This window comes from Campylobacter concisus, assembly GCF_902460845.1.
Classification (GTDB): Bacteria; Campylobacterota; Campylobacteria; order Campylobacterales; family Campylobacteraceae; genus Campylobacter_A; species Campylobacter_A concisus_X.
This window is the reverse complement of the sequence record NZ_CABPVS010000002.1, coordinates 173,015-253,966: the sequence shown is the minus strand read 5'-3', so window position 1 is coordinate 253,966 and position 80,952 is coordinate 173,015. Positions and strand designations below refer to the sequence as shown.

Sequence of the window (80,952 nt, the reverse complement as noted above, 5' to 3'; positions counted from 1 at the left end):
GCATGCTTTAGTGCTTCGCACTGCATGCAGTTTTATTTTTTAAAATTTATCGTGCGTTATAAATTTATAAAATCAAAATTTAGCATCAAACAATGACAAAACTTAAATTTAATACGTTAAATACTTAATCGTATCTTGATAAAGTACTTGATTTTCGCATTGTATCAGTAGCAAGTCATTTTCTTCAAAGATTGTTGAGCCAGTTGGCTTTTGATACTCATTTTTACGCTTTATTAGGATTATTAAAAACTCAGTTGGAAGCTCAAGCTGAGCCAAATCTTTGCCAATTAGTTTTGAGCCATAGTGGATGGTATGCTGACGAAGCGTGTAGCTTAAGATCGGCGAGTTTTCTACTGGCTTAACATCCTCTTGCTCGCTCTCTTTGACCTTAAATTTATCAGCCGCAAAGCCAAGCGACATGCCCTGTATCAAAATAGAAATCAAAACCATAAAAAATATAATGTTAAAAATCATATCCGCATCACGTATGCCATCTACATAAACATAGGTAGCTAGCACGACTGGCACAACGCCTCTTAGTCCAACCCATGAGATAAAAATTTGCTCATTTATCTTAAATTTTGAAAATACAAGCGATGCAAAAACACCAAGTGGCCTTGCAAAAAACATAAGCCATAAGGCCAAAACAAGCGCCATTAGTGCCGTTGCCGGAAGCTCGGAAGGATTTACCAAAAGGCCAAGAGTCAAAAAGACAACTATCTGCATCGTCCAAGCGATACCGTCATGAAAACCAACTAAATTTTTCTTATGAGAAAACTCTTTTTTGTTTATAAAAATTCCAGCTATGTAAACAGCCAGGTAGCCATTGCCGCCAACCTTAAAGCAAAGTGTGTATAAAAGCAATATCCAAGCGATAGAAAAAACTGGATAAAGGCCCCAGCTTTTTAGGCGAAGTCTATTAAAGATGGCTGGCAAAGCAACGCCAAATAAATAGCCCATAGCGATACCTATACCAAACTGCTTAACCAGTGTAATCGCCCACTCTGACGCACTTGGAGTGCTATTTAGCGAGATCATTTGAATAATAGTCATGGTTAAAAATATCGCCATTGGATCGTTTGAGCCAGATTCTAACTCAAGCAATGGCGCAATTCTATTTTTAAGTGAAATTTTCTTAGCTCTTAGTATGGCAAATACTGCTGCTGCATCTGTCGAAGAGATGATAGAACCTAGCAAAAACGCCTCTGCCCAAGTAAAATCAAGCAGATATTTTGCTACTGGAGCGATAGCTAGTGCAGTTAAAAAAACACCTAGTGTAGCAAGAGCCAAACCTCTACCAAAGATCGGTTTAATCGCTGCAAAATCAGTGTCTAGCCCACCAGCATAAAGTATAAATATGAGTGCCAGCATGCCGACATTTTGAGCGATTACTTGGTCGTCAAAATTTACGCCCAGCAAGCCGTCTGAGCCAGCCAGCATACCGACACCTAAAAATACTATTAAAGATGGAATTCCAAATTTATCAGAGATCTTACTTAAAAGAATGCTAGTTATAAGCAAAACTGCAAAAAATAGTAGTAAATTCTCCAAACAAACTCCACAAAATTATATTAAATCATGCTTTCAAAAGCTTCAAATTTTTCTTGATTTGAAAGCATTTCAAGCAATACGCCATAATTGTCTTTTATCTCATCTTGAAGCTTAGTAGTAAGCTCTTTAGCGTTTCTTCCATCTTTTGGATAGCTTACTATCAAATCAATTGGCTCAGCGTTTAAAAACTCTTGAATACCCGATAATAGCTCGCTAGCTCCTCTTTCATTTGTTCCATGAAGTACAACCACATAATGCTCATTCTCTCTTACAACGACGTCAGTTTGTCTTAAAAATTTTTCAAAGAGTTCACTATACTCTTTAGTGCTTGGCAAAGAAAAATATATCAAAGATAAATTTTTCGCATAATCTTTTACATTTTTATAACGATTTATAAAAGCTATTTCAAGATCTATTATTGATAAGATATCAACTGGTGAGAAAATTTTTGCTGCCATTTTTAGCCCTCTTTTGTTTATTATGTTTTATTTAAGTCACTATTATATCTTGTAAATTTTCAAAAACAAAGACATTCATTCCGTTTTTGTATTCGTATCTAAATTTGAGTCCATGAGCATCAAGTATATTGCTAACTATATATAAACCTAGTCCAAAACTCTTTTGCGTATCCTCTCCTTTGATAAATGGCTGGACATAAAAGTCAAGATCATTTTTTAGCTTCTCGCCTTGAGTTATAAATTTCATATGATCCTTGCTAACAACGATATTTACGTGCTTATCAGTTGAATATTTTATGCCATTATCTATCATATTTTTTATAGCGACCGAAAATAACTTGAAATCAACAAGCACCCTAACCTCATCAAGCTCACTGACACCAACACACTCTTTTTCAACCATGGCTATATCAATTGCCTCATCGATGAGATCCCTCATAAAACATGGCGTTTTATTGCTAAGTCCTATTTTTGATGTTATTTGCTCGATCGCTGCAAGTTCGTTTATTAGGTTTTCAAGCTTGTGAAAGACAGAGATCAGCCTCTCTTGATTTTTGCTTTTTTCTATCATTTGAGCGGCTATTAGCCCCTTTGTGATAGGAGTTTTTAGCTCGTGCATGATATTTCTTAAAAAAAGATGCCTTGAGTCATTAAGTGCCTTGATCTGACAAACCGCCTCATAAAATGCTTCAGAAACTTCAGAAATTTCATCCTTGCCGTTACCAACATTTTGCACACCATCAAGCTCACCATTTGCAAATTTTACGATCTGACGCTTTAGCTTTCTAAGCGGCTTTATCTTATATATGACAAAAATGTAAGCACCTAGCAAAATGACCGCAACCACCAGAAAAACAGCCTTTATCACCTCGTATCTGTAAGGCTGAAATTCCTTATCCATTAAAAGTTTTAGCTCGTCTAAATGCTCAATCCTTAAGTAATGGTGCTTATCATAAAGCAAGATAGCACTTGAGCCTAGATCGCTTGAAATTTCTTCTAAAACGGTCGCTTGTTTTAAAATTTCATTTTTTTTCTTCTCGTCTTTGATCTCTGGCATATCGATATTTGAAAGCTGGCGGTCGTACTGAGTTTTATTTATGATGCCACCCATATAAAACAAATTTGTCCTAGCGACGTTTGAGTATTTGTTATTTAGCTCTCTTGTATAGTTTTGCTTATCAAAGCCCATGAGCCACAAAAAAGCTAGAAATATCGAAACGAGCGCGAGTCCAAAGATAAAAGTTATGGTTATAAAAATAGACGATCTTGGCATCAAAGAACCAATTTATAGCCGATACCGCGGATCGCGTGGATGTATTTTGGCTCTTTTGGATTTTCATTTAGTTTTTGGCGAATTCTGCCGATGATGACATCTATACTTTTGTTTGAGCTATCTTCATTTATGCTCTCGCAGTTATAGATAAGCTCCTCTCTAGTAACCGCTCCGCCCTCTTTTAAAAGTAGATATTTTAAGATGTCGTATTCTGCGGCAGTTAAATTTAGCACGTTTCCTTTAAATAAAATTTCACGTTCAAATTCTTTTAGAACCAAGTCTTTATTTAAATTTCTCGCCTCACTTGCTGGGGTGATACTCTGCCTTCTTAGGTGACTTTTGATACGAGCCAAAAGCTCTTGTGGGTCATATGGCTTTGGTAAATAATCATCCGCTCCGTTATCAAGAGCATTTACCTTATCTGTTATATCATGCCTTGCACTTGATATGATTATAGGGATGTTGTGATTTTTCCTGATCTCTTTACAAACTTCTAATCCATCCATACCAGGCAATGTAAGATCTAGTATAACTAGGTCAAATTTACTTGTATTTAGCGTAGATAGTCCGATATATGGCTCTTCAGCAGTCACTACTTCAATATCATAGTTTTCTAGATATTCAGTTAAAATTTCAGCAAGCTCCATATCATCTTCTATCATTAAAATTCTAGTCATGATCTTTCCTGTTGTAAATTTATTTTTAAGGATTATAGCAGATTAAGATTTTAAAAATTTAAAAGGGTTAAGAGCTGAAATTTCAGCTCTTAGATGATTATTTTATAACAAGGCCTTGTATGATACCACCGCGATTTATCCACACTAGCGTCTTTTTACCTTTTGTATTTTTGATTGTATTTGCAAATGTTTGAAGATCTTTTATGCTCTCTTCGCCAACTTGTACGATCACATCGCCTCTTTCAAAGCCAAAGTCTTCAGCTTTTGAGCCTGATTTCACATCAGTTACTAGCACACCTTGAGTATCTGGGCTGATTTTGTATTTATATCTTATCTCATCGCTTAGATTACTGACGCTAAGTCCTTCGATGATAATGCTTTTTGCTATGTCTTTTGAATTGTGATCAGCGTTTGCAAGCTTGATTTTTGCATTCATTATTTTATTTGATCGCTCGTAAGTTATATCAACGCTGCTATTTGGAGTTAGTGAGCCAATGAAATTTTTAAGATCATTTGCGTTTTTGATAGCTTTATCGTTAGCTGATATGACTAAATCGCCTCTTTTTAGCCCAGCCTCATCTGCTGGCATGCCTTGCTCTACGCCACTTATTAAAGCACCTTCTTTATTTGTGTAAAGCTCTTTTTGCTCATCAGTTAAATTTGCAATAGTAACGCCGATAAAGCCACGTTCGATCTTGCCATCAGTTATCAGCTTTTTAGCGATATCTTTTACCATATTTGATGGGATTGCAAAACCAATACCGTTATTGCCACCACTTTTTGAAAGTATGGCTGAGTTTATTCCGACTAAATAGCCCCTGCTATCAACTAAAGCGCCGCCTGAGTTGCCAGGATTTATCGAGGCGTCTGTTTGGATGAAATTTTCATATTGATTAAGGCCGATATTATCTTTATTTAGCCCTGAAATGATACCTTGAGTGATACTTTCACCAACGCCAAATGGATTACCTATTGCAAATACGACGTCTGCATCAAGTAGCTTTGACGAGTCTGCAAAAGTGATCGCATTTAGTCCGTTTGCTTCTATCTTTACGACGGCTAGATCGGTTTTTGGATCACTTCCTATTAATTTGGCTTTAAATTCTTTACCACCATTTGCAAGAGTCACGACTATTTGATCGCTATCTTCTATAACGTGGTTGTTTGTAACGATATATCCATCATTTGAGATAATAACGCCAGAGCCAAGTGAAGTAGTTTTTTCTTTTTCTTTTGGTTTTGCAAAGTTAAATCCAAAAAATTCATTGAAGAAAGGGTCATTAAACATCTGCTCAATACCAGCGTTATTTACCGTTTTTGTAGTTGAGATATTTACAACTGAAAGCTTTGCCTGAGCGATCGAGTCATAATAAGAAAGTACACTATTTTTATCGCTAAGTGGCGAGACTCTCGTGATATTAGAGTTAGCTTCATTAAATTTAATATCAGCCCCCACTAAAAAAGAAGCTGCTACTAATGAAATTAGCACAATCTTTTTCATTTTTTTCCTTTAAACTAAATTTTTTTGCAAATTATAAATATAGTGAAAAAATAAAATCTTAACACTTTTTCTTGTTATTAAACAAAAATAAACTTGACTTGCATAGGCTAAAGCTTTGTGATATAATCCGTATCAAAAAAATATAAGGAGAATATATGAGTGAAAGCTTGTATGAGACTTTAGGGGTTTCAAAGGGTGCCTCAAGCGACGAGATAAAAAAAGCTTATAGAAAACTTGCCAGAAAATATCACCCAGACATCAATAAAGACCCTGGAGCAGAAGATAAATTTAAAGAGATAAATGCTGCTTATGAAATTTTAAGCGACGATAAAAAACGAGCTCAATACGACCAGTACGGCGATACTATGTTTGGCGGTCAAAATTTCCACGACTTTGCTAGTAGTTCAGCCGATATGGGCGATCTAAATGAAATTTTAAAGAATATCTTCTCAGGTAGCTTTGGCGGCGGTGGAGCTAAATTTAGCAGCGGATTTGGTAGCAATTTTGGAGGATTTGACGGATTTAGTAGTGGTGGATTTGGCTTTGGCGGAGCTGATCTAGACGTAAATGCAAAAATTTCTATACCATTTGACGTGGCTGTAACTGGTGGCGAACATAAGATAAATTTTAATGGCGAAAGCATTAAGATAAAAATTCCAAGTGGCATAGAAGGCGGCGAGAAGCTTCGCGTAAAAGGCAAAGGTAAAAGCGCTGGTGGTCAAAAAGGCGATCTTATACTTGCTATTAGCGTTGAGCCAAGCGACGAATATGAAAGAGTCGGAGACGATCTTTATAAAGATATAGAAATTCCACTAAAAACTATGCTTTTTGGCGGAAAGGTCGATGTACATACTTACAAAAAAGATGTCACGATTAAGATCGCTGAGAACTCAAAAACAGGTACAAAGATCCGCCTAAAAGGATATGGTGTGCAAAATAGAAAGAGCGGAATTTATGGAGATCTTTACTTAAAAGCCAGGGTAAAACTTCCAAATATCAGTGAGCTTGATGAAGGCTTAGTAAAAGAGCTAAAAGAAAAATTACCGGAGTAAAAAATGCAAAATTATGAAGAACCACTTTTTTTAATAAGCGTTGTTGCAAAGGTTTTAAGCATACATCCACAAACTTTAAGACAATACGAAAGAGAGGGACTTATCGAGCCATCAAGAACAGATGGCAAGATGAGGCTCTACTCACAAAAAGACGTTGATCGCGTAAAAACTATACTAAATTTAACCCGCGAACTAGGTGTAAATTTAGCCGGCGTTGATGTGATACTTCAGTTGAAAGAAAAAATTGACGATTTAGAATCAACTATTGATGAGCTAAATAAAAAATTGCACGAAGCTACCAGTCAAACTAGCACAAAAAGATCGCTCGTAAAGAGAAAAAATAGCTTTGATCTTGTATTTTACGAAGGTAAAAGATAATTTATGGAACAAATTTTAGAAGGTTTCTTGCTTGTTGTAGCGATCTCAGTCGCATTAAATGTCATTTTTAAAAAATTTCAGATACCAACCATTATCGGCTACATCGTAACAGGTACGCTTATATCAGAATTTTTCAACCTAAAAAGCAATGATGAAATTTCTCATATCGCGGAATTTGGTATCGCGTTTTTGATGTTTACCATTGGGCTTGAGTTTAGCTTTAAACACTTAATGGGCATGAAAAAAGAGGTCTTTTTAAATGGTGGCTTACAGGTTTGTTTAAGTGGCTTTATAATGAGTGTGATGCTTTATTATGCCCTTCACTTAAAAGACGAAACGGCACTTATTGCAGGTCTTGCGCTTGCACTCTCATCAACTGCGATCGTACTAAAGACACTAAACGATAGTGGCGATGTGAGTAAAATTTACGGCAGAAAAGCACTTGGGATTTTACTATTCCAAGATATTGCCGTCATTCCTATTTTGCTTATGATAGATATGTTTAGCTCGCAAGATGCTTCAATAAATGAGCTTTTACTAAAGACATTTACAAGTGCGATTATTCTTATCGTTGTGCTATTTTTACTTGGTAAATATGTCATCAACTGGATATTTTATAAAGTTATTCAAACAAATTCGCAAGAAGTTTTTATAGCTACGATTTTATTTATGGTCGTTGGCTCCAGTACTTTGGCTCACTTCTTTGGCTTCTCATACTCTTTGGGTGCATTTTTGGCCGGTATGATGATGGCTGAGACACAGTATAAACACCAAATCGAAGTTGATCTCATACCTTTTAGAGATCTGCTTCTTGGACTATTTTTTATAACCGTTGGTATGCAGATAAATTTTGCTGTAGTTATCTCAAACATCTGGCTTGTTCTTGGCCTAGTATTTAGTGTCATGGTGATAAAAGCAGTTGTTGTTTTTGCTATCTTAAACATCTACTTAAAGCGAAGAGTTGCTGCAAAAACTGCACTTAGTGTTTGTCAAATAGGCGAATTTGCACTAGCTGTTTTTGGACTAATGACTACTAGAAATTTACTTGATATACAAACTGCTCAAATTTTTATCGCAGCCTCAGTTGTATCGATGTTTGCTACGCCTTTTATACTTAAAAAACTAGATGCGATAGCAGACCTCATAGAACGTGAGATCGTTGTTGAACCAAATGAAACTCTAAAGCCGCAAAAAATCAAAAATCACATCGTAGTCTTTGGCTATGAGAGACTTGGACAAGAGGTCGTTTTAAGACTAAAAGAGACAAAGCTTTTGTACCTTGTGCTTGATAACGATATTAGTCTAGTTGAGCTTGGTAGGAGCCGCGGGGAAAATGTATTTTTAGGTAACGTTCTTCAAAGTCACACACTTGAAAATGCCTGCCTAAGCGATGCAGCTGCTGTTATTATAACTGTTAACAATGAGCAAAGAGTGGAGCTCATCGCGCAAAAGATAAAAGACTACGGCGTAAATACCCAAACTATAATAAAAATAAATGGTGAGGGTAATAAAGATATTTTTGGTGAGTTAGGTAAAAATTTCCACCTAATAAACGAAGAGCGTGTCATGGCAAAAACACTCGTACACGAGGCTCTTCAATGCAAAATCGATCATGATATAAGAGCGTAAAAGTATAAATTTATTTTAGAATTTTACGAGTTTATGCCGGTTTTAAAATAATCTTTTAAAAATAAATTTTACAAGCAATGAGCAAGCCTAAGCATCTAGGCTCTACTCATTTCTTAAAGTTTGAAGCACATTTACTTCTGTGGCTTTTTTAGCTGGGTAATAAGACGATATAGCCACGATAAAAATAGCTCCAACAATTATAAGCATAAAGTCAATCAAAGAAAGTTCTAATGGAAGTTTACTTGAGCCATAAACATCGGCCGGCAAGTCTATGATGTTGAAATTTCCAAGTAAAAATAGCCCTAAAAAGCCAAGTATCAAGCCAAATATAATGCCACCTCCGCCTATTACTAGCCCTTGATAGAAAAAGCTTCTTTTTATCTCACTTTTACTAGCACCAAGCGCAAGAAGCAAGGCAATCTCTTGCCTGCGGTTCATCACTGTCATTAGTAGCGAGCTTATGATATTTAACGACGCCACAAGGATAATAAGCATCAAAACGATAAAAAGTGCTCGTTTTTCAAGTGCGAGTGCTGAGAAAAAGTTGCCATTTTGCTCCCACCAGCCAATAGCAACCGTGCCTACTGGAAGCCCCTCACGCACTCTTTTTATATCATCAAATGGCTTACTTGAAAAGATATGAATTCCATCATAAACGCCTTTTGGATAGTCTAAAATTTTCCTCAAAGCATCAACTGAAGTATATGAAAATGCCTTGTCATAGGCGATTAGCCCAGATGTAAATGAGCCACCGATATCAAATCGCTTCATCTTTGGCGTTAGCGAAAAGCCAGCTGGATCGGCCTTTGTAAAGATAAGCGTTAATTTCTCATTGCTTCTTAGCCTAAACTCATTCGTTATACCACTTCCCACAAGTATCTCAAAACCATCTAGCTCTTTATCTTTTAAAGCTTCATTTACGACTGAGTTTATCTGTTTTTCATCTTTAAAATTTACGCCATAAACCAGTCCGCCCTCAAGTACATTTGCCGAACGGTAAATGACTTGTGTGCTTATAAATGGGCTAAATTTTAAATCACTAAATCTAGCCTTTAGCTCATCAACAAAGTCATCATCAATGGAGCCTTTAAAGGCACTTTGAACGGTTATTGGATAGTTCATCGTAAAAAGTTTTCGCTCAAATTCTTTGTCAAATCCATTCATAATCGCCATCGCAACGATTAAAACCATAAGTCCAATGCTAACGCCAAGAAAGGCAAGCAAGGCACTTAGAGTGATAAACGGCTGAGTTTTATCAAATCTTAAATATTTAAAAAGTAGGTACTTTGGTAAGCTTGTCATCAAATAGCCTTTTAAAAGATTAAGGCGCTTTTGGCGCCTTAAAAGTAGAAATTTTAAGCAAATATGCCTTTTTTAGGGCCACTTTTTCCGTGGCAATCTTTATATTTTTTACCGCTTCCACAAGGGCATGGAGCGTTTCTTGGTATCTTTTTTTCAGGCGTAAATTTATCATCCTCGCCTTGGTTGTTGTAGCTTAAATTTTCATTTTCAGCATTTTGACTAGCTTCAAGCATCATTCTAGCTTGCTCTTCTTGCTCTTCACGGCTCTTAAATCTTACAACCTGAAGCGTCTTAACACTCTCACTTTTTAGCCTGCTAACTAGCTCCATAAAGAGGTTATAACTCTCTTTTTTGTATTCGACAAGCGGATCTTTTTGATTATATCCTCTTAGACCAATACCAGTTTTTAGGATATCCATCTGATAGAGGTGCTCTCTCCACGCATTATCAAGCACTTGAAGGTATAAAATTTTCTCTATCTCTTTTCTTTGATCTTCATTTAGTACGCTCATTTTTTCGTTATATCTTACTTCAAAAATTTGCGCAATCTTTTCTATTAGCTCATCATACTCTAGACCTTTTAGCTCACTCTCATCTATCTCTTCGCCACAGTCTGCAAGGATAATAGAGCATAAATTTTTAATATCAAAGTCATCTTTCAAGCCGCCATGGAAAATTTCAGCCGTGTCAAGTAAATTTGCAGCATACTCTTTTCTATTTTGAGCTATCTTTTCGCTCATATCGTAGTTTTTATCAAGTAGCTCGTCGCGGTATTTGTAGATAGTTTTTCTTTGCTCATTTGCCACGTCGTCATACTCAAGCAAGTGTTTTCTAGCCTCAAAGTGCAAGCTCTCAACTTTCTTTTGAGCGTTTTCAACAGCTCTTGTCACCATGCGACTCTCGATACTCTCGCCCTCGTCGATACCAAGCCTATCCATGATCGCTTTTATGCGGTCACTACCAAAAATTCTTAAAAGATTGTCCTCTAAGCTTAGGTAAAATCTACTCATACCAGGGTCGCCCTGACGTCCAGCACGGCCACGGAGCTGATTATCTATCCTTCTACTCTCGTGCCTTTCGGTACCGATGATATATAAACCGCCTAAATTTCTAACCTCATCATCGATCCTAATGTCAACACCACGTCCAGCCATATTTGTAGCGATAGTCACAGCACCTTTTACACCAGCTTGTGCGATGATCTCGGCCTCTTTTTCGTGGTTTTTAGCATTTAGCACAGAGTGTGGGATACCAACTTTTTTAAGCATCTCGTGAAGCACCTCACTGCGCTCGATACTTGCAGTTCCTACGAGCACTGGCTGGCCCTTTTCGTGAGCCTTTTTGATCTCGTCGATAACAGCTTTAAATTTCTCGTTTTGGGTTTTGTAGATAAGGTCATTTGAATCGATCCTAATAACTGGCACGTTTGTCGGAATCGAGATAACATCAAGGTTGTAAATTTGAGAAAACTCAGTAGCCTCTGTCTGAGCCGTACCAGTCATACCTGCAAGCTTTTTATACATCCTAAAGTAGTTTTGATATGTTGTATCGGCTAGCGTTTGGCTCTCTTCTTGAATTTTCACACCCTCTTTCGCTTCAAGTGCTTGGTGAAGTCCCTCACTAAAGCGTCTGCCCTCACTTAGACGTCCTGTAAATTCATCAACGATGACGACTTCGCCCTCTTTTACAACGTAGTGAACATCTTTTTCAAAGAGATTGTGAGCTTTTAGGGCTTGATCTAGGTGGTGGCTTAGTATGGCATTTTCAAGGTTATATAAATTTTCAACACCAAATAATTTTTCAGCCTTGCTTATGCCAGCTTCTGTGATCATTATCGTTCTATTTTTTTCATCTACTATAAAGTCTCCCGTTGGCTTTGAGCCTGGCACGTTTGGATCAGCTGGAGTGCCTCTAGTAAGCTGTTTTGCGACTTGATCGGCTCTTATATAGCCATCAAGCGTGCGGTTTGTTGGGCCAGAGATTATAAGCGGAGTTCTAGCCTCGTCTATCAAGATACTATCGACCTCGTCCACGATAACGAAGTTATGGCCTCTTTGCACCTTTTGACCAGCTTCAAATTTCATATTGTCACGTAAATAATCAAAGCCAAATTCTGAATTTGTGCCGTATGTTATGTCGGCGTTATAAGCAGCTTGTCTTACGTTATCATCGTATCCGCCGCTTAGTATTACATCAACGCTTAAGCCTAAAAAATTATAAAGCTCGCCCATTTGCGTAGCGTCACGCTTTGCAAGGTAGTCATTTACGGTTACTACGTGTACGCCCTTGCCGCTCATCGCGTTTAATATAACTGGCAAAGTTGCAACCAAGGTCTTACCCTCGCCAGTTTTCATCTCAGCGATCCTACCCTCGTTTAGCACCATACCGCCTATTAGCTGCACGTCAAAATGGCGCATCTTAAGCACCCTTTTGCTAGCCTCTCTAACGATCGCAAAAACATCATTTAAAATTTCATCTAAAGTGACTTTTTCTTCTATTACTTGAGCTTTTAGCTCATTAAATTTGATCTTAAGCTCGTCGTCACTCATCTTTTCATAAGTTGGCTCGAGTGCATTTATCTGTGCAACGCGTCTTATATACTTTTTGACTTCTCTATCGTTTTTGGTGCCAAAAATCTTTCTAAATACCGATGAAATCATTATTTTACCTTCCTAAATTTTTAAACTTTGGATCTTAGCATAGTTTAACTATTTATTTAATTAAACTGGGCTAGAATACGCCAAAAAAGGATAAAAAATGAGAAAATTTCTAGTTGCCTCTCTCGTTGCAGTTTGCTCATTTGGTGCTGGCTTAAATTTCAAAAGCCTTCAAAGTGACTTTACGCAAACTGTATTTAGCGAAGGCAAAAGCATAAATTATAAGGGTAGATTTTACGCAAAAAACGACAATACTGCACTTTGGATATATGAAAGTCCAACGCCAAAGAGAATTTATTTTAACAAAGAACGTGTGATAGTAATTGAGGACGAGCTTGAGCAAGCTATCATTTCAAAGCTTGATGATACGCCAAATTTGACGCAAATTTTAGCTCATGCAGAGCAAATTCAACCAACACTTTACAAAGCAATATATGACGGAGTTGAGTACTTTATAACCATTAAAAACACGCTTCCAACAACGATTGATTATAAAGACAAGCTTTCAAATAAGATAAAAATAACTCTAAGCAATCCAGTAAAAGACGCACTCATACCACAAGAGACGCTAACTCCTGTCATTCCTCAAGGTTACGACATCGTAAATCAATAAATTTGGCTAGCTTTAGCCAAATTTACTCACTTCTCCCCAAAGTCTTTTCCAAATTCCTGCACATTATTTAGATCAATAGGTTTTTGAACTACGTCATTTGGATCTGGCGAGATGATGATCTCATTGCCTTTTTTCTTCTTTTCTGGTTTTGTTACAATCTCTTCATTAACACTTGGATCGGAGCATAAATTTTGGCTCTTTATTGCTTTTATGATCTCGCTTAGCTCAAGATTATTTATCACTTTTATATTTAAGATAAGCACATCATCGATATCAAGAGAGTGCTTTTTGGCTGCGTATTTTATAAAAAGCTCTTTAAATTTCTCTTTTCCCATTGAGGTTAAAATATCTTCCACGTAAAAGCTACCAACTATTATGTTTAAAGCATCAAGCACATACGCTTCATTTTCTTCAACATCACGTCCAACGACTTCAAGGTTCATATTTATCTTTTTTGTTAAATTTTGTCCAGCTTTTGAGTAGATATCTGTTTGAAAATCTCTTACTTTTAGTACGTCTGCAAATGCAAAAACACAAAAAGCAAGGCTTAAAAATAGCTTTTTCATAAATTCTCCTTAATATGCAAAAATACGTTTTCTTGGTAAAATTTCTTAACTTCGTCGTCAATTTTAACCACTTTTCTTAAATGCTGCCTAAAATCACTTTTTTTATCATAAAAAAGTTTTAAATTTTTAGGACTTACTGCACGAGAAAGTGCGACATAGAGTTGTCCTTTGGCAAAAATGTGGTTGATATTACAAATGAGCGAGTCTATGCTCATACCTTGAGACTTGTGGATGGTTAGAGCGTAAGCGAGCTTAAATGGAAACTGATGGAGCGAGGCTTGTACATTTTCTTCGATCTCATCTTCGTTTAAATTTAACGAACTAAATATATAAGCGGCTTTTTCTATCTCGCAAATTTCGCCGCTATCTTTTTTCACGATCACGCTTGAGATGACTCCGTTTTCTTTTAAGATTTGCATGATCTTGCCTTGCTCACCGTTATAGTACTCACCCCATTTATTTGACGTAAAGATAATCTTAGCGCCTATCTTCATCTCCAAATCCCTTGAGATATTTAGCGTATTTGCCCATTTTTCAAATTCTTTTTTATCTAAATTTTCATCCAAAATGCTCACATATGAGTTTGAAATTTCAAGTGGCGTGCTAAGCTCTGAGAGCCTTTTTTGATTTAGCATTTCAGCCTCGGCGTTTCTGCCAAAAAGCACACTCGTATCATCATCTGGCTCTATCTTGGTCACTCTTAAACTCTCTATATAGCTCATTATTTCATCATCTAGCTCGCCAACTCTTAGGCGAGAGAGAATTTCATAAAATTTAAGATCGTTTGTACGTTTTGAGACTAGTAGTTCAACATTTGTAAATTTCATATCCTCCCATGCACTGGAGTTAAAAGCGTATAAAAAATTAAAAAGCCTATTTTCGTTTTGCTCCTTTTGCACTGGTGGAAGCTGATAAAAATCACCCACTATAAGCACCCTACCTTTAAATTTGGAAGTAAGTAGTCGGTATCTTATCATCTCCATTAAATCTGAGCTCACCATTGAAATTTCATCAATTACAAGCAGATCACAAGCATCTAGCATATTTCGTAGCTTGCTTAGTTTGTCTTTTTGATGATAGTCAAAGCGTCTTAGCTCCTCATAGTCCTTGCAGTAGCCAAATTTAAAAAAGCTATGCAAGCTAACTCCGCCAAGGCTAACAGCACTTATGCCAGTTGAGCCAAGGATTATGACGTTTTTAAAATTTTCTTTGTAGTGTCTGATGACAGAGGCAGTTAGATAGCTCTTGCCAACACCGCCGCCACCTGTTAAAAAGACGTTTGAGTGAGATAAAATTTCTAAAATTTGATCTAGCATCTACTCAAACATCTCTGGGCGATACTCAAAGTGCATCGTATCAAAGTGCTTCCAGCGTCCGCCCCAGATAAATTTATGTTTTTCAAAAATACGCACTATCTTTTCAGGGATGAGATTTTGGTAGCCATTGCTCCACTGCCAATAGTGGCTCTTTTTCACATTTATATCGATCGCAATGCCGTAGCTGTGGGGACTCAAGCGGTTTGTGCCCGCGATGATGCGCCATTTAAATGTTCCGCCTGGATTTTTTAAATACTCAAGCAAGCTTGCATCACTCTTTGCCATCTCATTTAGCTCATTGCTTACGTCTTGCAAAGCAGCTGCGGCTCCATTTTTAGAGTTAAATGGTAGTTTTAGCGCAAGGCTATCTTTTAGCCAAACAACATCTACCAAATTTGCTTTTACCTCGCTCTCGCTTGAGCCATAAATTTTGCCTAAAAATTCATAATTTCTACATCTGCCAGCATCGCTTAGTACGGTGCTAAGCGGCGAAAATGCAGCGTAATCAAGCGCATTCATATCCTCTATATCAGCACCGATACTACACTCATCATCTTTTTGTTTAAAGTCATCATAGACAAATATTGTTCCATCACCAAATTTGACTAAATTATCCTCGACCTTAACATCATAAGCTCTTTGTAAAGCTGAAATTTTTCTAGCTTTATCACTTATTACATTTTCGGGCTTTATCACATTTATAGAATCGACCTTTGAAATAAGCAAATTTGAGTTTTGTATATCGCTTCTGTTTTGTCCGATGTTTAATGTAGTTACTGCCGTAGCACCGATTAACGCTCTGCCGTTATTTTCAGTTTTTAACCCCCAAGCATCATGCACCACGTAGATATCATCGCCCTTGTACCCAGCATAAAGCATTATGTGCCCTGGCAGATGCACAAGCGTAAGATATGGCACCCCTTTTTCTTTTATCTCTTTTGTTTTAGCGGCGTTACTAAGTCCTTTTAGATCAAATTTTTGTCCCATGTTTGCCTGGGCTTTTGAGTTTCTAGGTAGCCACACACCAAAGCTAGCCAGCAGATCTTTGGTAAAAAGCGAGCAATCCCTTAGCTTATCGACCCCACCCCAACCATAAGGCTGAGTAAGAAGAGAGCTAATAAGTGTTTTTAGATTTGAGTCATTAAATTTAAGAGGAAAAAGAGCGCCAACAGACTTTGGCAACACAAATTCTCTCAAGAGATTTCTTACATAAATTTTACCGTAGTAGTTTTTATCATCCTGTGCCAAAACAGGAAGTATCGCTCCGACTCTTGAGTAAAATAAGAAATTTCCAACCTTGTCATAAACTGGCATCTTATCCGTTTTTATAGTTACAAAACTTGATTTTTGATAGGCGTTTACCTCATCATCACTTATAAATTTTATATCCTCGACCTTTACCCAGCCCCAAACCGCATCATCGCTAACAAACGCCCATGCCCTGTCTTTAGAAAAATGTGAGACAAAAAGTGGATGAGCGATGCTTAGTGTTGATTCTTGCAGATAATCAAACGGATAGCCCTCGCCTGGAGTTTGCGGGTTTAAAAATATCGGCTCATCGGTTGGGAAATTTCTTAAAGCTGTGTTTGCCGAAGTTAGAGCATAAGCAGAGATGCTTGAAAGAGCTGAAAAATTTGCATTGTCCTTTTGTGCGTCAAACCAGCTTTGAGGTATCTGTCTAAAATTTGAGCCAAAATACTTTCTCTTCTCGCTTGGCTTATATATATTAAATGCCCAAAAGACATCGTTTGGATTAAATTTTACGCCCCTTAATGTAAAAACCTTAAACCTTCTTTTTAAAATTTCTTCTTGGTCAAAACTTGCGCTTTGCATATTTTGCGGTAGCGACGAGGCATCTTGCTTCATTTCAAAATCAAGCAAACTAATGCGTTCATTTGGCTTATATACATTTTCATCTGGTAAAGAATTTTGCACACTTGGCTTTGGCTGGGTCTGCGAACATCCCAAAAACAAAGCAACACTAAATGCTAAAAATATACCTTTTTTCAACTTTTTTCCTTATCCTTAAATATAGCTTCGACGATCAAAACAAAAATGTAAAACATCTTTTCATCGTTGTTTTTACAAATTTGCTTCATGGTCTCATTCTCGCTTTTTACTTTTATGTCATTTGATCTTAAAATTTCTACAATATCAGAGCCAAATTTCTTTGAAAGATCGCCCACTTTTACATCATTTAGAGCGTTTAAAAACCTGGTTGTATTGCAGTCCATCTGCACTGGCTTGTGATTTAATATATTTTTAAACTCAAGGCTTAGTTTCTTTAGCTTTTTCTTCTTAACATAACTATGAACGATCGTCAAAACAACCAAACTAAAGCCGAAGAAAATGTGTAAATTCAGCGAATTTTCACTCATCTCCCCATTTAAGAAAAGAATGCCACTCATAAAAAGACCGATCACACAGATAAAAAGCAGCAACAAGATGATGTACTTAAAAATCACCTCAAGCATAATGTTGTCTTTTAGCCTATCAAACATTAAAGCCCCACTATCTCATCTTCGCTGTAAACTAAAATTTCATTTTCTTTTAGCAGTTTTGCTGTGATGCCATCACCTAAAATAAGCCTCTTACTAAAACTTCCGTCATAAATTTGCCCACTTCCACAACTTGGACTTTTTGATTTTAAAATAGCCTTTTTGCAACCATTTAGCTTGGCTATCTTTAGGCAAATATCTGCTCCACTTTTAAAATTTTTACTCACATCTTTACCTGAAAATTTACAAACAACCGCACCATTTTTCATCTCAGCCGGTTCTCTTGGCGTGCTAAGCCCGCCGTAAACCTCTGGACAAACAAAAAGCAGATGATATCTCTTTGAAATTTCATCTAAAACATCTTTATTTAAAAGATTATTTTCGCCGTTAAATTTACAATTTATGCCAACTAGGCAAGCACTTATTAAGATTTTTTCTCTCAAAGCCCGGCTTCTTTTAAAAGTTCACCAGCATAAATTTCACGAAGTTTGCTTGAAATTTCTCCTACTTTTGCACCATTTATCGCCTTGCAATCAGCATAAACAACTGGTAAGAGTATGAGCGTCGCAGCCGAGATAAAGACTTCATCAGCACTATAAACTTCATCCATGCTAAATTTTCGCTCCTCTATCTTAAGGCCAATATCTTTGGCGATCTTTAAAAGTCTCATACGGCGAATGCCTGGCAAAATTTCATTTGAAAGTGGTTTGGTTATGAGTGTTTTATCCTTGATAATAAAAGCACTTGAGCTGCAACCCTCTGTGACAAAGCCATTTTCCACCATAAAGCCCTCATCTGCACCTTTTTTATGAGCTTCATTTTTAGCGTAGCACTGAGCCAGAAGTGAGATAGACTTGATGTCACGCCTTTTCCACCTGATATCCTCGACACTCACGACTTTTATGCCAGTTTTTGCAGCAGGATTGTTTAAAATTTCACTCTGGTAACAGAAAACAAAGACACTTGGTGTTAAATTTTCTATGAAATAGAAATTTCTAAACGCCACGCCTCTTGTTACTTGCATGTAAATTCCGCCCTCTTTTAAGGCATTTTTGGAGATTATCTCGTTTAAGATCGCCTCAAATTTTTCCTTTTCGTAGGGCAAACTTATATCTATTTCATTTAAGCTTCTTTCAAATCTCGCCCAAAATCCATCTTTATCAACCATTTTTGAATTTATCACAGGCACAACCTCATAAATTCCATCACCAAATATAAATCCTCTATCAAAAGCACTAACTTTTGCCTCATCTTTTTGCAAAAATTCTCCGTTTAAAAAGACGGTTTGCAAAGCTTGATCTGCCATTTTTAGCTCCTTAAATTTTGGGCAAATTGTATCTAATTTTGTTTGAATTTATAGATTCTTAGATATAATGAGCCAAAATTTCAAAGGTAAAAAGTCTATAAAAAAATGCAAGAAACTTTAAAAGATAGAATCATAAAAAACGTTTTTTTTGTTTCAAAACAGCCAGTTTTATTCAGGGATCTACTTGAAGCAAATGCCCTTTTTAACGAAGGTATGCTAATAGATGGAGCAAAGCTAAATTTTAGATTTAACCATATCAAGCTCTACCAGATTTATGCACTTATCTGTTTTGTCATTTTATTTCCATTGTTAATCATCACGCATCATTTTTTAGCAAAAACTGATGCACACATATCGATAATAGCGACTGCTGTCGTTACTTCGGCCGTTTTCATTGGCTTTGATATGTTTAAAGTTTGGGCAAGAAGAGAGATAAGTCACGATCTTATCAAGAAAGCTTGGAGCGTGCATTTTCCATATTTTGGCTATGAAAAATACTCAAGCAAGGTCGAAGAAATTTATAATACTGCTATAAAAAATGACATATCAAAAAAAGATTTAGAACAATATATATATGAAAAGCTAATCTCTCAAAAAGAAAGCAATTAGCAAGTTAAAAATAAGCTTTGTTTATTGAGCTAATTTTATTTTTACGCAGTTATATACAAAATGGCTATATTATTTGCCAATATAATTGAATCGCCAAAATTTAAAAAACTTTAAATGTTTCGTTATTTCCATTGACGCTCTTGCATATTATTTAAAATTTGATTTTTATAACGTAAATTTTCAAGCTTTATATTAAGAGCTCTATTTTCCTCTAAAAGCATATCTCGTTTACCGCTTATGTCAGCTATATCTCTACTTATATAATAAATTTGATTTGCTATGTAAATTTTTGGCAAAAATATAGCTAGAGCTATAAAAACAGCTAAATAGACCATCACTAATGTCTTAAAGCTTAAATTTACCTCACGTTTTTGCTCCTCATCATGAAGCGTTAACAGCTCTTCTTTTTCTTGCATCTTTATCCCTTTATCTTAAAAACCCGCAGTTTTGCGCTCTTGCTTCGTGAGTTTTGCGCTAGTTCATTTTGGCTTGCCGTTAGTGGCTTTTTGGTCAAAATTTCGCCTAGTTCGTGGTTATTTCCGCATTCACATCTATAGACGCCAGGTAGGCAGATACAGCTATTTGCCCACTTTTTAAAGCGCTCTTTTACGATCCTATCTTCAAGCGAGTGAAATGTAATAATCGCCACAAGACAATCTTTAAATCCACATTTTTCTATACTATCAAGTAAATTTGTTAGCTCATCTAGCTCACCATTTACCTCTATCCTGATGGCTTGAAAGGCAAGTATCGCAGGGCTAACTCCGCGCCCTTTTATCTGGGCTGTACCTATTAAATTTGCAAGTTCTTTTGCACTCGTTATCTTGCCTAAATTTCTAGTATTTATAATTTTATTTGCAATCCCGGCAGCATTTTTTAGCTCGCCATAATCTCTAAAAATTCTAACTAACTCATCAAAAGAGTAATCATTTACAACATCATATGCGCTAAAATTTCGCTCTTTGTCCATGCGCATATCAAGCGTGCTTGAGCCAAGACTAAAGCCTCTATCATCTTTATCTATCTGAAGCGAACTAACGCCGATGTCAGCCAAAATTCCTCTAACATTTAAAATTTCTTCTTGACTTAGCCTGCTAGTCAATTCAGAAAAGTTACTTTTATAAATTTTAACCCTACTGCCAAATGGCTCAAGTTTTTTTAGTGAAAAATTTATAGCTTCGTTATCTCTATCACAGGCAATTAAATTTAAATTTTCATTTTGAGATAAAATGGCACTAGAATGTCCTGCATATCCAAGCGTGCAATCTATAAAATTTCCATTTAAATTTTTAAAAAAAGATAGAACTTCATCAAGTAAAACACTGATATGTGGACTTTGCAACACTGCCTCTTTATAGTAAATAGTGTGGAAAATTTATCGAAATTTTACTTAAAAAGCTATCATTACGTAAAATTTTACATAAATTTTAAGATAGCTTAAATATAATCGCTTAAACGTAGGAGGAAAAATGGAGCTAGAACACTCAATAAATGAGATAAAAACAATATCACTTTCTATGTTTAGAAAGAATTTTTTTGGCGTCTTTCACGGCTCGATTTCGGCAAGAGTCGAAAAAAATCAATTTATAATCAATAAACAAAATGCCATTTTTGATAATTTAAAAGATGATGACTTGACGCTTCTTTCATCAAAAAAAGACTATCGCTGGAATGAAGCTAGTCTTGATGCTGATATACACTTAAATATTTATAAAAATATAAATGAGGCGAGATTTGTTTGCTACGCGATGCCACCATACGCAACTGCCTACGCAATGAAACATGAAAAAATAGTACCGAAAGATTATTTTGGGTATATGAGATTTGATAAAATTTCTGTTTATGATCCAAAACAATATGATGACTGGTATGAACGTGCAGAAACTGAAATTTATAGATATATGCTAGAAAAAAATACAAATATTATTATCGTTAAAGGATATGGTATTTATGCATACAGCAGAAGCCCACAACTTCTTGCAAAAGAGATAGCTTTACTAGAAAATAGCTGCAAATTGCTTCATTTAACTAGTGGTTATAGCGATTATAGTATTTAAAAATTTTGCTAACAATACTAAAAAATTGTTAGCAAAATTCTTCACAAAGATATTTTTAAAGCCCCTATTTTAAGCTTATTTAAGGCAATTTTATATAATATATCATACAAATTTCGTTAGTCTTTTAAAGGAAAATTTAATGTTGTCTTGGATGCAGAAACATAAAAAATACCTAGTTGTTACCATTTGGGTAAGTACAATAGCCTTTGTTGGAGCAGGCTTTGTAGGCTGGGGAGCATATGATTTAAACAGCAATCGAGCCACTTCAGTAGCAAAAGTAGGACACAGAAATATAAGTATTCAAGAACTGCAACAAAAATACGATAGTTTGTATCAATACTACAATAATCTTTTTGATGGTAAATTAACGCAAGAAAAGGCTAACGAGTTAGGATTACAAAATGCTGCACTTCAAGCTACAATTCAAGAGAATTTACTATTAAATTTTGCAGACGATATAGGTCTTAGTGTTAGCAAAGATGATATTTTAAAATATATAATCGTTGATCCAACATTTCAAAAAGATGGTACCTTTGATAAAAATTTATACCACGATATTTTGAGAAGGGCCAGAATAAATCCAACCGATTTTGAAGAAAATTTAAAACTAACAATACTACTTGATAAACTTAGAACTATTTTAAATTTACCAGCCAGCAAAGAAGACATTGCAATGATGGAAGCAAGCTTTTTTATGCAAGACAAATTAGCAATACAGATAATAAATGCCAATCAAAGCGATATAAAAATAGATGAAAAAGAGCTAAAGGATCTCTGGGAAACAAATAAAAACAACTATATGACAAAGACTATATACGGTCTTGAAACATACTTTATAGAGTCAAACAAAAATGATGTAAATCAAACTACTTTGAGTGACTACTACAACGAAAACAAGGAGAGATATAAAGGCTCTGATGATAAAATCAAATCATTTGACGAAGTAAAGACTGAAGTTATTAAAGACTACAATATCGAGAAAAGCAAGACTGATGCTTTAAAAAAATATACCTCTATAAAAAAAGCTGAGCTTGCAACAAATGAATTTATTAGTATAAATGAAGATAATGCAACATTCTCGCTTGATGAAATAAAAGGTGCAAAAGTTGGTGAGGTTATAAAACCATTTACATATAAAGATGGATATTTAATAGTTAGAGTAAAAAGCATAACTCCTCCACAGCCTATGAGTTTTGAACAAGCAAGAGTAATGGTACTTGAAATTTACAAAGATAAAAAGAAAAAAGAAAACTTAACAACCATAGCGAAAGAGTCTTTACAAAATTTCAAAGGAACTGATATAGGCTTTATTAGTAGAGATATAAATAGCTCTATCTCAGGACTAAATGAAAGCGAAACTAGAGCTTTTGTTTCTCAACTTTTTGAAACTAACAACAAAAAAGATTATGTTATATTAGAAGATAAGGCCGTTATATACGATATTTTGGAACAAAGGTTGCTTGTAGATAATATAGATAATAACTATAAGCAAATAACACAGCAAAACGTTACAATGCTTAAAAATAATGAGTTAATAAAAGATTTAACAAACAAACTTAAAAAATACTATGAAATTAAAGAATATATCAAAAGGTAATTTATCTTGAGTACAAAAATTTTAGGTATAGATATCGGCTCTTTCCAGATTTGTGCAGTAATAGCACAACATGATGAAAATGGTATTAAGATAATTGGAATTGGAACTGAAAAAACACAGGGAATAAGAAAAGGTGTTATAACTAATATAGAGCAAGCTGCAAAGTCAATAAAAAATGCATTAATAGAAGCACAAAGAGTTGCAGGAACACGCTATGAAAAAGTTATAGTTTCTATTTCTGGTGCGTATACAAAAAGCGTTGACAGTAGTGGTGTAGTGAATATACCAAATCATGAAATAGGTATAAAAGAGATCGAGCGTGCTATGCAAATGGCCGATCATACTGCTGATATACCTCATGAGTATGAAAAACTACATGTTCTTCCTTATAATTTTAAAGTAGATGGACAAGAACATATTGAAGATCCAATAGGTATGAACGGTAGTAGGCTAGAAGTTCAAACACATATTGTTACAGTACAAAAGTCATCTATTAGCAACCTAAGAAAAGCCGTAAATTTAGCAGGTGTTCAACTAGATAATATAGTACTTTCAGGATATGCTTCTGCGATAGCAACATTAACAAAAGATGAGAAAGAACTTGGTGCCGCACTTGTTGATATGGGTGGTGCGACTTGTAATCTTGTGGTACATTCTGGAAATTCTATAAGATACAATGAATTTTTACCTGTTGGCTCAGCAAACATTACAAATGATCTTTCTATGGCTCTGCATACACCTCTTCCAAAGGCAGAAGAGATAAAATTAGGTTATGGCGCTTTAATAAATAAGTCAGTTGATCTAATAGAGCTCCCGATCCTTGGAGATGAAACAAAAAGCCACGAAGTTTCACTAGACATAATATCAAATGTTATATATGCCAGAGCAGAAGAAACCCTTATGGTACTTGCTAAGATGCTAGAAGATAGCGGCTATAAAGATAGCATTGGTGCTGGAATAATACTTACTGGCGGTATGACTAAGTTAGAAGGCATTAGAGATCTTGCATCCGCAATATTTGACAAAATGCCAGTTCGTATAGCAAAACCAAAAGAAATGGATGGATTATTTGAAATTTTAAGAGATCCAGCAAATTCTTGTGCTATAGGGCTTTGTTTGTATGGTGCTGGCAACTTTAGCCCATACGAGATTGATTCTGAGAAAAAAATGAGATACCAAGGGGAAATAGCCTCAAAACCGAAAGCAAATTTTAGAAATGTTTTTGCAGAAGAGGAAAATGTACAAAATTTTGGACAAGAGACGCAGGATCCAAATGAAAAAGAGGATAGTTTTTCTGATAAAGATTTTGAATTAGAGGTAGCAAATAAATCAAAAAGCAAAGAAGAACTTGCCAATATTGCAGATATTAGCAAACAAGAAAAAAAGCCAAATGCTTTTGCAAAATTTTGGTATAGTATTACACAATTATTTTAAGGAGAATTTCAAAAATGAGTAGCTTCACAGTAGAAGAAAATAAAAGCATCTATGGTGCAAAGATAAAGGTCGTAGGTGTAGGTGGAGGTGGTGGTAATATGGTCAACCACATAATAAGAGTTAATCCGAATTTAAATATAGATCTTATTGTTGCTAATACAGATGCTAAGGCTCTTGAAAATTCTCTTGCACATACAAAAATTCAACTAGGCGAGAAAACAACAAAAGGTCTAGGTGCAGGTATGAGACCTGAAATAGGAAAAGCTGCTGCTGAAGAGAGCTACGATGAAGTAAAAAGTGCACTTGAGACATCAGATATAGTTTTCATTGGTACAGGACTTGGTGGTGGAACTGGTACAGGCGCAGCTCCAGTAGTTGCTCAAGCTGCAAAAGACATTGGTGCGCTAACAGTTGCAGTTGTTACTATGCCTTTTATGTTTGAAGGAAAAAAACGTAGAAAATTGGCTGATTGCGGCCTTGAAGAACTTAGAAAAGAAAGCGATTCTATTGTAGTCATTCCAAACGATAAACTCCTAACATTAATTGATAAAAATGCTGGTATAAAAGAAAGCTTTGAAATGGTTGATGAAGTACTTGCAAGAGCCGTCAATGGTATGAGTACGATCGTACTTGACTCAGGAAAAAGCGACATAAATCTAGACTTTGCAGATGTTAGAACGATTATGAGCCATAGAGGACTAGCTTTAATGGGTGTTGGCGAAGCAAGTGGTGAGGATGCAGCGCAAGAAGCTATAAAAAATGCAATACAATCGCCACTTCTTGATAACATGACAATAAATGGTGCATTTGGTATTTTAGTTCATTTTAGAATAAGCCCTAGTTGCCCACTAGCTGATATCAATAATGCGATGAGTATTATTCATGAGGCAGCAGATGAAGATGCTGAAATTATATTTGGTACAACAACTGATGACAAAATAGAAGACAATAAAGTTGAAGTTACAATAATAGCAACAGGTTTTCAAAGCTCACAAAAAGAAGCTGAAAAAAAAGATGAAATACAAACTTCTAATACAAGCGATATCATAAAAAAAGAGCGTATATTAAGACTTAAAAAAGTTAGTGGTGGATATGACGAAGACTATATGTCACAACTTGATGTACCATCATTTATGCGCCATCAAATGGACTAACAAAAAAACAAACTCCTTAAATTTTCTAGAGAGCTTTTGCTCTCTAGATTATTAAAAATTTACAAACCTTTAAATCCAAAAACTTAAAAATTAAACTCCAAGTTGTGCTTTTACAAAATCGCTTGCCATTTGTATATTCCACTCAGGCTCCCAGACAAGATCGATCTCGCACTCTTTGACACCTTCTATATCAAGCACGGCAGTTTCTACCCAGCCAAGTATCATTTCGTGCAGTGGGCAAGATTTGGTTGAAAGAGTCATAGTAACCTTTGCTTTGCCATTTTCATCGCAGCTCGCATCATATATAAGTCCGAGCGAAACGATATCAAAGCCAACTTCTGGATCAACGATATTTGACAGTGCGTTATAAATTTTTTCTTTCATTTTTTATCCTTTAAAACCAGTAAATCTAAAAATATTTATTATATTTATCGATAGTAAAACTATACTAATAGCTATAAAAATCATACTTGCTTGCACTAAAATTTCTAGTTCAAAGCAAGTTGAGAGAAGATAGCAAAGAAGCGAGATAGCATTAAAAGCTATACCAAAATAAGCTATCTTTTTTAGTATCATGGCATCAAGAAGTGGCACTTTTACCTTTCCGACAAAAGGTGCTACGTAGTGATACCATATAAGAAATGGTGCGATTTTGTAAAGATGAGCTACGATAAAAGCAAACAAAAAGCCATATATTAAAAAATACGCAGCTAAATTTAATTTGTCTAAAGCTATAAAAACAGCAGCACCAAGCAAAGCCACCAACGAAAGTACGATATTTACATTCCAGTAATCATGCGCCTTTCTAACGCGCTTTTTTAAAATATAAAGTGCTTGAGCTATAAAAAGTAAAGCCGCTAAACATATTGACAAAATAGATAAATTTTCATTAAAAGCTAGTAAGATACCACCCAAAATATAGCATGCTAGTGAGGCCTTACTAAGTGTAAATTTTAGATCGTGAGCCAATGCAAACATAGGTAGGAGTACGCTAGCAGCTCCAAGTATCACAAGAAATACAAATCCCAGCACAAAATAAACATGAAATTTTAGCGTCATCTCAAAATCAAGCATCAGCGTGCCACTAAGTATCATAAGCAAGCAAAAACCAAGCGTTATTCCAATTACCAAAAAGATAGCTGAAACAAAAAGCGCAAAGACCGCAAAGCTCTTTTTTTCATTATCCATAAAGCTTAGTGCATAAGTCGTAGCAAAAAAGGCAAGTGAGCAAAAAAGCAAAACTCCACTAATTTGTAAAATTTTAGCATCAGCAAATAGCATCCCGTAACACATACCCAGCAACGATAGACAAAAAATAGCCAAATTTAAAATAGCACCTTTTGCGGTAAAAAATGGCTTTTCTAAGATGACTGAGGTTAGCTGATAAAGTGCTCCGATGATAATGCTCATAACAAAACCAACAAAAAATATATGCAAAAAACCAGCTGTATTTAGCGAGCTAATCGCATCAAAATCTGCATAAAAGAATGCCGGTACACTTAATGCTAAAAAGAAAATTCCAGCAATAAAATATCCACCGACTAACTTAAATGGTGGTGCATAAGTATTTAAAAGCATCTTAGTGGCAAAGACTCGTATCTACGTCTTCTATATTTGCACCGTCTTTTAGGCTAAAAATCATCTTTACAGCCCCACCATCTATATCTTCACGCTCTATATCAAAGCTCTTATCTATCTTTGGTATAAGACCGGCTGGAAATTTATGATTTAGCATCATAATTTTTGTATTTTTATCAGCAAATTTAATAGCGATTAATGCATTGACCATTGGCTCTGGCGGCACGCAAGGACGTGAGTCAAAGCCAATAAAATTTACACCATTTTCATTAAATTTATAAAATGGCACGGTTGCACCATCGACATTAAACTGCTCTGCGTTTTTGAAAAAATCGCTCATTTTTTCTCCTTTTAATTTTGGAGAATTATACTCTGATTAAACTTTTTAAACTATTGATTTGCTTCAACAAAAGCTATTTTACATAAGGTATAAATTCCTCATACCCTAGTCTTGCCATATCTTCAAGCGGTATAAATTTAAGGCTCGCACCGTTTATGCAATATCTTAGCCCGCCCTTATCGCTTGGGCCATCGTCAAAAACATGCCCAAGGTGCGCGTCACTATTTTGAGACTTAACTTCGACCCTTTTCATCATAAACGAGTTGTCCTCCTTATATGAAAGAGCTGTTGTCGTGATAGGCTTTGTAAAGCTTGGCCAGCCACATCCTGCATCAAATTTATCTGCGCTTGAGAAAAGTGGCTTTCCGCTTGTAATATCTACATAAATGCCTTTTTGATCAAATTTATCATACTCGCTGCTAAACGGCCTCTCAGTCGCCGCTTCTTGTGTCACAGCATACTGCTCGCTACTTAAATTTTTCTTTAGCTCATCTTTACTAAGTGGCTTAAATTTTGTCTCATCGTAAAGCGGTTTATCGGCTAAACCTAGGTCGATGTGACAATATCCAAAAGGATTTTTATCAAGATAGTCTTGGTGATACTCCTCGCCTATGACGAAATTTTTAAGCGGCGCTACCTCAACCACGATCTTGTCTTTAAATTTCTTTTGCTCTATTTTCATAAAGCTCTCTATCGTTGGCAGATCACTTTCGCTCACATAGTAAATTCCGCTTCTATACTGCCTACCGACGTCATTGCCTTGTTTATTTAGAGAGGTCGGGTCGATCACTCTAAAAAAATGAGCCAAAATTTCAGCCAAAGCGACTCTATTTTCGTCGTATTTTACATAAAGTGTCTCAGCATGATCGCTCTCATGAAGCTCGCGGTAGCTAGTATTTTCGCTCTTGCCATTTGCGTAGCCTACCTTTGTATCCACTACGCCAAATATCTTTTTAAAATATCCCTGCATACCCCAAAAGCAACCACCTGCTAGATAAATTTCTTTTAAATTTTGCCCTGCCATCGTCTGTTCCTTTATAAGCTCATCTTTTGCCATCAAATTTAGACCAAAAAACACTGCCGCCATTAAGATAAATTTTAAGATCTTTTTCATTCTATCTCCTTTCGCTTTTGAAAGATTATACGAAAATTAAAGTTATAAAGTGTGAAGTAAGGGGCAAACGCCCCTAAATTTTAGTGTAAGAAGTGTCTAACGCCAGTGAAATATAGCGACATGCCATGCTCATCAGCGGCCTCTATCACCTCATCATCTCTGATGCTACCACCTGGTTCAATGACGCATTTTACACCGACCTTACTAGCGATGTCGATACTATCTCTAAATGGAAAGAATGCCTCACTCGCAAGTACGCAACCATTTAGGTCGATCTCGAGCTCTTTTGCCTTTGCCACGGCTGCACGTGCAGCATCCACACGGCTTGTCATACCCATACCAATAGCCACCATCGCACCATCTTTTACATAAACTACGCAGTTGCTCTTTGTTAGTGCAGCGACTTTCCACGCGATCTGAGCGTCTTTTAGCTCGCTGCCACTTGCATGTTTTTTACTCATTTGCTTCATATTTTCAAGCTCTTCGTCTTTTACGAAGTCTCTTTCTTGAAATACAAAGCCACCATCAATATGTTTAAAGTCAAATTTATCATCTGCACGTACTAAAAATTTATTATCTTGAGTGAAAATTTTGATACGTTTTTTGCTCTCAAAGACTTTAAGCGCTGCTTCATCAACATTTGCAGCGATGATTACTTCAACGTAAATTTCATTTATCTTTTTAGCTAGCTCCTCATCAAGCGTACCATTTATCGCTACCACACCGCCATATGCTGATATCGGATCACATTTAAGCGCTGCCACGTAGCTTTCAAGCAGAGTGTCTTTTACCGCAAAGCCGCAAGGATTCGCGTGCTTGATGATAGCCACTGCTGGCGCGTCTTCAAAACTAGTTGCAAGCATTAGTGCGCCGTTTATATCAGTCATGTTGTTAAAGCTAGCTTCGCCTTTTAGGGCTCTAAAGTTGTTTGAAAAGAAGTAGTTAAACTCATAAAGCGCACCTTTTTGGTGAGGGTTTTCACCGTATCTTGTATCAAAAACCTTGTTGCCAACAATAAATCTAGCATCGCCAAAACCGCTATTAAATCTATCATTCATATAGTTTGCGATCGTGCTGTCATAGGCCGCTGTGTGCTCGTAAGCCTTTATCATCAGCGATCTTCTAAACTCAAAATCATCACTTTTTTCTCTTAGGCGCTTTAAAATTTCATCGTAGTCAAGCACGTTTGTAACTATGAGCACGTCTTTAAAATTTTTAGCTGCGCTTCTTACCATGGCTGGGCCACCGATATCGATATTTTCGATGATCTCAGCAAAGTCATCGGTCCTAATGGTAGTCTCTTTAAATGGATATAAATTTACACAAACTAGGTCTATGCCCTCGATGCCATACTCCTTTGCCTGAGCCACGTGCGTAGCGTCATCGCGCTTGTGCAAGATGCCACCATGTATCTTTGGATGAAGGGTCTTTACCCTACCCTCAAACATCTCAGGTGACGCCGTAAATTCGCTAACCTCAGTGGCTTTGATGCCCTCAGTCTTTAAAAGTTTATAGGTGCCACCGGTTGAAAGTATCTGCCAGCCAAGCTCTTCTAGCCCCTTTGCAAACTCTACAATGCCCTCTTTATCGCTAACGCTAAGCAATGCTCTCATTTTTTCTCCTTTATTAAATTTTTATCTTTTTGTTAAACACATACCTTTTGCAAGCAGAAGCTGCCCCATTTTTATATCTTTTGCGATATTCTTTATCGATAAGGCTTCTAGCGTAACCATAACATTTGCAGCTGCATCTATATAATAGTCTTTTCTCTCTACAAAATTTTCACGCTTTTGACCAACAATATCAACGCTAAAGGCATAGCTTGAAATTTGATTGCCGTCAAAATATCTCGCATCTAATACGCTTAAATTTACAGGTTCCTCTTTCTCAAGCGCCTCGCATATCGGCTTTTTCGAACTAAATTTCATCACCTTTATGCCGCGATCATACGAAAAGATATACTCACTAATTTCATTTAATTTTTTTGCTTGAACTGACATAATGTCGCTCTTGTTGCCATCTTTGTCGACAAATATTATGCTCACATTGCTATCTTTAACATCGTAGTTGCTGATAACTAACCTTTGATCTCGATAAAGCTCGCTTTGTGTAAGCTTAAATTTTATCTCTTTTCCATTGACATTTACCACTTTAAAATCATTACAAAAGCCAGCCACCGCTAGCAGCAAAATAATAAATTTCTTCATCTAAACTCCAAATTTCTCTTTTAATCGCCCATAAGCCTCGTTTATCTCCTGAAGCTTTTTAGTTGAGCGCTCGATCACCTCTTTACTCTCGCCTCTACCCATTAAAATGTCGGGATGATACTGCCTTACAAGCTCTTTATAACGAAGCTTTACCTCATCAAAGCTTGCATTTTTGCTAAGCCCTAAAACCTCAAATGCATCTTTTTCTTGGACCATTTCATCGGGATTTGCCTCAAATCTTGAGCCATAAAAGCTATCAAATTTTGAGATGATCTCATCAAGCGTATCTTTGTCAATGCCAAATCCATAAGCAATATTTCGAATGACGGCTTGCTCACTTGCATTAAACTCACCATCAATATAGGCTAAATTTAGAAAAAATGTGAGTCTAGCGACACAAATATCGTAGTTTAGATTAAACGCACGCTTGTAGTTTCTGGCAGTTTCATAGGCATTATCCACATTCTCTTTTTGGCTGTTATAGACATCTTTTAGATACTCACGCACACCGCTAACGCCACTAACTTTTTTACTTAGATCATCAAGTACCTGACTAATAAGCCTAGCTTCTAACTCGCCTACTCTGCCGTCACTTTTAGCCACTTTTGCCAAGAGTGAGACTAAAAATTTAGCCTCATTTACGTTTGCTTGTTTTCTGCGGTTATTGCTTAACTGTACCTTTAGCAGCAAAAATATAGCACCGCCTAGTATCAATAAAAATAAGATACCAGACATGTTACCACAAGTGATAGATGGTATTTTTTATTTTGCCATTTACTAGCTCGTTTTTACGCCAAGAGCTCTCATCATTCATCACATTCCAGCGACGCTCTTCAGGACGGTAAAACCAGTCTTTGTCGATCTGATAGTAAATTTGCTTGCCATTTGTTTCAATGATATTTGCGATATTGTTATCGTGGTAGCTATTTTCATCATAGTCAGTAAAAGCTCGCTGTCCCATCTCAGAGTAAAGTAGCGTTAGCTCCTGAAGCATTTCATTTAGGTCATCATCCATCTTTTTTACATGAAGGCCGATCTCATGTGCCTCCCTAAAGAGGATTGGATATTCATGAGCTGGATAGTCGCCATTTAGCCTTTCAGAAATTTCTGCGATCTTTTTATCGTCCTCAATGTGATACCTAAGAAGCTCGGTGCAAATCTTAAGCGATAGCGAGCTAGCACGGTCAACCGCACCAAAGACTAGCGGATGAATATACTCATAAAGCGAATTATAAGGGTTTGTGTCGTTTGGTCTGTCTTTATCCTGCTCTTTCCAAAGCTTGACAACACGACTAAGTTCGTCCATCGAAACGCTCACAAGCTCATTGCCTTTGTTTGTCGGGCTAAGCTCGTGTTTGAGTGAAGTATCAACAGGCGTTAGATAGGCAAGTGGCCCCATGACGATCTCATTTGCTCCAAGTGCCATCATGGTAGCAGCCGAGGCGCAGTTTGCAGGTATTAAGGCTATTAAATTTTTGCAGTAATTTCTAAGTGTAGTGATGATCCTAAGAGCAGCTATTCCGCTTCCGCCATCACTTTTTATAAAAAGATAGGCAGTATCTATCTTTTTACCCTTTAAAATTTCATACATAGCACTCGCATCGTTGCCGCAAACGCTACCAGCGTTTGAATTATAGTAAGTTATCAAAGTAGCGTTTAGTCTTTTTTCGATTGATTTTATTAAATTTTGTGTCTTACTAAAAAGTACTGGTGGCTTTGCTACGCCTCGCTTTTCAACTTGTTCTGCTTCCTTTTGCTCATTTTCAGCCTCAGCGGCCTTGCCCTTTTTTAAAGCCATTTCTTAATCCTCTTTTCTAACGATTTTTGCAAACTCATTTAGATAAATTTCTCTTATCTCATCCACGCTCTCATCAATGTCATTTAGTTTAAATCTCTTACCACCACTAACGCCGATCTTTTCAAATTTCACACCAAATTTAGCCGCAAGCACTTCAAATTTAGCCTCATCTTTCACGCCCACAACCGCTCTTGAAAAGCTCTCATCAAAGATAAAATTTGGCTCTTTAAATTTCACCTCACAATTTACACCGATGTTTGAGATGCTAGCCATTTTTGCTAGTGTAATAGCAAGACCGCCAACGCCTACGCTATTTGCAAACTCTAAAATTTGCTCTTTATTTGCTTCGATTATTAGATCCCAAAGAGCTCGCTCAGCTTTATAATCAACCTCTTTTAGCTTTCCGCCAACCACATCAAATAGTGCCTTTGCATAAAGTGAAGCAGCAAATTCCCCACTTGTCTCACCAAGTAAGTAAATTGCCCTACCCTCGCTTAAAAATGTGCTTTTTAGGTTTAAGTTTGCATCTTCATTTACGCCAACTGTGACGATGGCTGGCGTTGGATAGACGCTTATGCCATCTGTGTCGTTATAAAGGCTCACGTTACCACTAACTACTGGTGTATTTAGCTCACGGCAAGCCTCTTTTATGCCTTCACACCCCTCTTTAAACTGCCACATTACTTCTGGATTTTGTGGATTGCCGTAGTTTAGGCAGTCAGTGATCGCAAGTGGCACAGCGCCGCTCATAGCAACCTTTCTACCAGCTGCCGCGACGGCTCTTGCAGCGCCTATTTTTGGATCAACAAAATTTGCTCTAGGATCACACTGCGCAGCCATAGAGACGGCCTTTTTAGTGCCTTTTACTCTGATACTTGCAGCGCCTAAGTGTCCGGGCTGTTTTATCGTGTTTGTCTGGATATTTGCGTCGTATTGATCGTAGATAAAGCTTTTATTTAGTACCTCTGGCTCTTTTAAAAGCTTGAAAAAAGCGGTTTTGTTATCAACGTTATTTGAAATTTCTAAATTTGCTATCTCATCAAGGTATTTTGGACGTGCAACTGGACGATCAAGCACCGGAGCTGCCTCGCTAAGTGGTCCGATAGGAATTTCGCCTGCAAGCTCACCATGCCAGTAAAGCTGCATCACGCCACTACTTGTGACCTCGCCGATGATCTCAGCATCAAGGTCCCACTTTCTAAAAATTTCAAGCACCTTTTGCTCATAGCCTTTTTTGGCGCATATGAGCATACGTTCTTGAGATTCACTTAGCATCAGCTCATAAGGCGTCATACCAGTTTCTCGCATTGGCACGCGATCTAGATACATCTTCATGCCGCTACCGCTTCTACCAGCCATCTCAAAGCTAGAGCTAGTAAGCCCTGCTGCACCCATATCTTGGATGCCGATGATGTAGTCTTTTTTAAAGAGCTCCAAGCAAGCTTCCATAAGCAGCTTCTCGGCAAATGGGTCACCCACTTGCACCGTTGGGCGAAGTGATTTATTTTCGTCATTAAAGCTATCGCTCGCCATCACAGCGCCACCAAGTCCGTCCCTGCCAGTCTTTGAGCCTACGTAGATGACTGGGTTGCCAACACCTTCAGCCTTGCCGTAGAAAATTTCATCACTTTTGCAAAGGCCAAGCGCAAAGGCATTGATTAGGATATTGCCATTAAAACTAGGGTCAAATGTAGTTTCACCGCCAACCGTTGGGATGCCCATGCAGTTGCCGTAGTGCCCGATGCCAGCCACACTTCCCTTTAGCAAGTATCTATGCTTTTTGGCTAGTTCGTCATCACCCCTTATCTCGCCAAAACGAAGTGAGTTCATGTTCGCAACAACTCTTGCGCCCATCGTAAAGACATCTCTTAAAATTCCACCAACACCAGTTGCAGCGCCCTGAAACGGCTCGATAAAGCTTGGGTGGTTGTGACTCTCCATCTTAAACACAGCTGCGATCCCATCGCCAACGTCGATGACACCGGCATTTTCACCAGGCCCTTGTATGACCCAAGGAGCTTTTGTCGGAAAGCCGTTTAGGTATTTTTTACTTGATTTATAGCTGCAGTGCTCGCTCCACATCGCGGAAAATATCCCAAGCTCGAGCAAATTTGGCTCTCTACCTAAGATTTTAAGTATATTTTCGTATTCGTCGTCGCTGATTTTGTGCGCTTTTACGGTAGATTTGTCCATTTTTAGCCTTTAAAAAAATTTGGTTGATTTTACTTAAATTCGCATAAAAACTTGATAAACCAAAGGGACGAAAATGAGACAAATTTGACAAATAAAACAAGAGCCTAAATTTCATACGGCAAGCTAAAAATATTCTGTTTATAATTGTTGGTTCGGCTTTAAATTTGACAGAAAATCGGCATTTTTGCAATGCGGGTCACGGCGAGCGGCTCAAATTTTAGACAAATGCCAAATTTGAAATAGCTGTGGAAATTAAAATTTAAATATATTAGTAGCCTAAATTTGACGCAAGCAAATTCGATTCTGCGTCAAATTCGGCGGGTGATTACCCGCCACAAACGCCTACTTGTTCGGCATGCTATAGTAGCAAAGTATGTTTAGCAGGATACGCCCTTGCTTTTTGAGGTCTTGCTCGATGACATCTTTTCTAAATTTCGCAGAGGTCGCCTGCTCTTTAGCTTCGGCTAGTTTGCCGCTTGGCAGGTTAAATTTAAAATCCAAATTTTTTATCTCAAAGCCCTTATTGCCGACTATCTTCGCGTCGATCACGGTAGCGAAAAACTCGTCAGACGCGCCCACGTAGTAGTTCGTTACGCTTCTGGCGCTTATAGGTTCGCCGCTAAAAAACGTCTTACAAACGGGAGATTTTTGCGCACTATAAATCACGCTCTCAAGGATCCCGCCGCCAAATTCGTAAAACTTAAATTTCTTTGAGTTTTGCAGCTTTTTTATCTCGTCTTTATCGCTCAAATCTACATTTCTACCGCTATCTAGATCAATCACTATCAGGGTTTTTACGCCGTCGCCGCTTGAGTAAACCCAGCCTAGATTTTGGCTCGCCGAGTCGCTCTCGCCCGGCGATTTCACCTCGGCCCTACCCATGTAGTCGCCAAATTTCTCCTCGGTTTTACCGCCGTTCATCTCATAGACCGTAGTCTCGGTTATAAACCCGATCTGCCGTATGCTAGTGTCGTTTTCCATATACGTACGCCACGCTCTCTCGCCGCCCATCTCGCCTGTGATGGCCGCGCAACCACCAAATACTAATGCCGCAACAGCAGCTGCCGCAGTCTTAAAAATCATCCTGTTTTTCATTTTTGCTCTCTTTTTTCGTGCCAAAAGCGCAAATTTGATTAAGCCTCAGCTCATACCCGCGCAACTCGTTTTGGATTTTTTCCTCAAATTTAGGCGTTTTTTCGGCTACTTCTTGCGAGCCGTCTGGATTTGTAAAATTTTTTATTTGAGATTTTAAAAGTAGCGCGCCGCTTTTGGAGGAAATTTTTGCCTGCGTTATAACGGCCGTAAAATACCGTTTTTCTAAATTGTGCACTCCATAGTAGCTAGATGCTGATTTCACGCTCACGTTACCGCCTTTTTGAAACGCCTCGCAAACCGAAATCGGCGCCTCAAAAACCGCTACCGTCGTCAAATTTGAGCTAAATTCGTAAAATTTGATCCGCCGAGCACCACGAAGCTGGGTCGCACTCGTTTCGTCTTTTAGATCAAACTCCGCCTCGGTATCGGCATCCTTTAGCATAAACGCACTATCGCCGCTTTTATAGACGGCTCCGAGCCTAAAAGGCAGCCTGGCACCGTCTGTTTTAGTGAGTGCAAAGCCTATAGGCTCGCCGTCCTCAGGCTGAGTGCGAAAATCACGCGAGAAAAACGCCGTCAAAAAGGCAACCTCTCTAACGGCGCCGTCAGTACCCAGATATCTCGTCCAGTTATCCTCAGGAACGTCGATATTTGAGACGTCGCGCTCTGCTTTGTTTGCGCTGCTAGTGATGCCGGCGCAACCGTAAAAAGCCAGGGCCGCAATAGCCGCTAGAAATAAGTTTTTCATCTCGCACTCGCGTTTAAATTTGATAAAAGTGATCAGTTTTTAGGCGCAGCACAAACGATGTTTGATAGGATTCGCTCCTGTTTTTTAGCGTCGGCGTCTATGACTTTACTCCTAAATTCCGCAGATCGAGCCCGCGTCTGCATACTAGCTAGCTTACCGTCGCTAACGAAAAATTTAAAGTTTAGATTTTTGATCTCGGCGCTTTTGCCTTTTTTCACTCCGATATCCATCAGGGTCGCGAAAAATTCGCTATTGTCGGGGTTTTCTTTATCGTAATAATTAGTCACGGCATGAGCTTTTACCGTCTTGCCCGCCGCAAAACTCTCGCACACCGCGCCCGAGTCCGCGCTAAAAACTACGCTCTCTAATATGCCACCGCCAAACTGATAAAATTTGACCTTTTTAGCATTTCTTAGAGTCGCAAGCTCGTTTTTATCGCGCATATTTATGTACTGGTAGCCAAATTTTTCCTTATCGTTAAGCTCTAAAACTATAAACGAAACCCCGTTTTGCGCGTACATATCGCCAAGCTTCAGGTTTTGACCGTCTTTTTTTATGAGTGCCATGCCGATGATATCGCCGTTTTTTTGCGCGTAGGTTGCGCTCAAATTTTCTGAGAAAAATGCGACATCGCCGACGGTGCCGTCATTTTCTAGATATTTGATCCAGTCTGGCTCGGGCGATACTACGTTGCTTGCTAGATGATCCTGCGAAGGCATGCAACCGCCAAGCAACGCAGCTAGAGCGGCTATAGATAAGATTTTTTTCACTATTTTTTCCTTTTTTACGGAGTAAATTTAGTTATTTGCCGAGGCAAAAGTTGCTAAACATTTCGTCTAAAATTTCACTTCTCTCAAATGGTTTCGTAATACTTGCAAGTGCTTTTATCGCACTATTTAGCTCATAAGCAAAAATTTCTAGCTCCTCTTCGCTGAGTCTCAAAAAGGCTCTTTTTAAAGCCTCACTCGCCTCTTTACAGCTTAAAATTTGGCGGTTTGAGCTTAGCATGATCTCGTCGGTATCCTGCGTCTTGAGGTAGCTCCCAAGCTCTTTTAAAACTACGCTCGTATCGGTTTTTGCTGAAATTTTGATAGCGCCCTCTAGCTCTATGTCAAATTTAAACGCCAGATCACTTTTGTTTAGGATAAAAAAGGCTTTTTTACTTGAGTTAGAAACGAGCCTAATTATATCTTTGTCTTGCTCATCGCTTGGATTTGAGCCGTCAAAGACAGCCAGGATAATGTCAGCCTCGTTTATAGCCGAGATTGAGTAGTTTATGCCGATTTGCTCGATCCTTCCAGCATCTTTTCTGATGCCAGCGGTATCTATTATACGAACTAGATGTGAGCCGATCTTAAAATTTTCTTCTATTCTATCTCTGGTTGTGCCTGCCTCATCACTTACAATAGCTCTCTCGTAAGCCAAAAATGAGTTTAAAATGGAGCTTTTACCAACATTTGGCTTACCAACAATAGCGATCTTAAAGCCATCTATTAGCCCTCTTCTTTGCTCGCTAAGTGTGGCTATGCGGTCTAGCTTCTCGCTATTTTTTAAAAGCATCTGCTTGGTCTGCTCTAGCAAATTTGTAGGCAGATCATCATCAGCATAATCAATCATTGTCTCAACAAAGGCAAGAGTTTTTACAACTTCGCTTCTGATCTCTCCTACAAATTTACTAAGATCGCCTTGCATCTGGCGAGTCAAAATTTTAGCAGCGATCTCGCTTTTTGAAGTGATGAGCCCTTGCATAGCCTCAGCTTTAGCTAGATCCATCTTGCCATTTAAAAATGCTCGCTTACTAAACTCGCCTGGCATAGCAAGCCTCGCACCAGCCTTTATTAGCTCATTTAAAATTCTCTCGCTCACCATCACGCCACCATGAGTTTGAAACTCGACGATATCCTCGCCAGTAAAGCTTGCTGGTGCTTTAAAATATATAACGATGCCCTCGTCCAAAATTTCATCATCAAGGGAGTAGATTTTGGCTAGTTTTGCGTATCTTGGCTCTAAATTTGAAAGTTTAAGGAGTTTTAAAGAGGTGGCCAGAGCGTCCTTACCGCTAAGCCTTACGATAGAAACTGAGCCGATGCCATAAGCTGTAGCAAGGGCTGCGATAGTTTCACTCATTTTTTGAAAAAGTCATTTACAACGACAAATTTGCCGTCATTGCCGCTTTTTATGCCGACATATTTATCTGGAAATTTCTCGCGAAGTTTCTCAAGTGCGATCTTGACCAAAACCCCATCAAGTGGCTTTGTTTGAGCTCTACCACTATTTTGCACACGCTCGATCACGCCATTTAGATACTGATCCATCATCGCTTCTTGATTTTGCAAAAATTGTGCGATCTCAAGGCGGATAGCAAAGTTGTATTTTGAGTTTAACCAGTTATAAAGCATATAAGATATCGCTTTATATCTATAACCTTCTTTACCTATAAGTAGAGCCGCGTCAGCCCCATCAAGCTCTATAAGTACCGTTTCATCGTCAAATTTGCTAACTTCAATTTTACTAATATCAAAACAACTTGCCTTAAAAAGACGGTTCATGCCATCTTTGATCTCAGGTAAAATTTTATCGAAGTTGATTATTGCTTTTTCTTTTTTTTCTTTTTGTAAAGCTTGAGCCGCAATATCTTCATCAGTTTGGTTAAAATTTTCAATAATAGAATTATCTAAAATATTTTTAGGAGCATTTTTGCTAGCTTGTGGCTCCTTTATTTCTTTTGGCTCGTCAAGTCTCTTTATCACATATCCTGTTTCAGCTTCTTCTTCACTCTTTTGAGCAAATGCATCTTTAGCTAGAGCTTCATTTTTTTCACTTAAATTTGACTTTTCATTTTTATGTTCTTTTTGCTCAGACTTAGCCTCATTTTTCTCATCTTTATGCTTTTTAGGATTTCGCTTTTTATCATTATGATCGTGCTTTTTGCTCTGCTTTTTCTCTTCTTTTACACTCTCACTCTCATCATTTTTTTTAGTAAAATTTCTATCATTTTTTGGTTTATGTTGTGGTTTTGGCTGATTTTCTAAATTTGCTTCAATGATCGCACTTCTTTTAAAAAATCCAAAAAACCACTGCTTGGATGCTGTAAAACTTTTATATCAAGCTGAGTTACTGAGCAATTAAGCTGCTCAGCTGCCTTTTGAAATGCCTCTTGAAGGGTATTTGCTTCTATTTTCATTAAGCCTTTACCTCCGTAGCTTTTTTATGTTTTTCAAAAAGTTTATTTACAAACACTTGCTGAACAACCGAGCAAACGTTATTTACAAACCAGTAAAGTGTAAGACCTGCTGGGAATGTCACGAAGAAAAATGTAAATATAAGAGGTAAAAATTTCATCACCTTTTCTTGCATAGGATCAGTAAATGTCGTTGGTGTAAGCTTTTGCTGCAAAAACATCGTAAGACCCATCAAAATAGGTAATACAAAATATGGATCCATTACTGAAAGATCGTGTATCCAAAGTATCCAAGGAGCACCTTTTAGCTCGATCGCATTTAGTAAAACGCGGTAGATTGCAAAAAATACCGGAATCTGAAGCAAGATCGGCAAGCATCCACCCATTGGATTTGCGCCATGCTTTTTATAAAGCTCCATCATATGAACTTGCATTTTTTGCTTGTCGTCTTTGTATTTTACTTGAAGTTCTTTTACCTTTGGAGCAAGCTCTTTAAGCTTATTCATAGATAACATACCCTTATATGTAAGTGGGAATAAAACTATCCTTATAACAAGTGTTAGCACAACTATCGCCCAACCCCAGTTGCCAATGTAGTTATGTAAGAAATTCAAAAATGCAAACATCGGTTTTGCTATAAATGTAAACCAACCATACTCAATAACATCATTTAGTCTCTCGTCCATTGAGCTTAAAATTTTATGCTCTTTTGGTCCGATATATGCACCTAATTTTAAATTATCATTTGCCTTTACAAAAAGAATAGGATTATTGTTAGAATCTTTATCTGTGGCTACTTCAAATGGCTTTTCAAATGAGTAAAATAGAGTTGTATAGTATCTATCAGATGCGGCCGCTATTGTGGTATTTGCATAGTTTTTAACCTCTTTGGCGTCACCATCTTCAATAATATTTAGGCTATCATCAGTGTTTCTAAGCATCACGCCGTGAACTGTATAGCTATCTACTGAGATGTTTGGTCTAAAGCCAGGAGTCATAAAATAATCAACACTTTTACTTAAATTTACCTCAACCTCGTAACGACCATTTGGGTAAAATTTGATATTTTTTGTAATTGTAATGCCATCTAAATTTTGAGTAAGTTTTATAGTTTTAGGCTCGCTGCTAGCATCTATCTCGCTAGCGTCACTACTATATGCAATCTTAAAAGCATCGGCATTGAGCGTACTATCGTTAAATCTAAGCTCAAGTGGCAATGGATTTTGCGAAACAAGCTCTATTTTGTTGCCATCTTCTGTTTTATATTTCTCTTCAGTTAGATAGAATTTTGAAATTCTTCCTAGCTTATCTATTTTTGCTTCGTAGCTTTGACCTTTGATCGTAGCGATTATCTCATTTGAAGCTAAATTTTCATTTGATTTTGGTGTATTTTGATTTATATTTGGAGCTTTATTTTGATCTATTGTTTGAGACATTGTAGTTTGGTTTTGCTCAGACATCACTCTTTTTGGCATAAAAAAATCATACACTATAAAAAAAACAATAGATAAAAGTGCTGCAAGAAGCAACCTTTTTTGCATAGACATCTGTTCCATTTTAATTTTTTTCCTTTAATTTATCTAATACTTTTACGACATAAAATTTACTATTCTGACAAGGGACAAACCAAAAATTTATATTTTTGGTATCACTTTTTTGAGATATAAAACATAAGTTAAATTTTTTGTAGATGATTGGGTAATTGATACCGCCTTTAAAAAGCTGATTACATTTTAAAATTCGCATGAAGGTTGCAAAAAAAGCAGAAAAAAAACTATTTGTTTGAAATTCCCAAATCGCGTATTGTGAGCAAGTCGGATAATAGCGACAGCTTTTTGGTAGAAGTATGGAAATATATTTTTGATAAAAAGCGATAGCTTTAATCGCAATTTTTTTCATTTCAAACATCCCATTTTTTTTGTAGACCAACTTAAATTTTTACAAATTTTTTCAAATGAAATTTCTGTAATTCCATTTTTTGCGATCATAATATATGTGCCATCTTTTAATTCACTAGAAATGTTAAAAAAAGCGGCTCTCAAAAGTCTTTTAGCTCTATTTCTAACTACCGCTTTTCCTACTTTTTTACTAGCAACTACTGCTATTTTTTTTTCATTTGTTGGTTTATAAAAAACAATGCAAGCATCACAATGCCACTTGCTAGCCTCTTTATAAACTTGAGAGAATTCTTTTGAGCCGCTTAACGACTCAAAACCAGCTAAGCAGCCAATCTTTTTCTACCTTTGGCACGTCTAGCGTTTATTACCTTTCGGCCATTTTTAGTTTTCATTCTTAAGCGAAAGCCATGAGTGCGTTTTTTAGGGGTTTTATGAGGTTGATAAGTCCTTTTCATTTCTATCCTTAAAGTTAATATAAAAAGTGGGATTTTATCAAAGCAATACTTAAATTCCTTTGAATAACTTAGCTTAAAAAGCCGCAACTCAAACTTTAAGCAAATCAAGTTATAATCCAAAAATGAATTTTAATAAAGACAACAGGCTTTTAAAAAAATTATTTTTCTTAAAACTAATTGGCTATAAGTTTATTGATAAGAATTTTCTTAGTCTAAGCAATTATCATGATTACAACAATATTGATGAGCTAAACCGCGAGATAAAAAAATGCTCTCTTTGCTCTTTGCGAAATAGCTCAAAAGGCGTAACAGCCGGCATCGGCAATGAAAATAGCAAAATCATGTTTATATTATTTTCTAAAAAAAGTGGCTCTTATGAAAATAACAGTAAAAAATTTTTAGAAAATGCCATAAAAAATAGTTTAAATTTAGATGTAAAAGAAATTTATATAAGTTCTCTACTTCGGTGTGAAATTTCACAAAGTGATGATAAAAGTCCGATTTTAAGCCGTTCTATCGAACTTTGTCGTCCTTATTTGTTTGAAGAGATTAGACTGATAAAGCCAAAGATAATCGTGACTTTAGGGGAAAAAGCTTTTATGCATTTATATCCGAATTTATTGTTAAAAGGCGGATTTTCAAGTATAAGAGGTAGTATTTTAAAAAATGAAAATAGCCTTATTTTACCAACGTTTTCGCCAGAGTGGATCAGCAAAAATCCTAGTTTTGAAAATATTTTTATAGATGATTTAAAAAAGATCAAAGGAGTGATATGAGAAAAATTTTACTTTTTTTAGCCATTTTTTCGACTATTTTTGCATCACAAGATGAGATAAATTTTGAGAGTAATATTACAAAAAACCAAAGTCTATCAAGTATACCTCCAGCAAAGATTACTTATATAAATTTAGAACCAGAATTCTGTGATAATGCCTGCTTAAATGAGCTTATTAAGTCTGATTTACTGGCTAGTTTTATGGCGAGATTTGAGCCAGCAAAAATAGACGATAACGCTCTTTTAGAGCTTTATATCTCTCTTGGTGGTGAAGCTATTTTAAAAGTTAATAAAAGCGGCAAAATCGCTGTAATCATCCCACAAAAGATTATAAAATCTTATGCAAATGTTGTATCAAATGCGGTCTTAAGCTATGTCTTAAAGCAAGATGCGGATATCGAGATCAAATTTATAAATAGCAACGATGAAAGCCCACAAAGTCTTACAAATGCTATGCAAACGGCTAGAGCCCAAGGCTTTAATTATTTTATCGCAGCTCTTACATCAAATGGTGCAAACATTATAAATTCGCTAGTTCTATCAAATGAGCTTATCTACATTCCAAGCGTTCATAGCTCTTTTATCATAAATCCAAAGCCAAATTTGATCTTTGGTGGCATTGATTATAAAGACCAAATTTCAGCTTTGCTAGCTTACTCGAACGAAAAGATAGTTGCATTTGATGATGGTAGTTCATTAGGGCAAAAGCTAAATGAATATGTCCGCATGCAAAGTAGCGATTATCATGAAGCCTCTATTGTAGGCAAAGATATAAATTTAAACGACACTTTAAGTAAAAAATCCAAATTTGATGACGCAAGTATATTTTTAAACATTCCAATCGTCAAAGCTTCTCTTGTAGCAACGCAGATGAGAGGCTTTGAGATAAAACCATACGCACTTTTAAGCACACAGATAAATTTTTTACCAAATATCTTTAATGCCATCGCACAAAGAGATAGACAAAATCTTTTCATCGCGAACTCACTAAATCCTGTTAACGACTTATTTTTGGGGCTTGGTGATCTTTTTGATGTAGATTTTAGATATTCGCAAATCGGCTATTCAAGTGCTTTTGGTGCCGAGTATATATATACAAATTTTATAGATAAAAGTACTGATAGAATCTTTACCGAAAGGGTTGAAAACTCTCAAGTCTTATATGGAGTTAAAATTTATAACGCAAAAGGCGACCACTTTGACGAAGCAAATCAAGAAATTTTGCTCGATCAAAATAGTTCGATGTAAAAGCACAAAGTGGCTAAAGTTAAATTTTTAATTTAGCCACAATTTAAAATTTAGAATTCTCCAAAAATTTTTTTATCTCGTCATTTATCTTAGCAAGCTTCTCTTCTTTCATAAAGGCTAACGTAATCGTCGCTCTAAAAAGTAGCTTTTCGGCATTTTTGTCATCAAATTTATAAATTTCTTGCTCCAAAACAAGACTAGCTTTTTTAAGCTCCAATACCTTGCTTCGCACAAAAATTTCATCGCCAAGCACAGCAGAAGCTATAAATTTAGCCTCAAGCGATGAAACTACAAAATATCCACTCTCTTTTGTAAAATTTAGCCCAGCCTGAAAAAATGCTTCGCTTCTGGCTCGTTCGCAAAATTTAATGTAGTTTGTATGATAGACTATACCACCAGCATCGGTATCTTCGTAGTAGATTCGTATTTTCATGGTATTTCCTTAGACTTTTACATTAAGCCCAATTTTACTAAATTTTCTTAAAAGCCCCATTATATCCGCCTCTTTTTCCTCGTGAGCACTACTAAAATCATAATTTACGTTTGCGTTAAATCCGTTTACGCCGCTTATCATATTAATCCTTTTAAGCCTTTATATCCACGCTCTTAGCGTTAAATTTCATTATCGCCTGAAGTTCTTCTAAATTTTTTCTAGTATTTTGCTCTAGTTCTTTGTCGTATTTTCTGTTTTTATCCAGCATCTTTTGCGTTCGCTTTTCTTGCTCGATTAGCTTTTCTAGGCGTTTTTGCGCCTCTTTCATATCCTCTTGCATTATTTCAAAGAGGCTTTTTGATTCTTTGCCGTCGGAAGTTACGTTAGAGTTGCCGCTTAAGGCAGTGCTACCGGGCAAAAGCGACTCTTGTATTTTTTGAGACGTTAGTACATATTCTCGGTAATCCTTGCTAAGCCCGTCAAGTTCGCTTCCTTTGATGCCGTAGATGTTGCGCGAATCAATAAAGGCGTCCAGCTTTTGTCTGTATTCTTTGCCGCTTATGCTTTTGTCATAACCTTGCATCTTACCCCAAACCGTAGTTTCGCCCTCTCGTACGTGTAAATTTGAGTTTATTACGGCTGCTATCAAGCCTCCTTTGGTTATACTACCGTCAGGGTTAGTGTATCTTTCGCCGTGAGGATTTATAAATACGCCTACGTTTTCGCCCTCTTTGCCGCCGTTATTGTTATCAAAGATATTGGTTGACGGCTTATATTGCGGCGTTGTTGTTAACGCATGATATGAGCTATTAAAAAATAGCGTTTCCATATAGGTTTTCCCGGACTTATCGTCAAAGGCGCTACGTGCCGACGCATAGTCGTAGATGTTTTTATTTACTTTAGTTACTTTTAGACTTGATTTCTCGTACTCGTATCCTTGAGGAAATTTGGCAAGGTCTTCTTTAGTAAAGCTCTCTTTTGAGTTTAGTAGCTCGTCGCCCGCTACTTGGGAGAGAATTTTATATGCATTGCCAACTGTTTTTGCTATGTCGATTTTTGAAAACATTTTATAAAATACACCAGCCTTATCATTTGCGTTTACGAGAGATTTTAAGGTATCAGAGTGGATTTTGTAGTCCTTTGGGATACCTGCGGCTTCGTTAAATTCGGACGTAAAATATCCGTCCTCATCGACTTCGTAGCCTAAAACTTCGTTAAAACTAGGAACGGGGGGAGTAGAGCTTGAGATTTCGCTTTTATTCGTATTTTGGATTTTTGCGTCATGCTTGATATTTGCATAAAAATTTCTAGCAAAATTTGAAAATCCGCCGATTCCGCTCATCATAATAAATCCTTTTAAAATTTCTCTTTAAGCTATATCGACAAATTTGAGGAAAAGTTTAGAGTAAAGATAATAAAAGCTATCAAATTTGGCCCTAAAAATAAGGCCGAATTTAAATAAAAAGCTAGCGAAAGTACGGCTATATAAATTTAAACGCTACTTCGCCAGATCGCACTTAGCGCCGCGAGTAATCATCAAGGACTGATCGTAAAATAAAATAAGCACCACAGAAACGCCCACGCCAAGCGCTAGCGAAACCGTCGTAGTCGTGATCGCGTTATCGAAAAATATGATTAGATATTCGTTTTTCTTAGCGATATCAGGCTCGTTTAAAAACGAAAACAGCGCCAAAATGCCTTTATACGCGTAAACTCCGGGCACCATCGGCAAAAGCGCGGGAAACGCGATGATCTCGGCGGGCACTTTGAGCCGTTTGGCAAAGAGCATACCCAAAATCCCGCTCAAAAAAGAGACGATAAGGGTAGCTACGCTGATGTTAAAAAATCCCATCTGCATGATCCAAAAGCGGCTAGCGTGCGCAAACGCGGCAAGTAGCGCGCAAAAGGCGAGAGCTCTTTTTGGCGGCGAGCTAGCATAGGCAAAGCCAAGCCCTGCCACCGCAGCAAAAGCACCGTCTATGAGCGTCGCAGTCAAAAGCTCAAACATGTAAAATCTCCGCATTGCTAAGCGAGAGCGTGATATAGACGCCCACCGCGATGCAAAGTATCAGGATGCCCGTGCTCACGGCCCTGCTGATGCCTACAAGCGTGTTATCGTTTAGGATATCAAAGACCGAGTTTATGAGAAAAACGCCCGGCATCAAAAAGAGTATCGACGAGCCGATCGCCACGTCGCTAGTGTGCGTAAAGCCATAAAATACGCCAAGATAGGCGATAAACGAGACTACAAACGAGGTCAAAACGTACTGGATTTTTAAATTTACGCCCATTTTAGCAAGCGCAAATCTAAGGCTATATCCCACGAGCGTCGCGAAAAATACGCAAGCTACCGAGCCGGCATCGCCGCCAAAAAGCCTGCAAAACGCCGCATTTGCAAGGCTGATCAAAATAAGAGAGCTAGCAAATTTGTTCGCACCTATACGCATGACGCCCTCAAACTGCTCTTTGGCTTCATCAAGGCTCAAATTTTCATCCAAGATCCGCCAGCTAAGCGACGAAAGCTCGGAAATGCGGTTAAAGCTCACCTGCCCTAGCGGAATCTTTTTCACGTAGGTTCGGCGTAGGGAGTTATCGGCCGAGTCCATGACGCTAATGGTAAAATATTTCACGAAAATCGTCACGCTAACGTCGTGGCCGTAGTGTTTAGCTATGCGGTCTACGCACTTTTCTACGCGTGCGGTGTAGGTGCCAGCACTAACCATTGCTGTCGTGTATTCGGCTAAAAAATTTGTTAAAACTTGAATATCAGGCTTTGCGTTCATTTTGACTAATCTTAAATTTCACAAAAAATAAAATGATTTGTAAAACAAGCATGATTTTCATCACATATTCACTCGCGCTATGCATTTTGGCAAATTCAGCCGTCTGTGTCGCATCGATCCCCAAATTTTGAGCATAAACTATAAAAGGTGTAAAGAAAAATACAAAGCTCAAAGCTAAAGCCAAATTTAAAAAAGCAAGCATTAGCATGCTAAATTTTAGTGAAAAAATAAGCTTTTTTCTAAGATCAAATAGCTCGCTAATCATTACAACTATGCTTATAAAAAGCAAAATATAATTAAATTTCAAAAATATCTTTGTCATCATTTGGCCACTCATAAAATGCGTAAGTACGCCATCTCCTATGATGCTTTGCGGGAAAAATATGACTGGCGCCACTAAAATACCAAGCGTTAACTCAGCTCCTATAAGTACTGCCAAAAGCAAAAAATAAACTCCTCTCAAACTCTCTCCTTTATATTTTTAACTTCGCACAAAAGCCTCTATCAAAGCCAGCTAAATCTTTGTAAAAACTATACTCAAAACCATTGGCCTCTAAGATTTTTTGCATACTTTCTTTTTGATCGTACCCCATCTCACAAGCAACGTTTTTGATATTACGATCTTTGGCTATGAGAATAATGTCTTTTAAGATTTCATCTCCTACTTCACCTCCAAAGAGCGCACTTTCTGGCTCGTTTAGTACAAATTTACTAAGTTTATAGCTTCTTGCAATATATGGCGGATTTGAAACCAAAATATCAATATCTTCTAAAAATTCATCCACATAAGAGCAGTTTAAAAATTTGATTCTCCCACCTACATCAAATTTATCTGCATTTTTTTTAGCAAGTATCAAAGCTTTTTCATTTATGTCTGTTGCTACGATATTTGCCTTTGTTTTTAGAGCTAGCATGATACTAATAATTCCGCTTCCTGTGCCTATTTCTGCGATCTTTGGTTCATTATATTCGCGTGAAATTTCTATTACTTTATCCACTAAAATTTCTGTTTCAGGTCTTGGAATAAGCACTCCGCTTTCCACATAAAAATCAAGCCCATAAAAGCTAGCTTTACCAGTTATATATTCAAGAGGCTCGTAGTTTTCATACCTTTTAACTAGGGCGAAATAGCCGCTCTCGTCAAATTCTTTTTTTTGATTTAAAAATATCCATTCAATACTTACATTAAGATAGCTCATAAGCAAAATTTTAGCCACTCTGCTTGGATTTTGACAAAGTGAGTTTAACCTTAAACTAGCCTCTTTAAGAGCCTCTTCAATTTTCATTTTCTAGCTCGTTTATACGCTCAAAGAGGCTTGGGTGCGAGTGATAGACGAACGCATAGAGCGGATGAGCCTTCGGGAAGGCCTTGTTTTCGCTGCCTAGTTTTTTTAGCGCGCTTATCATGTCGGCTTTGTTTGAGACGTCGCCTGCGAATTTATCGGCGCCAAATTCGTTCGCGCGGCTAAAATACGAGCTCACCGGCAAAAATAAAAATCCGAAAATCGGTGAGAAAAGTAGCAAAAACACGATCGTTCCGCCGCCTCCGCTATGAAGCCCAAGCGCTTGATACGCCGCGTCTGGGATATTGCCGAATATCAAAAACATCGCAAAAAGCATAACCGCGCTTAGAGCGATCATTTTTAGGATATCTTTGTGCTTAAAGTGCCCGAGCTCATGCCCCAAAACGGCGATTATCTCATCTAGGCTTAGTTTTTTAACGAGTGTGTCGAAAAGCACCACGCGTTTAGTCGCGCCGAGGCCGCCGAAATAGGCGTTTAAGCGGTTATCGCGCTTGCTGGCGTCTATCGTAAAAACGCCGCTACTTTTAAACCCGCACTGCGCCAAAAGCCCTTCTATACGGCTTTTTAGCTCGCCCTCTTCTAGCGGCTGCATTTTGTTAAAGATAGGCGCGATGAGCGTCGGGTAGATGAGATTTATAACAAGCGCGACGGCGAAGCTAAGCAAAAACGCCCAAAACCACCAAAAATCGCCCAAAAATCTAATGCAAAGCAGCACCAGCCACACAAATAGCGTGCCAAAAACCAGCGTTAGCGCGAGCGTTTTAAGCAGGTCGAGCGCGAAAATTTTAGGCGTTACGTTTGAAAAGCCGAGCTTTTTATCTTTGACGAAGGTTTCGTAGATATTTAGCGGTAGTTCTAGCAGCGACGAAACGAGCAAAAATACCATAACCATAAAGACGTTGTCGCCTATATCTCCCGTTTTATAGGCATGCCCCGATATCGCGCCAAGCCCCCAGCACGCCCACATCATAAATATCGCAGCGTGATAAAGAAGGCTAATTAGCTCAAATTTTTGATTACTTATCGCTGCTACGGCGGCGGTTTCATACTCCCCCTGCTCTAGCACGACGGCCGGCTTTTTAGCCTCTGCGCGGATAAAGTTTATCTGCAAAATCGATAGCCACGCCTTTGCGGCAACGTAAAAAAAGTAAATACCGAGTAAAAAATAAAACATATTTCTACGTCCTATTTTAAAAAATTATCATAAAACGAGCTGATAAAAAGCACCAAAATGATAAATGGCACGACGAATTTGATATACCAAAACCAGATATTTATTAGTTTTGCATGTTTTTCACTACCTTGCAAAATTTCTTTTTTTGCATCATCTTTTAGCACCCAACCTACGAATATTGCACAACCAAATGAAGTAAATACAAAAAATATCGTTGCGCTTATTGCATCATATGCATCAAAAATATTCTTACCAAAAATGCTTACATGACTTAGTATGTTTGTGGCCATTAGCGAAGGTAAATTTCCTAAAACAAATATACCACCAAGGACTAAAAATATTGCCTTTTTGCGTTTTATCTTAAATTTTTCTTGAAGTGTTGTGATTATTACTTCATATATTGGTAGCGATGTTGTAAGTGCAGCGATCATTAATAGTGTAAAAAACGCAACCGCGAAAAAACCACCAAATGGCATGTGAGAAAAAACGATTGGTAGCGATTTAAACACTAAACTTGGGCCACTATCTGGCGATACGCCATAGCTAAAAAGAGAAGGAAAAATCATAAATCCTGCAAGCACGGCAATTACCGTATTTAAAATGCCTGTAATGATAGAAATTTTAACCAAACCCTCATCCTTTTTCACAAAGCTAGAAAGTGTGATCATCACACCAAAACCAAGCGAAAGAGCAAAAAAGACCTGCCCCAAAACATCAACGAAAAGCTTTAAGTTTATCTTTGAAAAGTTAGGTGTCAAGTAAAATTTTACGCCTTCTATTGCACCATCTAGCGTGATATTTTTAGCGATCATAATAAGCATTAAAATAAAAAGTAGCGGCATTAAAAATTTCGCTGATCGCTCGATACCGCCGACCGCACCTTGCACCAAAATAGCATAATTAACTAGCACAAAAACAAGTGTCGCAAAGCTGATAGAAAGTGGATTGCTTACGATATTTTGCTCATAAAACGCACTTGTCTCCTCAAAACTAACCACATGTGAGAGATCAAGCAAACCAAATGAAATTTGGGCGATATAGTTTAGCACCCAGCCGCCAATAACCATATAGTAAGCCATAATACCAAATGCACCAACAAGCCCCATCCAGCCAACGATCTGCCACTTTTTGCTGATCTTTTTGCCATTTATCGATCCACCAAAAGCATCCACAGCGTTGCATTTTAGGCGTCTGCCGATCGCGTTTTCAGCCAAAATCATCGGTATACCGATCACGATCATCGCGATACAAAACACGAGTACATAGGCACCGCCGCCGTTTTGCCCGACTAAATACGGAAAACGCCACGTCGCACCAAAGCCAACCGTAGCTCCTGCAACAGCTAAAATGTATGTGAGCCTTGAACTCCAAGATTTTCTATCCATCTTTTTGCCTTTGTGAAAAATAGGGATTATATAAAAAAATTGATTAAATTTTGCTAGCAACAAGCGGTGTTAGGTTGCAAGCCCAGTTTTTTGTTAATTTTAAGAATTTTTACGAATAATTTTTCTTTCACGTTTTGTTTTTATGGACAATTTTAGACAACTGCATAAAAATAAAGTTAATAAGCCTGTTAATGCAAAATGCCAAATTCCACATATCCCTCCATCGCAATAAACAATATCCAGCCCTCCTTGGGACCACAAAAATAGTGATGTTCTGGGATATTTTCAACTATAAATTTTAAAAAATCATAAAAATACTCGGGTGCAAATTTAACCTCTATATTTGTTAAGTTATCGCCGATGTAGTTTATATCGCCACTTAAAATTTTACTTTTGATACTTGGTTTTGAGCTGAGAAATTTTTCAATGTCGGTAAAATTTTTATATTCAGCCGTTTTGTAACCTTTTAAATTTTGTAAAACTGGCTTTGAGCCAATGAAAGTCAAATTTTGTTCTATAAACTCAGCTCCATCGTTACTCGTGCACCACTTCTTGCTAAAATTTGATAAAAAAGCGAGCATCTCATCGTCAGCTGAGATAAAATTTGAAATAGGATTTTTCTGGCTCATTTGCCTCCTTTTTTGTAAAATTTAGCAAACTGCCCACAATCCTTTAAAAACAAAGATCGCATAGAAATTAATGATTAAATTTGAGATTGTGGATAATTTTTTATCGCTAATTCGCACACAAAACTGGTTCAGGTTTTAGCTTCACACTTGGAGCTGTTTTGCTAAAGATTATGAGATCCTCTGTCGTTTGGATACTAAAAGGTAGGCGTGTGAGGCAGACTTTAAAAATTTCAGCTGCTGCTATTGCGTCATTTAACGCTCTGTGGTGGGTATTGTTTATGCCAAGAAGCTCTTTTAGCGAGCCAAGTCCGTATTTTTGCGAAGCAATAGTGCGGCGACTAAGATCGATGGTGCAAAGCTTTCTATTTAGCAGCATACCAAGACCGATCTCATTTAGGCTGTGAGAGATAAAGCCATAGTCAAAATTTACGTTATGAGCGATAAAGACGCTAGTTCCTAGAAAAATTTTAAACCGCTCAAGCACGTTTAGCAAATTTGGCGCACCGACTAAATCGCTCGCCTTTATGCCGGTTAGCTCGGTGATATTTTCAGGCACCACAGGAGCTGCCACAAAGCTTTCAAAACGCCCTATCTCAATGCCATTTTTCATTTTGATTGCACCGATTTCAATGATCTGTCCGCTCGTCGTACCGCCAGTCGTTTCGATATCAACCACACAAAATTCCTGCTCGCTAATATCTCTAAATCTCGTGCCAAGCTCTATCTCATTCTCTTCATTTCTGGTGATGTCAAGCCCAAGAGTTCGCCACATATCAAGATCACGAACGTCAATGAGTGATGAAATTTCTTCAATATCGCTAAATCTTAAAATAAACTCATGATAGCTTAAATTTTGCCTAGCTAAAATTTCTATGCTATTTTCTAAACGCTGTTTTTTTGGTTTCAAAACTCAAGCTTTATGGCGCGAATGGCTTGTTCGTAGGAATTTGATGAGAAGATGTAGTTACCAGCCACCAAAATATCAGCTCCGGCCTCCTCAAGATCAGGTGCATTTAGTCCGTTTACGCCGCCATCTACTTCGATCAGACACTTAGCGTTTTTTCGTTCTATTAGCTCTCTTAGTGCCCTTGTTTTTTCAAGCACGACTGGCATAAATTTCTGACCGCCAAAGCCAGGATTTACACTCATTAAAAGTACCATATCAACTTCATCGATGATATGCTCGATCGCACTAACTGGCGTATGCGGATTTAGCACGATGCCAGGACTAACGTCATTTTTTCTAATGTGATCGACGAGCCTTAATGGATGCTTCTCTTCTTCTATGTGAAAGGTTAAAAATTTTGGCTTTAGCGGCAAGAAAAGATCAGCAAAAAATGAGTTATTCTCAACCATCAAATGTATATCAAGTGGCTTTGTAGCTGCTTTTGCAACAGCATTTACCACGACTGGTCCGATGGTTAAATTTGGCACAAAATGTCCATCCATAACATCAACATGCACCAGATCGCACCCAGCCTCGCAAATGGCTCTTATCTCAGCTGCCAAATTTCCAAAATCAGCCGATAAAATACTAGGTGCAACATACATTTTTTCTCCTTACTTGGTTACAAATACAAAGCCTATTTCGTCATCTTTTACATCTAGCCTATTCATGATGCCTACACTATTGTGATCGAAAAAAACATCATCAGATACAATTTTAGGCAAGCTAACTTTTACTTTTATGCCTTTTTGCCAAAGATGAGTCAAAAATTTATCCGTAATGATACTAAAAATTTGAGAATATCCACTTAAATAATCATTTGAATCATTGCCTTCAGGCATAAAAATAGAGCAAATTTTGTCTAATTTATCTTTTTTTATACCAAATAGCACTCTTGCGTAAATATCACCATAATACTGAACACAAATACGCAAGTAATCGCACTCGTCCTCTATGTCAAGCGCACTAACTTTGGTATCAACACACAAAATTTCTTCTTCTGCTAACTGTGAGATAATTTTGCTCGCAATTTGCGTCACATAAGATGAAATTTGAGCAACGCTCTTGTTGATATCTACTGGCTCTGCATCAAACTCTCTTTTTTTAAGATAAAAAATAGTGTCGTCTTTGTAAAAGTCATTTAAATTTTTATAGATAAATATATTTGCATCTTTAAGGTACGTTACTAATTCGATAGATAAATTTGATTCGTTTATGCCACAAAGCGAAATAAATGCACCTGATCTTTTGCTAATGCTAGCAAGTTTGATTAGAAATTTTGCACCCCTTATATTTAAAGCGCCAGAAATATTTACCCATAAAATAAAAAATTTATATCCGATTTTTAGCATAATATCATGAGCTGGCATATCAAAATCTTCAATAAAATCTGAGTCCATAAAACTTTTTATAGCATAAATAACGACACCATCTTTTATAAAAGTATCTATCTGATTTTGTCTTAATCTCACATGATTTAGCTGTGATACTGCATAACTATATAAATTATTTTTTTTATTAAACTCGGTTGCATCTCTAGCCTCAACCACATCAAATGAGCGATTTTTAAGATAATTAGCTAAATAGTGCTTGTACTGCTCAGTTGAGTTGTAAATAAATACTTTGCCATTTGCGTTATTTAGAAATTTGTTTAAAAACAAGCTTGCGATATTTTCACTTTCAAACATTGAAATATTTAAAATATTCTTAACTGTTTTCATCATCAATTCATAAAAAATTTCATTGTAATCGCAAATCGCAAATACCACGCCAAGCTTTTGCGCTTCTTCGCTTAAATTTTCAATTACTCTACCAAGCCAAATAGGACTAAAAAATGTAACTTTTTTTAGTGAAAGCAGTATAGCGCTGATATCACGCGATGAAATTTGGTTTATATATTTTTCACTTAATTTTAATGGAACATTCTCTGCTTCCAAAAAACCAAAAGGCCTTATAATTGCCATAGAACCATTAAAAGTTAATTTCATTTTTGTAGAGCTTTTTTAATAAATATAATGGTTTGCATCTCTGGATAAACATTGATATCTAAAATTTTATCAACTCCAAAATCATAAAATTCAGGCCTGCTGGACTCATAAGAGAGCAAAATCTCAAAAAAGCAAAGCATCTCTTTATCAATCTTGCTTAATGATTGTTTATTCATATTCATTGCTTTTAAAAAAATATCCCAAAGACTAAAGCCATATTTTTTTGTAAAATTTTATTATAGCTTACGTCAGAATACGAAATAACGTCTGACATGCAAGATGGAAATTTCGAAAATAAATTCTCACACACTATAATACAGGCCATAGAATACGGAGCAAGCGATAAATAGTTGTAGTGTTTTTCTTTAAAAGAATTTAATACCTTTAGCCAATCTGATAAAATTTTAGCATTAAGCTCTATCAAATCAACGATTTTAAAATTAAACACCTTATAAATTTTTGGGGATTTTAAAAATATAAAATAAGAAAGCACTATCGCTCTAAAAGTATCAATGCCAAGCATATTTACTATTACTACCAAATCGTTGCCATCATAAGGAATATCAAATTTTGCACGCTTAAAAATGGAGCTGAAATAAGTTTTAAAAGATGCTATATTTTGTAAAGCAGTAACAGCCTCAGTTACATTGCCAGCTAATAAAAAACACTCGATCTTTTCAAAAAGAGTTGGCATCTGTAAAACAAAATTAACATTTTTTTCGATCAACTCTTTACTAAGCATTTTGTATCACTCAAGATTTCTAAATATTTTTGCTATTTATAATTATAGGCAAAGGCGTTATTTTATCTAGATTATTAATAAAAATCAATTCTTTTAAAAAAGAATTGATTTAAGCATTACTTTTGTTTGTTTTAGATAAAATCAGCAGAAATTTTTGTTTATAAGGAAAAAAAATGTCAAAAAGATGTGCGATAACAGGCAAAGGACCAATGATAGGCAACAATGTGAGCCACGCTAACAATAAAACTAAAAGAAGATTCTTGCCAAATCTTAGAACGATTCGTGTTACACTAGAAGATGGCACTACAAGAAAGATAAAAGTTGCTGCTTCTACTCTAAGAACGATGAAAAAACAATCAAACTAAGAATATAAAATGAAGAGGAATTTATGTCTTTTCTCTCAAGACTTTTAAAATTCCTCAACTGGTCAAACTCTACAAAACCAGAAATAAGCCTAGATACTGAGCTTTACGAACAATTAAAACCTTTTAGATTTCCACTAATTTCAGTCGTATTACTGTTACTTTTTGGAACGTTAGGTTATGTCTTAATAGATAATTTCTCGCTAATAGATGCCTTTTACCAAGCCGGCATGACTTTTACAACAGTTGGTTTTACCGAAGTTGCTCCAATAACTCCAAAGGGCAGAATTTTTACTATCACATTTATACTTATTGGTTTTATTATATTTACACTATCGATTGGTATTGTGGTTGAGGTTTTAAAAAGAGGTACATTAATTAGCATTTTAAAGGAACGACGCATGCTTTATAGGATCGCAAGACTAAAGAATCACTTCGTTATTTGTTATCACAATCTATACACAATCGAACTTAGTGCTCAATTTCGCGAAAATCATATACCTTTTGTAGTGGTCGATGATAGAGAAGATATCGCAGAGCTAGCCCAAATTTACAAATATCCATATTTTATAAAAGCTCAGCCACACACGCAAATTGCCTTTTTAAAAACACATCTATCAAGCGCAAAAGGTCTTATAACTCTTAGCTCAAATATTGCTGATAACATCGCCCTTATAGCATCTGTAAGACTTTATGAAAAAGAGATAGGTCGCAGAAAGCCTTATCATATCATCACAAATGCAGAGACAGAAGACGATACACAAAGATTAAAAAAATTAGGCGCTGACAATGTAGTGAGCCCATCTCGTCTGGTTGCACAACGCCTAAGCGCCATGAGCGTAAGGCCGGACATGGAAAATTTATTAGAGCAGTTTTTGTATACAAAAAATTCACCTATCGATATAGAAGAAATTCTTGTGCCTGATTACTCTTGGATAAGATTTAAAAGATTAAAAGAAACTCATCTACGAAACATAACAAATGCAGACATAGTGGGCATTAGAGATATAAATAATAATTTTGTGCCAATGCCAAATGGTGACACATTAGTAGGAACAGGATCAAAGCTTTTAGTTATCGGTACCGTTGATGGAATACGTCTAACCAAACGCGTTGTAAAAAGCAAACACAAACCTGAAGAATTCAAATACGTATAAAATAAATTTTTCTACTCGCTCTTTTTAAAAATTTAAGCAATGTCTTGGCACCTTTTTTATATCCAAGCATTTACAAAGCCTTGATAAAATTTCTCAAATTTTTATAGGAGCCGATATGTTACATGAATATACAGACCTTATAAATGAGCTAAAGAAAACAGATGCTCGTTTTGCTGCTCTTTGCAAAAAGCATGATGAACTAAATAAAAAAATAGACGACAATCTGGCAAAACCATCTGAAATTGATAATTTAAAAAAAGAGAAGTTAAAACTAAAAGACGAAATTTATGTTCAAATTTTAAAGCATAAAAAGTAAGAATAAATTTATCTAATCTTTGAGATTAGATAATAAATTCTGGTTCAAATTTTGTCCCATTTACTCGAACTATTCTCGCTGGTATACCAACGACTGTCGCGTTTGCTGGGACATTTTTTAACACGACTGAGTTTGCGCCGATCTTAGCATTTTCACCGATCGTTATGGCACCTAGTATCTTTGAGCCAGCTGCGATAGTCACACCATTTTTTACAGTCGGATGTCTTTTTCCACACTCTTTTCCGGTGCCTCCAAGTGTTACTTGATGATACATCATTACATCATCGCCTATCTCAGCTGTCTCACCGATAACCACACCTATACCATGATCTATAAAAAATCTTCTACCAATCTTTGCGCCCGGATGAATCTCAATGCCGGTTAAAAATCTTGCAATTTGTGAGATGAGTCTAGCTAGAAAAAAATGTTCTTTTTTATATAAAAAATGAGAAATTTTATGAAACAAAACCGCATGAATACCAGGAGTGTTTATAAGTATTGCCAAAAAGCAACACTTATGTACCGATGGGTCTTTTTCACGAACAGTTTGAACTAACTCCTTTAGACTCTCCCACATATTTTTATGCTCCATAAAGCTCTGTACTTAGGTATCTCTCGCCGTTATCTGGAGCTATGAAAAGTACTTTTTTGCCAGTGCCAAGTCTTTTAGCTACTCTTTTTGCAGCCACGTAAGCAGCACCACCGCTTATACCTATCATGAGTCCATCACTTTTTGCAATTGCTCTAGCTGCGTTTAGTGCGTCATCATTGCTTACTTTTTCTACCTCGCTAACTAAGTTCATATTCATAGTATTTGGTAAAAATCCAGCTCCAATGCCTTGAATCTTATGCGGCCCTGGGTTGCCACCACTTAAAACCGGCGATGCCTCAGGCTCAACTGCGATGATCTTAGTATCATAGCCTTTTTCTTTTAAAATTTTTGCTACGCCACTTATTGTGCCACCTGTGCCAACGCCAGATACAAATGCATCAAGCTTGCTAAAATCAGCCACAATTTCAGCAGCTGTTGTTAGTTCGTGAGCTTGTGGGTTATACTTGTTTTCAAACTGGCTTAGCATTATATGATTTGGCTGAGCTGCTAGCTCTGTAGCTCTTGCGATCGCTGCTTTCATGCCACCAGACGCTGGAGTAAGCTCAAGCTGTGCACCATAAGCAGCTACGATCTTGCGTCTTTCGATACTCATGCTCTCTGGCATGCAAAGTATCACTTTAAAGCCAAGTGCAGCACCGCACATTGCAACGCCAATGCCAGTATTTCCGCTCGTTGGCTCAACGATAGTATCGCCATGTTTTAGCGTACCGTCAGCTAGCATTTTAGTTATCATATTAAATGCGATCCTATCTTTTACAGAGCCACCTGGGTTAAAAAACTCTAATTTTACGTAAATTTCGGCTTCATCAGCACCTGTTTTTATCTTTACAATAGGTGTATTACCAATCGTTTTAACGATGTTATCGTAAATCATCACTCCTCCTAAATTAAATAAGATAAATTTTGTGTAAATTTAGCACAGAATTTTAAAATAGACTATAAAAAGCCCCAATCTTTGGCAAATTTATAAAGAGTTGTTACATATTAGTAGTTTAATTTTTAATGCTACTTAATATTTTTTGACCATTTTGGCTTAAAATTTTACCTTTGAAATTTTCTTTACAAAACTCCAAAATAAGAGCGTGGTAGAGTTTTAAAATTTCAACCTCATCAAATTTCTCGCTATCAAGAAATTTATAAATTTCATCATAATCAAGCGAGCTAAACCACTCAGCCGCCTCTTCGTAGCTCTCAAAAGTATAGTCAAAATACGCCATTATCCTAAGTGCGTAATTATCAACGACCATATATGGCTTACTGCAAGCATATGCCAGTATCGCATCACAAGTCTCGGCTCCAACACCTTTTACGCTTATGAGCCACTCACGACTTACATTTTCTTTAAAATTTTCAAAGCTCTCGAATTCATTTTTTATAGATAGACAAAGCGTCTTTAGCCGTTTAGCCTTTGTGTTATAAAAGCCACTTGGCTTTATGAGCGTAGCAAGCTCGCTGTTTTCAAGCTCGCAAATGCCTTGTAGGCTATCTTTATTTGCTTTTTTTAGATTATCTAGCGCTTTTTCTACATTTTTCCAGTTGGTATTTTGCACCAAGATAGCTCCCAAAACAACCTCAAAAGTGCCCTCGCCCGGCCATTTTAGCTCGTCTAAATTTCTCTTTTTGTGATTTAGCAGAGCTAAAAACAGATCAGTTGATCTCATTTTAAATTTTCTTTAAATGTGAGATAAAACTGCTTTGCTGTTCTGCCACTTCTGCTAGCTCTTAGTGTGGCGAAATTTTTAGCAAGCGTATGAAGCTCGTCTTTATTGCCTTTATAGTCTTTAAAGTAAAAATCAACCATTTTTAGGTACTCGTCGTAGTTGCCTTGATAAAAGCTAATCCAAAGACCAAAACGATCGGATAGAGAAATTTTCTCCTGAGCTGCGTCGCTGTAGTGGATTTCGCCGTCTATTAGCTCTGAGTTTTCATTTTCGCTTTTAAACTCGCTTATTAGGTGTCTGCGATTTGAAGTAGCGTATAAAAGGACGTTTTTTGGCGGCTTTTGGATAGAGCCATCCATTATAGGTTTTAGAAATTTATACTCATTACTGCCATTTTCAAAGCTTAGATCATCGCAGAAAATGATAAATTTAAACTCACTCTTTCTGATCTCATCGATGATGTCACCAAGGTATTTTAGATCCTCGCAACCGATCTCAATGATGCGAAGCCCAGCTTTATAAAATTTAGTAAAAACAGCCCTTACGAGACTTGACTTGCCACATCCTCTCTCGCCCCAAAGAAGCACATGGTTTGCATCCTTGCCTTCGATAAAATTTAGAGTATTTTTTAGTAAAATTTCTTTTTGTTTCTCTAGCCCATAAAGTGAGTCGATATCGACAAAATCGATATCCTCAACCGGCTTTAACATCCCTTTTGTACTTCTATAAATCGCTGCATACTTCACGCCCCAATCTATCACTTCTTATCCTTTCTTAGATAGACCAAAATTTCAGCCAAAACATCGTCATCATCCTTGCTACGTGACTTTAGCCTGATCTTCTCATCATCATTTTTTGTTATTAGTATGTTTTGCTCGCTGTTTGAGATCGTTTTTATGCCAGCTTTTAGAGCTAAAATTTTAATGATGATGACATCTAAAAACTGCTTTGTAAATATATCTATCTTGCCAAATCTATCCTCAAGCTCGCTTTGTATCTCATAGACCTCGCTAACCTCTTTGCACTTGCTAAGGCGTCTATAAATTTCAAGCCTGAGCCTATCTTCTCTTATAAATTCTTGATTTAAAAAGGCGCTTACGCTAAGCTTTAGATCGATCTTGTCAAGCTTTGCGGAGCCTTGATTAAGAAGCTTATTTATCTCATCTTCTAGCATCTTTAGATATAGCGAGTAGCCAATAGCCTCGATGTGGCCGCTTTGCGCCTCGCCGATGATGTTACCGCCACCTCTTATCTCAAGGTCGTGATATGCTAACACTGAGCCAGCACCCAAAAATGAGTTGCCTTCAAGTGCCACAAGACGTTTTAGCGCGTCTTTACTAATGACATCCTTATCCTCCACCAAAAAGTAGCAATAAGCCTGCTTGTCACTTCTGCCCACACGACCGCGCAGCTGGTGCAGGTCAGCCATGCCAAATTTATTGGCATTTTCTACAATTATGGTGTTTGCATTTGGCAAATGAATGCCACTTTCAACGATACTGGTGCAAAGTAGCAGGTCATACTCGCCCTGCTCAAATTTCATCATCTCATCTTCAGCTATTTTTGCATTTACCTTTGAGTGAAGTATCAAAATCCTAAGCTTTGGCAAAATTTTTCTTAGCTCATTTGCTGTTTGCTCTATGTCTGCGATGTGGTTGTGAATGTAAAAAGTCTGCCCGCCGCGTCTTAGCTCACGCATGATCGCCTCTTTGACGACCTTTTCATCCCACTCTTTCACACTTGTTCTCACATCAAGCCTTGAGCTTGGCGGAGTGGCTAAAATGCTATATGTTTTTATCTTGCTAAGCGCCATATTTAGGCTTCTTGGTATAGGAGTGGCACTCATGCTTAAGATGTGTGAATTTTGAGAAATTTCTTTTAGCTGCTCTTTTTGTTTAACGCCAAATTTATGCTCTTCATCAACCACTATAAGCCCTAAATTTTCAGCCTTTACACCAAGAAGTGCATGCGTACCCACGCAAACTATGGGCTCATTTTCTTTTAGCGCTTTTTGCAGGCTTGATTTTTCTTTGGCGCTTGAGAAGCGATCCAGTCTAAAAACCTTTATGCCAAATTTGCTAAATCTTTGGCTTAGCGTCTTGTAATGCTGTGAGCTAAGAAGCGTCGTTGGCACAAAGAAAAATGCGCTAAAGCCTGATTTTATGCAGGTAAATATAGCATTCATCGCAACTTCAGTCTTGCCAAAACCCACGTCGCCACTAAGCAGCCTATCCATCACCTTGCCGCTTTTTAGCTCATCCCTTATATCATTTACCGCTTTTTGCTGATCGCTCGTGTATGAAAAGCCAGCGTCTTGGACGAAATTTAGATAAGAGATGTCTTCTTTTTGCAAAATTTTACCAGCCACGAGCTCTCTTTTTGCCGCCATAGCTACGATCTTTGAAGCGATCGCAAAGAGTTTTTCTCTGACCTTTTCTTTTATCTTGGCAAAATTTGCCTTGCCTAAGCGGTCCAACACCGCCATAGAGCCATTTTGTGCAATGTAGCGATCGATTAGATTTAGATGCTCTACTGGCAAAAGAAGCTTGTCGTCATTTTGATAAGCAATGACCACAAATTCCTTCGTAGCACCCAAAACCTTGATCTTTTCAAGCCCTAGAAATTTACCTATACCATAATCTTCATGCACGACGTAATCATTTACTTTTAGCTCGTCTACCACGAGACTTGAACGTCTAACTCGCCTTTTTTTCTCAAATTTATTTAGTGAAACGACTATCTTGTCGCTTGAAGTTATATTTACCACAAGAGGCGAAATTTCAAGCTTTACATCTGTAAAGCTATCAAGCTCATAGCCCTTAAAAAGCCCTTCGTTTCTTGAAAGAACGGTTATATTTTTGCTCTTATTTAGCTCAAAAAAGTCAAAATTTAGAGTAACTTCGAGGTCTTTGTAGACCTTTGGCTCAGGTAAAATTTCAATGCCCTTAAATTTCTCCTCAGGCACATCATAAATTCCAAAATCGATCTTTCTAACAAGCTTTGCGTCAAAAACTTTTAAATAGTCACTAAAGCTATCGATCGCCCAAAATCCAAGCGAATTTAGATCACTCACCAAGGCGTCGCTTTGCATATCCTCGATCTTTTGGCTGACCTTTTCAAACTCATCTTTGCTCAAATTTGCGATAAAAGGAACGATCTCGGCTTCGCTTAGCTCGGCTTTATTGCTAATTTGCGTGGCAGTGTTGTAGTTTCTTATGCTCTCAATCTCATCACCAAAGAGCAAAATCCTAACAGGATCATCCATATTTACGCCGTAAATGTCGATCACTTCGCCGCGTATGCTAAACTCACCAACGCTCTCAACGATATCGACGCACTCGTAGCCAAAGCGTATAAGCAGGTCGGCAAATTCGCTTAAATTTAGATTGTCTTTTAGTTTGATCGTTGAGCTCTTTAAGTTTTTTTGCGTTGGAAGTGGGTTTAAAAGCGTGCTAAATGGGCTTATAATGATCTTTTTGCCATCAAATTTATAGTATTTGCTAAGCACGGATGAAATTTCAAAAAGCTCTTCGTTAAAGCTTCTTAGATCATCGCCCTTTTTAGCTCTAAAATCAGGTAATTTAAAAGCGTTAAAGCCAGCAAAACTGGCCGCATCCGCACAAAGTGCTGCTTCTTTGTCATCTTCACAGATGAGAATTTGTGGGGCGTGTGTTAAAAGATACTCATAGACCTTTGCTTGCATAGTACTCTTTTAAAAAGGCTTCGGCCAGGTGAAAAGAGCCAAATGCTAGGTAAATTTTGCCGTTTTTTGCCTCTTTTATATCGTTCATATCGCTTGACTCAAACTCTCTATGTGAAATTTCAAGCTCGTTTAGTGCTTTATTTATGAGCTCTCCGCCAAGCTCCCTGCCATCGCAGTGATAGTGATAAAGTAGCACATCCTCAACGACTGGCTTTAGAGCTGCCAAAACCGCCTTGAAATCTTTATCTAAAAATGAGTTATAAACTAGAGTTAGCTTCTTGTCACTAAACTCTTTAGAGCTAAATTTCTTAGCCACAGCCTTTGCACCAAGCTCGTTATGGCCGACATCAACGTATAAATTTGAAGCGATCTTTTCACATCTGCCACGAAGCGTAAGAGCACCAAGCTTTTTTATGTCTATGCTGCTATCTAAAATTTTAGCAGCAGCGTAGGCTAGAGTTAAATTTGATCGTAAAAACTCTGGTAGATTAAATTTATCTGCGTAGTTTGCGATCTCGTTTAAATTTTCTTTGGTTAAAATTTCTCTTGGGAAGCTCAAAATTGCACCCCTCTGGTTTGCGATCTCTTTTGCGATAGCAACGCTTATCTCGTTCATCTCATCATTTAAAATAGCTCTTTTACCCATAGCTTCAAATTTCGTGTGTGAAATTTCTTCTAAGCTATCCCCAAGAACTGCCGTATGATCAAGTCCGATGGGCGTAAAAATACTTAGCTCTTTTTCAAAGACATTTGTCGCATCCAGCACGCCACCCATGCCAGCCTCACAGATAAAATAGTCGCAACCCTCAAAAAGCACGGCAGAAAGCAATGTCATATACTCAAAATAGCTCGTTTTTACCTTGTACTCGTCGCTTAAAAGTCCTTGCAAACGCTCATGAGCTGCTTCTAAAATTTCATCGCTAGCAACCTCACCATTTAGCCAAAATCGCTCGTTAAATTTAAATATATGTGGGCTTGTGTAATGCCCTACTTTTGCACCATTTTGGCTTAAAATTTGCGCTAAAAAGCGGCCAGTACTTCCTTTGCCATTTGTGCCTATTATGTGAATAATCTTAAATGGCTTTATGTGCTCTTTTATAGTCGCATACGCTCTAATAATCCTGCCATAGTCAATCTCTTTGTAATAAAGCGGCTTGCCATCAAGAAATTTAGCTAGGCTCATTTTTCCTCGATTATCTTTGGCATTACTTGATTTCTGCCATTTTCTTTTGAGAGATAAAGCATCTTATCAGCAGCCTCAAGCGTCATCGTCTCACTTAAATTTGCACTTCTTGTCGCTATACCAGAGCTGATAGTAACCTTAATACGCTCATTTTTATATATAAATTTAAAATTTTCTATCATGCTTCTTAGTTTATCTCCAAATTTAACACTATCTTTTAAGCCAGTGCTTGGAAGCAAGATTACAAATTCTTCGCCGCCATATCTACCAACGAAATCAACCTTTCTAGCATTTTTCTTAAGCACTTGAGCCACTGCTGAAAGAATAACATCTCCAGCCTCATGCCCATAAGTATCGTTTATGCTTTTGAAAAAGTCAATATCAACAAAGCAGATAGAATAATCAGTCCCATAGCGTTTATATGCCTCTTCAATGCGTTGAATCTCATTCATCAAAGCACGCTTAGTAGATACCTTTGTCAAAAAGTCCTCTTTGCTCTCCAGTTTAGCTTCCTCAAGCTCTTTTTCAAGGCTGTTCACTCTATTTTGAAGCTCTAAAATAGTAGCTTGTCTATTGTGCATCTCGATACCTAGCTCTTTGCTCTCGATCTCCAAAGCACCAGCGATCTCAATAAGCATGCTTCTTACTTGATCAATGCTATTTGTATTTAAATTTACATTTTTTAGATCATTTTTAATGCTTTTAACTTTATCAGAACTACTTTGCGAACTAACTGCAATATCAGAAATTCTCTCGCTTATATTTTGCAAGACATTATTTAGTGAACCAACTTTCTCGATGATCTCCGTTCTATCTTCTTCTATTCTGCGATCAACAAATGCCTTTACCTTTTCTTGAAATTCTTTGCTATTTAAGGTTTTAGGATTTTGCTTCAAAGTACTTCTTATTGTGCTAAGCTCTTCATCAAGATCCTTTGTAATAGAAGGCTCAAGAGTAAGACTTAAAAGCTGAATTAAAACATCCTCTTCGCCATCTTCATCTTTTTGTGTAAGAAATTTCTCAAGTTCAGAACTCATTGTCTTTAAATCATCAAAATTTCTAACACCATAATATTTCAAAAATTCTAAAAATTCAGTATCGTAAGAGCTAACAAAGTCAAACCATCTAAGGCACATTTCTTCAAGATTTTTCTCATCATATCTTCTAGCAAGTAGCTGCATACTTTGCTCTGCTAAGCTTTTTGCATCTTTATTGTGAAGCATTGAGATTGCTTGGAGAATTCTTCTAGCAAATGCATTTAGTGACTGTAGTTTTTTATCATCAGCTACAAGGCCTGCTCCTTGTTGAGCACCCCTAGAGAGCCTGGCAGTCATAAAAGCGACAAACTCATCGACCGTCTTTATATGGAGGCTTAGGGCTTGATTTTTATATTCATCGCCAAGCCTTGAGATATATTTTTCTATCTTTTTACTCTCTTCTGTTGTAAAGCCATATTTTTTAGAAATTTCATTATAGACTTCAGTGTAATTCTCTGGCGTTAGCATCAAATGACGATCTTTGATCTCATTTAAGGCTTCCTTGACTATTTGACTAACGGTTACTGCTGCCATTTCTATATCCTTTTACCGCTAAACTTGCGATATACTCATCAAAGGCCTCTTTTGATGCCTCTTTGATAGCTTCGTATTTTTGAGTATCACTAAGAACGCTATCAGCAAATCTTACATCTTTTTGACGTCTTGCGACACTAAAGTCATACTCGCCAGTGGCTGGAATATCAACTACGGTGCCATCTTTAAATTTAGTCTTATAATTTAAGCTTAAATGTGCTTTGTATGACGTAATATAGCCAAACTCATCATAAATAATTGCTTCATAGCTTAAATTATTAACTGAAACTATTATCGAAGTATCAGCACTTTCTTTGCTTGATAAATTTTTATTTAGCCTTGCGACCATGCCCTCTTTTACAGCGTCTTTTATCCAAACGCTATTTTTTGGTTCTTCTTTGCTGATAATCACATCAACGTAAATTTTATCGCCAACTAGATCATGTGTGATCTTTGAAACCGGCTTATAGCCACATCCACAGATAAATATCGCAATAAAAAACGCTAAAAAATATCTCAAAATTTATCCTTTAATGACAAAATTTACTAATTTGCCTTTTATATAAATCTCTTTTAAAATTTCTTTTCCTTCAAGCCATTTAGCTACATTTTGCTTAGCTAGCTTTAAAATTTCACCCTCACTCTCGCTCGCTGCCACTTCAAACTCGGCTCTTTTTTTGCCATTTACTGTAACTGCAAGAGCTATGCTATCTTTTACAAAAACCTCTTCTTTTACGGCTATCTTTGTGAAATTTTTTCTACCAAAAAGCTCTTCACTAAGCTCATTTGCGATGTGCGGCACGATAGGCTCTAGTAAATTTAAGATGATAAAAAAGCCTTCAGCATTTACATCTTCGTTATCTTGTGCATTTATGGCGTTTAACGCCTCCATGCAAGCAGCGATTAATGTATTAAAAGCAAATGTGTCGCCAAAAACCTCGGTTGATTTTTTAAGCGCTTCATAAATCTTTAGCCTTGCAAATTTCTCATCTTTGTTTAGGCTTTCATGATCTACCTGAGGCAGTTCGTCTATCTTTTTGATAGTTTGTGCCTTCTCCCAAAGCCTATTTAAAAACCTAAATGCGCCTTCAACTGCGCTATCGTTCCACTCAAGCTCTTTTTGAGGAGGCGCTGCAAAAAGGATAAAAAGCCTTGCTGTATCAGCGCCATATCTATTTATGATATCATCAGGATCTACTACGTTTCCCTTGCTTTTACTCATCTTTTTGCCATCTTTTAAGACCATGCCTTGAGTTAGTAAATTTTCAAACGGCTCATCGTCTCTTAGATAGCCAAGGTCTCTTAAGACCTTTTGGAAAAATCTAGCGTATAAAAGGTGCAATATCGCATGCTCGATACCGCCGATATACTGATCTACATTCATCCAATAATTCACGCTCTTTTCATCAAGTGCTTTTTGCTCCCAAGTCTTCTCATCGCTTGCAAATCTAGCAAAATACCAGCTGCTCTCCACAAATGTATCCATCGTATCAGTCTCTCTGATTGCGTCTTGGCCACATTTTGGACACTTTGTAAATTTCCAAGTTGGGTGTTTATCTAAAGGATTGCCCTCGCCTGTGATTTCGACATCTTCTGGTAGCGCAATAGGCAAATTTTCCTCTTTTTCTGGCACTACGCCGCAGCATTTGCAGTGCACGATAGGTATTGGTGCACCCCAATATCTTTGACGAGAAATTCCCCAGTCTCTTAATTTATAGTTTGTGATCCTTTTGCCTAAACCATCTTTTTCAAATTTTTCTATTATAAAATTTTTAGCTTCTTCTGAAACAAGTCCATTTATAAGCTCAGAATTTATAGAAATTCCGTACTCAGAGTATGCTTTAGAACCGTCGCTCTCGCCATCAAGTGGTTTTACAACTGGTTTTATAGGAAGATTAAATTTACTTGCAAACTCGTAATCTCTTTGGTCATGCGCAGGGACAGCCATGATAGCACCACTGCCGTAGTCAGCTAAGATAAAATTTGCAACCCAAACTGGGATTTTTTCATTTGTGAGTGGATGAACGACGTAAATTCCTAAAAATTCTCCGTCTTTTTCGCTCGCTTGACGCTCTCTTGGGCTTTGGTTCAGGATTGTTTTTATCTTTGTCTTTTTGTTTTTATCAAGCTTATCACTCTCAAGCAATGCTTTTACAATAGGATGTTCAGGGGCAAGGGCTGTGTAGCTAACGCCGTAAATCGTATCAGCCCTTGTAGTAAACACCTCAAAGCCGTCAAATTTACCACCTAAAGCCTCTTTTGAAGCTTCATCAAGATAAAATTTAAACTCCAAGCCGTAGCTTCTACCGATCCAGTTTTCTTGCATTGTAATTACTTGATTTGGCCATTTGCCTTCAAGAAGCTTCAGATCATCAAGTAGCTCGCTAGCGTATTTTGTGATGTTAAAGTAATATCCTGGAAGCTCTTTTTGTACAACATCATTACCACATCTCCAGCATTTGCCATCCTCCACCTGCTCATTTGCAAGCACAGTTTGATCGTATTCGCACCAATTTATAATTGCATTTTTTCTATAAACAAGCCCTTTTTCAAACATCTTTATAAAAAAGCTTTGCTCCCACTTTGTATAAAGTGGGTCAGATGTGGCTAAAATTCTCTTTTTAGAAAATGAAAAACCAAGGCTTGCAAGCTCTTTTTTCATATAGTCGATATTTTCATAAGTCCAAATTTTAGGGTGAATTTTATGTTTTATGGCTGCGTTTTCAGCTGGCATACCAAAGCTATCAAAGCCAATAGGATGAAGCACGTTATATCCGCTTTTCCTATATGACCTAGCCAGCGCATCGCCGATAGAGTAGTTTCTTACATGCCCCATATGTATGCGTCCACTTGGATATGGAAACATGCTTAGGATATATTTTTTCGGCAAGCTTAGGTCATCTTTTGGTTCAAATTCTTCATTTTTATCCCAAATTTCTTGCCATTTTTTTTCTATCTTTAAAGGCTCATATTTTATTTTCTCAGCCATTTTTTCTCCTAAAATTCTTCTTGAGCTTTACTTGATTCTATTAAAACCAAGGCTAGTGAAAATATATTTGCAATGACTGCGCCAATAGCCAACGAATAGCTAAGTGTTATATTTTCAGAGACTTGCAAAATAACAAAAGCTGGTATAAGGTGCAAGTCAGCAACCAGTGAGCTTGCAAAAAGCTCAGCCGAGAGTAAATTTTTAACACCAATCTTAAGTAGTGTTGAAACCAAATTTATACTAGCTGCCACAAAAAGTGCAATCTCGTTTTTATCATATAAAAATTCTGCCGTAGTCGTAAGACTCATCAGCGCAAAAAATATGTAGATAACTTTTCCCCAGTTCATTATCCCTCCTTACACAACGCCTTTCTCAAACATAGCACGCTCTTTTTCGCGCTCTTTTTTTATCTTTTGTTTTTCAGTCTCTCTGCTTCTAAAATGCTCGATGCTAAATTTAAACCAGATAAGAAACGGCGAAGAGATGTAGATCGAGCTGATCGTTCCTATGACAATACCAACGATAAGAATAAATGAAAATCCATGTATCATATCTCCACCAAATAAAAATAACACAAGAACTGTCATCATCGTAGTTGCTGAAGTTAGGATAGTTCTTGAAAGCGTAGCTGAGACCGACTCGTTGATAACGCCCTCGATGTCAGTTCTCTTACTCTCTTTGATACCCTCTCTTATCCTGTCAAAAATGATGATCGTATCATTTAGAGAGTAGCCAAGCACTGTTAATACAGCCGCTAGCGTGTCCAAATTTACATCAATATTAAATAGCGAAATAGCACCAACAGTTATAACTATATCGTGAATTTCAGTTGCAATTGCAGCTAGCGCAAAACGCCACTCAAATCTAAATGTGATGTAGATTAATATGCCAATTAGTGAAATTCCAAGAGCCATCAAGCCTTTTTCTCTAAGCTCGTCACCAACCTTTGGTCCAACGATATCAACACGTCTTACCTCAAAATTTCCAGTATCTTTTAAAATTTGCTTTATCTCAGTACCAATGTCGCCAGTTAAATTTGAGCTTGAACCTGAAAATCTAATAACAGCCTCATCTTCGCTTCCAAACTCAGTAACAGAGGCGTTTTTAAGCACCTCATTTGTGCCAAAAGCATCACGAATTTTATCAAGTGGCGCTTTGGTGTCGTATTTTAGCTGGATAAGCGTACCACCAGAGAAATCAATGCCGTAGTTTAGGCCTTTTGTCGCAAGTAAAACAATAGAGCCAACAAATAAAAATATAGAAAATGCTAGTGAAGCAAATCTAAAACGCATAAAATCATAAACTTTTGCTTTAGTAAAAATTTGCATCATTAGCTCCTTTTATAACCAAACCAAAGTCTGGTATTTCCACTTTTTTCTATCTTGTCCATAGCAGCATCAAACATGCCATGAGTACCAAGTATAGCTGTTAGCATCGAAGCCATAATACCTATTGCCATTGTTACTGCAAAGCCTTTAACTGGACCAGTACCATAAGCGTAAAGCACAGCAACTGTGATGATAGTAGTTAAATTTGAGTCGATAATTGCGCTCATAGCGTGCTCATAACCCTTTTGCACAGCTGTTCTTATCGCTATACCTTCACGCAAAAGCTCACGTATACGCTCATTTATGATGACGTTTGCATCAACCGCCATACCAATCGTTAGCACGATACCAGCCATACCAGGTAAGGTAAGCGTCGCTCCAAAAAGTGCCATAACAGCTACCAATATAACGACATCCGCAACTAGCGCGATATTTGCAAAAATTCCAGAAATTCCGTAATAAACTAGCATAAATAGCACTACTAAAATAGATCCAGCAGCAAGCGCTACCATGCTTTGATTGATGCTCTCTTGTCCTAAAGATGGACCGACACTTCTTTTTTCCAGCATCTTAACAGGGGCTAAAAGTGCGCCACTTCTTAGTGCAATCGCTACGTCGTGAGCCTCATCAAGGGTAAAGCCACCACTTATCTGGCCACTGCCACCACCTATTCTTTCATTTATAACAGGAGCTGAATAAACCTTGCCATCAAGCACAATAGCAAGCCTTTTGCCAACATTTGCACCAGTAAAATCGCCAAAAATTCTAGCACCCTCTGAATTTAGAGTGAAATTTATGATCGGTAGGTTATTTTGCTGAGAAAATGCAACCTTTGCATCAGTTAGCATCGAGCCATCAAGCACTGGGATATTTTTAACGACATATTTTACACGGTCATTTTTAGCATCTTTAAAGATCACATCGCCGTAGCTTTCAGCTTCAGCCTCACTCATTGTATTAGCCTGATCTTGTCTTTTATCATCAACTGCCATAAGCTGCAAGTGAGCAGCCTTCGCGATAAGATCTCTCGCTCTTTGCTCATCTTCTTCAGTCTTTATGCCAGGAAGCTCAACTAGGATATTGTCTTTGCCTTGTCTAGCGACTGTTGGCTCAGCTAGACCAAACTGATCGAGCCTATTTCTAATAGTCTCAACAGCTTGAGAGATCGCATATTCGATCGTATCCGTTCTTTCTTGCTCGGTTAAAGATATGCTGTAATTTAAACCATCTTTTTTGATATCAAGTCCCTTTATCTCGGCTAGTGCTTTATCTACTTTTGGAGCCTCATCGCCATCAAGGAGAGTAAATTCAATGTTCTCTTCTTTAATCTTAAATTTATCAATTAACACATCTTCTTTTTTAGCATAATAATTTATACTTCCAGCTATTGATTTTATTTTTGAGTGAATAGCTTCGCTCGTTTCAACACCAAGTAGCATATGAAGGCCGCCTTGAAGATCAAGGCCAAGTGAAATTTTAGCCCCATTTTGAGTTTGAAAAAAAGATGGCACCGAAAAGCCAAAACCAAAAATCAAGGCTAATATTAAGATAATTAGCCTATATGTGACTCTTGCGTTACGCATTATTTATCTTCGATCTTTTTAGCTACAAACTCGCGTGCTATGCGAACGATTACATCATCGTTAAGTTTAACTTTGATAAAATCATTTTCGGCTTTAATCACTTCGCAGATAAGTCCGCCATTAGTTATTATCTTATCACCTTTATCAAGAGCTGCGAGCATTGCTGCATGGGCTTTTTGTTGTTTTTGTTGAGGTCTAATAACCAAAAAGTAAAATATGGCGAAAAGCACAACAAGAGGTAGTAATGATGTTAAAAAATCAGCGTTTTGCATGGATTTCCTTATTTGTAAGATTTTTAAATGGGCATTTTAGCACTAAAATTATAATAAAAGCCTTTGTCGGTGCTTTTTTGCTTTCCAACTTTATTTTTTTAAGCCTCTTCGAGAATTTGCTATTAAATTTCATCTCACCGTTTCTAACTTTGACTGGAATTGGCATCATCATAAATTTAAGCAGAGCTGGTTTTTTCGCGGCTGGATTTTTCACAGGAATTTTATGGTTTTATTGGATCAGCTTTAGTTTTATCTACTATGAGCTTGTTTGGCTTATACCGTTTGTCATCCTCTTTGTAGCCATTGTTTACGGATTTATGTTTTGGGTAGCCTCTTTTCCCAGTTTTGTCGTGCTAAGAGCTGTTTTACTATTTTTAGTAAGCTACGTTCATCCATTTGGCTTTAACTGGTTTAAACTCGAGGCCACACTTGTTTTAGGGCCTTTTGAGCCAAGCACAAGAGGGCTTATATTTATATTTCTTGCGGCTATTTCTTTGAGTTTAAAAGGTAAAATTTTAAAATTTATTCTAGCTTTTATCTGTCTAGTAGCCGCTTTACAGTTTAAAAGTAGTGAGGCAAAGACTTTGCCATTTGACGTGGAGCTAATAAACACCGATGTCGCTCAAAGGGTGCGCTGGGATAAAAGCTTACGCATGAAATTTACAAATGAAAATTTAGACATGATAAATAGCGCAGTAGCCGAGCAAAAACGCCTTATCGTGCTGCCAGAGAGCGCGTTTCCACTATTTATGACAAATGAGCCGCTACTTGTCGATGAGCTAAAAGAGCTTTCAAAAAAGATAACTATCGTAGCTGGCGCGCTTGCTTATGAAAATAAGCAAATTTATAACTCTGCATTTTTGTTTCAAGATGGCACTCTTAGGCGAATGGATAAGAAATTTTTAGTGCCATTTGGCGAAGAAATTCCTTTACCAAAATTTATGCAAGATACAGTAAATAAGCTATTTTTTGGCGGAGCTAGCGACTTTAAAAAGGCTGAAAATTTTAGCGACTACGAGGTAGATGGAGTAAAAATTAGAAACGCTATCTGCTATGAAGCGACAAGAGAGGAGCTTTATAAGGGCGAATTTGAAGTGGTTGTAGCTATCACAAACAATGGCTGGTTTGTGCCAAGCAGCGAGCCTGTGCTTCAAAGGCTACTAATAAAACACCTTGCCACAAAATACAATAAAGCAGTCTATCACAGCGTAAATAGCTCAAAAAGTGAGATCATAAAGCCTAAAAAAGCGTTTTGGGATGAGTTTTGAAGAGAAATTTAAAGTGGCTTTTAGATAAAGCCACTTTTTTGATTATTTTTTTAGTAAAGCCTTGAAAGTATCGACTGCATCAAGTTTTTCCCAAGGATATTTTGCATTTCCCACTTGACCTTTTGCAGCTACTTTTGCGTATAAAAAGGTATCTTTGCTTGGTTTATCAAGACCAAATTTATTTGTTATCCAGCGAGGCGTTAGAGCAAAGTGCTCGCTTACAAAATTTGAAAGCATATCGTCATTTACGCCATTTGCATGAGTTCCCATGGTATCAACGCTAACTGAAGTTGGCTTTGCAACGCCGATCGCGTAGCTTATCTGGACGATACATTTTTTAGCAAGGCCAGCTGCGACGATATTTTTAGCTATCCAGCGCGCTGCGTAAAGACCACTGCGATCAACCTTTGTGTAGTCCTTACTTGACTGAGCGCCACCACCTATTGGGCTATATCCGCCAAAGCTATCAACGATTAGTTTTCTGCCTGTTAGGCCGCTATCATGAAGCGAGCTATGATTTACATATCTGCCTGTTGGGTTTATATAGATGATCGTTTTTTCTTTATTATATAGCTCTTTTGGAAGGCCAGTTTCGTCTATTAAATTTTGTATTAGTGCGCGAAGCTCTTCTATCTTCATGCTCTCCACGCAAGGAGCAGATACGACAATAGTGTGGATGCTTTGAGGTTTGCAGTTTTCAAAGTTATCTTTGCTGCCGTAATCAATCGTAACTTGTGTTTTTATATCAACACCAAGCCTATCAGGATTTGCCTTGGCAAATTTATAGACTTTTTCGCAAAGCATTCTTGCATAAGTTATAGCTGCAGGCATAAATTCTTTCGCTTCGCAGCTTGCAAAGCCAAACATGATGCCTTGATCACCTGCTCCGATCTCGCCACTACTTTGATCAACGCCTTGATTTATATCTGGGCTTTGTTGATTTAGGCAGACTTTAACCTCAATATCATCTGGATGCAAGCACTGCTCTTTTGTAAAATTACTCTTTCCATCATATCCGATATGTGCAAGAGCATCTTTTACGATCTTTTCGTAGTCTTTATAAGAGAGCTTTACCTTTGAGTTTATCTCTCCGCCTATTACTATATTTTTCCCAGCCACAAAGACTTCACTTGCAACACGACCATTTGGATCTTGTGTTAAAATAGTATCCACTATGCTATCAGCGATTATATCAGCACATTTATCTGGATGACCTGGACTTACAACTTCAGAGGTAAATAGATACATTTTCATCCTTTTTTCTTGACTAAATTTTGTGCAATTGTAACAAATCTATTTAAAAAGCTTATTAATCTTTATCAAATTCTTTATATTTAAAAATTGTTTAGCTAAAATCAACAAAAAACTAATTTATTAAGGTGTCAAATGAATATGCTTAAAAACATAGCAAGAAGATACGCCGATGGAAATTTGATAGTTCAAATTTTAGTTGGTATCATCCTAGGTGCCCTAGTTGGCTTTTACACACACTACGAAGCAGCTCCTTATAACAAGATCTCGGCCAAAATTCAAACTATTCAAAACGAGAGTGGTTTGAGCATAGATGAAGTTATAAAAACTCGCCTTAGTCAAGATGAAGCCACACAGCTAAACGAAGCCAAAGAAAAAGCTAGCTCAGCTAATTCTATTGCAGCTTCAGCTTCAGTTTTAGGCGATTTATTTAAAGGCGCTTTAAAAGCTATCGCACCAATTCTTGTCTTTGTTTTAGTGGCAACATCCATCATTTTAAGAGATTTTGGCCATACAAAAGGTATGCAAAAGATCATTACACTCTATCTAATTGGTACATTTTTAGCAGCCGTTGTTGCAGTTATTGCTAGTTTCTTATTCCCAGTGGAGCTTTCTTTAAAAGGTCTTGCAAGTGCTGATATGTCAGCGCCTCAGGGAATTACCAATGTTTTAAAAGATCTCATTTATAAAATGGTCGAAAATCCAATAAACGCCCTTGCAAATGGCAACTATATAGGCATCATTACCTGGGCAGTAGGCAGTGGTATAGCACTTAGAAATTCCACAGCTGAGACCAAAAAAGTATTTAAAGACATAAGCGATGGCGTGACTCATATCGTTAAATTTATCATTAGACTAGCTCCGTTTGGTATCTTTGGTATGGTAGCTATTAGCATTCATGAAACTGGATTTGAAGTACTTGCAGGATATCTAAAACTGATTTTAGTTCTTGTTGGAGCAATGCTTGTTGTCGCATTTATCATCTATCCAGCCATGGTTTTTGTATTAACTAGAAAAAATCCTTATCCACTTGTCATGATCTGCCTAAAAGAGAGCGCTATTTCAGCATTTTTTACAAGAAGCTCGGCCGCAAATATCCCTGTAAATATGGCACTTTGCAAAAAGCTTGGTCTAAAAGAGGAGCTTTACTCGATCTCGATCCCACTAGGTGCCACCATAAACATGGGCGGTGCAGCAGTTACCATTAGTATCCTAGCGCTTACTGCGGTAAATTCTATCCCATCTATCACAGTTACATTTGGCGATGCGCTACTTCTTTGCTTCATCTCAGCTCTTGGTGCGTGCGGCGCATCTGGTGTGGCTGGCGGCTCACTTCTTTTAGTGCCATTAGCGTGCGGTCTTTTTGGTATCAGCAATGACATCGCTATGCAGTTTGTCACAGTTGGCTTTACCATTGGTGTCATCCAAGACTCAGTTGAAACTGCGCTAAATAGCTCATCAGACGTTCTTTTTACAGCAGTAGCCTCAGAGACTTCAAACTAACATTCATAAAATTTCAGCTAAATTTTGGCTGAAATTTTACTTTTATCCATTTTTTTGTAAAATGTCCCAAAAATTTAAAGGATAAATATGCAAATTTGGGATCTAAAAGCACTTTTTGCAAACGAAAAAGAGTGCGAGCAAAACGCACTAAATTTACAAAAAGAGTGCGAGAAATTTAAAGATAAATACCTAGAAATTTATGAAAATTTAAAAACAGACGAGTTTTTAAAGGCATTTTCTGAATATGAAAATTTGATAGCTAAAATTTCAAAGGTAATGACTTACGCTTTTTTAAATTTTGCCAAAGATACAAGCAAGGGCGCATTTTACGCAAAGATCGATGAAATAGCGACAAAAGCAAATGAAAATTTGATATTTTTTGAAATCAAATTTAATGAGTTTAGCCCTAAAAAACAAGAAGAGATCATAAAAAGCTCTAAAAAATATGGCTACTATCTAAGCAACCTCGCCAAAGCAAAACCACACCAGCTAAGCGTTGCTGAAGAAAGAGTGCTGCTTCGCACGGCAAGCACTAGAGCTGAGGGCTTTTCAAGGCTTTTTGATGAGAGCATGAGCAAGATGAGGTTTAAATTTAAAGGCGAACTTTTAAACGAAGAGGAAATTTTAGCCAAGCTTCATGAGAGCGACCAAAACGTGCGAAAACTAGCCGCCAAAAGCCTTTCAAACGAGCTTAGCAAGCACCAGCACCTTCTTGGCTACATATATAATATGATAAAAACTGATCTAAAAACCAGCTGCGAGCTTAGAAATTTCAAGCTTCCTGAAGAGCCAAGACACCTTGAAAATCAAATCACTAAAAAAAGCGTTGATTCGCTAATTGCTGTAACTGAGAAAAATTTTGATTTAGTTGCTAAATTTTATGAGCGAAAAAGAGAAATTTTAGGCCTTAAAAAGCTTTATGACTACGATAGATACGCGCCTCTTAGCAGCGAGGGCGAGTATAAATTTGATGAGTGCAAAAAGATAGTTTTAAAGGCGTTTGGGGCGTTTTCACCTAAATTTGGCGAGATAGCAAAAAGTGCCTTTAATGACGGCTGGATCGATGTTTATCCAGCACCAAACAAGCGAGGTGGGGCGTTTTCTCACTCAGGATCAAGCGACACTCACCCTTATGTTTTGCTAAATCACACCAATCAACGAAGAGACCTTTTCACGCTTGCCCACGAGCTTGGCCATGCCGTGCATCAAAAGCTCTCATATAACGTAAACTACTTAAATTCAGACACACCACTAACCACGGCTGAGACGGCTTCGGTCTTTTGCGAGATGCTAGTTTTTGACCACGTCAAAGATGGCCTTAGCAAAAAAGAGAAAATTTCACTGCTTGCTGGCAAGATCGAGGATATGTTTGCCACGCTTTACCGTCAGATAAATTTCACCACATTTGAGCGAGCCGTGCACGCACATGAGGGCGAGATCAGCCTAGATGAGCTAAATAAAATTTGGCTAAGAGAAAACAAAAAGATGTTTGGCAAAAGCGTCACACTAAATGACTACTACAAAATTTGGTGGAGCTACATCCCACACTTCATCCACACGCCATTTTACTGCTACGCCTACTCTTACGCGCAGCTTCTTGTGCTTGCACTTTTTGGGCTTTATAAAAGCGGCAAATGCAAAAATTTCGTTGAAATTTACACCGAGTTTTTGAGCCTTGGTGGGAGCCTCAGCCCAAGGGAGCTTGTGGGTAAATTTGGCTTTAATATCGATGATAAAAATTTCTGGCAGATCGGCATAAACGAGGTCAAAAAGCTAGTAGATGAGTTTTTAGAAATTTCAAAGGATTAAGATGTTAGACGAAATTTTAGATGATGAGAAATTTGCGCTTTTGATGAAGATGCACGTCTATGAGTGCATTGATTTTTTGCTTGAAAAGGGGCTAAATTTCTCAGTTATGGCAAATTTACCGCTAGTTAGCTTTGAGCCTAGCTTGCCAGATGAGATAAGCAGCAGCTTTAATATGCCAGTCATTATGTTTTCACTTGGTGGCTATACGCTTGAGAGTGCGAAACTAACGCAAGATGAGCTTAGCTTTGAGGCCGGCTTTGGTAGTGAAAATTTTGCCTCTGTGGTCTCCTTTCCGCTCGGTGCAGTGGTTCAAATTTTGGTTGAAAATAGCCCGATCCTTGTAAATTTTTCTATTCATAAGCCAAAAGAGAAGCAAGCAGACCACACAAAAAAATCGGTTTCAGTCTTTTTACAAAATCCTAAAAATAAAGATATATTTAAGAAAAAATAGTAATTTTAAGCATTTTTGGTTAAAATCAAAAGAAAATTTAAAAAGCGAAAAATGGAAAAATTACTATCAAATTTAAACGAAGCCCAGCGCGAAGCAGCCACCCACATAGATGGCCCGATGCTCATACTTGCAGGTGCTGGCAGTGGCAAGACAAAGACGATCACGACTAGGCTTGCCTACCTTATCGGCGAGGTCGGTATAGACGCAGCAAATACACTAACTCTTACTTTTACAAACAAAGCCGCCAACGAGATGCGTAGTAGAGCTATGGCGATGCTAAGCCAAAGCGGTAAAAACTATTCGCCGCTACTTTGCACATTTCATAAATTTGGACTTTTGTTTTTAAAACTCTACATAGAAAAACTTGGTAGAAAAAACAACTTCGTCATAATCGACACAGACGATAAAAAGCGCATCATCAAAAGCTTTGAAAGTCCAGTTGCCACGGCGATTTTGTCAAGCGAAATTTCAAACTACAAAAACTCACTTTTAAGCGTCGAAGAGGTCCATAAAAACGCAAATTTCTCTTCATTTGATAAAAGCAAGGATAACTTTTACAAACAAGCAGCACAAATTTATGAAAAATATGAAGATTATCTCAAAACAAATAATCTTGTTGATTTTGACGATCTGCTAGGGCTTACTTATAAAATTTTAGACGAAAACGAAGATCTTGCTAGAGAAATTTCAAACCGCTACAAATACATAATGGTCGATGAGTATCAAGACACAAACGACCTTCAGTATAAACTGCTAAAAAAGCTCTGTCTATGCCACGAAAACATCTGCGTCGTGGGCGATGATGACCAAAGTATCTACGGCTGGCGCGGTGCAAAGATCGATAATATCTTAAATTTCAAAGATCAGTTTAAAGATGTAAAGATCATTAGACTTGAGAAAAACTACCGATCGAGCGAGGCGATACTAAAAGCCGCAAATGAGCTGATAGATCATAACCGCAACCGCCTTGGCAAGAAGCTTGTGGGCACAAAAGGCGAAGGCGAGGCCGTAAATTTGATAGAGAGCTTTGATGAGAGCGTCGAGGCTGGTAAGATCGCAAAATGCATAAAAGAGCTTTTAAGCAAAGGCGTGCAAGCAAAAGATATCGCGATCTTATACCGCATAAATGCGCTCTCTCGCTCGCTTGAAGATGGGCTAAATAAAGAGCAGATCGCTTATAAAATGGTCGGCGGCGTAAAATTTTACGAACGAGCCGAGATCAAAGATATCATAAGCTACCTAAGGCTTATAAATAATCCAAACGATGATTTTTCAATAAGGCGCATCATAAACCGCCCAAAACGAGGACTAGGTAAAGTGAGCCTTGATAAGCTTGAAAAAATGGCATTTGAGGGTAAAATTTCCATTTACGAGGCGATCTCAAATATCTCTGATAACGACGAAGCCTTTAGTAAAAAGGTGAAATCGGCACTTGTTGAGTTTGCGAACAGCCTAAAAGAGCTTCAAGAAAGCAGCTCGGTTTTTGACCTAATAGATAAATTTGAAGCTAAATTTGGCGTGAAAAAATACTACGAGAGCTTACCAGATGGTGCTGAAAGAGCGGCGAACATCGACGAGTTTTACGCTGTTTTAAAAGATCAGATCAAGCAAAATCCAAGCTTTGATCTAGAGGAATTTCTAAACGAGATCACGCTAACAAGCGAGCAAGACGGCATCAGTGACGAGGCTATTAGCATTATGAGCGTGCATGCGAGCAAGGGGCTTGAATTTGAGCACCTTTTTGTTATCGGTCTTGAAGAGGGATTTTTTCCACTCATCGGCGATGGCAGCGACATCGAAGAAGAACGCAGACTTGCATACGTGGCGATCACAAGAGCTAAAAAGACACTTAGTCTAAGCTTTGCAAATTCGCGCTTTTACAAGGGTCAGCGCACGAGGCTAAATAAGAGTAGATTTTTAAGTGAGAGCGGTATCACGCATGGCTCGCTAGTCATCGAAAAGAGTAATGAATTTAAAAAAGGCGACTTGGTTAAGCATAAAATTTTTGGTATCGGTAGGGTGAGTGCGGTTAGTAAGATCAAAAAAGAGTTTAAGCTCACTATAAATTTTGGTGGCAACGTAAGAGAGATCATGTCAAGCTTCGTGGAAAAGGCCGTATGAACGCCATCTTCGTGGCAAATAAGCCAGCTGGCATGAGCTCAAACCACTTTTTAGGGCGATTAAAGAGAAAATACGGCGTTAAAAAAGCTGGATTTTCAGGCACACTTGATCCATTTGCTAGCGGCTGCCTAATAGTCGCTTTTGGCTCGTATACGAAATTTTTTAGATT

The 80,952-nt window shown here is 37.4% G+C and carries 82 protein-coding genes and 2 pseudogenes (1 of these 84 running past the window's edge); 20 read left to right on the top strand and 64 right to left on the bottom strand.

Features of this window, described 5'->3' with window-relative positions; genetic code table 11:
* Positions 1–108 precede the first annotated feature (108 nt).
* The 5 genes from F3H00_RS02900 to F3H00_RS02880 form a co-directional block, all read right to left on the bottom strand.
* Positions 109–1,551, bottom strand: a complete 1,443-nt coding sequence (locus tag F3H00_RS02900) for a potassium/proton antiporter (protein WP_148798419.1) — start codon at positions 1,549–1,551, stop codon at positions 109–111.
* Positions 1,552–1,571: 20 nt separating this feature from the next.
* Positions 1,572–2,009, bottom strand: coding sequence for a hypothetical protein (locus tag F3H00_RS02895; protein ID WP_021090991.1), 438 nt, complete (start codon positions 2,007–2,009; stop codon positions 1,572–1,574).
* A gap of 31 nt (positions 2,010–2,040) precedes the next feature.
* Positions 2,041–3,282: an ArsS family sensor histidine kinase gene (locus F3H00_RS02890; RefSeq protein ID WP_148798417.1), complete on the bottom strand. Its 1,242-nt coding sequence runs from the start codon at positions 3,280–3,282 to the stop codon at positions 2,041–2,043.
* Positions 3,282–3,959 (bottom strand): response regulator transcription factor, encoded by a 678-nt coding sequence (locus F3H00_RS02885; protein ID WP_103579602.1) that lies wholly within the window; start codon positions 3,957–3,959, stop codon positions 3,282–3,284. The genes F3H00_RS02890 and F3H00_RS02885 overlap by 1 nt, the downstream gene beginning before the upstream one ends.
* Before the next feature lie 97 nt (positions 3,960–4,056).
* The gene (locus F3H00_RS02880; RefSeq protein WP_103579601.1) at positions 4,057–5,460 is read right to left on the bottom strand and encodes a Do family serine endopeptidase; all 1,404 of its coding nucleotides are present in this window, start codon (positions 5,458–5,460) and stop codon (positions 4,057–4,059) included.
* 155 nt (positions 5,461–5,615) lie between these two features.
* Between F3H00_RS02880 and F3H00_RS02875 the strand changes: the two genes are divergently transcribed.
* From F3H00_RS02875 to F3H00_RS02865, 3 genes are read left to right on the top strand one after another with little or no spacing between them, the layout of a single operon-like run.
* Positions 5,616–6,512, top strand: coding sequence for a DnaJ C-terminal domain-containing protein (locus F3H00_RS02875; protein ID WP_021090570.1), 897 nt, complete (start codon positions 5,616–5,618; stop codon positions 6,510–6,512).
* 3 nt (positions 6,513–6,515) lie between these two features.
* Positions 6,516–6,890: a heat shock protein transcriptional repressor HspR gene (locus F3H00_RS02870; RefSeq protein ID WP_148798415.1), complete on the top strand. Its 375-nt coding sequence runs from the start codon at positions 6,516–6,518 to the stop codon at positions 6,888–6,890.
* A 3-nt stretch (positions 6,891–6,893) separates the two neighbouring features.
* A complete protein-coding gene (locus F3H00_RS02865; protein WP_149703686.1) occupies positions 6,894–8,519 on the top strand; it encodes a cation:proton antiporter in 1,626 nt (541 codons plus the stop codon).
* Positions 8,520–8,621: 102 nt separating this feature from the next.
* Here F3H00_RS02865 and F3H00_RS02860 read toward each other — a convergent pair whose 3' ends face one another.
* The 3 genes and pseudogenes from F3H00_RS02860 to secA all read right to left on the bottom strand — a co-directional run.
* Positions 8,622–9,821 (bottom strand): ABC transporter permease, encoded by a 1,200-nt coding sequence (locus F3H00_RS02860; RefSeq protein ID WP_148798411.1) that lies wholly within the window; start codon positions 9,819–9,821, stop codon positions 8,622–8,624.
* A gap of 53 nt (positions 9,822–9,874) precedes the next feature.
* Positions 9,875–9,976, bottom strand: a pseudogene (locus F3H00_RS10765) (SEC-C metal-binding domain-containing protein); the annotation flags it as partial.
* Positions 9,977–10,084: 108 nt separating this feature from the next.
* A pseudogene (secA, locus tag F3H00_RS02855) lies at positions 10,085–12,481 on the bottom strand (preprotein translocase subunit SecA); the annotation flags it as partial.
* Between the two features lie 97 nt (positions 12,482–12,578).
* Between secA and lolA the strand changes: the two are divergent.
* Positions 12,579–13,091, top strand: a complete 513-nt coding sequence (gene lolA / locus F3H00_RS02850) for a LolA-like outer membrane lipoprotein chaperone (protein WP_054196481.1) — start codon at positions 12,579–12,581, stop codon at positions 13,089–13,091.
* Positions 13,092–13,117: 26 nt separating this feature from the next.
* Here the strand turns inward: lolA and F3H00_RS02845 are convergent, their stop codons facing one another.
* The 6 genes from F3H00_RS02845 to F3H00_RS02820 are packed head-to-tail and all read right to left on the bottom strand — an operon-like array spanning position 13,118 to position 18,777.
* Entirely contained in the window at positions 13,118–13,657 is a 540-nt protein-coding gene (locus F3H00_RS02845) for a hypothetical protein (RefSeq protein ID WP_103593182.1), read from the bottom strand.
* Positions 13,654–14,973, bottom strand: coding sequence for an ATP-dependent DNA helicase (locus F3H00_RS02840; RefSeq protein ID WP_148798407.1), 1,320 nt, complete (start codon positions 14,971–14,973; stop codon positions 13,654–13,656). Before F3H00_RS02840 ends, F3H00_RS02845 begins: the two co-directional genes overlap by 4 nt.
* On the bottom strand, positions 14,974–16,983 hold the full coding sequence (locus tag F3H00_RS02835; protein ID WP_148798405.1) for a bifunctional C40 family peptidase/M15 family metallopeptidase: 2,010 nt from the start codon (positions 16,981–16,983) through the stop codon (positions 14,974–14,976).
* Positions 16,980–17,474 (bottom strand): chemotaxis protein, encoded by a 495-nt coding sequence (locus F3H00_RS02830; RefSeq protein WP_148798403.1) that lies wholly within the window; start codon positions 17,472–17,474, stop codon positions 16,980–16,982. Before F3H00_RS02830 ends, F3H00_RS02835 begins: the two co-directional genes overlap by 4 nt.
* Positions 17,474–17,914, bottom strand: coding sequence for a 2-thiouracil desulfurase family protein (locus F3H00_RS02825; RefSeq protein ID WP_148798402.1), 441 nt, complete (start codon positions 17,912–17,914; stop codon positions 17,474–17,476). Before F3H00_RS02825 ends, F3H00_RS02830 begins: the two co-directional genes overlap by 1 nt.
* On the bottom strand, positions 17,911–18,777 hold the full coding sequence (locus tag F3H00_RS02820; protein WP_148798400.1) for a D-amino acid aminotransferase: 867 nt from the start codon (positions 18,775–18,777) through the stop codon (positions 17,911–17,913). Before F3H00_RS02820 ends, F3H00_RS02825 begins: the two co-directional genes overlap by 4 nt.
* A 105-nt stretch (positions 18,778–18,882) precedes the next feature.
* Here F3H00_RS02820 and F3H00_RS02815 point away from each other — a divergent pair, with 105 nt between their 5' ends.
* Positions 18,883–19,386, top strand: coding sequence for a hypothetical protein (locus F3H00_RS02815; protein WP_103579680.1), 504 nt, complete (start codon positions 18,883–18,885; stop codon positions 19,384–19,386).
* 122 nt (positions 19,387–19,508) lie between these two features.
* On the opposite strand, the gene F3H00_RS02810 is transcribed toward F3H00_RS02815, so the two are convergent.
* Together F3H00_RS02810 and rsmH are read right to left on the bottom strand one after the other, a co-directional pair.
* Positions 19,509–19,802, bottom strand: coding sequence for a hypothetical protein (locus F3H00_RS02810; RefSeq protein ID WP_021090986.1), 294 nt, complete (start codon positions 19,800–19,802; stop codon positions 19,509–19,511).
* Between the two features lie 2 nt (positions 19,803–19,804).
* Positions 19,805–20,728 (bottom strand): 16S rRNA (cytosine(1402)-N(4))-methyltransferase RsmH, encoded by a 924-nt coding sequence (gene rsmH / locus F3H00_RS02805; RefSeq protein ID WP_148798398.1) that lies wholly within the window; start codon positions 20,726–20,728, stop codon positions 19,805–19,807.
* A gap of 127 nt (positions 20,729–20,855) precedes the next feature.
* On the opposite strand from rsmH, the gene F3H00_RS02800 reads away from it, so the two are divergent.
* The 4 genes from F3H00_RS02800 (at position 20,856) to ftsZ (ending at position 25,628) form a co-directional block, all read left to right on the top strand.
* Positions 20,856–21,443 (top strand): class II aldolase and adducin N-terminal domain-containing protein, encoded by a 588-nt coding sequence (locus tag F3H00_RS02800; RefSeq protein ID WP_084108231.1) that lies wholly within the window; start codon positions 20,856–20,858, stop codon positions 21,441–21,443.
* Between the two features lie 139 nt (positions 21,444–21,582).
* The gene (locus F3H00_RS02795) at positions 21,583–23,040 is read left to right on the top strand and encodes a peptidylprolyl isomerase (protein WP_148798396.1); all 1,458 of its coding nucleotides are present in this window, start codon (positions 21,583–21,585) and stop codon (positions 23,038–23,040) included.
* Between the two features lie 6 nt (positions 23,041–23,046).
* Positions 23,047–24,474, top strand: a complete 1,428-nt coding sequence (ftsA, locus tag F3H00_RS02790; RefSeq protein ID WP_103604400.1) for a cell division protein FtsA — start codon at positions 23,047–23,049, stop codon at positions 24,472–24,474.
* 14 nt (positions 24,475–24,488) lie between these two features.
* Positions 24,489–25,628 carry a cell division protein FtsZ gene (gene ftsZ, locus F3H00_RS02785; RefSeq protein WP_103579683.1) on the top strand — a complete coding sequence of 380 codons (1,140 nt, stop codon included), beginning with the start codon at positions 24,489–24,491 and terminating at the stop codon, positions 25,626–25,628.
* 90 nt (positions 25,629–25,718) lie between these two features.
* Here the strand turns inward: ftsZ and F3H00_RS02780 are convergent, their stop codons facing one another.
* The 19 genes from F3H00_RS02780 to rpmH form a co-directional block, all read right to left on the bottom strand.
* A complete protein-coding gene (locus tag F3H00_RS02780) occupies positions 25,719–26,012 on the bottom strand; it encodes a metal-sulfur cluster assembly factor (protein ID WP_021091019.1) in 294 nt (97 codons plus the stop codon).
* A 3-nt stretch (positions 26,013–26,015) separates the two neighbouring features.
* On the bottom strand, positions 26,016–27,206 hold the full coding sequence (locus F3H00_RS02775; RefSeq protein WP_148798395.1) for a peptidase M50: 1,191 nt from the start codon (positions 27,204–27,206) through the stop codon (positions 26,016–26,018).
* 1 nt (position 27,207) lies between these two features.
* Positions 27,208–27,546 (bottom strand): hypothetical protein, encoded by a 339-nt coding sequence (locus F3H00_RS02770; RefSeq protein ID WP_148798393.1) that lies wholly within the window; start codon positions 27,544–27,546, stop codon positions 27,208–27,210.
* Between the two features lie 73 nt (positions 27,547–27,619).
* Entirely contained in the window at positions 27,620–28,660 is a 1,041-nt protein-coding gene (msrB, locus tag F3H00_RS02765; protein ID WP_148798391.1) for a peptide-methionine (R)-S-oxide reductase MsrB, read from the bottom strand.
* Positions 28,661–28,740: 80 nt separating this feature from the next.
* Positions 28,741–30,273: a bifunctional phosphoribosylaminoimidazolecarboxamide formyltransferase/IMP cyclohydrolase gene (purH, locus tag F3H00_RS02760; protein ID WP_149703685.1), complete on the bottom strand. Its 1,533-nt coding sequence runs from the start codon at positions 30,271–30,273 to the stop codon at positions 28,741–28,743.
* 21 nt (positions 30,274–30,294) lie between these two features.
* A complete protein-coding gene (locus F3H00_RS02755) occupies positions 30,295–30,867 on the bottom strand; it encodes a hypothetical protein (protein ID WP_148798387.1) in 573 nt (190 codons plus the stop codon).
* Positions 30,868–31,602 carry a TerB family tellurite resistance protein gene (locus tag F3H00_RS02750; RefSeq protein WP_148798385.1) on the bottom strand — a complete coding sequence of 245 codons (735 nt, stop codon included), beginning with the start codon at positions 31,600–31,602 and terminating at the stop codon, positions 30,868–30,870.
* 1 nt (position 31,603) lies between these two features.
* Positions 31,604–32,665 (bottom strand): SDH family Clp fold serine proteinase, encoded by a 1,062-nt coding sequence (locus F3H00_RS02745; protein WP_148798383.1) that lies wholly within the window; start codon positions 32,663–32,665, stop codon positions 31,604–31,606.
* 3 nt (positions 32,666–32,668) lie between these two features.
* Positions 32,669–34,858, bottom strand: a complete 2,190-nt coding sequence (gene purL, locus F3H00_RS02740) for a phosphoribosylformylglycinamidine synthase subunit PurL (protein WP_148798381.1) — start codon at positions 34,856–34,858, stop codon at positions 32,669–32,671.
* Positions 34,859–35,200: 342 nt separating this feature from the next.
* Positions 35,201–35,953, bottom strand: a complete 753-nt coding sequence (locus tag F3H00_RS02735) for a DUF8095 domain-containing protein (protein ID WP_148798379.1) — start codon at positions 35,951–35,953, stop codon at positions 35,201–35,203.
* Positions 35,931–36,701 (bottom strand): DUF8095 domain-containing protein, encoded by a 771-nt coding sequence (locus tag F3H00_RS02730; RefSeq protein ID WP_103604411.1) that lies wholly within the window; start codon positions 36,699–36,701, stop codon positions 35,931–35,933. The genes F3H00_RS02735 and F3H00_RS02730 overlap by 23 nt, the downstream gene beginning before the upstream one ends.
* A 32-nt stretch (positions 36,702–36,733) precedes the next feature.
* The gene (locus F3H00_RS02725; RefSeq protein WP_223155228.1) at positions 36,734–37,471 is read right to left on the bottom strand and encodes a DUF8095 domain-containing protein; all 738 of its coding nucleotides are present in this window, start codon (positions 37,469–37,471) and stop codon (positions 36,734–36,736) included.
* A 31-nt stretch (positions 37,472–37,502) separates the two neighbouring features.
* Positions 37,503–38,828, bottom strand: coding sequence for a tRNA uridine-5-carboxymethylaminomethyl(34) synthesis GTPase MnmE (gene mnmE, locus F3H00_RS02720; RefSeq protein WP_149703684.1), 1,326 nt, complete (start codon positions 38,826–38,828; stop codon positions 37,503–37,505).
* Positions 38,825–39,451 carry a protein jag gene (locus F3H00_RS10760; protein ID WP_410470382.1) on the bottom strand — a complete coding sequence of 209 codons (627 nt, stop codon included), beginning with the start codon at positions 39,449–39,451 and terminating at the stop codon, positions 38,825–38,827. Before F3H00_RS10760 ends, mnmE begins: the two co-directional genes overlap by 4 nt.
* 278 nt (positions 39,452–39,729) lie before the next feature.
* The gene (locus tag F3H00_RS10755; protein WP_410470383.1) at positions 39,730–39,885 is read right to left on the bottom strand and encodes a Jag N-terminal domain-containing protein; all 156 of its coding nucleotides are present in this window, start codon (positions 39,883–39,885) and stop codon (positions 39,730–39,732) included.
* Positions 39,885–41,438, bottom strand: coding sequence for a membrane protein insertase YidC (gene yidC, locus F3H00_RS02710; RefSeq protein WP_148798374.1), 1,554 nt, complete (start codon positions 41,436–41,438; stop codon positions 39,885–39,887). Before yidC ends, F3H00_RS10755 begins: the two co-directional genes overlap by 1 nt.
* 1 nt (position 41,439) lies before the next feature.
* Positions 41,440–41,781, bottom strand: a complete 342-nt coding sequence (yidD, locus tag F3H00_RS02705) for a membrane protein insertion efficiency factor YidD (protein WP_085657514.1) — start codon at positions 41,779–41,781, stop codon at positions 41,440–41,442.
* Positions 41,778–42,113 carry a ribonuclease P protein component gene (gene rnpA / locus F3H00_RS02700; RefSeq protein WP_072594909.1) on the bottom strand — a complete coding sequence of 112 codons (336 nt, stop codon included), beginning with the start codon at positions 42,111–42,113 and terminating at the stop codon, positions 41,778–41,780. The genes yidD and rnpA overlap by 4 nt, the downstream gene beginning before the upstream one ends.
* Positions 42,101–42,235: a 50S ribosomal protein L34 gene (rpmH, locus tag F3H00_RS02695; protein ID WP_002940373.1), complete on the bottom strand. Its 135-nt coding sequence runs from the start codon at positions 42,233–42,235 to the stop codon at positions 42,101–42,103. The genes rnpA and rpmH overlap by 13 nt, the downstream gene beginning before the upstream one ends.
* 122 nt (positions 42,236–42,357) lie before the next feature.
* Here rpmH and F3H00_RS02690 point away from each other — a divergent pair, with 122 nt between their 5' ends.
* Together F3H00_RS02690 and F3H00_RS02685 are read left to right on the top strand one after the other, a co-directional pair.
* Complete coding sequence (locus tag F3H00_RS02690; protein ID WP_148798373.1) at positions 42,358–43,011, top strand: uracil-DNA glycosylase; 654 nt, start codon at positions 42,358–42,360, stop codon at positions 43,009–43,011.
* Positions 43,008–44,258 (top strand): hypothetical protein, encoded by a 1,251-nt coding sequence (locus F3H00_RS02685; protein ID WP_148798370.1) that lies wholly within the window; start codon positions 43,008–43,010, stop codon positions 44,256–44,258. The genes F3H00_RS02690 and F3H00_RS02685 overlap by 4 nt, the downstream gene beginning before the upstream one ends.
* A gap of 43 nt (positions 44,259–44,301) precedes the next feature.
* Here F3H00_RS02685 and F3H00_RS02680 read toward each other — a convergent pair whose 3' ends face one another.
* From F3H00_RS02680 to F3H00_RS02620, 15 genes are all read right to left on the bottom strand, one after another.
* Positions 44,302–44,691 carry a YbgC/FadM family acyl-CoA thioesterase gene (locus tag F3H00_RS02680; protein ID WP_148798369.1) on the bottom strand — a complete coding sequence of 130 codons (390 nt, stop codon included), beginning with the start codon at positions 44,689–44,691 and terminating at the stop codon, positions 44,302–44,304.
* 9 nt (positions 44,692–44,700) lie between these two features.
* Entirely contained in the window at positions 44,701–44,832 is a 132-nt protein-coding gene (locus tag F3H00_RS10685; RefSeq protein WP_258033677.1) for a hypothetical protein, read from the bottom strand.
* Positions 44,833–44,842: 10 nt separating this feature from the next.
* Complete coding sequence (locus F3H00_RS02675; RefSeq protein WP_148798367.1) at positions 44,843–46,036, bottom strand: Cj0814 family flagellar-dependent secreted protein; 1,194 nt, start codon at positions 46,034–46,036, stop codon at positions 44,843–44,845.
* A 153-nt stretch (positions 46,037–46,189) separates the two neighbouring features.
* Positions 46,190–46,699 carry a threonine/serine exporter family protein gene (locus tag F3H00_RS02670; RefSeq protein WP_148798365.1) on the bottom strand — a complete coding sequence of 170 codons (510 nt, stop codon included), beginning with the start codon at positions 46,697–46,699 and terminating at the stop codon, positions 46,190–46,192.
* Positions 46,692–47,474: a threonine/serine exporter family protein gene (locus F3H00_RS02665; RefSeq protein ID WP_148798363.1), complete on the bottom strand. Its 783-nt coding sequence runs from the start codon at positions 47,472–47,474 to the stop codon at positions 46,692–46,694. The genes F3H00_RS02670 and F3H00_RS02665 overlap by 8 nt, the downstream gene beginning before the upstream one ends.
* Complete coding sequence (locus F3H00_RS02660; RefSeq protein ID WP_103580550.1) at positions 47,458–47,937, bottom strand: DUF4149 domain-containing protein; 480 nt, start codon at positions 47,935–47,937, stop codon at positions 47,458–47,460. The genes F3H00_RS02665 and F3H00_RS02660 overlap by 17 nt, the downstream gene beginning before the upstream one ends.
* 10 nt (positions 47,938–47,947) lie before the next feature.
* The gene (gene prmC, locus F3H00_RS02655; protein WP_148798361.1) at positions 47,948–48,760 is read right to left on the bottom strand and encodes a peptide chain release factor N(5)-glutamine methyltransferase; all 813 of its coding nucleotides are present in this window, start codon (positions 48,758–48,760) and stop codon (positions 47,948–47,950) included.
* Complete coding sequence (locus F3H00_RS02650) at positions 48,750–49,952, bottom strand: M48 family metallopeptidase (RefSeq protein ID WP_148798359.1); 1,203 nt, start codon at positions 49,950–49,952, stop codon at positions 48,750–48,752. Before F3H00_RS02650 ends, prmC begins: the two co-directional genes overlap by 11 nt.
* A gap of 11 nt (positions 49,953–49,963) precedes the next feature.
* Positions 49,964–51,337, bottom strand: a complete 1,374-nt coding sequence (locus tag F3H00_RS02645; RefSeq protein WP_103582628.1) for a sodium-dependent transporter — start codon at positions 51,335–51,337, stop codon at positions 49,964–49,966.
* A 188-nt stretch (positions 51,338–51,525) separates the two neighbouring features.
* Positions 51,526–51,966, bottom strand: a complete 441-nt coding sequence (locus F3H00_RS02640; RefSeq protein ID WP_148798357.1) for a hypothetical protein — start codon at positions 51,964–51,966, stop codon at positions 51,526–51,528.
* A gap of 106 nt (positions 51,967–52,072) precedes the next feature.
* On the bottom strand, positions 52,073–52,873 hold the full coding sequence (locus tag F3H00_RS02635; RefSeq protein WP_148798355.1) for a 3'-5' exonuclease: 801 nt from the start codon (positions 52,871–52,873) through the stop codon (positions 52,073–52,075).
* On the bottom strand, positions 52,870–53,517 hold the full coding sequence (gene rpe / locus F3H00_RS02630; RefSeq protein ID WP_103641539.1) for a ribulose-phosphate 3-epimerase: 648 nt from the start codon (positions 53,515–53,517) through the stop codon (positions 52,870–52,872). The genes F3H00_RS02635 and rpe overlap by 4 nt, the downstream gene beginning before the upstream one ends.
* 9 nt (positions 53,518–53,526) lie before the next feature.
* Positions 53,527–54,849, bottom strand: a complete 1,323-nt coding sequence (locus tag F3H00_RS02625) for a hypothetical protein (RefSeq protein ID WP_187424074.1) — start codon at positions 54,847–54,849, stop codon at positions 53,527–53,529.
* Between the two features lie 47 nt (positions 54,850–54,896).
* Positions 54,897–55,076: a hypothetical protein gene (locus F3H00_RS10290; protein ID WP_180997722.1), complete on the bottom strand. Its 180-nt coding sequence runs from the start codon at positions 55,074–55,076 to the stop codon at positions 54,897–54,899.
* Positions 55,077–55,087: 11 nt separating this feature from the next.
* Positions 55,088–55,642, bottom strand: coding sequence for a hypothetical protein (locus F3H00_RS02620; protein ID WP_188115300.1), 555 nt, complete (start codon positions 55,640–55,642; stop codon positions 55,088–55,090).
* A 173-nt stretch (positions 55,643–55,815) separates the two neighbouring features.
* Here F3H00_RS02620 and rpmB point away from each other — a divergent pair, with 173 nt between their 5' ends.
* The 3 genes from rpmB to F3H00_RS02605 all read left to right on the top strand — a co-directional run bounded on the left by rpmB (position 55,816) and on the right by F3H00_RS02605 (position 57,477).
* Positions 55,816–56,007, top strand: a complete 192-nt coding sequence (rpmB, locus tag F3H00_RS02615; RefSeq protein WP_021090707.1) for a 50S ribosomal protein L28 — start codon at positions 55,816–55,818, stop codon at positions 56,005–56,007.
* A 23-nt stretch (positions 56,008–56,030) separates the two neighbouring features.
* Positions 56,031–57,161, top strand: coding sequence for a potassium channel family protein (locus F3H00_RS02610; RefSeq protein WP_021090478.1), 1,131 nt, complete (start codon positions 56,031–56,033; stop codon positions 57,159–57,161).
* Between the two features lie 115 nt (positions 57,162–57,276).
* The gene (locus F3H00_RS02605) at positions 57,277–57,477 is read left to right on the top strand and encodes an HP1242/YdcH family protein (protein ID WP_054196440.1); all 201 of its coding nucleotides are present in this window, start codon (positions 57,277–57,279) and stop codon (positions 57,475–57,477) included.
* A 25-nt stretch (positions 57,478–57,502) separates the two neighbouring features.
* On the opposite strand, the gene epsC is transcribed toward F3H00_RS02605, so the two are convergent.
* The 13 genes from epsC to yajC form a co-directional block, all read right to left on the bottom strand.
* Entirely contained in the window at positions 57,503–58,054 is a 552-nt protein-coding gene (epsC, locus tag F3H00_RS02600) for a serine O-acetyltransferase EpsC (protein ID WP_148798648.1), read from the bottom strand.
* 4 nt (positions 58,055–58,058) lie between these two features.
* The gene (cysK, locus tag F3H00_RS02595) at positions 58,059–58,964 is read right to left on the bottom strand and encodes a cysteine synthase A (protein WP_148798349.1); all 906 of its coding nucleotides are present in this window, start codon (positions 58,962–58,964) and stop codon (positions 58,059–58,061) included.
* A 118-nt stretch (positions 58,965–59,082) separates the two neighbouring features.
* Positions 59,083–59,751, bottom strand: a complete 669-nt coding sequence (locus F3H00_RS02590; protein WP_148798347.1) for an endonuclease III domain-containing protein — start codon at positions 59,749–59,751, stop codon at positions 59,083–59,085.
* The gene (locus tag F3H00_RS02585) at positions 59,748–60,512 is read right to left on the bottom strand and encodes an ATP-binding protein (RefSeq protein ID WP_148798345.1); all 765 of its coding nucleotides are present in this window, start codon (positions 60,510–60,512) and stop codon (positions 59,748–59,750) included. Before F3H00_RS02585 ends, F3H00_RS02590 begins: the two co-directional genes overlap by 4 nt.
* Entirely contained in the window at positions 60,509–63,454 is a 2,946-nt protein-coding gene (gene mfd, locus F3H00_RS02580) for a transcription-repair coupling factor (protein WP_148798343.1), read from the bottom strand. Before mfd ends, F3H00_RS02585 begins: the two co-directional genes overlap by 4 nt.
* Positions 63,435–64,637, bottom strand: a complete 1,203-nt coding sequence (locus tag F3H00_RS02575) for a Mur ligase family protein (RefSeq protein WP_087585717.1) — start codon at positions 64,635–64,637, stop codon at positions 63,435–63,437. Before F3H00_RS02575 ends, mfd begins: the two co-directional genes overlap by 20 nt.
* Positions 64,634–66,208, bottom strand: coding sequence for a GGDEF domain-containing protein (locus tag F3H00_RS02570; protein WP_103604903.1), 1,575 nt, complete (start codon positions 66,206–66,208; stop codon positions 64,634–64,636). Before F3H00_RS02570 ends, F3H00_RS02575 begins: the two co-directional genes overlap by 4 nt.
* Positions 66,189–66,728 (bottom strand): LPS assembly lipoprotein LptE, encoded by a 540-nt coding sequence (lptE, locus tag F3H00_RS02565; protein ID WP_103604904.1) that lies wholly within the window; start codon positions 66,726–66,728, stop codon positions 66,189–66,191. Before lptE ends, F3H00_RS02570 begins: the two co-directional genes overlap by 20 nt.
* A gap of 3 nt (positions 66,729–66,731) precedes the next feature.
* Positions 66,732–69,197, bottom strand: a complete 2,466-nt coding sequence (gene leuS, locus F3H00_RS02560) for a leucine--tRNA ligase (protein WP_149703683.1) — start codon at positions 69,195–69,197, stop codon at positions 66,732–66,734.
* An 8-nt stretch (positions 69,198–69,205) separates the two neighbouring features.
* A complete protein-coding gene (locus F3H00_RS02555; protein WP_021090699.1) occupies positions 69,206–69,544 on the bottom strand; it encodes a DUF6394 family protein in 339 nt (112 codons plus the stop codon).
* Between the two features lie 9 nt (positions 69,545–69,553).
* The gene (secF, locus tag F3H00_RS02550; RefSeq protein ID WP_103589472.1) at positions 69,554–70,525 is read right to left on the bottom strand and encodes a protein translocase subunit SecF; all 972 of its coding nucleotides are present in this window, start codon (positions 70,523–70,525) and stop codon (positions 69,554–69,556) included.
* Positions 70,526–70,527: 2 nt separating this feature from the next.
* Entirely contained in the window at positions 70,528–72,108 is a 1,581-nt protein-coding gene (secD, locus tag F3H00_RS02545; RefSeq protein ID WP_148798339.1) for a protein translocase subunit SecD, read from the bottom strand.
* Positions 72,108–72,380, bottom strand: a complete 273-nt coding sequence (gene yajC / locus F3H00_RS02540; protein WP_021090619.1) for a preprotein translocase subunit YajC — start codon at positions 72,378–72,380, stop codon at positions 72,108–72,110. The genes secD and yajC overlap by 1 nt, the downstream gene beginning before the upstream one ends.
* On the opposite strand from yajC, the gene F3H00_RS02535 reads away from it, so the two are divergent.
* Positions 72,356–73,648 (top strand): apolipoprotein N-acyltransferase, encoded by a 1,293-nt coding sequence (locus tag F3H00_RS02535; protein ID WP_187424072.1) that lies wholly within the window; start codon positions 72,356–72,358, stop codon positions 73,646–73,648. The genes yajC and F3H00_RS02535 overlap by 25 nt on opposite strands.
* 42 nt (positions 73,649–73,690) lie before the next feature.
* Here the strand turns inward: F3H00_RS02535 and metK are convergent, their stop codons facing one another.
* Positions 73,691–74,896, bottom strand: coding sequence for a methionine adenosyltransferase (gene metK, locus F3H00_RS02530; protein WP_148798335.1), 1,206 nt, complete (start codon positions 74,894–74,896; stop codon positions 73,691–73,693).
* Between the two features lie 138 nt (positions 74,897–75,034).
* On the opposite strand from metK, the gene sstT reads away from it, so the two are divergent.
* From sstT to truB, 5 genes are all read left to right on the top strand, one after another.
* Positions 75,035–76,402 (top strand): serine/threonine transporter SstT, encoded by a 1,368-nt coding sequence (gene sstT / locus F3H00_RS02525; protein ID WP_410369052.1) that lies wholly within the window; start codon positions 75,035–75,037, stop codon positions 76,400–76,402.
* 87 nt (positions 76,403–76,489) lie between these two features.
* Positions 76,490–78,211, top strand: coding sequence for a M3 family oligoendopeptidase (locus F3H00_RS02520; RefSeq protein WP_149703682.1), 1,722 nt, complete (start codon positions 76,490–76,492; stop codon positions 78,209–78,211).
* Between the two features lies 1 nt (position 78,212).
* Positions 78,213–78,662 (top strand): hypothetical protein, encoded by a 450-nt coding sequence (locus tag F3H00_RS02515; RefSeq protein WP_149703681.1) that lies wholly within the window; start codon positions 78,213–78,215, stop codon positions 78,660–78,662.
* 51 nt (positions 78,663–78,713) lie between these two features.
* The gene (locus F3H00_RS02510) at positions 78,714–80,783 is read left to right on the top strand and encodes an ATP-dependent helicase (protein WP_148798329.1); all 2,070 of its coding nucleotides are present in this window, start codon (positions 78,714–78,716) and stop codon (positions 80,781–80,783) included.
* Positions 80,780–80,952, top strand: partial view of a tRNA pseudouridine(55) synthase TruB gene (truB, locus tag F3H00_RS02505; RefSeq protein WP_148798327.1) — the 5' end (the start) only. The gene runs 649 nt beyond the window's last position; the window shows 173 of its 822 coding nt (coding positions 1–173); the start codon lies at positions 80,780–80,782; its stop codon lies off the right edge, out of view. Before F3H00_RS02510 ends, truB begins: the two co-directional genes overlap by 4 nt.

Excerpts from the sequence above, each read along its gene's own strand:
- F3H00_RS02895 (WP_021090991.1), bottom strand. The coding sequence starts at position 2,009 with ATGGCAGCAAAAATTTTCTCACCAGTTGATATCTTATCAATAATAGAT.
- F3H00_RS02890 (WP_148798417.1), bottom strand. The coding sequence starts at position 3,282 with ATGCCAAGATCGTCTATTTTTATAACCATAACTTTTATCTTTGGACTC.
- F3H00_RS02885 (WP_103579602.1), bottom strand. The coding sequence starts at position 3,959 with ATGACTAGAATTTTAATGATAGAAGATGATATGGAGCTTGCTGAAATT.
- F3H00_RS02880 (WP_103579601.1), bottom strand. The coding sequence starts at position 5,460 with ATGAAAAAGATTGTGCTAATTTCATTAGTAGCAGCTTCTTTTTTAGTG.
- F3H00_RS02875 (WP_021090570.1), top strand. The coding sequence starts at position 5,616 with ATGAGTGAAAGCTTGTATGAGACTTTAGGGGTTTCAAAGGGTGCCTCA.
- F3H00_RS02870 (WP_148798415.1), top strand. The coding sequence starts at position 6,516 with ATGCAAAATTATGAAGAACCACTTTTTTTAATAAGCGTTGTTGCAAAG.
- F3H00_RS02865 (WP_149703686.1), top strand. The coding sequence starts at position 6,894 with ATGGAACAAATTTTAGAAGGTTTCTTGCTTGTTGTAGCGATCTCAGTC.
- F3H00_RS02860 (WP_148798411.1), bottom strand. The coding sequence starts at position 9,821 with ATGACAAGCTTACCAAAGTACCTACTTTTTAAATATTTAAGATTTGAT.
- lolA (WP_054196481.1), top strand. The coding sequence starts at position 12,579 with ATGAGAAAATTTCTAGTTGCCTCTCTCGTTGCAGTTTGCTCATTTGGT.
- F3H00_RS02845 (WP_103593182.1), bottom strand. The coding sequence starts at position 13,657 with ATGAAAAAGCTATTTTTAAGCCTTGCTTTTTGTGTTTTTGCATTTGCA.
- F3H00_RS02840 (WP_148798407.1), bottom strand. The coding sequence starts at position 14,973 with ATGCTAGATCAAATTTTAGAAATTTTATCTCACTCAAACGTCTTTTTA.
- F3H00_RS02830 (WP_148798403.1), bottom strand. The coding sequence starts at position 17,474 with ATGTTTGATAGGCTAAAAGACAACATTATGCTTGAGGTGATTTTTAAG.
- F3H00_RS02820 (WP_148798400.1), bottom strand. The coding sequence starts at position 18,777 with ATGGCAGATCAAGCTTTGCAAACCGTCTTTTTAAACGGAGAATTTTTG.
- F3H00_RS02815 (WP_103579680.1), top strand. The coding sequence starts at position 18,883 with ATGCAAGAAACTTTAAAAGATAGAATCATAAAAAACGTTTTTTTTGTT.
- F3H00_RS02810 (WP_021090986.1), bottom strand. The coding sequence starts at position 19,802 with ATGCAAGAAAAAGAAGAGCTGTTAACGCTTCATGATGAGGAGCAAAAA.
- F3H00_RS02800 (WP_084108231.1), top strand. The coding sequence starts at position 20,856 with ATGGAGCTAGAACACTCAATAAATGAGATAAAAACAATATCACTTTCT.
- F3H00_RS02795 (WP_148798396.1), top strand. The coding sequence starts at position 21,583 with ATGTTGTCTTGGATGCAGAAACATAAAAAATACCTAGTTGTTACCATT.
- ftsZ (WP_103579683.1), top strand. The coding sequence starts at position 24,489 with ATGAGTAGCTTCACAGTAGAAGAAAATAAAAGCATCTATGGTGCAAAG.
- F3H00_RS02780 (WP_021091019.1), bottom strand. The coding sequence starts at position 26,012 with ATGAAAGAAAAAATTTATAACGCACTGTCAAATATCGTTGATCCAGAA.
- F3H00_RS02775 (WP_148798395.1), bottom strand. The coding sequence starts at position 27,206 with ATGCTTTTAAATACTTATGCACCACCATTTAAGTTAGTCGGTGGATAT.
- F3H00_RS02770 (WP_148798393.1), bottom strand. The coding sequence starts at position 27,546 with ATGAGCGATTTTTTCAAAAACGCAGAGCAGTTTAATGTCGATGGTGCA.
- msrB (WP_148798391.1), bottom strand. The coding sequence starts at position 28,660 with ATGAAAAAGATCTTAAAATTTATCTTAATGGCGGCAGTGTTTTTTGGT.
- purH (WP_149703685.1), bottom strand. The coding sequence starts at position 30,273 with ATGAGAGCATTGCTTAGCGTTAGCGATAAAGAGGGCATTGTAGAGTTT.
- F3H00_RS02755 (WP_148798387.1), bottom strand. The coding sequence starts at position 30,867 with ATGAAGAAATTTATTATTTTGCTGCTAGCGGTGGCTGGCTTTTGTAAT.
- F3H00_RS02750 (WP_148798385.1), bottom strand. The coding sequence starts at position 31,602 with ATGTCTGGTATCTTATTTTTATTGATACTAGGCGGTGCTATATTTTTG.
- F3H00_RS02745 (WP_148798383.1), bottom strand. The coding sequence starts at position 32,665 with ATGGCTTTAAAAAAGGGCAAGGCCGCTGAGGCTGAAAATGAGCAAAAG.
- purL (WP_148798381.1), bottom strand. The coding sequence starts at position 34,858 with ATGGACAAATCTACCGTAAAAGCGCACAAAATCAGCGACGACGAATAC.
- F3H00_RS02735 (WP_148798379.1), bottom strand. The coding sequence starts at position 35,953 with ATGAAAAACAGGATGATTTTTAAGACTGCGGCAGCTGCTGTTGCGGCA.
- F3H00_RS02730 (WP_103604411.1), bottom strand. The coding sequence starts at position 36,701 with ATGAAAAACTTATTTCTAGCGGCTATTGCGGCCCTGGCTTTTTACGGT.
- mnmE (WP_149703684.1), bottom strand. The coding sequence starts at position 38,828 with ATGAGTGAAACTATCGCAGCCCTTGCTACAGCTTATGGCATCGGCTCA.
- F3H00_RS10755 (WP_410470383.1), bottom strand. The coding sequence starts at position 39,885 with ATGAAAATAGAAGCAAATACCCTTCAAGAGGCATTTCAAAAGGCAGCT.
- yidC (WP_148798374.1), bottom strand. The coding sequence starts at position 41,438 with ATGGAACAGATGTCTATGCAAAAAAGGTTGCTTCTTGCAGCACTTTTA.
- yidD (WP_085657514.1), bottom strand. The coding sequence starts at position 41,781 with ATGAAAAAAATTGCGATTAAAGCTATCGCTTTTTATCAAAAATATATT.
- rpmH (WP_002940373.1), bottom strand. The coding sequence starts at position 42,235 with ATGAAAAGGACTTATCAACCTCATAAAACCCCTAAAAAACGCACTCAT.
- F3H00_RS02690 (WP_148798373.1), top strand. The coding sequence starts at position 42,358 with ATGAATTTTAATAAAGACAACAGGCTTTTAAAAAAATTATTTTTCTTA.
- F3H00_RS02685 (WP_148798370.1), top strand. The coding sequence starts at position 43,008 with ATGAGAAAAATTTTACTTTTTTTAGCCATTTTTTCGACTATTTTTGCA.
- F3H00_RS02680 (WP_148798369.1), bottom strand. The coding sequence starts at position 44,691 with ATGAAAATACGAATCTACTACGAAGATACCGATGCTGGTGGTATAGTC.
- F3H00_RS10685 (WP_258033677.1), bottom strand. The coding sequence starts at position 44,832 with ATGATAAGCGGCGTAAACGGATTTAACGCAAACGTAAATTATGATTTT.
- F3H00_RS02675 (WP_148798367.1), bottom strand. The coding sequence starts at position 46,036 with ATGATGAGCGGAATCGGCGGATTTTCAAATTTTGCTAGAAATTTTTAT.
- F3H00_RS02670 (WP_148798365.1), bottom strand. The coding sequence starts at position 46,699 with ATGTTTGAGCTTTTGACTGCGACGCTCATAGACGGTGCTTTTGCTGCG.
- F3H00_RS02665 (WP_148798363.1), bottom strand. The coding sequence starts at position 47,474 with ATGAACGCAAAGCCTGATATTCAAGTTTTAACAAATTTTTTAGCCGAA.
- prmC (WP_148798361.1), bottom strand. The coding sequence starts at position 48,760 with ATGAAAATTGAAGAGGCTCTTAAAGAGGCTAGTTTAAGGTTAAACTCA.
- F3H00_RS02650 (WP_148798359.1), bottom strand. The coding sequence starts at position 49,952 with ATGTTTTATTTTTTACTCGGTATTTACTTTTTTTACGTTGCCGCAAAG.
- F3H00_RS02645 (WP_103582628.1), bottom strand. The coding sequence starts at position 51,337 with ATGGATAGAAAATCTTGGAGTTCAAGGCTCACATACATTTTAGCTGTT.
- F3H00_RS02640 (WP_148798357.1), bottom strand. The coding sequence starts at position 51,966 with ATGAGCCAGAAAAATCCTATTTCAAATTTTATCTCAGCTGACGATGAG.
- rpe (WP_103641539.1), bottom strand. The coding sequence starts at position 53,517 with ATGTATGTTGCACCTAGTATTTTATCGGCTGATTTTGGAAATTTGGCA.
- F3H00_RS10290 (WP_180997722.1), bottom strand. The coding sequence starts at position 55,076 with ATGAATAAACAATCATTAAGCAAGATTGATAAAGAGATGCTTTGCTTT.
- F3H00_RS02620 (WP_188115300.1), bottom strand. The coding sequence starts at position 55,642 with ATGCTTAGTAAAGAGTTGATCGAAAAAAATGTTAATTTTGTTTTACAG.
- rpmB (WP_021090707.1), top strand. The coding sequence starts at position 55,816 with ATGTCAAAAAGATGTGCGATAACAGGCAAAGGACCAATGATAGGCAAC.
- F3H00_RS02610 (WP_021090478.1), top strand. The coding sequence starts at position 56,031 with ATGTCTTTTCTCTCAAGACTTTTAAAATTCCTCAACTGGTCAAACTCT.
- F3H00_RS02605 (WP_054196440.1), top strand. The coding sequence starts at position 57,277 with ATGTTACATGAATATACAGACCTTATAAATGAGCTAAAGAAAACAGAT.
- epsC (WP_148798648.1), bottom strand. The coding sequence starts at position 58,054 with ATGTGGGAGAGTCTAAAGGAGTTAGTTCAAACTGTTCGTGAAAAAGAC.
- cysK (WP_148798349.1), bottom strand. The coding sequence starts at position 58,964 with ATGATTTACGATAACATCGTTAAAACGATTGGTAATACACCTATTGTA.
- F3H00_RS02590 (WP_148798347.1), bottom strand. The coding sequence starts at position 59,751 with ATGAGATCAACTGATCTGTTTTTAGCTCTGCTAAATCACAAAAAGAGA.
- mfd (WP_148798343.1), bottom strand. The coding sequence starts at position 63,454 with ATGCAAGCAAAGGTCTATGAGTATCTTTTAACACACGCCCCACAAATT.
- F3H00_RS02575 (WP_087585717.1), bottom strand. The coding sequence starts at position 64,637 with ATGAGCCTAGCTAAATTTCTTGATGGCAAGCCGCTTTATTACAAAGAG.
- F3H00_RS02570 (WP_103604903.1), bottom strand. The coding sequence starts at position 66,208 with ATGGCAGCAGTAACCGTTAGTCAAATAGTCAAGGAAGCCTTAAATGAG.
- leuS (WP_149703683.1), bottom strand. The coding sequence starts at position 69,197 with ATGGCTGAGAAAATAAAATATGAGCCTTTAAAGATAGAAAAAAAATGG.
- F3H00_RS02555 (WP_021090699.1), bottom strand. The coding sequence starts at position 69,544 with ATGAACTGGGGAAAAGTTATCTACATATTTTTTGCGCTGATGAGTCTT.
- secF (WP_103589472.1), bottom strand. The coding sequence starts at position 70,525 with ATGCAAATTTTTACTAAAGCAAAAGTTTATGATTTTATGCGTTTTAGA.
- secD (WP_148798339.1), bottom strand. The coding sequence starts at position 72,108 with ATGCGTAACGCAAGAGTCACATATAGGCTAATTATCTTAATATTAGCC.
- F3H00_RS02535 (WP_187424072.1), top strand. The coding sequence starts at position 72,356 with ATGTTAAAAAATCAGCGTTTTGCATGGATTTCCTTATTTGTAAGATTT.
- yajC (WP_021090619.1), bottom strand. The coding sequence starts at position 72,380 with ATGCAAAACGCTGATTTTTTAACATCATTACTACCTCTTGTTGTGCTT.
- metK (WP_148798335.1), bottom strand. The coding sequence starts at position 74,896 with ATGTATCTATTTACCTCTGAAGTTGTAAGTCCAGGTCATCCAGATAAA.
- sstT (WP_410369052.1), top strand. The coding sequence starts at position 75,035 with ATGAATATGCTTAAAAACATAGCAAGAAGATACGCCGATGGAAATTTG.
- F3H00_RS02520 (WP_149703682.1), top strand. The coding sequence starts at position 76,490 with ATGCAAATTTGGGATCTAAAAGCACTTTTTGCAAACGAAAAAGAGTGC.
- F3H00_RS02515 (WP_149703681.1), top strand. The coding sequence starts at position 78,213 with ATGTTAGACGAAATTTTAGATGATGAGAAATTTGCGCTTTTGATGAAG.
- F3H00_RS02510 (WP_148798329.1), top strand. The coding sequence starts at position 78,714 with ATGGAAAAATTACTATCAAATTTAAACGAAGCCCAGCGCGAAGCAGCC.